At 39.7% G+C, this 113,643-nt stretch carries 147 protein-coding genes, 1 pseudogene and 1 riboswitch (2 of these 149 cut by a window edge); of the genes and pseudogenes, 21 read left to right on the forward strand and 127 right to left on the reverse strand.

Annotated features, from left to right (window positions below; genetic code table 11):
* The 25 genes from H7992_RS13945 to H7992_RS14065 form a co-directional block, all read right to left on the reverse strand.
* Window positions 1-949, reverse strand: the 5' portion of a protein-coding gene (locus H7992_RS13945) for a flagellar assembly protein A (RefSeq protein ID WP_187044994.1). The gene continues 614 nt to the left of window position 1, outside the view; only the first 949 of its 1,563 coding nucleotides appear in the window; the start codon lies at window positions 947-949; its stop codon lies off the left edge, out of view.
* Window positions 950-2,199: 1,250 nt separating this feature from the next.
* A complete protein-coding gene (gene spo0A, locus H7992_RS13950) occupies window positions 2,200-2,991 on the reverse strand; it encodes a sporulation transcription factor Spo0A (RefSeq protein WP_067209873.1) in 792 nt (263 codons plus the stop codon).
* A 253-nt stretch (window positions 2,992-3,244) separates the two neighbouring features.
* Window positions 3,245-4,213, reverse strand: coding sequence for a SpoIVB peptidase S55 domain-containing protein (locus H7992_RS13955; RefSeq protein WP_067209875.1), 969 nt, complete (start codon window positions 4,211-4,213; stop codon window positions 3,245-3,247).
* A gap of 163 nt (window positions 4,214-4,376) precedes the next feature.
* Entirely contained in the window at window positions 4,377-6,074 is a 1,698-nt protein-coding gene (gene recN / locus H7992_RS13960; protein ID WP_067209878.1) for a DNA repair protein RecN, read from the reverse strand.
* Window positions 6,075-6,089: 15 nt separating this feature from the next.
* On the reverse strand, window positions 6,090-6,539 hold the full coding sequence (ahrC, locus tag H7992_RS13965) for a transcriptional regulator AhrC/ArgR (RefSeq protein WP_067209880.1): 450 nt from the start codon (window positions 6,537-6,539) through the stop codon (window positions 6,090-6,092).
* Window positions 6,540-6,630: 91 nt separating this feature from the next.
* Window positions 6,631-7,452, reverse strand: coding sequence for a TlyA family RNA methyltransferase (locus H7992_RS13970; protein ID WP_067209882.1), 822 nt, complete (start codon window positions 7,450-7,452; stop codon window positions 6,631-6,633).
* Window positions 7,449-9,350, reverse strand: a complete 1,902-nt coding sequence (dxs, locus tag H7992_RS13975) for a 1-deoxy-D-xylulose-5-phosphate synthase (RefSeq protein WP_067213960.1) — start codon at window positions 9,348-9,350, stop codon at window positions 7,449-7,451. Before dxs ends, H7992_RS13970 begins: the two co-directional genes overlap by 4 nt.
* A gap of 96 nt (window positions 9,351-9,446) precedes the next feature.
* Window positions 9,447-10,331: a polyprenyl synthetase family protein gene (locus tag H7992_RS13980; RefSeq protein WP_187044995.1), complete on the reverse strand. Its 885-nt coding sequence runs from the start codon at window positions 10,329-10,331 to the stop codon at window positions 9,447-9,449.
* Entirely contained in the window at window positions 10,324-10,533 is a 210-nt protein-coding gene (xseB, locus tag H7992_RS13985; RefSeq protein ID WP_067213961.1) for an exodeoxyribonuclease VII small subunit, read from the reverse strand. The genes H7992_RS13980 and xseB overlap by 8 nt, the downstream gene beginning before the upstream one ends.
* 33 nt (window positions 10,534-10,566) lie before the next feature.
* Entirely contained in the window at window positions 10,567-11,922 is a 1,356-nt protein-coding gene (gene xseA, locus H7992_RS13990) for an exodeoxyribonuclease VII large subunit (RefSeq protein ID WP_187044996.1), read from the reverse strand.
* 72 nt (window positions 11,923-11,994) lie between these two features.
* Complete coding sequence (gene folD, locus H7992_RS13995; protein WP_067209889.1) at window positions 11,995-12,870, reverse strand: bifunctional methylenetetrahydrofolate dehydrogenase/methenyltetrahydrofolate cyclohydrolase FolD; 876 nt, start codon at window positions 12,868-12,870, stop codon at window positions 11,995-11,997.
* Window positions 12,871-12,894: 24 nt separating this feature from the next.
* On the reverse strand, window positions 12,895-13,275 hold the full coding sequence (nusB, locus tag H7992_RS14000) for a transcription antitermination factor NusB (RefSeq protein WP_067209891.1): 381 nt from the start codon (window positions 13,273-13,275) through the stop codon (window positions 12,895-12,897).
* Window positions 13,276-13,389: 114 nt separating this feature from the next.
* Window positions 13,390-13,791 (reverse strand): Asp23/Gls24 family envelope stress response protein, encoded by a 402-nt coding sequence (locus H7992_RS14005; protein WP_067209894.1) that lies wholly within the window; start codon window positions 13,789-13,791, stop codon window positions 13,390-13,392.
* Window positions 13,792-13,808: 17 nt separating this feature from the next.
* On the reverse strand, window positions 13,809-15,155 hold the full coding sequence (gene accC / locus H7992_RS14010; RefSeq protein WP_187044997.1) for an acetyl-CoA carboxylase biotin carboxylase subunit: 1,347 nt from the start codon (window positions 15,153-15,155) through the stop codon (window positions 13,809-13,811).
* Window positions 15,156-15,168: 13 nt separating this feature from the next.
* On the reverse strand, window positions 15,169-15,678 hold the full coding sequence (gene accB, locus H7992_RS14015) for an acetyl-CoA carboxylase biotin carboxyl carrier protein (protein WP_067209900.1): 510 nt from the start codon (window positions 15,676-15,678) through the stop codon (window positions 15,169-15,171).
* 389 nt (window positions 15,679-16,067) lie between these two features.
* On the reverse strand, window positions 16,068-16,613 hold the full coding sequence (locus H7992_RS14020; protein WP_067209902.1) for a SpoIIIAH-like family protein: 546 nt from the start codon (window positions 16,611-16,613) through the stop codon (window positions 16,068-16,070).
* A complete protein-coding gene (locus H7992_RS14025; RefSeq protein WP_187044998.1) occupies window positions 16,600-17,070 on the reverse strand; it encodes a hypothetical protein in 471 nt (156 codons plus the stop codon). The genes H7992_RS14020 and H7992_RS14025 overlap by 14 nt, the downstream gene beginning before the upstream one ends.
* Before the next feature lie 22 nt (window positions 17,071-17,092).
* Window positions 17,093-17,260, reverse strand: a complete 168-nt coding sequence (locus H7992_RS14030) for a hypothetical protein (protein WP_156476043.1) — start codon at window positions 17,258-17,260, stop codon at window positions 17,093-17,095.
* Between the two features lie 8 nt (window positions 17,261-17,268).
* Entirely contained in the window at window positions 17,269-18,168 is a 900-nt protein-coding gene (locus H7992_RS14035; RefSeq protein WP_187044999.1) for a stage III sporulation protein AE, read from the reverse strand.
* 15 nt (window positions 18,169-18,183) lie between these two features.
* A complete protein-coding gene (locus H7992_RS14040; RefSeq protein ID WP_156476044.1) occupies window positions 18,184-18,582 on the reverse strand; it encodes a SpoIIIAC/SpoIIIAD family protein in 399 nt (132 codons plus the stop codon).
* Complete coding sequence (locus H7992_RS14045) at window positions 18,561-18,770, reverse strand: SpoIIIAC/SpoIIIAD family protein (RefSeq protein ID WP_067209912.1); 210 nt, start codon at window positions 18,768-18,770, stop codon at window positions 18,561-18,563. The genes H7992_RS14040 and H7992_RS14045 overlap by 22 nt, the downstream gene beginning before the upstream one ends.
* A gap of 135 nt (window positions 18,771-18,905) precedes the next feature.
* The gene (gene efp, locus H7992_RS14050) at window positions 18,906-19,463 is read right to left on the reverse strand and encodes an elongation factor P (RefSeq protein ID WP_067209913.1); all 558 of its coding nucleotides are present in this window, start codon (window positions 19,461-19,463) and stop codon (window positions 18,906-18,908) included.
* Between the two features lie 25 nt (window positions 19,464-19,488).
* On the reverse strand, window positions 19,489-20,598 hold the full coding sequence (locus tag H7992_RS14055) for a M24 family metallopeptidase (RefSeq protein ID WP_304626826.1): 1,110 nt from the start codon (window positions 20,596-20,598) through the stop codon (window positions 19,489-19,491).
* Window positions 20,552-20,992, reverse strand: a complete 441-nt coding sequence (gene aroQ, locus H7992_RS14060; RefSeq protein ID WP_067209918.1) for a type II 3-dehydroquinate dehydratase — start codon at window positions 20,990-20,992, stop codon at window positions 20,552-20,554. Before aroQ ends, H7992_RS14055 begins: the two co-directional genes overlap by 47 nt.
* A gap of 62 nt (window positions 20,993-21,054) precedes the next feature.
* Window positions 21,055-21,483 carry a hypothetical protein gene (locus H7992_RS14065; protein ID WP_187045001.1) on the reverse strand — a complete coding sequence of 143 codons (429 nt, stop codon included), beginning with the start codon at window positions 21,481-21,483 and terminating at the stop codon, window positions 21,055-21,057.
* Window positions 21,484-21,612: 129 nt separating this feature from the next.
* Between H7992_RS14065 and H7992_RS14070 the strand changes: the two genes are divergently transcribed.
* Window positions 21,613-22,593: a DUF1385 domain-containing protein gene (locus H7992_RS14070; protein WP_187045002.1), complete on the forward strand. Its 981-nt coding sequence runs from the start codon at window positions 21,613-21,615 to the stop codon at window positions 22,591-22,593.
* 54 nt (window positions 22,594-22,647) lie between these two features.
* On the opposite strand, the gene H7992_RS14075 is transcribed toward H7992_RS14070, so the two are convergent.
* The 4 genes from H7992_RS14075 to H7992_RS14090 form a co-directional block, all read right to left on the reverse strand.
* Window positions 22,648-23,484 (reverse strand): lipoate--protein ligase family protein, encoded by an 837-nt coding sequence (locus tag H7992_RS14075; protein WP_067209926.1) that lies wholly within the window; start codon window positions 23,482-23,484, stop codon window positions 22,648-22,650.
* 55 nt (window positions 23,485-23,539) lie between these two features.
* Complete coding sequence (locus tag H7992_RS14080) at window positions 23,540-24,220, reverse strand: ABC transporter ATP-binding protein (protein ID WP_067209928.1); 681 nt, start codon at window positions 24,218-24,220, stop codon at window positions 23,540-23,542.
* A 3-nt stretch (window positions 24,221-24,223) separates the two neighbouring features.
* Window positions 24,224-25,291 (reverse strand): ABC transporter permease, encoded by a 1,068-nt coding sequence (locus H7992_RS14085; RefSeq protein ID WP_187045003.1) that lies wholly within the window; start codon window positions 25,289-25,291, stop codon window positions 24,224-24,226.
* 464 nt (window positions 25,292-25,755) lie between these two features.
* A complete protein-coding gene (locus tag H7992_RS14090; RefSeq protein ID WP_187045004.1) occupies window positions 25,756-26,169 on the reverse strand; it encodes a pyridoxamine 5'-phosphate oxidase family protein in 414 nt (137 codons plus the stop codon).
* A 74-nt stretch (window positions 26,170-26,243) separates the two neighbouring features.
* Between H7992_RS14090 and H7992_RS14095 the strand changes: the two genes are divergently transcribed.
* Window positions 26,244-26,717, forward strand: coding sequence for a hypothetical protein (locus H7992_RS14095; RefSeq protein WP_156476045.1), 474 nt, complete (start codon window positions 26,244-26,246; stop codon window positions 26,715-26,717).
* Between the two features lie 290 nt (window positions 26,718-27,007).
* Window positions 27,008-27,325: a rhodanese-like domain-containing protein gene (locus tag H7992_RS14100; protein ID WP_187047903.1), complete on the forward strand. Its 318-nt coding sequence runs from the start codon at window positions 27,008-27,010 to the stop codon at window positions 27,323-27,325.
* Between the two features lie 938 nt (window positions 27,326-28,263).
* On the opposite strand, the gene gcvPB is transcribed toward H7992_RS14100, so the two are convergent.
* The 26 genes and pseudogenes from gcvPB to H7992_RS14225 form a co-directional block, all read right to left on the reverse strand.
* Entirely contained in the window at window positions 28,264-29,724 is a 1,461-nt protein-coding gene (gcvPB, locus tag H7992_RS14105) for an aminomethyl-transferring glycine dehydrogenase subunit GcvPB (RefSeq protein ID WP_067209940.1), read from the reverse strand.
* Window positions 29,717-31,063, reverse strand: coding sequence for an aminomethyl-transferring glycine dehydrogenase subunit GcvPA (gene gcvPA, locus H7992_RS14110; RefSeq protein ID WP_187045005.1), 1,347 nt, complete (start codon window positions 31,061-31,063; stop codon window positions 29,717-29,719). The genes gcvPB and gcvPA overlap by 8 nt, the downstream gene beginning before the upstream one ends.
* 34 nt (window positions 31,064-31,097) lie before the next feature.
* A complete protein-coding gene (gene gcvT / locus H7992_RS14115) occupies window positions 31,098-32,195 on the reverse strand; it encodes a glycine cleavage system aminomethyltransferase GcvT (RefSeq protein ID WP_067209946.1) in 1,098 nt (365 codons plus the stop codon).
* 136 nt (window positions 32,196-32,331) lie between these two features.
* Window positions 32,332-32,424: riboswitch (glycine riboswitch) on the reverse strand.
* A gap of 231 nt (window positions 32,425-32,655) precedes the next feature.
* Window positions 32,656-33,171, reverse strand: coding sequence for a shikimate kinase (locus tag H7992_RS14120; protein WP_187045006.1), 516 nt, complete (start codon window positions 33,169-33,171; stop codon window positions 32,656-32,658).
* Window positions 33,172-33,201: 30 nt separating this feature from the next.
* Window positions 33,202-33,381, reverse strand: a complete 180-nt coding sequence (locus tag H7992_RS14125) for a hypothetical protein (protein WP_187045007.1) — start codon at window positions 33,379-33,381, stop codon at window positions 33,202-33,204.
* Complete coding sequence (gene comGF / locus H7992_RS14130; protein WP_187045008.1) at window positions 33,362-33,811, reverse strand: competence type IV pilus minor pilin ComGF; 450 nt, start codon at window positions 33,809-33,811, stop codon at window positions 33,362-33,364. The genes H7992_RS14125 and comGF overlap by 20 nt, the downstream gene beginning before the upstream one ends.
* Window positions 33,796-34,095, reverse strand: a complete 300-nt coding sequence (locus H7992_RS14135; protein ID WP_187045009.1) for a hypothetical protein — start codon at window positions 34,093-34,095, stop codon at window positions 33,796-33,798. The genes comGF and H7992_RS14135 overlap by 16 nt, the downstream gene beginning before the upstream one ends.
* On the reverse strand, window positions 34,088-34,537 hold the full coding sequence (locus H7992_RS14140; RefSeq protein ID WP_187045010.1) for a type II secretion system protein: 450 nt from the start codon (window positions 34,535-34,537) through the stop codon (window positions 34,088-34,090). The genes H7992_RS14135 and H7992_RS14140 overlap by 8 nt, the downstream gene beginning before the upstream one ends.
* Window positions 34,524-34,679 (reverse strand): hypothetical protein, encoded by a 156-nt coding sequence (locus H7992_RS14145; RefSeq protein ID WP_187045011.1) that lies wholly within the window; start codon window positions 34,677-34,679, stop codon window positions 34,524-34,526. Before H7992_RS14145 ends, H7992_RS14140 begins: the two co-directional genes overlap by 14 nt.
* A 75-nt stretch (window positions 34,680-34,754) precedes the next feature.
* The gene (locus tag H7992_RS14150; protein ID WP_187045012.1) at window positions 34,755-36,488 is read right to left on the reverse strand and encodes a recombinase family protein; all 1,734 of its coding nucleotides are present in this window, start codon (window positions 36,486-36,488) and stop codon (window positions 34,755-34,757) included.
* Window positions 36,489-36,812: 324 nt separating this feature from the next.
* Window positions 36,813-37,400, reverse strand: coding sequence for a recombinase family protein (locus H7992_RS14155; protein ID WP_187045013.1), 588 nt, complete (start codon window positions 37,398-37,400; stop codon window positions 36,813-36,815).
* Between the two features lie 429 nt (window positions 37,401-37,829).
* A complete protein-coding gene (locus tag H7992_RS14160) occupies window positions 37,830-38,765 on the reverse strand; it encodes a hypothetical protein (RefSeq protein ID WP_187045014.1) in 936 nt (311 codons plus the stop codon).
* Between the two features lie 302 nt (window positions 38,766-39,067).
* Window positions 39,068-40,018: a hypothetical protein gene (locus H7992_RS14165; RefSeq protein ID WP_187045015.1), complete on the reverse strand. Its 951-nt coding sequence runs from the start codon at window positions 40,016-40,018 to the stop codon at window positions 39,068-39,070.
* A 153-nt stretch (window positions 40,019-40,171) separates the two neighbouring features.
* Window positions 40,172-41,068 (reverse strand): hypothetical protein, encoded by an 897-nt coding sequence (locus H7992_RS14170; protein WP_187045016.1) that lies wholly within the window; start codon window positions 41,066-41,068, stop codon window positions 40,172-40,174.
* A gap of 549 nt (window positions 41,069-41,617) precedes the next feature.
* Window positions 41,618-42,712: a hypothetical protein gene (locus tag H7992_RS14175; protein ID WP_187045017.1), complete on the reverse strand. Its 1,095-nt coding sequence runs from the start codon at window positions 42,710-42,712 to the stop codon at window positions 41,618-41,620.
* Window positions 42,713-42,978: 266 nt separating this feature from the next.
* Window positions 42,979-43,083 (reverse strand): annotated as a pseudogene (locus H7992_RS24775) (competence protein ComG); the annotation flags it as partial.
* 281 nt (window positions 43,084-43,364) lie between these two features.
* Entirely contained in the window at window positions 43,365-43,610 is a 246-nt protein-coding gene (locus H7992_RS14180) for a DUF3006 family protein (RefSeq protein WP_187045018.1), read from the reverse strand.
* Complete coding sequence (locus tag H7992_RS24975; protein WP_187045019.1) at window positions 43,607-44,692, reverse strand: MBL fold metallo-hydrolase; 1,086 nt, start codon at window positions 44,690-44,692, stop codon at window positions 43,607-43,609. The genes H7992_RS14180 and H7992_RS24975 overlap by 4 nt, the downstream gene beginning before the upstream one ends.
* A 313-nt stretch (window positions 44,693-45,005) precedes the next feature.
* Window positions 45,006-45,335 (reverse strand): YolD-like family protein, encoded by a 330-nt coding sequence (locus H7992_RS14190; RefSeq protein WP_187045020.1) that lies wholly within the window; start codon window positions 45,333-45,335, stop codon window positions 45,006-45,008.
* 13 nt (window positions 45,336-45,348) lie between these two features.
* Window positions 45,349-46,605: a Y-family DNA polymerase gene (locus tag H7992_RS14195; protein WP_187047904.1), complete on the reverse strand. Its 1,257-nt coding sequence runs from the start codon at window positions 46,603-46,605 to the stop codon at window positions 45,349-45,351.
* Window positions 46,605-46,826 (reverse strand): transcriptional regulator, encoded by a 222-nt coding sequence (locus tag H7992_RS14200; RefSeq protein ID WP_187045021.1) that lies wholly within the window; start codon window positions 46,824-46,826, stop codon window positions 46,605-46,607. Before H7992_RS14200 ends, H7992_RS14195 begins: the two co-directional genes overlap by 1 nt.
* A gap of 135 nt (window positions 46,827-46,961) precedes the next feature.
* Window positions 46,962-47,495 carry a dihydrofolate reductase family protein gene (locus tag H7992_RS14205; protein WP_187045022.1) on the reverse strand — a complete coding sequence of 178 codons (534 nt, stop codon included), beginning with the start codon at window positions 47,493-47,495 and terminating at the stop codon, window positions 46,962-46,964.
* 188 nt (window positions 47,496-47,683) lie between these two features.
* On the reverse strand, window positions 47,684-48,463 hold the full coding sequence (locus tag H7992_RS14210; protein ID WP_187045023.1) for an alpha/beta fold hydrolase: 780 nt from the start codon (window positions 48,461-48,463) through the stop codon (window positions 47,684-47,686).
* 378 nt (window positions 48,464-48,841) lie between these two features.
* On the reverse strand, window positions 48,842-49,147 hold the full coding sequence (locus tag H7992_RS14215) for a helix-turn-helix domain-containing protein (protein WP_187045024.1): 306 nt from the start codon (window positions 49,145-49,147) through the stop codon (window positions 48,842-48,844).
* Window positions 49,148-49,494: 347 nt separating this feature from the next.
* On the reverse strand, window positions 49,495-50,247 hold the full coding sequence (locus H7992_RS14220) for a PhzF family phenazine biosynthesis protein (protein ID WP_187045025.1): 753 nt from the start codon (window positions 50,245-50,247) through the stop codon (window positions 49,495-49,497).
* Window positions 50,248-50,528: 281 nt separating this feature from the next.
* Window positions 50,529-50,819, reverse strand: coding sequence for an AbrB/MazE/SpoVT family DNA-binding domain-containing protein (locus tag H7992_RS14225; protein WP_187045026.1), 291 nt, complete (start codon window positions 50,817-50,819; stop codon window positions 50,529-50,531).
* Between the two features lie 422 nt (window positions 50,820-51,241).
* Between H7992_RS14225 and mreC the strand changes: the two genes are divergently transcribed.
* Window positions 51,242-52,000, forward strand: coding sequence for a rod shape-determining protein MreC (mreC, locus tag H7992_RS14230; protein WP_187045027.1), 759 nt, complete (start codon window positions 51,242-51,244; stop codon window positions 51,998-52,000).
* A 276-nt stretch (window positions 52,001-52,276) separates the two neighbouring features.
* On the opposite strand, the gene H7992_RS14235 is transcribed toward mreC, so the two are convergent.
* The 38 genes from H7992_RS14235 to H7992_RS14420 all read right to left on the reverse strand — a co-directional run bounded on the left by H7992_RS14235 (window position 52,277) and on the right by H7992_RS14420 (window position 79,905).
* Window positions 52,277-53,032: a peptidoglycan recognition protein family protein gene (locus H7992_RS14235; RefSeq protein ID WP_187045028.1), complete on the reverse strand. Its 756-nt coding sequence runs from the start codon at window positions 53,030-53,032 to the stop codon at window positions 52,277-52,279.
* Window position 53,033: 1 nt separating this feature from the next.
* On the reverse strand, window positions 53,034-53,444 hold the full coding sequence (locus tag H7992_RS14240) for a phage holin family protein (protein WP_187045029.1): 411 nt from the start codon (window positions 53,442-53,444) through the stop codon (window positions 53,034-53,036).
* A 540-nt stretch (window positions 53,445-53,984) separates the two neighbouring features.
* Window positions 53,985-54,572: a hypothetical protein gene (locus tag H7992_RS14245; RefSeq protein WP_187045030.1), complete on the reverse strand. Its 588-nt coding sequence runs from the start codon at window positions 54,570-54,572 to the stop codon at window positions 53,985-53,987.
* 608 nt (window positions 54,573-55,180) lie between these two features.
* Window positions 55,181-55,336, reverse strand: coding sequence for a hypothetical protein (locus H7992_RS14250; protein WP_187045031.1), 156 nt, complete (start codon window positions 55,334-55,336; stop codon window positions 55,181-55,183).
* A gap of 399 nt (window positions 55,337-55,735) precedes the next feature.
* Window positions 55,736-56,458 (reverse strand): phage tail protein, encoded by a 723-nt coding sequence (locus H7992_RS14255; RefSeq protein WP_222617983.1) that lies wholly within the window; start codon window positions 56,456-56,458, stop codon window positions 55,736-55,738.
* The gene (locus tag H7992_RS14260) at window positions 56,458-56,856 is read right to left on the reverse strand and encodes a hypothetical protein (RefSeq protein ID WP_187045033.1); all 399 of its coding nucleotides are present in this window, start codon (window positions 56,854-56,856) and stop codon (window positions 56,458-56,460) included. Before H7992_RS14260 ends, H7992_RS14255 begins: the two co-directional genes overlap by 1 nt.
* Window position 56,857: 1 nt before the next feature.
* Window positions 56,858-58,480, reverse strand: coding sequence for a hypothetical protein (locus tag H7992_RS14265; protein WP_187045034.1), 1,623 nt, complete (start codon window positions 58,478-58,480; stop codon window positions 56,858-56,860).
* An 8-nt stretch (window positions 58,481-58,488) separates the two neighbouring features.
* Complete coding sequence (locus tag H7992_RS14270) at window positions 58,489-58,833, reverse strand: DUF6711 family protein (protein ID WP_187045035.1); 345 nt, start codon at window positions 58,831-58,833, stop codon at window positions 58,489-58,491.
* Between the two features lie 14 nt (window positions 58,834-58,847).
* Window positions 58,848-61,901 (reverse strand): tape measure protein, encoded by a 3,054-nt coding sequence (locus tag H7992_RS14275; protein WP_187045036.1) that lies wholly within the window; start codon window positions 61,899-61,901, stop codon window positions 58,848-58,850.
* On the reverse strand, window positions 61,885-62,238 hold the full coding sequence (locus H7992_RS14280; RefSeq protein WP_187045037.1) for a hypothetical protein: 354 nt from the start codon (window positions 62,236-62,238) through the stop codon (window positions 61,885-61,887). Before H7992_RS14280 ends, H7992_RS14275 begins: the two co-directional genes overlap by 17 nt.
* Before the next feature lie 53 nt (window positions 62,239-62,291).
* Complete coding sequence (locus tag H7992_RS14285; protein WP_187045038.1) at window positions 62,292-62,645, reverse strand: DUF6096 family protein; 354 nt, start codon at window positions 62,643-62,645, stop codon at window positions 62,292-62,294.
* Window positions 62,646-62,726: 81 nt separating this feature from the next.
* Window positions 62,727-63,146 carry a phage tail tube protein gene (locus H7992_RS14290; protein WP_187045039.1) on the reverse strand — a complete coding sequence of 140 codons (420 nt, stop codon included), beginning with the start codon at window positions 63,144-63,146 and terminating at the stop codon, window positions 62,727-62,729.
* A 16-nt stretch (window positions 63,147-63,162) separates the two neighbouring features.
* Window positions 63,163-63,516 (reverse strand): hypothetical protein, encoded by a 354-nt coding sequence (locus H7992_RS14295; RefSeq protein ID WP_187045040.1) that lies wholly within the window; start codon window positions 63,514-63,516, stop codon window positions 63,163-63,165.
* A complete protein-coding gene (locus tag H7992_RS14300) occupies window positions 63,516-63,956 on the reverse strand; it encodes an HK97-gp10 family putative phage morphogenesis protein (RefSeq protein ID WP_187045041.1) in 441 nt (146 codons plus the stop codon). Before H7992_RS14300 ends, H7992_RS14295 begins: the two co-directional genes overlap by 1 nt.
* Complete coding sequence (locus H7992_RS14305; RefSeq protein ID WP_187045042.1) at window positions 63,953-64,285, reverse strand: hypothetical protein; 333 nt, start codon at window positions 64,283-64,285, stop codon at window positions 63,953-63,955. Before H7992_RS14305 ends, H7992_RS14300 begins: the two co-directional genes overlap by 4 nt.
* A complete protein-coding gene (locus H7992_RS14310) occupies window positions 64,275-64,583 on the reverse strand; it encodes a phage head-tail connector protein (protein WP_187045043.1) in 309 nt (102 codons plus the stop codon). The genes H7992_RS14305 and H7992_RS14310 overlap by 11 nt, the downstream gene beginning before the upstream one ends.
* The gene (locus H7992_RS14315) at window positions 64,570-64,740 is read right to left on the reverse strand and encodes a DUF7210 family protein (RefSeq protein WP_187045044.1); all 171 of its coding nucleotides are present in this window, start codon (window positions 64,738-64,740) and stop codon (window positions 64,570-64,572) included. Before H7992_RS14315 ends, H7992_RS14310 begins: the two co-directional genes overlap by 14 nt.
* 43 nt (window positions 64,741-64,783) lie before the next feature.
* Window positions 64,784-65,827, reverse strand: coding sequence for a major capsid protein (locus tag H7992_RS14320; RefSeq protein ID WP_187045045.1), 1,044 nt, complete (start codon window positions 65,825-65,827; stop codon window positions 64,784-64,786).
* Between the two features lie 17 nt (window positions 65,828-65,844).
* A complete protein-coding gene (locus H7992_RS14325) occupies window positions 65,845-66,198 on the reverse strand; it encodes a hypothetical protein (protein WP_187045046.1) in 354 nt (117 codons plus the stop codon).
* Window positions 66,199-66,213: 15 nt separating this feature from the next.
* Window positions 66,214-66,915 carry a DUF4355 domain-containing protein gene (locus tag H7992_RS14330; RefSeq protein ID WP_187045047.1) on the reverse strand — a complete coding sequence of 234 codons (702 nt, stop codon included), beginning with the start codon at window positions 66,913-66,915 and terminating at the stop codon, window positions 66,214-66,216.
* A 176-nt stretch (window positions 66,916-67,091) separates the two neighbouring features.
* Window positions 67,092-68,132 (reverse strand): minor capsid protein, encoded by a 1,041-nt coding sequence (locus H7992_RS14335; protein WP_187045048.1) that lies wholly within the window; start codon window positions 68,130-68,132, stop codon window positions 67,092-67,094.
* Entirely contained in the window at window positions 68,119-69,498 is a 1,380-nt protein-coding gene (locus H7992_RS14340; RefSeq protein WP_187045049.1) for a phage portal protein, read from the reverse strand. Before H7992_RS14340 ends, H7992_RS14335 begins: the two co-directional genes overlap by 14 nt.
* A gap of 4 nt (window positions 69,499-69,502) precedes the next feature.
* Complete coding sequence (locus H7992_RS14345; protein ID WP_187045050.1) at window positions 69,503-70,849, reverse strand: PBSX family phage terminase large subunit; 1,347 nt, start codon at window positions 70,847-70,849, stop codon at window positions 69,503-69,505.
* On the reverse strand, window positions 70,818-71,684 hold the full coding sequence (locus H7992_RS14350) for a terminase small subunit (RefSeq protein ID WP_187045051.1): 867 nt from the start codon (window positions 71,682-71,684) through the stop codon (window positions 70,818-70,820). The genes H7992_RS14345 and H7992_RS14350 overlap by 32 nt, the downstream gene beginning before the upstream one ends.
* A 174-nt stretch (window positions 71,685-71,858) precedes the next feature.
* Window positions 71,859-72,419, reverse strand: coding sequence for a hypothetical protein (locus H7992_RS14355; RefSeq protein WP_187045052.1), 561 nt, complete (start codon window positions 72,417-72,419; stop codon window positions 71,859-71,861).
* Window positions 72,420-72,659: 240 nt separating this feature from the next.
* Complete coding sequence (locus H7992_RS14360; protein WP_187045053.1) at window positions 72,660-73,049, reverse strand: hypothetical protein; 390 nt, start codon at window positions 73,047-73,049, stop codon at window positions 72,660-72,662.
* A gap of 283 nt (window positions 73,050-73,332) precedes the next feature.
* Window positions 73,333-73,851, reverse strand: coding sequence for a sigma-70 family RNA polymerase sigma factor (locus H7992_RS14365; RefSeq protein WP_187045054.1), 519 nt, complete (start codon window positions 73,849-73,851; stop codon window positions 73,333-73,335).
* A 56-nt stretch (window positions 73,852-73,907) separates the two neighbouring features.
* Window positions 73,908-74,231, reverse strand: a complete 324-nt coding sequence (locus H7992_RS14370; protein WP_187045055.1) for a hypothetical protein — start codon at window positions 74,229-74,231, stop codon at window positions 73,908-73,910.
* Window positions 74,232-74,330: 99 nt separating this feature from the next.
* Complete coding sequence (locus tag H7992_RS14375) at window positions 74,331-75,023, reverse strand: hypothetical protein (protein WP_187045056.1); 693 nt, start codon at window positions 75,021-75,023, stop codon at window positions 74,331-74,333.
* Window positions 75,024-75,145: 122 nt separating this feature from the next.
* Window positions 75,146-75,745 carry a hypothetical protein gene (locus H7992_RS14380; protein ID WP_187045057.1) on the reverse strand — a complete coding sequence of 200 codons (600 nt, stop codon included), beginning with the start codon at window positions 75,743-75,745 and terminating at the stop codon, window positions 75,146-75,148.
* 141 nt (window positions 75,746-75,886) lie between these two features.
* Window positions 75,887-76,426 (reverse strand): hypothetical protein, encoded by a 540-nt coding sequence (locus tag H7992_RS14385; RefSeq protein WP_187045058.1) that lies wholly within the window; start codon window positions 76,424-76,426, stop codon window positions 75,887-75,889.
* 153 nt (window positions 76,427-76,579) lie between these two features.
* Complete coding sequence (locus tag H7992_RS14390) at window positions 76,580-77,092, reverse strand: hypothetical protein (protein ID WP_187045059.1); 513 nt, start codon at window positions 77,090-77,092, stop codon at window positions 76,580-76,582.
* Between the two features lie 44 nt (window positions 77,093-77,136).
* The gene (locus H7992_RS14395) at window positions 77,137-77,931 is read right to left on the reverse strand and encodes a hypothetical protein (protein ID WP_187045060.1); all 795 of its coding nucleotides are present in this window, start codon (window positions 77,929-77,931) and stop codon (window positions 77,137-77,139) included.
* A gap of 173 nt (window positions 77,932-78,104) precedes the next feature.
* On the reverse strand, window positions 78,105-78,227 hold the full coding sequence (locus tag H7992_RS14400) for an XtrA/YqaO family protein (RefSeq protein ID WP_370570001.1): 123 nt from the start codon (window positions 78,225-78,227) through the stop codon (window positions 78,105-78,107).
* A gap of 505 nt (window positions 78,228-78,732) precedes the next feature.
* Complete coding sequence (locus H7992_RS14405) at window positions 78,733-78,933, reverse strand: XtrA/YqaO family protein (protein ID WP_370570002.1); 201 nt, start codon at window positions 78,931-78,933, stop codon at window positions 78,733-78,735.
* Between the two features lie 63 nt (window positions 78,934-78,996).
* Window positions 78,997-79,290 (reverse strand): helix-turn-helix transcriptional regulator, encoded by a 294-nt coding sequence (locus H7992_RS14410; protein WP_187045063.1) that lies wholly within the window; start codon window positions 79,288-79,290, stop codon window positions 78,997-78,999.
* Window positions 79,287-79,607 carry a hypothetical protein gene (locus tag H7992_RS14415; protein WP_187045064.1) on the reverse strand — a complete coding sequence of 107 codons (321 nt, stop codon included), beginning with the start codon at window positions 79,605-79,607 and terminating at the stop codon, window positions 79,287-79,289. The genes H7992_RS14410 and H7992_RS14415 overlap by 4 nt, the downstream gene beginning before the upstream one ends.
* Complete coding sequence (locus H7992_RS14420) at window positions 79,600-79,905, reverse strand: IDEAL domain-containing protein (RefSeq protein ID WP_187045065.1); 306 nt, start codon at window positions 79,903-79,905, stop codon at window positions 79,600-79,602. The genes H7992_RS14415 and H7992_RS14420 overlap by 8 nt, the downstream gene beginning before the upstream one ends.
* Before the next feature lie 204 nt (window positions 79,906-80,109).
* Between H7992_RS14420 and H7992_RS14425 the strand changes: the two genes are divergently transcribed.
* A complete protein-coding gene (locus H7992_RS14425; RefSeq protein ID WP_187045066.1) occupies window positions 80,110-80,280 on the forward strand; it encodes an aspartyl-phosphate phosphatase Spo0E family protein in 171 nt (56 codons plus the stop codon).
* Between the two features lies 1 nt (window position 80,281).
* Here the strand turns inward: H7992_RS14425 and H7992_RS14430 are convergent, their stop codons facing one another.
* Together H7992_RS14430 and H7992_RS25115 are read right to left on the reverse strand one after the other, a co-directional pair.
* A complete protein-coding gene (locus H7992_RS14430) occupies window positions 80,282-80,530 on the reverse strand; it encodes a hypothetical protein (RefSeq protein WP_187045067.1) in 249 nt (82 codons plus the stop codon).
* Window positions 80,531-80,535: 5 nt separating this feature from the next.
* Complete coding sequence (locus tag H7992_RS25115) at window positions 80,536-80,634, reverse strand: hypothetical protein (RefSeq protein WP_370570003.1); 99 nt, start codon at window positions 80,632-80,634, stop codon at window positions 80,536-80,538.
* 149 nt (window positions 80,635-80,783) lie between these two features.
* Between H7992_RS25115 and H7992_RS14435 the strand changes: the two genes are divergently transcribed.
* Window positions 80,784-81,134 carry a hypothetical protein gene (locus H7992_RS14435; RefSeq protein WP_187045068.1) on the forward strand — a complete coding sequence of 117 codons (351 nt, stop codon included), beginning with the start codon at window positions 80,784-80,786 and terminating at the stop codon, window positions 81,132-81,134.
* 89 nt (window positions 81,135-81,223) lie between these two features.
* On the opposite strand, the gene H7992_RS14440 is transcribed toward H7992_RS14435, so the two are convergent.
* From H7992_RS14440 to H7992_RS14525, 19 genes are all read right to left on the reverse strand, one after another.
* Window positions 81,224-81,364 (reverse strand): hypothetical protein, encoded by a 141-nt coding sequence (locus tag H7992_RS14440; RefSeq protein WP_187045069.1) that lies wholly within the window; start codon window positions 81,362-81,364, stop codon window positions 81,224-81,226.
* 19 nt (window positions 81,365-81,383) lie between these two features.
* Entirely contained in the window at window positions 81,384-81,803 is a 420-nt protein-coding gene (locus H7992_RS14445) for a RusA family crossover junction endodeoxyribonuclease (protein ID WP_187045070.1), read from the reverse strand.
* Window positions 81,800-81,979: a DUF6011 domain-containing protein gene (locus H7992_RS24515; RefSeq protein ID WP_255428444.1), complete on the reverse strand. Its 180-nt coding sequence runs from the start codon at window positions 81,977-81,979 to the stop codon at window positions 81,800-81,802. Before H7992_RS24515 ends, H7992_RS14445 begins: the two co-directional genes overlap by 4 nt.
* Entirely contained in the window at window positions 81,976-82,230 is a 255-nt protein-coding gene (locus H7992_RS14450; protein WP_187045071.1) for a hypothetical protein, read from the reverse strand. The genes H7992_RS24515 and H7992_RS14450 overlap by 4 nt, the downstream gene beginning before the upstream one ends.
* Window positions 82,231-82,387: 157 nt before the next feature.
* Window positions 82,388-82,990, reverse strand: coding sequence for a hypothetical protein (locus H7992_RS14455; RefSeq protein WP_187045072.1), 603 nt, complete (start codon window positions 82,988-82,990; stop codon window positions 82,388-82,390).
* Window positions 82,990-83,172 carry a hypothetical protein gene (locus tag H7992_RS14460; RefSeq protein WP_187045073.1) on the reverse strand — a complete coding sequence of 61 codons (183 nt, stop codon included), beginning with the start codon at window positions 83,170-83,172 and terminating at the stop codon, window positions 82,990-82,992. Before H7992_RS14460 ends, H7992_RS14455 begins: the two co-directional genes overlap by 1 nt.
* Window positions 83,159-84,082 (reverse strand): DnaD domain-containing protein, encoded by a 924-nt coding sequence (locus H7992_RS14465; RefSeq protein ID WP_187045074.1) that lies wholly within the window; start codon window positions 84,080-84,082, stop codon window positions 83,159-83,161. The genes H7992_RS14460 and H7992_RS14465 overlap by 14 nt, the downstream gene beginning before the upstream one ends.
* A 24-nt stretch (window positions 84,083-84,106) precedes the next feature.
* The gene (locus tag H7992_RS14470; protein WP_187045075.1) at window positions 84,107-84,808 is read right to left on the reverse strand and encodes an MBL fold metallo-hydrolase; all 702 of its coding nucleotides are present in this window, start codon (window positions 84,806-84,808) and stop codon (window positions 84,107-84,109) included.
* Window positions 84,809-85,939: a hypothetical protein gene (locus tag H7992_RS14475; protein ID WP_187045076.1), complete on the reverse strand. Its 1,131-nt coding sequence runs from the start codon at window positions 85,937-85,939 to the stop codon at window positions 84,809-84,811.
* Between the two features lies 1 nt (window position 85,940).
* The gene (locus tag H7992_RS14480; protein ID WP_187045077.1) at window positions 85,941-87,914 is read right to left on the reverse strand and encodes an AAA family ATPase; all 1,974 of its coding nucleotides are present in this window, start codon (window positions 87,912-87,914) and stop codon (window positions 85,941-85,943) included.
* 20 nt (window positions 87,915-87,934) lie between these two features.
* Window positions 87,935-88,228, reverse strand: a complete 294-nt coding sequence (locus tag H7992_RS14485) for a hypothetical protein (protein WP_187045078.1) — start codon at window positions 88,226-88,228, stop codon at window positions 87,935-87,937.
* 93 nt (window positions 88,229-88,321) lie between these two features.
* Complete coding sequence (locus H7992_RS14490) at window positions 88,322-88,474, reverse strand: hypothetical protein (RefSeq protein ID WP_187045079.1); 153 nt, start codon at window positions 88,472-88,474, stop codon at window positions 88,322-88,324.
* Complete coding sequence (locus H7992_RS14495) at window positions 88,474-88,653, reverse strand: hypothetical protein (protein WP_187045080.1); 180 nt, start codon at window positions 88,651-88,653, stop codon at window positions 88,474-88,476. The genes H7992_RS14490 and H7992_RS14495 overlap by 1 nt, the downstream gene beginning before the upstream one ends.
* Window positions 88,650-88,832, reverse strand: coding sequence for a hypothetical protein (locus H7992_RS14500; protein WP_187045081.1), 183 nt, complete (start codon window positions 88,830-88,832; stop codon window positions 88,650-88,652). The genes H7992_RS14495 and H7992_RS14500 overlap by 4 nt, the downstream gene beginning before the upstream one ends.
* Window positions 88,833-89,135: 303 nt before the next feature.
* The gene (locus H7992_RS14505) at window positions 89,136-89,300 is read right to left on the reverse strand and encodes a hypothetical protein (protein ID WP_187045082.1); all 165 of its coding nucleotides are present in this window, start codon (window positions 89,298-89,300) and stop codon (window positions 89,136-89,138) included.
* A gap of 10 nt (window positions 89,301-89,310) precedes the next feature.
* Window positions 89,311-89,589 carry a helix-turn-helix domain-containing protein gene (locus tag H7992_RS14510; protein ID WP_187045083.1) on the reverse strand — a complete coding sequence of 93 codons (279 nt, stop codon included), beginning with the start codon at window positions 89,587-89,589 and terminating at the stop codon, window positions 89,311-89,313.
* A gap of 150 nt (window positions 89,590-89,739) precedes the next feature.
* Window positions 89,740-90,453, reverse strand: a complete 714-nt coding sequence (locus H7992_RS14515; protein ID WP_187045084.1) for an ORF6C domain-containing protein — start codon at window positions 90,451-90,453, stop codon at window positions 89,740-89,742.
* Window positions 90,454-90,489: 36 nt separating this feature from the next.
* Window positions 90,490-90,780, reverse strand: a complete 291-nt coding sequence (locus H7992_RS14520; protein WP_187045085.1) for a helix-turn-helix transcriptional regulator — start codon at window positions 90,778-90,780, stop codon at window positions 90,490-90,492.
* 148 nt (window positions 90,781-90,928) lie between these two features.
* A complete protein-coding gene (locus H7992_RS14525) occupies window positions 90,929-91,168 on the reverse strand; it encodes a helix-turn-helix transcriptional regulator (protein WP_187045086.1) in 240 nt (79 codons plus the stop codon).
* 178 nt (window positions 91,169-91,346) lie between these two features.
* Here H7992_RS14525 and H7992_RS25120 point away from each other — a divergent pair, with 178 nt between their 5' ends.
* The 8 genes from H7992_RS25120 to H7992_RS14565 all read left to right on the forward strand — a co-directional run bounded on the left by H7992_RS25120 (window position 91,347) and on the right by H7992_RS14565 (window position 97,428).
* Window positions 91,347-91,766, forward strand: coding sequence for a helix-turn-helix domain-containing protein (locus H7992_RS25120; protein ID WP_187045087.1), 420 nt, complete (start codon window positions 91,347-91,349; stop codon window positions 91,764-91,766).
* A 204-nt stretch (window positions 91,767-91,970) separates the two neighbouring features.
* A complete protein-coding gene (locus H7992_RS14535; protein WP_187045088.1) occupies window positions 91,971-92,561 on the forward strand; it encodes an ImmA/IrrE family metallo-endopeptidase in 591 nt (196 codons plus the stop codon).
* Between the two features lie 130 nt (window positions 92,562-92,691).
* On the forward strand, window positions 92,692-93,012 hold the full coding sequence (locus H7992_RS14540; protein WP_187047905.1) for a YjgN family protein: 321 nt from the start codon (window positions 92,692-92,694) through the stop codon (window positions 93,010-93,012).
* A 73-nt stretch (window positions 93,013-93,085) separates the two neighbouring features.
* Window positions 93,086-93,760: an excalibur calcium-binding domain-containing protein gene (locus tag H7992_RS14545; RefSeq protein WP_222617984.1), complete on the forward strand. Its 675-nt coding sequence runs from the start codon at window positions 93,086-93,088 to the stop codon at window positions 93,758-93,760.
* A 217-nt stretch (window positions 93,761-93,977) separates the two neighbouring features.
* On the forward strand, window positions 93,978-94,841 hold the full coding sequence (locus tag H7992_RS14550) for a ParA family protein (RefSeq protein ID WP_187045089.1): 864 nt from the start codon (window positions 93,978-93,980) through the stop codon (window positions 94,839-94,841).
* Complete coding sequence (locus tag H7992_RS14555; protein WP_187045090.1) at window positions 94,823-95,197, forward strand: hypothetical protein; 375 nt, start codon at window positions 94,823-94,825, stop codon at window positions 95,195-95,197. Before H7992_RS14550 ends, H7992_RS14555 begins: the two co-directional genes overlap by 19 nt.
* Window positions 95,190-95,909, forward strand: coding sequence for a hypothetical protein (locus H7992_RS14560; protein WP_187045091.1), 720 nt, complete (start codon window positions 95,190-95,192; stop codon window positions 95,907-95,909). Before H7992_RS14555 ends, H7992_RS14560 begins: the two co-directional genes overlap by 8 nt.
* Before the next feature lie 364 nt (window positions 95,910-96,273).
* Window positions 96,274-97,428, forward strand: coding sequence for a tyrosine-type recombinase/integrase (locus H7992_RS14565; RefSeq protein ID WP_187045092.1), 1,155 nt, complete (start codon window positions 96,274-96,276; stop codon window positions 97,426-97,428).
* Between the two features lie 19 nt (window positions 97,429-97,447).
* Here the strand turns inward: H7992_RS14565 and H7992_RS14570 are convergent, their stop codons facing one another.
* Genes H7992_RS14570 through comGA form a run of 3 tightly spaced genes read right to left on the reverse strand, consistent with a single transcriptional unit; the run spans window position 97,448 to window position 99,651 of the window.
* Window positions 97,448-97,585: a hypothetical protein gene (locus tag H7992_RS14570; RefSeq protein ID WP_187045093.1), complete on the reverse strand. Its 138-nt coding sequence runs from the start codon at window positions 97,583-97,585 to the stop codon at window positions 97,448-97,450.
* A 13-nt stretch (window positions 97,586-97,598) separates the two neighbouring features.
* Window positions 97,599-98,654 carry a competence type IV pilus assembly protein ComGB gene (gene comGB / locus H7992_RS14575; RefSeq protein WP_187045094.1) on the reverse strand — a complete coding sequence of 352 codons (1,056 nt, stop codon included), beginning with the start codon at window positions 98,652-98,654 and terminating at the stop codon, window positions 97,599-97,601.
* Window positions 98,647-99,651, reverse strand: coding sequence for a competence type IV pilus ATPase ComGA (comGA, locus tag H7992_RS14580; RefSeq protein WP_187045095.1), 1,005 nt, complete (start codon window positions 99,649-99,651; stop codon window positions 98,647-98,649). The genes comGB and comGA overlap by 8 nt, the downstream gene beginning before the upstream one ends.
* 321 nt (window positions 99,652-99,972) lie before the next feature.
* Here comGA and H7992_RS14585 point away from each other — a divergent pair, with 321 nt between their 5' ends.
* Window positions 99,973-100,215, forward strand: a complete 243-nt coding sequence (locus H7992_RS14585; protein WP_067210178.1) for a DUF2626 domain-containing protein — start codon at window positions 99,973-99,975, stop codon at window positions 100,213-100,215.
* Between the two features lie 70 nt (window positions 100,216-100,285).
* Here H7992_RS14585 and H7992_RS14590 read toward each other — a convergent pair whose 3' ends face one another.
* Window positions 100,286-100,924: an MBL fold metallo-hydrolase gene (locus H7992_RS14590; RefSeq protein WP_067210180.1), complete on the reverse strand. Its 639-nt coding sequence runs from the start codon at window positions 100,922-100,924 to the stop codon at window positions 100,286-100,288.
* Window positions 100,925-101,137: 213 nt separating this feature from the next.
* Here H7992_RS14590 and H7992_RS14595 point away from each other — a divergent pair, with 213 nt between their 5' ends.
* Complete coding sequence (locus H7992_RS14595) at window positions 101,138-101,314, forward strand: DUF2759 family protein (RefSeq protein ID WP_082786602.1); 177 nt, start codon at window positions 101,138-101,140, stop codon at window positions 101,312-101,314.
* Between the two features lie 181 nt (window positions 101,315-101,495).
* On the opposite strand, the gene H7992_RS14600 is transcribed toward H7992_RS14595, so the two are convergent.
* From H7992_RS14600 to rpmG, 5 genes are all read right to left on the reverse strand, one after another.
* Window positions 101,496-102,593, reverse strand: a complete 1,098-nt coding sequence (locus H7992_RS14600; protein WP_187045096.1) for a YqgU-like beta propeller domain-containing protein — start codon at window positions 102,591-102,593, stop codon at window positions 101,496-101,498.
* 234 nt (window positions 102,594-102,827) lie between these two features.
* Entirely contained in the window at window positions 102,828-104,726 is a 1,899-nt protein-coding gene (locus H7992_RS14605; RefSeq protein ID WP_255428445.1) for an LTA synthase family protein, read from the reverse strand.
* Between the two features lie 139 nt (window positions 104,727-104,865).
* Entirely contained in the window at window positions 104,866-105,054 is a 189-nt protein-coding gene (locus H7992_RS14610) for a YqgQ family protein (protein WP_067210189.1), read from the reverse strand.
* A complete protein-coding gene (locus tag H7992_RS14615; protein ID WP_187045097.1) occupies window positions 105,051-105,614 on the reverse strand; it encodes a 5-formyltetrahydrofolate cyclo-ligase in 564 nt (187 codons plus the stop codon). Before H7992_RS14615 ends, H7992_RS14610 begins: the two co-directional genes overlap by 4 nt.
* Window positions 105,615-105,674: 60 nt before the next feature.
* On the reverse strand, window positions 105,675-105,824 hold the full coding sequence (gene rpmG / locus H7992_RS14620) for a 50S ribosomal protein L33 (RefSeq protein WP_067210194.1): 150 nt from the start codon (window positions 105,822-105,824) through the stop codon (window positions 105,675-105,677).
* Between the two features lie 170 nt (window positions 105,825-105,994).
* On the opposite strand from rpmG, the gene H7992_RS14625 reads away from it, so the two are divergent.
* A complete protein-coding gene (locus tag H7992_RS14625; RefSeq protein ID WP_187045098.1) occupies window positions 105,995-106,357 on the forward strand; it encodes a hypothetical protein in 363 nt (120 codons plus the stop codon).
* Window positions 106,354-106,845 (forward strand): hypothetical protein, encoded by a 492-nt coding sequence (locus H7992_RS14630; protein WP_067210199.1) that lies wholly within the window; start codon window positions 106,354-106,356, stop codon window positions 106,843-106,845. Before H7992_RS14625 ends, H7992_RS14630 begins: the two co-directional genes overlap by 4 nt.
* A gap of 25 nt (window positions 106,846-106,870) precedes the next feature.
* Here H7992_RS14630 and H7992_RS14635 read toward each other — a convergent pair whose 3' ends face one another.
* The 4 genes from H7992_RS14635 to H7992_RS14650 form a co-directional block, all read right to left on the reverse strand.
* On the reverse strand, window positions 106,871-109,018 hold the full coding sequence (locus H7992_RS14635; protein ID WP_067210201.1) for a peptidoglycan D,D-transpeptidase FtsI family protein: 2,148 nt from the start codon (window positions 109,016-109,018) through the stop codon (window positions 106,871-106,873).
* Between the two features lie 108 nt (window positions 109,019-109,126).
* Complete coding sequence (locus H7992_RS14640) at window positions 109,127-109,729, reverse strand: superoxide dismutase (RefSeq protein WP_067210203.1); 603 nt, start codon at window positions 109,727-109,729, stop codon at window positions 109,127-109,129.
* A 98-nt stretch (window positions 109,730-109,827) separates the two neighbouring features.
* Window positions 109,828-110,310 (reverse strand): DUF456 domain-containing protein, encoded by a 483-nt coding sequence (locus tag H7992_RS14645; RefSeq protein WP_067210206.1) that lies wholly within the window; start codon window positions 110,308-110,310, stop codon window positions 109,828-109,830.
* 24 nt (window positions 110,311-110,334) lie between these two features.
* Window positions 110,335-111,966 carry a Na/Pi cotransporter family protein gene (locus tag H7992_RS14650; protein WP_067210208.1) on the reverse strand — a complete coding sequence of 544 codons (1,632 nt, stop codon included), beginning with the start codon at window positions 111,964-111,966 and terminating at the stop codon, window positions 110,335-110,337.
* A gap of 199 nt (window positions 111,967-112,165) precedes the next feature.
* Between H7992_RS14650 and H7992_RS14655 the strand changes: the two genes are divergently transcribed.
* The 3 genes from H7992_RS14655 to ispG form a co-directional block, all read left to right on the forward strand.
* Window positions 112,166-112,669 (forward strand): DUF1189 family protein, encoded by a 504-nt coding sequence (locus H7992_RS14655; RefSeq protein ID WP_067210210.1) that lies wholly within the window; start codon window positions 112,166-112,168, stop codon window positions 112,667-112,669.
* 45 nt (window positions 112,670-112,714) lie between these two features.
* Window positions 112,715-113,053 carry a hypothetical protein gene (locus tag H7992_RS14660; RefSeq protein WP_187045099.1) on the forward strand — a complete coding sequence of 113 codons (339 nt, stop codon included), beginning with the start codon at window positions 112,715-112,717 and terminating at the stop codon, window positions 113,051-113,053.
* 82 nt (window positions 113,054-113,135) lie between these two features.
* On the forward strand, window positions 113,136-113,643 hold the 5' portion of the coding sequence (gene ispG / locus H7992_RS14665) for a flavodoxin-dependent (E)-4-hydroxy-3-methylbut-2-enyl-diphosphate synthase (protein ID WP_067210215.1). 617 nt of this gene lie beyond the right edge of the window; 508 of the gene's 1,125 nt are visible here — the first part of the coding sequence; its start codon is at window positions 113,136-113,138; its stop codon lies beyond the right edge, outside the window.

A 113,643-nucleotide genomic window follows, 5' to 3' on the forward strand; every position in this document is an offset into this window, starting at 1 on the left:
CACCGCCGAAAATCCCACCTTTTATGTAGATGTCTCCCTCAGATGACTGTATCTCCTTCGCATTTATGATACCTTCATTACCTTCTACAGAAATATCTCCAGTCGCATTTACTGAAAATCCTGCAATGACTGTTCCTAATACAACAACTGATCCGTCAAATTTAATCGAGCCAGTTTCAGGTCCTACATCCCCGCTGACAATTAACTGCTTCCCTACACTAATGATACCGTCAATGCTTTCCAAAGCCCCACCGTGTGACGCCCTCAGAACTACTTTGTCCGCTTCTTGTTCATCAGTCACTGATTTCCTGTCAAAGTAAAGTTTCACATCATCCCCTCGCCGTGCAGGAAGATCGTTACCTAAAACATCCTTACCATCAATGCCCTCTTGTGCCGATGTTTTCTCGCCAAGCCAATCACCTTGCTTGATAGGCGTAACGAAATTCATTTCAAAATAATCAGCAGAACCGTCTTCACGGATCATCGGCCTTCTTTCAGGTATTTCTATATATGATACGACTGCATCTTTACCTTTTTGTGGCTTTCTCCCTACAGCTGCGATAATCGATTCACCCGGTTTAAACGGCTCATCTTGCAAAGTTGTTCTGCCGTAAATCACTCCGGCATCATCAAGCACTTTATCAGCCTGATTTAGGATTGATTGTCTATTTTCTTCAAATTCCTTGGTTGACACGTTTATGTAAAGTTGAGCAATCATTTTATCAGCAGCAATAGCTATTTCTATAGTTGGAATCCAATTGCCTATTATATGTTCTGCCTCTAGTTCAGTAAGCGCTTTCCTTAATATCGGGAATGAACTGATTTTTAATCGTGGATGTTCACGCGTAATTGAATCGAATGATTTAAGTGGAAAACCATTCTTCTTAGTGCGCAAGATCACTTTTTCCTCTTGTACTAAAAGATCGAAAAACTCATTTTGAACTAACACTGCCGCTTCATCCTTTCCCTCTTATCCATTATATAACATCCTCAACCTATTTGTCAGATTAATTAATCTCTAGTTTAAAAAAGCCTACCACACGAAAATAGATTCGGAGAGTAGGCGTAGCTATTACCATAACTAGGTGTTTTTCAATCAGCTAGCCATATGCTCAAGTTGGAATTAATAGGCTTTTCATGCTCTCACTGACAACGATATATTAATTTATGAATGCAGGTGCATCGTCATTTTCAACCTTAGTTTATCACTCGATTAAGCAAATAGGAACCCACCTATGGGATAATTTCTCATGAGTTGTTGGATCTTCTCCTATGGCTCTTCTCTGTTTATAATTTATTACCAAAGTAAATAGGTTTTTTTCAATATTTTCTTTTCAGTCCTTATAAAAACAGAGATTCAATTCTTATTTTTAAACATTTAGTTAGCCCAAATGTACTTATATTATGAGTTTCATTATTTCTATCACTTTCGTTAAAGTAGAAATTGAGGTCAATGTGTCAATTTCTACTTTTTCTAAGGAATGGTTTGCCCCTAGAATTAGCTCAATGTAAAAAGTAGTTTTCTTTTTTTATTTGTTCAACTTGCTCTAAGTTATAATGAGGGTCTTTGTCACAAATAACTAGCAAGCCTTGGTGATTACTTCTTAATATATCTTTATATAACATTTTTGTAATCTATAACATCACTATATCCGATTATTCTATTAAGCTGCCTTATAATTGAACTGTTATATCCTCACTATTGATATGTCCCTGTACAAAGGACCTGTTACTTTGTCCAAGTTCTAGCACGCCAGAATACGTTGTTTTTGCCAATCTCTTACACTTGGAACACAAACCTCTTTCCGACTGCTTCCACTAATTCACGAAAAATCATCTCGGTTAGAAGTTTTCGCCCTTTACTGGATCGTTTACCTTTTCCTACCTTTAAGAATCCTGGAGCCAGGTGACTCGATGTCACGGCAGTTCATGATAGCTATCAACCACAAGTATCGAAAACCGTTTAGAGTCGTCAGAACAGCGTCGTAATGCCTGTAAACGTAAAAATCGACCTGTCCGCATTTACGCCGATAGGTCAATTTTCGATTCCGCAGAAATATGTGCTACACTACGGGCACGTACGGTTCGGTAATTTGTTGCAAAGATTACGTAAATTTCATAGGAATGATGACCGGTTTAATAATAATAAAAGTGCCAATTCACTGTTTCAAATAACATAAAACGCTTTCATAGCAACGATTAGCTCGCCATATGCTCAAGACGAATTTTATCTGCGATCATCGCGATGAACTCACTATTCGTGGGTTTACTTTTCAAATGGTGCACAGTGTAGCCAAACATTTTGGAAATGACATCGTAATTTCCACGGTTCCATGCAACTTCGATTGCATGGCGAATTGCACGCTCTACACGGGATGCTGTCGTATTGTATTTTTTTGCGATCTCCGGATAAAGTACTTTCGTCACTGAACCAAGCAAATCGACGTCCGTATATACCATTTGAATCGCTTCACGAATGAACGCATAGCCTTTAATATGAGCGGGTACACCAATCTCTTTAATAATTGCTGTAATTGTAGTATCTAGCACTTTTTGGCTTACTGTTCCTGGCGCATACTCTCCGCTAGCTTGGGCTATCGGAACTATCGGTTTTCTTGTTCCTGCTACTTGGAATATCTGGTTTGCAAGTCGATCGAATTCAAAAGGTTTAAGCATGAAATAGGAAGCCCCTAGACTCGCCGCTTGTGTCATAACATCTTCCTGCCCAAATGCCGTCAACATAATTATATGCACATCGGCAGTTTGTGCATTTCCACTCAATGTTTCCAAGACTGCAATTCCATCAAGATGTGGCATGATGATATCAAGTAATAAGACATCTGGCTTTTTTTCTTCCAACATCGACAGACATACTTTTCCGTTATGCGCCGTCCAAATGACTTCGATTTCAGGATGTCTTTCAAAATATGTCATCATAGTCCTCACTAGTTCCTTGTTATCGTCAGCAATCGCGACTTTCAGTTTATCCATTCCCATTTCCCCCTTGTACGTTTATGACGACTTCTTTCCCTAAACATTAGCAACATTCTCTTAACTACACAAGGGAAATTTCGACGAATAGTGGAGTAACCCTCTTTTATTTAGCAAAAATGAAACTTCTGACATATGGTTTCCCTAAACTTCGACTAATTCTATTCTTTTCTCAACGTTTGTCGAATCGTTCTCGCTAAGCTTAACACGACAGGACAAAAGGGCCAACTCATTATACGAGTTGGCCCTTTTATTAATTTTCCCCGCTACGCATTTTCTCCAAAAATAGGGCTGCACCTTTTTTAGGATCATCGACAAACATATGCGTTACCGCGCCTGCAAATTGCCCGTTTTGGATAACGGGACTTCCACTCATCCCTTGCAAAATTCCTCCGGTTGCTTTGAGCAATTCGGGATCTGTTAAAACGAAATGGAACTGGTCTTGTTCTACTTCTATAATTCGAATTGAAAAGGATTCAACTTTTGTCCCTTTAATCGTTGTGTAAATTTCAGCAGCGCCTTCTTTTACTTCTGCTGGCTGCATAATCGTTAAAGGTTCGGTTAACACTTCCTTATAGTCGCTGTTCCACGACCCGAAGATGCCATAAAGACCGTTTATTCGAATCGTCCCTAAAAAATCATCATCATCGACAATCGTTGAAATTTTATAACCTGGAATTCCGGGCACGCTTTTTTTAATTTGATCGATTTCTGAAAGATAAATCGCTCCTGTTTTAAACGAAGGTGGTGATTTCAGTGCACTGTCGATGATCTGATGACCGAGCGCTCCGTATGTCCCTTTGTCCGGATCGACATACGTCAAGGTACCTGTCCCTTCTGTTCGATCTTTCAGGAATGGAAGGAGACGTTTCATCGCTTCGCCATCTGCTAGGATTTGACTGCTTTCCTCGTTTCTGATGACGTGCAATACGATTTCTTTTTTGTCTCGCATTGAGGATGATACTTTTTCGTACTCATGAAGGGTACTGACTGCTACATCGTCTAATTGTCCGATTAGATCACCTGCCTTCAACCAGTTATCTTTACTGATCATGACATCATTTGTGATGTAGACTCCCGACAAATCCATTTTAATACCAATCGATTGTCCCATCGGTATCAGCGTTCCATCTTTAGCAAATGCTGCATTTGTAGTGAATGGCATGACAAGTAAAAGCACAGAAAACGAAACGGCCAACTTAAACTGTCTACTCCATCCCATATTTCACCTCCCTTAATAAGATACTGTTGGTATGTCCGTTCAGGGGAATGTTATGAAAGGGTAAATAAAGCAAAAGTGGAACGTACATTAATTTCATTGCATTTTGTAACCGATGAGTAAAAAAATAAAAAAACGTGCATAATGTAGTATGCACGTTAAGTGATTATCTAAACGATTTCTTACGTTCTGCGGCCAATTTCAACAACTCTTCCGCATGCTTTAATGTTAATGGCGTAGTTTCAGCTCCAGACAACATCCTGGACAATTCTTCTGTCCTGTCTGATTCGATGACATCATGAATTTCCGTCATCGTCCTATCACTTATTACATTTTTTTTAATGAGGTAATGGTGATCCGCCATTGCGGCGACTTGCGGTAAATGAGAAATACAAAGCACCTGAGAATCTGTTGCAATTATTGCTATTTTTTCCGCAATTGCTTGTGCAACTCTTCCGCTTACACCCGTATCCACTTCGTCAAAAATAAGTGAAGTAACTCCTTGATGTTTAGAGAATATTGTCTTTATCGCTAACATTATACGGGAAATTTCACCGCCCGACGCTACTTTTACAAGTGGTTTCAACGGTTCCCCAACGTTTGTCGAGATCAAGAAGTTCACATCGTCATATCCATTTGAATCGAAAGTACCTGCTGCTTTTCGAGTAATTTCCACTTTAAAAGAAGCTTTTCCCATATGAAGTTGCTCCAGTTGTTCCATAATTGCATTTTCTAATTGAATAGACGAATTTTGGCGGATAATTGATAACTCTTCTGCTTCGATTTCAAGATCTTGGAGAAGTTGCGCAAGTTTTTCCTGCTCGGCAAAAAGACGTTCATCCCTACTTACTAAGTTTTCAAGTTCCTCTGTGATTTTATCACGATACAAAAGAATGTCTTCAATCGTTTTGCCATACTTCCTTTTCAAGGAGATGTGGAGTGCTAGGCGCTCTTCAACTACTTCGAGTCTTGCAGGATCAAATTCCATATCATCAAGTATACTTTTGAGCTCGTGTGCAGTATCTTGTAAGGCATAGAAACTTGTTGCAATCGTTTCAGCATGCAGTTTCAAGCTTTTATCGACCGACGCTGCATCCTCCATATCACTCATCGCAGAACCGACCCAGTCAAGCGCATGTGTATCTCCACTGATTGACACATATGCGGTATTCAATCGCTCAAATAAGCGATTGAAGTTTTGAAGCTTTTGTTTTTCTGCTTCGAGTTGGTCCTCTTCACCAATAACGAGTCCAGCTGCATTAATCTCTTTTAGCTGGAATGAATACAAATCGATACGTTGTGCAACTTGTTGCTCATTATCGTCTGCCTTCTCAAGCTTCCGTTTCAGTTTTCGATAGCTTTCATACAGCTCGAAATAGTTTTCATAGGCATGCTCTAGTTTTTCACCAGCAAAATGATCGAGTAAATGAATATGACTTCTTTCATGCATTAATTCCTGATTTTCGTGTTGACCATGTATGTCAATCAACTGTGAACCAATTTCTCTCAAAATTGCGATCGTCACAAGCTTTCCATTGACACGGCAAACCGTTTTACCATTTGAATTCAAATCGCGCCGCAATATAACGACGCCATCCTGTGCATCAATACCAAATTCAGCTAATTGTGCAATAATAGGATGCGATTCTTCTTCAATAGTGAAAAGCCCTTCCAGTTCGGCTTTTGTTGCTCCATGACGGATAAATTCCTGTGATCCTCTTCCACCCGCAAGTAGTTGGACAGCATCGATAATAATTGATTTTCCCGCGCCTGTTTCTCCAGTTAATACGGTTAGGCCTTCATCAAATGTTATTTCAAGGTTTTCAATGATTGCAAAGTTTTTTATGGAGATTTCACGTAACAATTGCTTTCACCTCTTTCAGAGCATCGCCAACAGTTTTTCTTTCACTACTCCTGTCAGTGATTCATCACGACAAATAATCAAACTCGTATCATCGCCACAAATCGTTCCAAGAATTTCATCCCATCCGAGATGATCCATTAAAGAACCGACAGCTTGCGCATTGCCAGGAAGCGTTTTCAAAACAATAAAATGACCTGCTGCATCAATACTGACAAAGGCATCAGTTAGCATTCGGTGAAGTTTTTGTTCTGTATTGTACTTATGTACGGGTGGCAGACTGTATTTATAGCTACCATCAGACAAAGGGACCTTAATAAGATGCATTTCTTTTATATCACGTGAAACGGTCGCTTGTGTCACGTCCACTCCCGCTGCTTTTAGGCTATCTACGAGCTGATCTTGTGTTTCTATTTCAAAATTCGAGATAATATCACGAATACGAATTTGCCTATGCCCTTTATTCATACTAATCACTCCCATACCATAATAATATCTTACTTCATACTGTACCACCCATTATTTCATCCAACAAGAATAGCACGCAAATTAATGCGTGCTATTGCAGTTCCTTGTACGCTTCTTCGACAAGATTGTCGAATGAAACATCGTCAAATGATGTCAAAGCATGATCTTCCGAAGTCAGGTGGAATAGAAACTCAATATTCCCTTCCCCGCCAGTGACAGGAGAATATGAAATTCCGCGAAGACTGAAACCTTCTTGTATAGATGCATCAGCGATTTTTCTTAAAACTTCAAGATGAATGGATTTTTCCCGGACAACACCTTTTTTCCCTACTTTTCCTTTTCCAGCCTCAAATTGAGGCTTTACAAGGACCATGACGTCGCCACCGTCTGCAAGAATGCGTTTTAAAGCAGGTAGGATAAGCGTCAATGAGATGAAGGATACGTCTATTGTTGCAAATTGAGGTATGCCCTCGGTGAAAAGTTCTGGTGTAGCGTGTCTAAAGTTTGTTCTTTCCATTACAGTTACGCGCGGATCCTGACGTATTTTCCATGCCAGCTGATTGTACCCTACATCAAGCGCGTAGCAATGTGACGCACCATTTTGAAGGGCACAATCTGTGAAACCGCCCGTTGACGACCCGATATCCAACACAATTTTGCCGTTAACGTCAGCATCAAACTGCTCAAGCGCTTTTTCGAGCTTCAGGCCACCCCGACTGACATACTTCAGTTTCGAACCTTTGACTACAAGAGGTGCATCCGCAAAAATTTTTTCGCCTGGTTTATCGAGCCTTGTTTCAGCGGTAAAGATGATGCCCGCCATAATGGAGCGCTTTGCTTGTTCCCTTGTTTCAAAGAGACCACGCGCGACCAGAAGGACATCTACCCGCTCTTTCGGTATACGATTTGTCATACTTGTTCCCTTTCCACTGCTTGCATTTTAATAAATGATTCCATATTCTCAACTAGATGACCTGCAGTCATACCGATTTCTGCAAGTAGTTCGTCAACATTCCCATGTTCAATGAACTGATCTGGAATGCCCATCCGTCTAATTGGGGCAACGTTCTGAAGTGTGTCATGTGCATATTCAAGTACAGCACTGCCGAAACCGCCAGCAAGAACCGCCTCTTCAACTGTTATAATCGGCATTCCTGTTGCGAAAATTGTATCTAACATTGCCGTATCAAGTGGCTTGATGAATCTTGCATTTATGACTTTTACATGAATCCCTTTAGCAAATAATATGTTGGCGGCTTCCAATGCCATCGGAATTGTTGTTCCAAATGTCAAGATGACGCCATCATGGCCTTCACGTAGTACTTCCCATGAGCCAATCGGGATTGGACGTAATGTTTCATCCATAGTTACCCCGAGTCCATTTCCTCTTGGATAACGCATTACTATAGGTCCTTCATCATAATCAATAGCCGTTTTCACCATATGCTGACCTTCGTTTTCATCTTTCGGCATCATAATAACCAGATTTGGCATGTGCCTTAAGAATGCAATATCGAAGACGCCCTGATGCGTTTCACCATCTGCGCCAACCAGCCCAGCACGGTCAATACCGATAAAGACGTTTAGGTTTTGTCTAGAGATATCATGAAGCATCTGATCGTAAGCTCGTTGCATAAATGTCGAATAAATTGCTAAGAACGGTTTCATCCCTTGCGTCGCAAGACCTGCTGCCATCGTCGTTGCATGCTGTTCAGCAATACCGACATCAAAGAATCGATCCGGGAATTCCGCTGCAAATGATTCTAATTTCGAACCGACAGGCATTGCCGGCGTTATTGCGACGATACGTCTATCAACTCGAGCAAGCTTTTGAACCGTACCTGCAACAAGTCCACTCCATGAAGGTGCCACTGAAGAAGATTTGACGAAATCACCTGTCTCGATTTTATAAGGTCCTGTGCCATGCCATGTACCGATTTTATCGTCTTCGGCCGGGCTATATCCCTTGCCTTTTTTCGTAATAACATGAAGCAAGACAGGTCCATCCATTTTCTTGGCGTATTGAATATTGCGTTCAAGATCATTGAAATCATGCCCGTCGATTGGTCCAAGATATGTGAAGCCAAGTTCTTCGAAAAAGACACCCGAAACGAGAAGATATTTCAAACTATCTTTCACACGCTCCGCAGCAGCAGCAAGTTTACCGCCAACCGCCGGAATTTTTTTCAATATATATTCAAGTTCATCTTTTGCACTATTATATTTACCGGCAGTTCTTAACTTTCCAAGGACTGCATGAAGCGCACCGACATTTGGAGCAATTGACATCTCATTGTCATTCAAAATGACAATCATGTTGGTTTTTGCATGACCGATATGATTAAGTGCTTCAAGTGCCATACCACCTGTTAGCGCACCGTCTCCGATGACCGGTATTACATAGTTCGAATCTCCCTTGACATCTCGTGCAGCCGCCATTCCCATAGCCGCAGAAAGAGAGGTAGAACTGTGACCTGTTTCCCAGACGTCATGATCGCTTTCAATCATTTTGGGGAATCCGCATAAGCCTTTGAATTGCCTAAGCGTATCGAAATCACCAGCACGACCTGTTAAAATTTTATGGACATATGCCTGGTGGCCGACATCCCAAATGATTTTATCATCAGGACTATCAAAATGACGATGCAAAGCAATTGTCAATTCAACTACTCCAAGATTAGGCCCTATATGACCACCAGTAACTGATAACTTTCCAATAAGAAATTTCCGAATTTCTTCTGCTAATTCCACCATCTGATCCCTATTGAGTTTTTTAATAAAAGATGGATTAGTAATTTCTGTGAGTTCCATCATTATCACACACCTTCACATATTAATTGCCACGGATAATTCTGAACTGCATACATTATATCAATAAGGACGATCAGCACAACAATTTAGTTCGCTTTACGACTCTCGTTCGACGATATAATCCGCGAATAACCCTAGAAGCGGATGCTCCGCTTCCAAAAAAGCAAGAGATTCTCTTGCGGATTGGTGATGTTCTGCCAGACGTGCCATTGCACCCTCTAGACCAAGCAGTGATGGGTACGTGGACTTCTCACTTAACGCATCGCTTCCTGCAGTCTTTCCAAGTTCTTCAGTCGTAGACGTGATATCTAAAATATCGTCCTGTATTTGAAATGCGAGTCCAATATGGTAAGCAAAGTCTTTCAACTTTGCAGACTTTTCTTCATCTAAACCGGCTAATATGGCACCAGCACCAATACAAAATGACAATAAAGCCCCTGTTTTATTTACATGTATTGTTTCAAGCTCCGATAAAGACACGCTTTTTGTCTCGCCTTCAATATCAAGCATTTGTCCGCCGACCATTCCTGTCGCTCCAGAAGCGTCCGATAGTAAACGGATGATTCGAATAGTGTCTTGTGCGGATGTATCTGATAAGTGAGTTAAACTTCCAAATGCCAGCGTCTGTAGAGCATCTCCTGCAAGTACAGCAACCCCTTCCCCATACACGATATGGTTCGTCGGTTTACCGCGCCTAAAATTATCATCATCCATACATGGCAAATCATCGTGAATGAGGGAATACGTGTGCAGCAATTCAGCAGCACAAGCTACCGTCAAAGCATCTTTAGATTCCACGCCAAGATCTTCGAGTGTGGCTAGAACGAGGAGAGGTCGGATCCTTTTTCCACCGGCATTGATTGAATAGGCCATCGAGGATTTCAATGTTTCAGATACATTCGTAGCCGCAAGCAAGCTATTCAATTTGGCATCGATAATAGGTAATTTTTTTGTGATAAATTGTTGTAATTCCTTATGCATTCGACTCAGAACCTTTCGCCGGATCAAATTCTGCCTTATTGCCATCTTTGTCGATAATGGAAATGAGCTGTTTTTCAGCATCCTGTAATTTCCCGTGGCAATAAGCGGATAGTTCCATCCCTTTTTTGTAAAGTGTAATTGCATCCTCAAGTGGTACGTCCCCTGTTTCAAGCTTTTGGACAACTTCCTCTAAGTTAAGCATCGCTTCTTCAAAGCGGATTGGCTCTTTTCCCAATTAAATTTCCTCCCCTTCATGCAATGTAATCTTTTGGACCATCGCTTCTACGGTTCCATCTTGCAAGCGTATTTGAATGTTTCCACCAACCTCAAGCGATTTGGTAGAATTAGCAACTTCGTTGTTCTGATAAACAATCGAATAGCCGCGCTCCATAATAGTAAGTGGGTTAAGTGCCTTTAGCATACGAACAGATGCATGGAAACGATCACTTTGTATGCGAACGTCTTGATGAACTCCCCTAGTCAAACGTTCCGTGAGTGCCACTATATTCTTGTGACCTTCTTTGATTCGCTGTTCAGGTGAGAAAGTGGACAGCATACTATTTAACCTTTGGTATTGGGATAGCCGGTGGCCTGTAATATCTTGTCCGCTTCGTAAGAGTCTGCCCTCAAGTCCAATCAATCTATCAGTGAACGGACGATAAAGACGCTCGGGAAATTGAAGTGGATAGGATGTTTGTAAGCTTATAAGATGTTTGCGTTCATTTTTTATCTGATTGGAAAGTGAATTATAAATAGCACGTTTCCGGTCCAATAGCCTTTCAAACAACTCGTCACGTGCAGGAACGGCCATTTCAGCTGCAGCTGTCGGAGTAGGTGCCCTTCTGTCCGAGACAAAATCGGCAATTGTCGTGTCGGTTTCATGCCCGACAGCGCTGATAACCGGAAGTCGGCAAGAAAAGATTGCTCGTGCTACCGACTCTTCATTGAACGCCCACAGGTCTTCTATAGAACCCCCGCCGCGTCCAACGATGAGAACATCGATGGAACCATATGTATCTGCCTGTTCAATTGATTTGACAATGGAAGGTGCTGCTTGCGGTCCCTGAACAATCGCAGGAAACAAAATGATTTCTGCAAGTGGATAACGTCTTTCAATTGTTGAACAGATATCTTGAATTGCGGCACCTGATTGCGCCGTAACTACACCGATTTTAGTTGGAAACAAAGGTAGCGGTCTTTTCCAACGCGCATCGAACAATCCTTCTTTCCCCAGACTCTCTTTCAATTGTTCAAACGCGAGATAAAGCGCACCGATACCATCAGGTTGCATTGATTGGACATATAATTGATAGTTTCCGCTCGTTTCAAAAACTGTTACATCGCCTGTAATCAGTACGTTCATGCCATTTTCAGGCTTGAATTTAAGACTTGATGCGCTAGAACGGAACATCGCTGACTGGATCCTACTTTTTTCATCTTTCAAGGTGAAGTATATATGTCCGCTCGGATGACTTTTAACGTTCGACAGTTCCCCTTTAACAAATACATTACGTAAATGGGGATCTGCATCGAACTTCCGTTTAATGTATTTCGTTAATGCTTGTACAGACAAGTGTGGGTGTCCGGCCAACAGTCCCGCCTCCCGTTTCTTGACGTATAGAAACGCTGTCTTTTCAATGAAAAACAGCGTCCGTCCGGTTTTTTATAGTTGTTGTGAACATCTTCCCTCTGCAGAAGCCTGTTCTGCACTATGAAGTGTGTTTTTCAGTAACATCGTAATTGTCATCGGACCTACCCCACCTGGAACCGGTGTAATAGCTGAAGCTTTCGTTTTTGCCGATTCGAAATCGACGTCTCCGCATAATTTACCATTTTCATCGCGGTTCATACCAACATCTATAACGACAGCACCTTCTTTAATGTGCTCATCTGTGATGAACTTTGTCTTGCCTATTGCGACAATGAGAATATCAGCCTGTTTCGTAAATGAAGCTAAATCCTTGGTTTTAGAATGACAGTATGTGACTGTCGCATCGCGCTGTAAAAGCAATTGACCCATCGGTTTTCCGACAATGTTACTGCGTCCAACGATAACAGCATGCTTACCGCTGATTTCAGTATCTGTTCGTTCGAGGAGTTTGATGATACCGTATGGCGTGCATGATAGAAATGCTTTTTGACCAATAATCATTTTCCCAACATTTTCAGGATGGAATCCATCTACATCTTTTGTCGGGTCAATTGCACTGATGACTAGGTTTTCGTCAATATGGTCGGGTAACGGAAGCTGAACCAGAATACCATGAATTGAATCATCATTATTCAGCCGTGTGACATGATCGAGTAACTCCTTTTCGGATACTGTGACTGGAAGTTCAATCAGTTCCGATTTCATGCCCACTTCCGAACTTGATTTCTGCTTGTTCCTAACATATGTACGGGAAGCCTGATTCTCACCAACCAGAACGACCGCAAGCCCCGGCTGACAACCGTGCTCTTTCAAAGCAGTTACTCTTTCCTTGATTTCGTCTCTGATCTCTTGCCCGATTACTTTTCCATCAATCAGTTTTCCAGTCATCATGATACCTCCAAATGGTTTCAATTATTTTTCTTCAAACTTGGATAGTACACCGTTCACAAAACGGCCTGATTTTTCATCGCCGAATATTTTACATAGCTCGATTGCCTCATTCAAGACTACTCTATGTGGTACTTCCTCATTGAACAGCAATTCATAAACTGCGATTCTCAAAACAGTCCGCTCAATTTTCGGAAGTCGGTCCAATGACCAGTGTTCCAGTTTTCCTGTGAGGACCTCATCTATTGCTTCTTTATTTTGCACAGTTCCCCGTACAAGCTGTTCATAAAAACGATTTGCTGGTTCTTCAACAATGTAGTTAATTGCTTCATCTACACTCAATTCTGTATTATCAAGTTGAAAAAGGGTTTGTACTGCTTTTTCACGTGCTTCTCTTCGTTTCATCTTCTTATTCTCCTCCACTACCATATCTCTAGGGCATTATCATAGCATAAACAGGTTGCCGGATACAGTAAGACAAGTTGAAAAGCATCATCCGGCTGGACGATGCTTTTCAGATCATTCCGTTTCCGCTCCAGCCTCAAACTGGATCCCTGTAATATGGACATTGACTTCTTTCGTTTCAAGGGAAGTCATGTGGAAAATTGCATGACGAATTTGCTTTTGGATATCCACGGCAATGGCAGGTACAGAATAGCCGTATTCGACAACGCAATATACGTCAATCGTCAGACCCTCTTCAGACCATTCCGTTTTGACCCCTTTCCCATGGTTCACTTTACCGAACTTTTCCGCAACTCCAGTGGCAAAGTTTCCTCTTGTATTCGCGACGCCTTTTACTTCCGTCGTCGCAATTCCGATAATCACTTCAAGAACTTCGGGAGCAAGCTGGACACGTCCGAGCTCACCATCCCCCGCCGGAGCCATCCCGACGAATGTTGGAATTGTTTTATCAGTCATTCCAAGTCCCCTCCCTTTCAGTTCATAACCGTGTATCTTTCAAGAAATTTCGTATCGAAATCTCCTGATTTGAAGACTTCATTATCCATAAGCTTCAAGTGGAACGGGATAGTTGTTTCGACACCCTCAATGATAAATTCATCAAGTGCACGTTTCATCCTAGCTACCGCTTCTTCCCTTGTATCTGCATGAACAATTAGTTTCGCAACCATCGAATCGTAAAACGGCGGGATTGAATAGCCCGTATACATGGCAGAATCTACCCGAACACCAAAGCCGCCTGGAGGCATGTACATAGTTACTTTCCCCGGTGAAGGCATAAAGTTTTTCGACGGATTTTCTGCGTTGATGCGGCATTCGATTGACCAACCATTGATTTTAATATCTTCTTGGCGATAGGCAAGTTTTTCACCTGACGCAATTTTCAGTTGCTGTTGAACCAAATCAATTCCTGTAATCATCTCTGTAATCGTGTGTTCTACTTGGATTCGCGTATTCATTTCCATGAAGTAGAATTTTTGATTGATATGATCGAAAATGAATTCAACTGTTCCAGCACCCTCGTAATTGACAGCTTCTGCCGCTTTGACCGCCGCGTCGCCTACTGCTAATCTCAGTTCAGGTGTCAGAGCTGGTGATGGCCCTTCTTCAACAAGCTTTTGCATTCTGCGCTGAATCGAACAATCACGTTCTCCTAAATGAATTGTATTACCATATTTATCAGCAAGTATTTGAACTTCGATATGGCGGAACACTTCAATAAACTTCTCAATGTAGACGCCAGGATTGCCGAATGCAGCAGCAGCCTCTTTTTGAGTGATTTTGATTCCATTGATTAACTCTTCAGCATCCCTTGCAACACGAATACCTTTACCACCGCCGCCTGCTGTAGCTTTGATGATAACTGGAAAACCGATTTCTTCAGCGATTCGGAGACCATCTTGTTCATCAGCAACGATTCCAGTAGAACCTGGAACAATTGGCACACCTGCTTCTCGCATTGTTTCACGCGCTACGTCTTTCGTACCCATCCGTGAAATATTGTCCGCAGTAGGTCCAATAAATTCAATGTTAACCTCTTCACATAGTTCGGCGAAACTCGCATTTTCCGCTAGGAAACCATATCCCGGATGAATTCCATCGCAACCAGTTAGTTTTGCAACACTGATGATATTTGAAAAATTTAGGTAGCTGTCTTTAGATAATTTTGGACCGACGCAATAAGCTTCATCTGCTAATTCGACATGAAGAGCTTCCTGATCAGCTTCTGAATAAACCGCGACTGTTTTCATACCAAGTTCTTTACAAGCCCTGATAATACGTACGGCAATTTCACCGCGATTAGCTATTAAAACCTTCTTCATTTTTCATTCCTCCTTAATTAGCTCTTACAAGGAAGAGAGGTTGTCCGTATTCAACGAGCTGACCGTCTTTTACGAGAATCTCAACGATTTCCCCTGAAACTTCCGCTTCAATTTCATTGAATAGCTTCATTGCTTCTACGATGCACACGATAGCTTCCGATTTCACGCTATCACCTTTTTGTACATAAGCTGGTACATCAGGGGACGATGCTGAATAGAATGTTCCAACCATCGGTGATGTAATTTTGTGCAGCGATGGATCTTCCACTTGTACTTCAACAACGGGTACAACTGGTGTTACCTGTTGAGGAGCAATTACTTCTTCTGTTCTCTGAACTTGCTCAGCAGACACTCCCTGTTGAACAGATTGTTCTTGTTCGACAACTGTTGTAGCTACTGCAGCTTGTGCCGCACTACCTTTTTTTAATACGAGTTTTGCACCATCTGATTCATAAGTGAATTTTTCAATTGAAGATTGATCAATTAGTTTAATAATTTCACGGATTTCTTGAATTTTTAGCATGATCGATTCTCCTGACTCCATTATAATTATGTTCTTTAACTATTTTAGCTGTTTTCGTCCCATATTGAAATAGATAATGGTTATTTACATTAAAGTTTGCTGTTAAAGAACAAAAGCATAGGCGTATGTTTAGCTCCGATATGTAGGAGGGATGAAGTTCAGTCTCAGCCGGAAGGTCTGTAGGCAAAGGCCTAAAGTGACAGAGGAAGGCAGTTTAATTCCGCGACATCCTGTTGCAATAGCTGCATGACCCACGTCGTGTGGGCCAAGGGATAGGCGCTGGAGTCTAGACGTAAAATCTCTACGTTACAACTTCTCCACAGTACGAGATTTTATTATCTCCTATATAATAAAAAAAAGACCCTATCTAGGGCCTTCATTTTCCATATTCATTCCATGTCACCAGTAAAAGTAATATTCACTGCTTTTGCGTCTTTCCAGCTCGTCATGACGTAATGAGTAATCTCTTCCGCCATTTTAGATGAATGGCCTTCGTTGGAAAGGACAGTAATTTTCACTGCACCGTCTTCATTGTAGACGAATGCTTCAGGATATCCCATTGCTTTAATTTGTAATTCCATTAGCGCCTCAGCCGATTCGCGTTTAGTCAGCTGACCCATCTCTTCGTACACCTTGTTTTTTTCTTCGGCTGTATCAGACGTTAATATTTTAGACAACAATTGCTCCCCAATTTTGCTTCGTTCATCACGGATCTGCATTCGCATTTCTTCGAACACAACTGCTTCTGCGAAGACTGGTTGTGTTTTTTCTGCATCATTCGAATTTTCGACCAGTTGTACAGCGCTTTCTGAGTCTTTAAAAATGTTGATCCCATCGAACGGCATTGGTGATTTTTCCTTGATGTAATAGATGGAAATGACTGCAACTAGACTGAGCAATGTTAAAAACCATACTGTTCTTTTATTCGTTCTCATTAGTGTTCCCCCTATTATTCATTTTAGCGATGACAATTCGATGTTCGGGCAGCTGGAGGACGGTTGACAGGATCTTCGATAGTTCGTTTTGAATTTTGAAGTCTTCCGCACCTTCCGCAACGACAAGAACGCCTTGTAGCTCACTTCCCTTTTTAGCCGATGCAGTGGACGTTGAAAAGTAATCGGTTAGCTGATTAGTAGACTCCCTATTTTCATAATGGAAATATAACGAAATTTCCCCGATCCCTTCAATTTTCATCAGCGCCTCTTGTAGTGCTGCAAATTCCCCGCTCTCCTCCCTCTTTCCCTTCTCCCCCCCGATGACCCCAAGACTAGAATTGATGAAAATGATGACCAGGAGAACAATCGTCCCGAGGAGGATCGTATGGGTTTTCCTTGTTGGTTTGTGCATATTATCACCATTTCCACTCATTGTGCCGCTTGTACGACCTGTCATCAATGAATCATTTTATGCAGTTTCATAGAAGGCTATGACCAAAAATCTTGAAGAATGATTGAATCATCCAAATGCCCATAGCGAGTTTAACAATTGGCAGGAAATTTTCTTCTGTTTCATTTGGAAATAACAACAGAATTGTTGAAGCCAAAAGGGTGATAAGAAGAACACCTATTAAAAAAGACTCCATTCCACGCCTCATTTCATCGTAGTAATCAACTTCACAAGGATTATTGAAAAAAGTGCAGTATAGATAAACGCAAAAGCTATTAAAAAAGAAACAGCACATAACACAAATAACGTTCTACCAATATCGTCCAAAATTCCAGTGATATCTTCATTCGCAAATGGTTCAATGAGTGCTGCGGTCCATCTGTAGAAAAACGCGGTAAGGAGTGTTTTAAACGATGGAATGAGTGCAACAGTCCAAATTGCCGATATAAGCCAACCTCCAGCGAAAACACTCGCCCCCGACGAATAGCGACCCATCGTTCCCATGCTTTCGGTCATAAATGAACCAATAAGGGGGACGTTTTGACGTATCAGCTCTTTAATAGGTTCGCTCGCTAGCCCAGTGAGCGCCCAAGTCATCGTGCCTCCCACGGTTATAAAAATGGAGTAAGCTGCAACGACGGCCGAAACCGTTCCCAGAAGGGTCGTCCGAATTAAATCTGCCATTTTAGTAAACGGAACGGCCGGTAGTATCCTAGATACAAGATCTAAGATAAGTGCAGCTGTTAAAAGTGGTATCAGTACTTTCTCCGTGAGGACAATTGCACCATTTGCAAATAACAGCATTGCAGGCTGAAAGTTCAGCATACTGAATGCTCCACCCGCAGCAACCATGCTGGCAGTCAATATCGGATAAATAGAAATGAACATCATCGATATCGAGTTTGCAATATCACGAATGAGAGTTAGATGTTCAAATGCGGGTTGCAATACAACCGTTACAACAATAAATATCAAAATCATCCTCGTCCATTTTGCAAACGATGGGAACAAAAAATCTACCAACAATGCCATAAAAGTTGCAATGATGATAATGACAAAGCTTGACAATACGGTTCCGAGTATCGATTCTAAAAAAGAAATCATGGATGCCCCGCCTGTTCATTTTGTAATGAGTTTTGAAAGGATTTCGATTAATGCGGACGTCTGCTGCATCCACAAAGTCAGTATGACAATTTTTACAGCGAAATGAGCTACTGCGGCAAGTGAGCCGTATCCTGCCTCTTCGATATGTTTTGCGATGAGCTCAGAGACATAAAACAGAATGGCACTGCCGATTAATAATTTTGCAAATGGATCTGGTAATGGTTCAAACAAAGCGACAAAATATTTCCCGAACGGAAAGACGATTGTATTAAGCAGGTGGAAGAGAAAATAGAAAAAAATAGATGCATACAAAATTGGCTGCAGTTTAGGTACAGTAAATGAAATGAGGAGGAGAATAAGGAAGACAACAATTAACTGAATTAAGGTTAACATCAGACTGACATCGACAACCACTGGAAAAACTCCGTGATTTCAGTGAAGAAAATCTTCAGGAAGCGGAGCATTTCAGCAGTGATATAGATATAAGCGATGAAAAAAAGAAAAAAGGAAAACTCTTTCCTGCCAGTTTGTTCGAAAAAGATATGCAGAAAACCGATGACTAATCCGATACCGGCAACGCGTAGCAAATCATTTAGTTCCATCCGGTATTCCCCCCATTACACTATCCTATGTGCAGTGGACCTGTCATATGCAAAAAACACCTTGCATCCCAATTAGGAACGCAAGGTGTTTTTTTAGTTTTAACAAAGTAAGTTGGCAAAAAGAACGATTCTTCCTTATGCGCGAGAAACGTATTCAGATTCCACTGTGTTGATGATAAGTTTATCTCCGATGTTAACGAAGAATGGCACTTGTACAACAACGCCAGTTTCCATTTTAGCTGGTTTAGAACCACCGCTTGCTGTATCGCCTTTAATACCCGGCTCAGTTTCTGCAACTTCAAGAACAACTGTTACAGGTAGTTCAACACCAAGTACTTCATCTTTAAACAAGATAACATGAACTTCCATATTTTCTTTTAGGAACTTCAATTCGTCTTCAATCTGCTTCTCTGGAAGTTCAATCTGTTCGTACGATTCGTTATCCATAAAGACATGCTCGTCTCCATTTGCATACAAATATTGCATGCGGCGGTTATCAATTTGTGCTTTCGCAACTTTTTCTCCAGCACGGAACGTTTTTTCATTGACGTTGCCTGAACGTAAGTTGCGCAGTTTCGAACGAACGAACGCCGCGCCTTTACCTGGTTTAACGTGTTGGAAATCCATTACGCGCCAAATATCCCCGTCAAATTCGATTGTTAATCCTGTTTTAAAGTCGTTTACTGAAATCAAGATGATTCCTCCAATTGATAATAGATTATAAGATAAGTAGTTCTTTTGTTGAATGTGTTAAACGTTCGTTACCATTTTGCGTCATAATGATATCGTCCTCGATACGGACACCGCCGATTCCAGGCAGATAGATACCTGGCTCAACTGTGACAACCATATTTGGCTCAAGTACCGTTCCAGAACGGAAAGATAATGCCGGTCCTTCGTGTACTTCAAGACCGATACCATGTCCCGTTGAATGACCAAATGCTTCACCGTAGCCTTTAGATTTGATGTAATCGCGTGCAATTGCATCCGCTTCTATTCCTGTCATACCCGGTTTAATCTCTTTTAAAGCAAGTTCTTGTGCTGCAAGAGTCACTGCGTAAATCTCTTTCAGTTTATCAGAAGGTTCACCGACAGCGACAGTACGCGTAATGTCAGAAATATACCCTTCATACAATGCGCCGAAATCGAGCGTAACAAGATCTCCTGATTCGATTACTTTGTCCGTTGCAACTCCGTGTGGAAGTGCTCCGCGTAAACCAGATGCCACGATAATTGAGAAGGAAGATGAAGTTGCCCCTTGTTTACGCATCGCAAACTCAAGTTCATTTGAGACTTCTAATTCCGTCACGCCCGGCTTGATAAATGTACAAATATGCGTGAATGCATCATCTGCAATTTTAGCTGCTTTTTTCAAAATAGCTAGCTCATCTTCTGTTTTCACCATACGCAGTTTTTCGACGAGTCCCGAAACAGGTTTTAGCTCCGCTTCGACTTTTCCATTATATAGTTCGTAAAGACCAAATGACATATCATCTTTTTCAAAACCGATTGTCCGAAGCTTCATGTTTTTCGCTTGCTCGGCCACTTCTTCAATGATGGTAGTCGTATGCTGAACGATGCGGAAGCCATTGATTTCTCGTTCCGCCTGTTCAGTATAACGGAAATCTGTAATGAACACTGCATCGTCAGACGAGATAAGAGCAAGTCCTGCTGTCCCCGTGAAGCCAGTCATATAACGACGGTTGTACGAGTTCGTAACGAGTAGTGCATCAATGCCATTTTCTGTTAACAGTTCACGTAGTTTTGTCAATTTCACAGTTTCATACCCCTTTTCCCCGGAGAAGGAAAGCGTGGAAGGCGAGTTCATATCCGTCCGTGCCGAATCCAGCTAACTGGCCGATACAGACTGGCGCAATAACGGATGTCTCTCTGAACGGTTCACGGCTATGTATGTTCGAAATATGGATTTCGATGACAGGTACATCAACAGACGCGACAGCATCACGCAGAGCGATACTATAATGCGTAAACGCACCTGGATTGAAGACAATACCATCCAAGCCAGCGTCTTCTGCTTCATGGATTCGGTCGATTAAAGCACCCTCCCAGTTAGATTGGAAGAATGATAGTTCAACACCATGTAACAAAGCCACTTTGTCTAATTTACGTTCAACGTCTTCCAATGTTTCTGCGCCATAAATACCCGGCTCTCTCTTTCCGAGCCTGTTAAGATTGGGTCCGTTCAGAATTAGTAACTTCATCGCCACACCATTCCCCTCACCGTTGTCTATCCCATTTTATCATATCGTTCTTTTGTAGCAACTCATTTTACACTTTCATCCGAAAGTTTCTTCATAAAAACGGCCGTACCAGTAATAAACCTGAAAACTATAGCCATAACGGCAAAATATGGGAGTGATATGGATTTTATAGCTTCTAAAGGCGTTTTCGGTGAGCCAATCGTCCATTCGACTGCAAAAACAACGATAATTCCGATGATTAAGGCTGTAATAGATGGAGGAATTGACGTTGTGAATGAAACCGCAAAATAAACAATAATATATAACAATACTAGCGCTACAAAAAGCAAAGCCCATTTAATTGTGAAATGTGCCGAAGCGAACAACTGCCACTTTTTTGCCCAGCCAACAGGCGACCAGCTTATAAAATTAAATGACTGCAAAAATTTAAGTGCTATTGTGGTGAAAAAGGCGCCAATTAGCGCGGTCCATATTAATGTTTTATTAATCATGAAAATCCCTCCTATACAAAGTGTCGGGAGGTTCAGAACATTTTAAACATCATTGTGGAGTGTATGGCTGTTTTTTAGTATAATGAATTATAGGATTTAGTTGATATAAAAGAAAGCGTGGGTAAATGTATGGGAAAAGAACAACAACCTCCCGCTTACGGGGGACAAGCACTTGTCGAAGGGGTAATGTTCGGCGGTAAAAATCATACTGTGGCGGCAATTAGACGGAAGGACGATACAATCGATTACTTCCATCTGCCTAAAGAAAAGAATAGTGTCCGGATGAAACTGAAAAAAATCCCATTTGTTCGGGGGATAGTTGCATTAATCGAATCCGCTAGCGTCGGATCGCGGCATTTAACATTTTCAAGCGAACGGTACGATGTAATGCCGGGAGAAGAAATAGAAAAGGAAGAAGAGACTTCAAAATTAGCGATGGTTCTTGGTGTCGCTGCGGTCGGAGTATTATCTCTGCTTTTCGGGAAATTTGTTTTCACACTTATCCCAGTTTTTCTTGCACAAGCATTGCAGTTTGTTGCTCCCGGGAAAACTGCCCAAATTTTACTTGAAAGTTTGTTCAAACTTATTTTGTTACTGACGTATGTTTCCCTCATCTCGATGACTCCCCTTATTAAACGGGTATTCCAATATCACGGGGCTGAGCATAAAGTAATCAACGCTTATGAAAACAAATTGCCCATGACAGTCGAAAATGTTCAGGCACAGTCAAGACTTCATTTCCGTTGCGGCAGTAGTTTCATGCTATTCACTGTAATTGTTGGGATGTTTGTCTACTTCCTCGTGCCGACCGACCCATTTTGGTTACGCATTGTGAACCGGATTCTTCTTATTCCGGTTGTGCTTGGTATTTCTTTCGAGGTTTTACAATTAACAAACTCACTTCGTAACGTTCCAGTACTGAAATATTTAGGTTATCCTGGATTGTGGCTTCAGTTATTGACGACAAAAGATCCGGATGACAAGCAAGTAGAAGTTGCAATTGCTTCATTCGAAAGATTGTTAGAGATTGAAGAGCATGGCGCTGTGGCTATGGAAGTTGTAACGAAGAGCGATTCTGAAACAGAAACAGAAACTGTTCCTGTAACTTAAGAAAAGCGGAAGCTGCCAATTATGGCTACTTCCGCTTTTTCATTTAATTAGGTATTATTTCTTAAATGTCCAGTCGTCATTTGCATATTTAGTACGTTCAATTTCGAAGACATATTGGAGCTGTTGCTCTGTTAATTCCATAGGTTCCAGTTCCATATCGAGCGCTAATTCAAATCCTTTTGAAAACGCGTCCGCACATTCGCTAACCGTCACTGGACGGTCAACCAATCTATCGATCGCTACCGCTTTCTCAGGCAAGCTTGTACGCATTTGTTCACGCTGCACTTCTGACTTGAATGTAAAAAGGGAAACGAGCTTATCAACATCCAGACTTAGAAGTATCGCACCGTGCTGCAAAATGACACCTTTCTGTCTCGTCTGCGCACTGCCAGCCACTTTCTTTCCTTCAACAACAAGTTCATACCAACTAGGCGCATCAAAACACACGGCGCTTTTTGGTTTTTTTAAATCATCGCTCTGTTGCGCCGTTTGGGGCACTGAAAATGTTGCATCCAGCCCAAGATTACGGAACCCTTCAAGCACACCACCCGAAATAACGCGGTATGCTTCCGTAACCGTTTCAGGCATATTCGGATAACTTTCACTGACAATTACGCTGTATGTAAGTTCATGTTCATGGAGAACGCCTCTTCCTCCAGTAGGTCGCCTGACGAAACCAAGCCCATGTTTTTTCACTTCATCCAAATTTATTTCTTTTTCAACACTTTGAAAATAACCAATCGACAGTGTCGCCGGCTCCCATTCATAAAATCGAAGCACTGGACCAATTTCCCCTTTACTATGCCATTCCAGCAATGCTTCGTCGAGCGCCATGTTGAACGAAGCGCGGCATTTCCCTGAATTAATGAAGTGCCAAACCTTTTTCCCCATCCGAATTCCCCCCTTCACAACGACTATCATTTTAACATTCCCATCAACACTTAGGCTATCTATTTTCATCATCTAAGATCAAAACACCATCCGTCATGTTATATACCTTGTCACAATAGCCAACTAAACGTGTATCATGCGTGACCACAATAGTCGTAGTGTTCTTATTCTTAGTTTCATTTTTCAACAGTTCCATCACTTCATAGGCACGATCTGAGTCTAGGGAAGCCGTTGGTTCATCAGCTAAAATAATAGATGGATTACTATAAAGTGCTTTGGCAATTGCCACTCGCTGACGTTCACCACCGGACAAATCAGCTGGATATTTAGAACGCAAGTCGCCAATTCCCAAGTCTTCATAGAGTTCTTCGAGTTGTTTTTTTGTCATATTGTCTTTTTTCACTTGATCCAACAGTTTTAATTGATTTGCGACAGTTAGGAATGGGACAAGATTAGACGCCTGTAAAATGAATCCAATTTCCTTCAGCCGAATTTTTGACCGTTCCTTTTCATTTAAATCCGCAAGATTCTTATCGTTAATTATTACATCTCCTGAAGTAGGCGTAAGAAGCCCGCCCACAATCGTAAGGAATGTGCTTTTGCCCGAACCTGAAGGACCGATAATTGCGATAAGTTCTCCTCTTTCTGCAATGAAGTCAGTTGCCTTCATTGCTTCAACTTGTTTATGACCGCTGCCAAATGTTTTTTTCACTTGAATTAATTCTAAAACTGCCATCATTTATCCTCCTATCGCTTTCAATGGATCGATTCGCACAATTGTAAGGACCGAGAACAATGCGCCCAATATCGCAACGGCAATCAGAATCAGTCCATAGATGAGCATACTTACAAGGTCAAATGCAACAGGCACCGCACTTGGTAAAAATGCTCCCGTAATTAACGCGAATCCAAAACCTATGGCTACACCAATTGCCGACAATAGGAATGTCTGTGCAACGACTGAGCGAGACAGATACCTATTCGAGATGCCTTGTGCTTTCATAACACCAAACATACTTATCTTCTGGACTGTCAATACGTACAAGAATATTGCTACGATGACCGCCGAAATAACAAACAAGAAATAGATCATGAAATTCAACGTCAAATTCTGTTCTGTATAACCAGGTAAACTCCGTATGAAAGTTTCAATCTCAATAGCTTCGAGTGAATCATCCCGAATGAGACCTGAAGTATCCCCAGTTCGGACAACAATTCCATTTATGCTTTCCTTATTCGCCTCAGCCGCTTCTCCAAACTTGACCCGTTGGAAAGTGGTAAGGTCACTATAAAGTACTGGAGCTGCATTAAATCGCGCTTTGTCTGTGAATCCGACAATTGTTAAAACTTCATCGGAGGAAGATAGTTGCAATTCATCGCCTACTTTAAATCCGTCTTCCTTTAATGCATCACTCGCGACCACTTCGTTACTGCCTGCAAATACTTCACCTTCCGTAACCTTTGGCATTATGAATTCATCTTTATTTATCCCGAAAATAGAGACGTTGCTCTTCTGATCTCCATTTCCTGCGATAGCATTTATTTGACCAATTACAGCAATTTCCTTTGTATCGATATTATCCACATCAGCCAGTTTAAGAGATGATTGATTCATACTTTTGTCTGATTCCTCAGTCAAAATGATTGATGTCGCTTCCCATTTGTCGACGGATTCTCGATTCATATTTTCCAAGCCATTTGCGAGACCTGATAGAAAGAATACTAAATATGAAACGAGCATTAATATTCCTATGATTAATGTAAATCGCAATTTATTCTTTTTAATTTCATTCCAAGCTAAAAACATTGTCTCACATCCATTCTTTTTATATAGTAATATACCATAAATCGGCTTACACTTCGTTTCATACAATTTTACAAGTTCTATATCCTATGAGGAAGACTAATCTAGTCTAACTTGTTTCTCTATTTAGGATATGTATACGGATTAACCGACAGCATCGATAGTCGTAATTTAGCTTGTTCGGACAGTAACACTTCTTCCATAATACTGTTTCTATATGCATATTGCAGATTTAAACCCTATCCCGTAACCTTTTCCCCTTTGAATAGTCAGAGCGTAAACAACTATTTCCTTTAAAAAGGATTCCAATTTATTATAAATAAACGAAAAATTAGCCCTAAAAAATGAGCACACCGATATTCACCTTAGGGGCACGAGTGCAATCGACTATGCAACTAAGAATTTTTTTGGGGGCAATCCTAGTGATCAAAAATAGGGCACCGGCTTGTTTAGCCGGCACCCTCTATTCATAATTCAATCATTTGCGGTTCTTCACCATTGTTATTCATTAAGCGTATTGAATCGGGTAAAACTTTCAAAATGATGAGATTCGGATCTTCTGGACCACTAAACCATGATGCCATATGCTTATTCCAAACCTTCTCTTTAAAGCTTTCATCGTCTGAAATAGTGACAGTCCCTTCAATTTCTAGATAGTCATCTCCAATACCTTTTCCATCGTAACCGATTAATATGTGCGTATATGGATTTTTTTCAAGTTCATCCACTTTCTGCGTTTTTTTCGATGTTGCGGTGTAGAGTATAAATTCATCACTGAAAAACGTCATGTATCTTGTATGGGGCTTATTCTGTTGAATAGTCGCCATCGTACCCACGAAGCTTTCTTTTAGGATTTTCAGTGCTGTTTTTTTTGCATTCATAATGATCTACTCCCTTTTTTCAACATTATTGTAGTTTGCCTCACTAATTAAGAAGCTAAACACGGTTTGCGTACATGGAAAAATTTAAAAGGAATGATGGCATGATTTTAACAAAGACAGGATTGAAAAATGCTATTTTATACGGATTACTCTCCGGTTTAGTTTTAGCAACATTTTTGAAAGGCGTTGAACTAATTACTCACTTAACAGTTTACACACTGTTATTAAACGTCGATTATATTCCTTATATCAACACGTTCGCTTTTCCAGAACTAATTGAAGTAGGTTTTCACCTACTCGTCTCAATCGCTTTAGCAATTTGTTTGTATCTGTTGTTTGTTCACCTAAAAATATCTTCCCGAAAGCAAATCATAGTTACGGCTACTACTGTCTGCCTCATTATCGGTATTGCCCTTTTTCCTACAACAACCTTTTCAGACAAAACACCAGACTTCAGGAGTTTTCCTTCTTTTTCATACTGGATGGCTGGGCATATTATTTATGGTTATATATTAGGTTATTTACTAGCTAAGTCGAAGGACAACTAAGTACCTTACTCACTCCGCTCTCTTCTAGTGAAAAAGTATCTTGCCACTTTTACTTCCTGCGATAACACCACATGACCGAAATCCAAATTATAAAAGGAGGGATTAACCAGTAAAAGTTCAAACTTTTGATCATAATGGCTTTTTAACCGACATCAAAAAAGAGCTTGCCCATTGAACAAGTGCTGTTCAATCTTTATAATGAAAAGGTAGAGAGAAAGGGGAAAGTTGTTTTGAATTATATATTTTTAGGAGCCGTCGCTCTCATCGTAATCATTTATTTCGTTGTGACGATGCTACGTCTGCGTAAAGCCGTTACAAACTTGACGCAGGAGCAATTTATCGAAGGGTATCGGAAAGCACAACTGATTGATGTACGTGAGGCAAAAGATTATGATGCCGGTCATATTTTAGGTGCGCGCAATATCCCTTATTCTCAGTTCCGTCAACGGTTTAAAGAGATCCGTTCAGACAAGCCCGTTTATTTGTACGATCAAAATGGCGGAAAAAGTGCACGTGGAGCATTATTCTTAAAGAAAAAAGACTATCAACAACTGTTTCACCTGCAAGGCGGTTTCCGTCAATGGACAGGTAAAGTGAAAAGTAAATAAAACAGAAACTTCTTCCTTCATTGGAAAACGTTCGTAAGTGTGTAAGTTTATTGGAATTTAAAAAGATGATATTCCGTTCGTATTCGAACGATATATCATCTTTTTGTTTAGAGTTTCTTGCTCTGATTTCGAAGAAAGCTATAATTGTGAACAAGATTCCCAAAGTTAAAAAGAGATCACATTAACGTTCAAATAAATTCTTACTTCCTGCATTTCTACCTTGAGTAAAATGTAAAACAACTACTAATATTAATGCTAACGCGGGATAAATCATCAATAATCTGACTGCAATCGCCTGTGATTGTTCAGTCATAGAAAACACAAGCATAAAGTTAGAGTAAACAAAAAAAATCAAAAAGAAGAGCCCGCTTATCAAAATTACTTCCGTAACTTTTTCACAATAATTCTTGCTGATCAATAAATATAATAGAAATGGTACCACACATAAAAGAGTAAGTAATAAGTAATTCAGATTGGTTAGTCCACCATCTAATAAAAAATTCCCTAATAGAAGTCGTAAGACGATGGCTGATCCGTAAACTACTAGAAAAACGCCTACAATACACAGTACAAATAAAGTCCTTTTTGACTGTTTTATCTTCCCCACTCCTTTTCTTTAATTATATGTAGTAAAGAAAAGTAAAATCACTTCCATAATGCGAATTGAATATGATCGGACAAAAAGAGAAACCAATGGATTTATAATTGATTTCTCTTTTTCCTAACGAACCAAGCTACGTTTCCTAACCTCCACTAATTATTACAGTACCAATTCAGCATTACCCTCGGGATATAAAGAGAATTCAAACAAAAATTGTTCCAATGTGATCATATCCTTCTCCATTCAAAGTTACTCCTAAAAATGACAAAAAAGCATGCAGAGAAATAAATTACTTTCTCTGCATGCTTTGCTTTTTCACTAGCGACTAATTACAAACTTATGCTTTTGTATAACGAAGTACAGGGAAACGTGCCGCTTTCGTTTCATCAAGACGATTGATAACAGTTGTATGCGGTGCGTTTTGTACGATTTCCGGGTTTTCTTCCACTTCTTTCGCAATTTGAATAAGTGCATCACAGAATGCATCGAGTGTTTCTTTCGATTCTGTTTCTGTAGGCTCAATCATCATGCCTTCCTCAACGTTAAGTGGGAAGTAAATTGTAGGCGGGTGATAGCCAAAGTCAAGCAGTCGCTTCGCCATATCCAGCGTACGCACGCCCAGTTTCTTCTGACGGCGACCCGACAGAACAAATTCATGTTTACAATGACGGTTATATGGCAAATCGAAATGTGGCTCCAATCTGCGCATCATGTAGTTCGCATTCAATACGGCATATTCCGTAACAGCTTTCAGGCCATCTGGCCCCATTGAACGAATATACGTGTATGCACGCAGATAGATACCGAAGTTACCGTAGAACGGTTTAACACGACCAATCGATTGTGGTAAATTGTATTCAAATGTGTAAACTTCATCTTTTTTCACAAGGACTGGTTTCGGCAGGAATGGAATAAGATCCTTCTTCACGCCAACCGGACCTGAACCTGGTCCACCGCCACCATGTGGTCCTGTGAATGTTTTGTGCAAGTTTAAGTGAACAGCATCGAAGCCCATATCGCCAGGGCGTGCTTTAGACATAACCGCATTCAAGTTTGCGCCGTCATAATAAAGTTTTCCGCCAGCAGCATGAACGATCTCAGCCATTTCAAGAATTTCTTCTTCAAAAAGACCAAGTGTATTCGGATTCGTCAGCATAAGCGCCGCCGTGTCATCCCCTACATGTCGTTTCAGGTCCTCAAGATCTACAAGTCCGTCTTCACCTGATTTGACTGTAATCGTGTCGAAACCAGCAACTGTAGCTGATGCCGGGTTTGTACCGTGTGCAGAATCGGGAACAAGTACTTTTGTACGTTTGAAGTCGCCGTTAGCTTCATGGAAAGCCCGAATCATCATCAATGCTGTCCACTCGCCGTGCGCTCCTGCCGCCGGCTGAAGTGTCACTTCATCCATTCCTGTAATTTCTACAAGATGCTCTTGCAGGTCATATAAAACCTCTAGTGCACCTTGAACAGTCGACTCTTCTTGCAATGGATGAATATTCGCGAATCCAGGATAACGTGCAACGGATTCGTTGATTTTCGGATTATATTTCATCGTACATGATCCAAGTGGATAAAATCCTGAATCGATACCATGGTTACGATTGGAAAGTGCAGTGTAATGACGCATAATGTCAAGTTCAGAAACTTCCGGAAGTTCAGCAGCTTCCTCGCGTACAAATCCCTTTGGTAATAGATTGGAAAGGTCAAGTTCAGGGACATCAAGTTCAGGAAGACTATAACCTATCCGTCCTTCTCTAGTAAGTTCGAAAATTAACGCCTGGTTATCTTTATGCATGAAGGGCCTCCATTTCCTGCACAAGTGCATCGATTTCTTCTTTCGTACGCTGTTCTGTAACGGCGATTAGTGCATGGTTAGCAAATTCAGGATACGTCAGGCCTAAGTCATAACCACCGATAATCCCTTTTGTAAATAGGTTTGCATTTACTTCTTTTACAGACCGTTTGCAATCAACGACGATTTCGTTGAAATGTGATCCACTAAATTTAACGTCGAAGCCAGCTTTTTCAAAGGTTTCTTTCGCATAGCGTGTTTTAACAATGTTCTGGTAGGCGATTTCTTGTGCGCCTATTTTACCGAGCGCAGTCATCGCTACAGAAGCAGCAAGTGCGTTCAACGCTTGGTTTGAACAGATATTAGACGTCGCTTTATCACGGCGGATATGTTGTTCACGTGCTTGAAGTGTCAACACGTAGCCACGACGGCCTTCATCATCAGTTGTTTCTCCAACAAGACGACCTGGAACTTTACGCATCAACTTTTTCGTCACCGCAAAATAACCACAATGTGGTCCGCCAAATGATTCAGGAATACCGAATGGTTGTGCATCACCAACTGTAATGTCGGCACCAAGCTTACCTGGTGGTGTTAGTATGCCAAGTGCAAGCGGATTTGATGAAACAACGAACAGTCCGCCTTTAGCATGTGCAATTTCACCAATTTTTTGAATGTCTTCGATTTGACCAAAGAAATTTGGGTATTGTACAAGGACAGCAGCTGTATCCTCATCCATCATTTCTTCTAGCTTAGCCATATCAGTTACGCCATCTTTTTGTGGAATTGTGACCACTTCGATATACTGCCCAGACGCATAAGAAAGTACAACATCACGCGATTCAGGGTTAACTGTTTCAGAAATAAGAAGTTTTTTACGGCGTGTATGACCTGATGCAAGCGTACCCGCTTCTGCAAGAGCCGTTCCGCCGTCATACATAGATGAGTTTGCAAGATCCATACCTGTCAGTTCACAGATCATTGTCTGGAATTCAAAGATAGCCTGCAATTCACCTTGCGAGATTTCCGGTTGGTAAGGTGTATAAGCCGTATAGAACTCGGATCGTGAAATGACATGGTCGACAATGATCGGCTTGTAATGATCATAGACACCTGCGCCAAGGAATGATGCATATGTACGCGCATCCGCATTTTTCGCTGCAAGTTTTGAAAGTTCTTTTGTCAAAGAAGACTCGGATTTCGCTTTTTTAATATTGTACTCGCCTTTAAATCTAACCTTTTCAGGAATATCTTCAAAAAGTTCATCTACGGAAGTAATTCCGATTGTTTTCATCATTTCATCGCGATCGGTTTCAGTCATTGGAATATAACGATGCTGCATGTCCTCTTAACCCCTTTTCATAGATGGTATATGATTAGCGTTTATAAAATGGTGTAGCGATAATTACTGCTTTCAAACGCTTAGCACGAATTTCGACTTCAATTTCAGTTCCTTCAGCAGTGTGTTCACTGTTTAGAAGTGCAAAACCAATGTTCTTTTTAAGTGTCGGTGATTGTGTACCCGTTGTTACTTCACCAATTTGTTCTTCGCCAAGGAATACTTTATAACCTGTACGCGGAATTCCTTTGTCGATCATTTCCACGCCGACAAGTTTACGCGGCACACCATTTTCTTTTTGGGAAGCTAGAACTTCTTTACCAAAGAAATCCTCTTCTTTATTCAACTTCACAACGAAGCCAAGGCCCGTTTCAAGTGGTGAAATATCTTTTGATAGTTCTTGTCCATATAGTGGTAAACCAGCCTCAAAACGTAGTGTATCACGTGCACCAAGACCTGCTGGTACAACACCTTCACTTGCGCCCGCTTTCAGAATAACACTCCATAATGCGACAATTGCTTCAGGAGAGCCGTAAATTTCGAATCCATCTTCTCCCGTGTATCCAGTACGCGAAACAAGAACTTGGTGTCCGGAAATGTCAACATTTTCTTTGAAACGGAAAAACTTAATGTCTGCTAAAGGCTCATCCGTCAATGTTTGAAGTACTTCTTGCGCAATAGGTCCTTGCAATGCAAGCAGTGCGTAAGAAGATGATGCGTCCTCAATTTTGACATCGTCCGTAGTATGGCTATTCATCCACTCAAGATCTTTGTCGATATTTGAAGCATTGACTACCAAAAGGTAATTATTATCCCCACGTTTGTAGATTAAAAGATCATCCACAGTCCCGCCACTTTCATAACACATAGCCGTGTATTGAGCTTGTCCGTCTTTAAGTTTCGATACATCGTTCGTAACCATCTTTTGCAAATATGATAATGCGCCTTCTCCTGTGACAAGCACTTCGCCCATGTGCGAAACATCAAAAAGACCTGCTTTTGTCCGTACAGCTTCGTGTTCAGCTTTAATGCTTGAAAACTGAACAGGTAATTCCCAACCACCAAAATCAATCGTTTTACCGCCGTATTCAGCGTAACTGTCAAAAAGAACCGTGCGTTTCAATGACTCTGACAAGTTCTATTCCCCCTTAAAAATTTGATAAAAAAAGACAGAGGTCCCCTAATTAGGAAACCTCTGTCCTTGTACCTGAAAGTTTGACCTTGCGGCTTTCCTCGTTGGTGACCAGCTTAACCGGCGCTCTCCAGAGATGCGTCATGTATGAGTCTTGTTACCTGAGAGATTCATAACAATAAGTTACTTGCTCCTTCGGCGACGCCATTGCGTGCTCTCCCCATACAATCATTCGCGTTATTCAATTGAAATAAAGATAACTAAGATTCGGACAACTAATGCCCTTTCGCCTTATATCTTAACATTTCATTTTTAAAAGCGCAATACTTTTTAATTGACAGTCGTTTTGACGAACTAAAATAGATATTAACTATAAATCGTTCGTCTTTTTGGTCATTAATTAAATTTTCGTCCAATTAAAGGAATAAGAAAACGATAATCGGTGGTTTATTTTCGTCTTCATTTATATTTCCCCTTTAAGTCTTCCTATTTGGAATGCGATATAATCCACAATGTCACGCAAAGATCGATTTTCCGTTTCGACTTTAAAATGTGCACCATGTAGATATTGAGGTTTTCGATTATTAAACAACTGTTCAAGGTCGGAGCGTGTCGATCTTTGTACAATCGGTCGGTTTCGGTCCGTGGAAATCCGTCGCCATATGTCACGAAACGGAGCATTCAGAAAAAAGACAAGACCTGTTTCCCGCATAATCTCCCTATTTTCTTTACGCATCGCCACACCACCACCTGTCGCAATGATACAAAATTCATCACGGAACGTGCGAAGGAACTCCGTTTCCATTTCACGAAAACGTTCTTCACCATACATTTCAAATATTTGGGGGATCGTCAAACCAGTCATCCTCACGATTTCAGTATCCATATCATAATATGGCATTTTCGTCGCAAAGCTGAGTCGTTTACCGATCGCACTCTTCCCACATCCCATATAGCCAATTAAATACACTTTTTTCATGTCATCACCCACTTGGCAGAACGAATAGTTTTATCCGTTCCGTTTCATTGTTCTCACCGTTTCGTTTTCATAATACGTTTCAAGCGAATCATAACTTCTTTGAATACTATCATGCCATGAAACGAGGGAGAAAAGAAAGAGACTAACGAAAAATAATAAAATAATTGCGGCCGCAAGCATGGCTCCATGTTCATTTCGGATAAAATCCAACCGCAAAACCCCTTACTTTAATGGAATCATTCAACATTGTCACATTAGCAGTTATAGTTATTCCATCAAATGTAAACGTGACTGCCTTTACTCCTGTAACTAAAGGAATATGCCCAGTTGTGTCTACTCGCTTCCGGATAACTGTTCCGCTTTGTTCAATATCAATCAGCCCCCGATTGTTCTTAAGCCGGATTGCACTTCCACCGTTAACCAATCGGATTTCGTTGACGTCAGATAGAAGGTATTGTAAATCGGCCGAGAATAATTCCCATTCAGTTGATGAGTAATCTGTATAGTGTTGTTCTATCGAGCCTTTCCAGAAGAAAAATAACAGGAATAGATGAATGAAAATGGTCATGATGATTAGTTGAAAGATACTTTCTAAAAATGTATAGCCCTGTTCATTTGGTTTCTTCACGAATGAACGCATTTATTGAACACCTTCTCGACTATCTCATAAGACACACAAACGGATTGTCCGTCAATAGTCCAATTATAATCCACTCCATCAACTCGACGGACACCCTCCATCAAACCATACGCTCTAAAATAAATAGCCCCTTGATGAGTAGTTTCCGCCGCATACATATGCGCCTTCTTTATTTGTAACTTTGAGGTCACTATTGAAGCAAATGGAAGTAGTGTCCCAAATATTACAATCACAATCGTCAATGTAAGTACCGCTTCCGGCCATGAGTATCCCCCTTCATTCATAGATAATCATCCTTCCACGCTGAAATTGAAATCGTATTTCGATAATTCCGGAACTCGTTAAGAATGCCATTGTACCAGACTTCAGGATATCTCCATTTCCACGAAATTCAATCGCCTTCAATTGGCTCGTGCCTGCCAAACGCATCCCATTAGGAAAAACGTTTCGTGCAACTTCAACTTTCACTTCCCCGTCCACCAAATAAGATGTGATATATTCAGTTCCCGAATCCTTGAATTGCAATCCTGTTGTTACATAGTTTGCCATCGAATAAGCTTGTAAATTATAGACAGTAGCTATAAATGCTTGAAGCGCGTCATCCTCAGATTCAGCTTGTATCCATTTGTCACCTATAGGCAAAATGATTGCTGTTATAATTGACAAAACAGCTAATACTAGAACCATTTCAAGGAACGTGAATCCACTTTCCTTAGTCTGCTCCAAAACTGGCGGTTCCCCCCACCTTATCCACTTTCCCATCTCCATCAATTGACAATTGCGTTCCATCAGGGCACTGGGCATTTTCGGGCAGATATTCCTTTTCAGTCATTTCTGCAAGGGAGGTCGGCAGATGTTTTTCATTCATTTTAAACGCCTCAATTTGTCCTTGAACCATTTGCACCTAAGCGTTGATTTACATCCTCATTCATTTAAAAAAGACTTAGTTAGAAACTAAGTCCTCAATTGCCTGATATTGCTCGTTCATCATTTCCTGTTCTTCTGCTCTAGTAATCAACTTTCTATAACCACGTTGAAACGTTTCTTCATAATATGCTTCACTTTGATAACTTATAGGCTCTACTATTTCACCAAAAGTTCGATTGTATTCCTCAATTACTTCATCATACGCTTGTACAGTGTAACAATACTTAACCCATTCATCGTCAATTAATACGTTATGCAACTGTAAGAGTTTTAGGTCTTGCTCATTCTGTTCCATATTTTGCGCTTCCTTTAATGAAACTTCTCTTTGTTTTACCTTAGCACTGAATCTTTGAACAGTTTCATCTTTGATAAGTGAAAACTGTTCCTCTAATGCAATATGCTTCATACTAAGTAATTCTAGTTCTTCATTTGCTAATTCGTACGGTCTAGAGAACTTGTCTAGGTCTCGCATAAACAAGAAGGTATCCCTCTCGTCCGCCTTTATTTTATCAATCTCAGACATAATGCGCTCTTTTATCTCAGTGTTCTTATCAATAAGTTTCTGTAGTCCTTCATAAATAGTTAACAACTGAATATAATTGCCCATGCTATTAAACCTTATTCTACTATCGTCTAACCCCTGCATAACTAAATTGAAGGCAATACTTTTACTTGGACATTGCTTTAAACCATGTTTTCTTCTAGTTTGACACATATAATTGATTTTCTTACCTTCTCCAATGTGCCTTACATATCTCGCTCCACAGGTTGCACAGTACAACTTCTCACTGAATACATCAGTTTTCGATTTGTGTTGTCCACGTTTGTTACTATTTGTTGTTCTAGACAACCTCACGTTCTGTGCTTTATTGAAATCTTCTATTGAAATGATGGGCTCAACTGCTTTTTCAATTGTTATACGCTCATTCTCCGCTGTTACCACACGAATTGTATCCGTCAAATTAGTTTTCTTTGTCTTCATGACAACAGGTGAACCTATATAAACAGGGTTCTGAATCAAGCGAGTAATTTTATCATCGCTCCATGTTTTTCCACTTTTAGTCAATATACCTCGCTCATTCAATAACCTTGCAATTGTATGACCGCCTGCCTCTGTATATTGCTTGAAAATGTCCTTTACTACCTTAGATTCATCTTCATCAATGACTATTTTCTTTTCACCATTTTCATCATAGATTCTTTTATATCCATAGGGAACAATAGAAGGCGCATATCTACCTTTTTCTGCATTATGACGTTTTGATAATTTCACTCGGACACTAAGGTTTTTACTCTCTGTTTGACTTAAATTGAAGTAAAGACCAAGTTTGAACTCCCAATCATCATCAGTAGTGGACGTGTTAGTTGCTATGAAATATACCTCTACACCTTTTCTTTTTAACTCTTTCAATACTGATAACGCTTCTGTTTGATTCCTAGAAAAACGAGACGCTTCTTTTACTATGATAATATCAAAGATTGGTGACAATCCGTTATCTTCAAAGAACATATCACTTGAGCCACTTGGAACAGGTTTTAATCCTGCGTCTTTCAACATTGCAATAAACTTAGGTCTTTTGCTAATATTAGTTCCACTTTTACCAAACTCTAGGTAATGTGGTTTTATCAACTTGAACCCTCTATCATTACTGAATTGCTCTATAATTTCCTCTTGAATCTCTAAAGATTGCTCTTGTTCTTCCTTTTCAGTTGAAACACGGGCGTATAATACCGCTCTTTTCTTTGTCATATCGCTTCGCTCCTTCTCTCTCGGTGTGTTGACGGGGCGGGTAAGGGTTATTTACACTAACTATTAACCGAAATATCGGGAAATGGGGGCATACCTATCACCCATGCTCCGTAACGCTCCAAGAGGTTCCGTGACACACTCCCGACCTTCACTGACCTATGTATCAAACTGACTCCCAGGAATGTTCTGGGACACCCCCACGGCTTCACGAATGGCTCTGATACTCTCACAACCACTCACTCATCTACAATATAAACTCTAAGTAAAATGTGAGTTTTACAAGTTAATTTGTAGGTGTTGGATAGGTGATAAACCCTTATGTTATTAGCGTTTAACGCCTTCTCGCTCCAGTAGACGGTATATCGTCCCAGTGCCTACTTTGTATGTTTTTCTGATGTCATTGATTGAAGTTCCATTCTTGTATGCTTCAAGGATTGCATTGCGTCTAACTTCTTCCTCTCCGCCCTCTACTAACTTAGTTTTACGACCTTTGTATTTACCTTTTTCTTTGGCAATTGCAATTCCTTCCTTTTGTCGTTGCTTACCCATTTTCCTTTCAAACTGTGCTAGTGCTGAAAACATCGTAAAGATAAATTCACCTGTTGGATTGCCCTCTGAAAGGTCTAACCATTTATCTGTTATTGATTTCAAATACGCTTTCTTCTTCTGGATAACTTCGACAATTTCAAGTAAATCCTTTGTAGAACGTGAAAGACGACTTAATTCATGGATAATGATTGTATCTCCTTCCCGTAACTCCGATAACATTAATTGAAGTTGTGGACGCTTTGTTGTTGCTCCACTAATTTTTTCAGTGTAGAACTCTGTACAACCTGCTTCTTTAAGTGATTTCTGTTGCCTATCAATATTCTGTGATTCTGAACTTACTCGAATGTACCCTTTTAGTGTCATCGTCATTACCTCGTTCCGTTCAAATTGTACCCTTATCATACCGCCAAATACGGTAATGGTCAAACGGTAATTAAGGCAACTTCGAAACCCTTGATACCATTAACTTCATACTTTTGTAATAATCAGTTACGTCATTACCGTTCGAGTGTACCCAAACGGTATCACACACTCTATCGTCAAGCCCATAGTTTATACAAATTATCAATCAGTATCAAAATTAGCCCTAGCATAATGTTCCCTTTCACCTTATAAATCAATGCTTATTCAATGGTACATTGAACATGGCTATCATTAACCATTTATCATGTATGTTACTCTACGCTTTGATTGCTCGATATTATTTGTGGTTTAGACCTTATCGCATCGTTGCTTGTAACAGAACTATTATTTTGTTACAGATATAAAAAAGTAGCCCTAAGGCTACTAAAGTTAATCTATGTCTAAGTCTATTTCTTCCTGTTCCTCATTGATTTCTAAAAGTATAGGCTTATGAATACCAACAAGTTTTAATATGTCCTCGGGATTCGGCAAACTAACCTTTTCCTGTTCAATTACACCATCATCATTTATAGGAGGTTGCTGACGGTCTATATGTACTTCTGTCCCCTTTTGTATTAATCTTTCCATCTTAATTAAAGACTTTTCTAATTCACCGATTTCTTCAGGTGACAAGTCTACATTCTGCAATCTTTCAAGTTTCCTCAAGTTTTGCTTAACTAAAACATCTTTAATGGATTTCATGTATTCTTTGAGTTCTTCATGTTCCTCCTCTGGAATTTGTTGTAATGTATCCTCGTTTTGTTTAGTATATCTCACAACAGAATATACACATACCATAAACTCAGCGAAAAGTTTAAAATCCTTAAACAACTCAAAACCAATTAAATACCATTCACTCCCAACATCAAAACCAACTAATTTAACCTTTTTTTCGTCACCAATAACCATTCTGAAAATAAGATTTAGTTCCTTACCAAAGTCCACCACTTCATATAAACTGTCATATTTAGGAAGTTTAATTGCGTATACATTTTCAATACTACCATTTTCAATAGATTTGGCTAAATTGAGTTTAATCGTTTTCACTTTTCTGTTAATAGAAATCATTAGTTGGTAGAATGAGTTTATTTCTTCCGTGTCCCAATTTTTCCTCATATTTATCTTGGTATAAAAAGATAGGCGTTTAGTTTCATCTTCTAAGTAATTTCCTAGTTCAATCAATTGCATTTTTTCGAATACTTCATTTGCAGTTTCATAATAGTTATTATCTAGATTGTTGAATCCGTTATTTTTTGTAGCAGTTATAAAGTTGCTGATATCATCATTGATTATAGTCATATCAGCAACAACTTTTCTTAATCTCATTCAAAACCCCTCCAGATTTCAACATTAAATCCCACGATATCACAACATGAACAAAAATGGTAGATAATTCTAAGTTAATTTGTACAACAAAAAACCTAAATGACATTGCTATTCTCCATCTAAATTTGCTATATATCGTCACAACATGTCTATAAGTGCTTTCTATTCGTTTGATAGGAATAGTGCAATTGCCATACCTCCGTTGTGCATCGCTATTCAATCCATTATAATCTAACGAAGATATTGTCCCTACCCTAGACCTAACCGTTCTGAGGAGATAGGCAACATAAAAACACACCAAATTAATGATGTGCTAGCAAGAAATCATAGATTACATGGCTGTTATGCAAGTACCAATCCTCTATATCATCACGACATGCCTTGAAATGACTGCGGTATGTTCTCCATTGGCTATCAGATAGGAGCAACTTCACATAGTTCTCGTTGTCTGCTTCCTTAGAACGCTTGATAAGGTCAATGAACTCCTTTTGCCCTCTGTTGGTCTTTACCTTTTGCTCATGGAAATATGAGTACGTTAAGCACGGAATAAAGAGTTCTGCTAGTAGGCGGTTGGCAATCAATGTATGATTCAGATTAGAAAAGGTCATGTTATCGCTCTCTAGGAAGTTGAATTTGACCTCAAAGCGATTAATGAATGGGCTATCCAGTAATTCATTCTCCGCCTTACGGTCATAATGGGAATCATTTGCTGTACGCTTATAGTTTCCCATTGAACCTGCCCAAGATGATGTATCAAAGTTCGTTTGTTTCTGCCCTCCATGCCTTCTTAAATAGGCGCTTGTATTGAATGGGGTTGTATAATCAAATGCCACATCTAAACGAGTGATAAACCATTTGTGGCGGTTTAGAAGGTCTAGCATGTGGGGGCTGTTGCCTTGTAGGTTGTTAGTGAATTTGGATTGAAGTTGAATCTTTGCATTTACCTTTGATTGGATAAACGGTTGAATCCTAATATACACGCCAAACTGCTCTGACAAGTCCATGACATAGGTTATTAGGTCATAACCATTCGGCTTTACGTCATGTTCGATATGGTAGCGGAACATTGAAGTTAATTCCTCAATATCATCCTCTGTTAATCTTGCCTTTAATTCCACTCTATCAATACAGATTTCACGCTTGTATGATGTGATTTCGTTGTTTTCATCAATTTCGAAATACGGCTTGTGCCTGTTAGGAATGAATGAAAACTCCTTGCCTATTGCTGTTTTTTTGTTTGTTAGTGCTATCATTAAACTATCCTCTTTCTATCAACATTCAAGTTGTTAATTATCACGTATAAATTTGGATTAAAACTAAGATTAAAGTTCGATTAAACAACCATTTCCTAGTGTTATTATAGGGGCGGAACAGACAAGGGGAATATCGCTATGCCCCTGTCATCATTAGGTGTCAATCAAAAAATCTGGCAATGCTCCAAGTATTCTACGGCTATAACTTGATTTGAAATTCCCTCGATTGGTGATTGCATAGCAATAAACCATGTGATAATGGCTTATATCGATATCGCCTGATTTGGCAATCCTCCGCTTTCCTGCGTTAGATAAGATTTCTACAAGTTCAAACTGTTCAGTGGGCAAAGCAATTGTGAAGCCCAATCCCTTTGATAGCCTTTCAAGGTATCGCTCCGCCCGTTCCTGCGTTTCCCTATCACTTGAAAACTCCAATCTCCCAGTCTCCTTGTTCAGATAGAAGTTTTGAGGACACTGCTCTTTGATTTGTCTTGAAAGTGCTTCAAATTCTTGCTTAGTATGCCCCTCTAGGACAGGAAGTAGTTCATCTTTAAGACCAATATAATCAAGGTTCTCAATGAAGTTTTTCTTGTACTTGTAATAGCCTTTGTATGCGCTATCTATCGTCAAAATCATCATCTTCAATTTCTCTGATTCAGGTAGAGAAATCCTATCTTTGTAGACTGCATAAATGAGAATCAAGGTACTCATAGAATACTTTTTGAGGTAGTCATCAAAGGGGATTTCTCTTTGGTTGTTGACATTTATCATCTCTTTGTTCAGCCTAGTTTCCTCTGAAAACGTCATGAAATGGTTGTCTATCCCCTTACCTTTGGTTCTCGCAAGGTCAACCGAAATCCTTTCCCTCTTGTCACGAGGTAAGAGGCTATAACGCCCCTCATCGAAGTCTGTGAAGTCCCTAATCGGGTAACCAGTGATGAATGATAGTAAACAGGCGGATAGTAGTCCGTCATCATCTCCGCTCATCTCAATCACTGCGTTTAGGTCTTCTTTGTTCCACTGTGGTAACTCGTCTTGTAATTTTTTCATCTTGTTAACTGAACAAAATATCAAAACAAGTGTCTTCTTACTTGTTGCTTCTGTTGCTTAGTATTACCGAATTAATTGTTTGATCAATTTGTTCGTACTGCTCCCCTTCGAACTGAAGTTCAATGTAGGGAGACACTACGCTTTAATGCTGTTGTTCAATTGTTCAACTCCGTTCTATGTTTGTTTTTGATATATAGAATAGGCGGTATTTATGAACTACCACCTATCAGAATTTAGAAATTACCCCACGACATCTATTATATGTTAATATTATTTTTCACCAAAGGTTATTCCAAAAATAAATTTTCAGTGAATCCAGTAACCACGTGGATAAACCATAGAATCTAGGGGATAAAGACATGCAAAAACTTTCCTTAGTTGCGATTTTTGATAGTTTCATAAATCCTATTGAATAGTAAAAACACGCTACCCCCTTATAGGTAGCGTGTTTTCATGAAGGGTGTATATTAGGCAAATTCTTTCATGATTATATATTGTCTCATCCAATCACTTTAAGGTGATATCCACCTTGGATAAATGAAACTGAAACTATGTTCTATCTCCGCCTGAAATCCATTGTTCTTCCTTTATTTGTTCTTCTTCAATAAAAGAATCATTCTTCTCTATATAAATATCTGTTCTATTTCCATTTGATTCTGTTTCAATCTTTACATCTTCATCATAATTATGAATATGAACTTCAGAGGTATCCCCTTGTAAAAAACTAATAATCGTTAAAACAGAACTAACTATAGTTAACATTCCGAAAAAGTATACTCTCGCTTTTTCTGTATCTATAGTATTAAATACTTTTTGCAGACGGCTAGTTTGATTAATACAGTTTTCAAGAAATGCACTAAGCCATTCTATTAAATCTTGATTATTTAAATTTGAATCACATAATTTTTCAGATTCCAAATCTGATTGTGCATGTCCTAAATAGTTATCTACGATTGCAACTCCATCACTCATCTGAAACGAATCCGTTCCCGCATTAAATGACTTAAGTATTGGTGTTATTATGAACTCTTCCATAGACTTCCGATGTTGCTCCCACTGTCTAAGGACGCCACTACTAGCACCTGTAACACGTTCCACAGACTTCCGATGTTGCTCCAACTGTCCAAGGACGCCACTACTAGCACCTGTAACACGTTCCACAGACTTCCGATGTTGCTCCAACTGTCCAAGGACGCCACTACTAGCACCTGTAACACGTTCCACAGACTTCCGATGTTGCTCCAACTGTCCAAGGACGCCACTACTAGCACCTGTAACACGTTCCACAGACTTCCGATGTTGCTCCAACTGTCCAAGGACGCCACTACTAGCACCTGTAACACGTTCCATAGACTTCCGATGTTGCTCCAACTGTCCAAGGACGCCACTACTAGCACCTGTAACACGTTCCATAGACTTCCGATGTTGCTCCAACTGTCCAAGGACGCCACTACTAGCACCTGTAACACGTTCCATAGACTTCCGATGTTGCTCCAACTGTCCAAGGACGCCACTACTAGCACCTGTAACACGTTCCATAGACTTCCGATGTTGCTCCAACTGTCCAAGGACGCCACTACTAGCACCTGTAACACGTTCCACAGACTTCCGATGTTGCTCCAACTGTCCAGAGTATTTGCCCACTTAAAATGCCCCCTAACTAAAAATACACCTATACCTCTAATTAAATCACACATAATAAGAGTTTGAAAATTTAGAACTTAATTTAGTAGCAATCATGCAAATATAATATACTAACCTCTTAAGATTTGTATTGCCAATAAACACTTTAGATACTACCCTTCTCTATTTTCTTAAATCATGAAATCTAATTATGTACTTTCATTGAAAACTGCCTAAACTTAAATTTAATGGGTTTAAAACAGGTTGTAAATCAAAGCATACTCATGCATATAAGCATCACACCCCTTTTCATCAATTGACTTAGAATGCTTTGTGACATTCGGGATTGCAATGAGAATGAGAACCGAAATAATCAAGAGAACGATCATCATTTAAAACAACTTTCCCTGTCATATTCACATCATGAATTCGGTTATCAAAATCCGGTGTAAAGCGTTTTTACAATGCTTTTCTTTTCTGCGCTCTTCCTTGCTAGTCTATTTTTGTGATTTAATTGTGAGCGGACCACAAAATAGACCACATTAACGTGGTCGGAAATGTGGTTTTACGAAAAAAGACCACATTTATTGAAAACCTTCTATGTATTAGCACAGGAAAAAATAATAAAAATAACAACAGCCACCTTCTCAATCGAGTCGGTGGCTGCTTTTATTCACTTTTCATTTTTCAACTTTTCAAGCAAGTTACTGACTTTATCACGCATGTCTTCGGTTTCTTCTATTAATACTTCGAATTCATAAACTAAATCTGTTTTGCTAATTAACACAATGCTGCCTTCTGAAATTTCAACATTAATTTCAGCTGCCGGAATGAGTAATTGGTTTTCTTCGTTTTGATGCTCCAGGAAAACATACTGGCCATCTTCGATTTTATCAAGCGTGTATTTCACTTTTGTCATTCGCAAGCCCACCCGTCTTTATCTCTGTCCATTTTCGACTGGTATGCCGGGTGATTTTGCGAGACACCATCAGGGTATACTGTTTTCAAATCTGTACAGTTTTTAAAATTAGTTCTTGTTGATGGTGCAGGTTTTGGTTTCGCTGGCGTCTTAGTGACTGGTTTAGGCGTTGGCTTTGGTTTTGGCAGCGGTGTTGGTTTTACAGTCGGCTTTGGTGCCGGAGTTTTAACTACATTACCATTTTTACAAGTACTTGCTACAGAGTGTTTAACACCGTTTGTTGTAACTGTAATATTACAATCAAGTGGCGTTTTGTACACTTTAGCCCCGACTTTCTGCAATCGGCTTTCTACCGATAGATTCGGGTGGCCATATGAGTTATTTTTGCCATAGCTTAGAATTGCTATACTTGGATTAACATTACTGATGAATGCTGCTGAACTGCTCGTGTCAGATCCGTGGTGCCCGTTTTTAAGCACAGTAGCTTTGACATCATACTTTGATCTGATTTGGTCTTCTATCGCCGTATCCGCATCGCCCATCAGTAAAAATGACACTTTGTTGTATGTTGCTTTTAAAACGATTGATGCATCATTAGAGTCTGCTGCATTTTCATCAGCATGTAGGACGCGGATGATTACGTTTGGATCTAGTGCAAGTTTGTCCAACTCTTTAGCGATAGTAAACTTGATGTTTTTCTTGTCAATCAGTTCAAGCATTTCGAAATATGTCTGCGAAGTATGAACATTCCCGCTGTCTATGAAGTTCGTAACAGGAAATGCATTTATAACTGGAATCAATCCGCCGATGTGGTCCGCGTCCGGATGTGTTGCGACTACGTAATCAAGTCGTTTTACACCTTTCGCTTTTAGGAACGAAACAACTTTTGCACCAGCTGCTTTTGTACCACCATCCACTAGCATGTTCTTACCGTTTGGTGCTTGGATTAGAATTGAATCCCCCTGCCCAACATCGATAAAATGCACCTTTAATTCAGTTGGTGCTGCAGTTGCAATTGAAGCGGGCAATAAACTGATGGCTAATATAAACACCATGATAATCGATAAATACTTTTTCATCATTCATGTTCCTCCTCTAATTCTATTTGCCTACATATTTGATGGTAGTTGATAGATTTGGGAAAGTCTACATGAATTAGCAGTACCTTAAAACAACTGTTAATATTTCGACAATTAACGACAAATAAGAACGACAAACCAATTTTGGTCGGTCGTTGCGAATTTTTTTTATTTTTCTACCCTTGTTGACATAAACTGAATCGTTTGATATATTGTAAAAGAATACACAATTCAAATTAATACCGATACGGCGTTATCAAATACACCGTATCGAAAGGCGACCTCTATCGCAAGGAGGTCGCCTTTCCTCCGTCTACTATTCCGCAATCTGCACACTGATGATGTCTGATACCGGCATCCGGTCCCTTCCAAAAGGACTATCAACCGTAATCCACATCGCCTCAACATTTACTTCTCGAATGACACCCATGTAAAAAACGCTTTTTCCTTTATCCCACAACTTTACGTGTACTGCACATTCTCTTTTTTTCGCAACTTCTATTTCATACTGGATAGCTTGTAAATCAAAATCATCAAGCTGTGGACGTTCTTCGTAATGATCTTCATTCTGCCATCTATGCAACTCTGCGACATGCTCTGATAGCATCATCGCAGTCCATTTAATATTACCTCGATCTCTTATCATGATAATCCTCCCATTACTTGTGACCGCCAACTAATTTTGAACGTCCGATTGCCGTACCGTCTTCCGTGAGCGACACAGCCCGTAGTATAGCAGTGGATCCATACTTATTTCGGATATCATCCATAACCATTCCTAATTTACGATTACGAACCTTATGTTCGTCAAAAAAGCTTAGCTGCATGGAGGTTTCGTCTTCTAAGTTGGTTATCGAGATAGTTATTTTCCGCACAGGACGGCCATCATGAAATTTATCGAATAAAGCCATGCAAGTTCGATAAATTTTCATTGTGTCATTTGTAACTTCTTCTATAGATAGAGAACGACTAAATCCGCCGCCGAACGAATGCTTACTGTAACCAATTCCAAGGTGAACAGTCCTGCCTTCTCTTCTCGCCTCTCTTGCCCGACGAGAAACATCCTCACACATCTCCAATATGACAACGAGAACGGATTCACGGGTCACGTAATCCCTGTATAACGTTTGCCCTTTTCCGTAACTCTTCGCTTGGCCTTCCAAGAGTGGAGCACCCAGCTCTGATAAATCGATTCCCCATGCGTGATGATAATATTGATTGCCCATAACACCAAACTTCTTTTCGAGCCTTTTCAAATCAGCATGCGCAAGATCTCCAACCGAGAATATACTGATGTCGTTTAATGACTTTTCCGTCCGGCTGCCAATCCCCCACATCTCACTTAATGGTGATATAGGCCATAGTTTCGTCGGCACATCTTCATAGGTCCATTTTGCAAAGCCTGTTTTCTTTGCTTCCAAGTCAAGTGCCAACTTTGCCATTAACATGTTTGGTCCCATGCCAGCCGTTGACGGTAAATTTAACGTTTCCAGTATTTCTGCTTGTATATCCTTAACTGTTTGTTCTGGATCGCCCCACAACTTTTCAGTTCCAGTTAGATCAATAAAGCATTCATCGACTGAATACACATGTATAGCCTCTGCGGGCACATATTTGTGGAGGATGCGAGTGATAGCCATTGACATATCAAGAAAATGTGCCATTTGCGGCTCAAATAATTGGATTTCGGGATGACTTGGTATTTCAAATAATCGATTACCCGTCTTGATTCGAAATCTCTTTTTCATGGGTGGACTGGCAGCTAATACAACCGACCCACTTTGTTTAAAACTACCTACAACAGCAATAGGAACCGTCTGGACATCAAGATTATGCAAGGTAGCCATGCAACTCGCGTAGAAGCTCATCATATCGATACAGGCGATTTGCCGATCGGGAAATTTGCTGTAGTCCATCATACAACTGCACGCTCTTTCGTAATTACGGGAACAAGCGCGAGCACGTTATCAATTGTAAAAGTACGCTTGGATTTACGTAGAAAACAGTATGCACGGAACGATACCTCGCCGACTTGTAGTACGTTGATTCTTCTTTTACTGATTGAACCGTCTGCAGCCATGTACATCATATCTAGGTGTTCGCTGTATTCCACTGACTTGACTAATTGATTACGCACACTCGTTCCCTCCTCTACCTCCAGTATAGAGAATGAACGTTCGCATCACAACTAAAATAAGATGTTAATTTTAACCAAATAAAAAGGCCGCCAATAGACGACCTCCTGTTATCACGTTAGTTCAAGAACACGTTATTAATTTTGAACTCCATAATGTAGTTCAACAAATTGATTGAAGTTCCTTGTACCTTTTAAAGAAAGGTCTAGTTGATAATCTCCTTCTTTAAATAACGGTATTCCTTTTCCGATTATGCTTGGGGCAACAGTTATTATTAGTTCATCAACTAATTTTTCTTTTATAAAAGATTGTAACAATTCTCCTCCACCAACAATCCAAATGTTTTTCCCTTCTTGACTTTTCAGTTTATTAGTAAAACTAATGATATCTTCATTTGTAAACTTTACGTCGACCGTATCTTCAATTGGCGACCTTGTAAACACATAACACGCCTTGTTTTTATATGGGAATTCCCCTGTTTCATGTTTCATTATCCAATCGTATGTTTTTTTGCCCATTAAAACTGTATCTACCGACTCATAAAAATCTGAATATCCATTATCACCTTCCCCATCACCATTAAATAGCCATTCTAAAGACTCATCTTTTGTAGCTATGTAACCATCTAAACTCGTAGCAATAAACAGTACCAAATCACGTTTTTCACTCATAAATATCCCCCTCTTTCACAAGTATATAGAACACAAGTTCTCATTGCAACCATAAACCAGAAATTAAAAAAATATTACCAATTAACATTTGTAACGGTACAAGTTAGATATTTGGGCAAATAAAAAAGACCGTCAATTGACGATCTCCTCTTGTTGAACAAATGCTGAGCGTTAGCACAATAATCATTTTATTTTATTATTACTACGTCTTGAGGTAAAGTACCTTCCTGTATCCACTTTCCTATCATTTGGTTAAAGAAATCAGGATTCACCAAAGATATTCCGTGACCAGCGTTAGGAATAATTATTCCAGTGCAATTTGAATTATTTGAAACTATATCTATCGCTGACTTTTTCATTACTGCTTTTTCTTTTTCACCAACAGTAACTAATATCTTGCCCACTGCTTTTTTAAAATCGTTGGGTATTTCAAATGACATATTTTCTTCCAATATTCTAATAAGTGTATCTGATTTCATTTGAGTGCTTTCCTTATAATATGTTTCAAGGTATTCTTCATCAATATAGAGTGTTTTCGCTTGAAGTTTTGAGAAGGATTTAATTTTAACTAAAGGAAAAGTTAATTTTATGGACGGTCTTATCATTTTCCTAACAAATGAATTGGGTCTAACCAATGCACTGTTAATGAACGCATAGTCAATCAAATTGGTATTAATGCTTAACATTTGAATAGTTATTTGTGCACCTAATGAGAAGCCAATAACAATTACTTTTTTACCGTTTGCTATTTTTTCTATTAACTCATTTACTATTTCTGCACTTGATTGAATTGTAAAGTTTTCTGTATATTTACTTGCCCCTTGTTCAGGTAAATCTATTGTAATGCAATGATAATTACTGAAGTATTGAATTTGTTTATCCCACATCCAACTACTTACTCCCCCTCCGTGTAAAAACACCATTAACGGAGCGTTCTTATCCCCATACTCTTGATAATATAAGCCCAAACAATTCACCTCTTATATGTCTTTTGTTATTAAAGTAACCTGCCCAGTTAGTTTAAGTGCATTGGTTCACAATCTTTTTTATTTAGTGGGTTCCAGCATAGCAGTACATTAGAGCAAAGATAAAAATAAACGTTAAGACTGCTCCTAAAACATTTTGGTTATGAGTGCTTTTTCCATTCTTTAAGTTCTTCAAAAAAGTAGTAAAGTTTAAAAACCATAAAACTCCTAATAACGGTACGACGAGCCAAAGCATAAATAACATAAATTTGCCCTCTCCTTCCCATTCACAAAATTTTATTCAACAAACCGTTAGTTTAATAAGAAATATTTAATCTTAAGCCCTATGCGTCCTGTTTCCTACATTACCTATGTAAACCGTCAAATCAGGTGAAAAGTGTAGTAGGAGTATGTGAATTGTGCTTGCTGAACAAATTCACGAGTAATTATTGATTTCCCATTTACTTTGAACTCTAGTAAAGCATTAACGGCCTTATTTACAGTAGCTGTAGACATGCCTGTGACTTCGGCAATGTGTATTTGGGTCGGGCAACAGTTTCCCTTGTCGTCTATGAATGACGCTATTGCAAGCAGTGTTGTGCAATTTACAGGTCTCAAATCTTTGGCAATCCCTGACCCAAATAATAAAGTATATAGCTTTAAAAAAATCTCACTCTTTTCCTTCATAATGGTCCGCCCTTCCAAGATTCCTGCATCCTCTTTATTTGTAGTTACAGGATTATTTTAAATACCAATAAAGACGCCCCTCCTATTAATCTATTATTCAATCCTTTAGCCTATATTCTATGGGAAATGTTGGAACCTTGCAAACTCGCTTAAACAAAAAAAGCGGCCCATCCACAATTTTATCTGTGGAGGACCGCTTTTTACTCTGTACTTACTTAACCTTTCTGCAAACAACTACAAATAAAAAGAACATCTATAGAAGATCTCCAGTTGTTCAACTAAAGCAATCGTTAGTTGAATAAGGGATTATTAATATTAAATAGTCAAATCACCTTCAAATACTGTCACTACTTTCCTGATAGTAAAACTTTATCATCTATAACTTTAACTTTTAAAATACCCCCTCTATCGGAAGCTTGGTAAGCAGTGAACTCACTTTTTTGTAATTTCCCCTTCCAATATGGACCTAAACAACAATGTGCTGAACCAGTCACATAATCCTCATTAAGACCTTGAGCTGGGGAAAAGAAACGTGAAACAAAGTCATATTCATTTGAACTTGAATGACTTGTAACAATAACTCCACGGGCTGGTAATTGGGCAATCAGGTCTATCCTTGGTTTTAAATCCCTTACAATAGCTTCTGATTTTACTTCCACTAAATAATCTAATTGGTTTTTTCCAACATATGTAGGTTCAACACCTAAAGCCTCAATCAATAAATCAGGAGCAATCGACTTCTCTTCAAGAATCGAAGGAAACTCTAATTGAACCCATTCATCTACAAATCGTGATTTGAGAATACCACTTTTTGTATAAAAATTAATGGTTTTTTCTTTTTCCACGTACCCGTTTTTCCATAAAAAGAAGGAACTTGCTAGTGTTCCGTGTCCACAAATAGGTATTTCTGTAGAAGGAGTGAACCAGCGTAAATGGTATTCATTATTATTGCGATTAATAAAAGCAGTAACCGGTAAATTAATTTCTTTTGCAACATTCTGCATCCAATTACTAGCTTTTTCCTCACTTAACAAACACACAGCGGCAGGATTTCCTTTAAAAGCTTTTTCTGTAAACGTATTAAAGCTAGATAATTTCATTTTGACTCCTCCGTTTGGTTTAACCTTCTTCCTAATAATTCTTACCCCGTTAGTTGAATAAGAACAATGCTCTGTTCTTTATTCGTCCTTATTCATACGGATACCTCTTTAATTCTACAAACAAAAAAATGCGACCGCTCAATTAAGAGTAGTCACCTTTTGCTTTCAATAATCAATTTTATCTTTTCACGTTTACTTTGGTATGGATAAGTGAATTATATATGTAAACCAAGAATAGATGACTGTGTCTTGGCAAACAAAAAAAGCGTCCTATCCACAATTCAACTGTGAAGTAGGTCGCTTTTTCTCAGACTTTTTATCTGTTCTACCAATAATTCTGCACCCTTAGAACTTAATATAATGCCACCTTGATATTCAATATTATCAGGGAGAATATCACCTGTAACTAGACAGGCTCGATTTGGAGAATACTTCCTAAGAATGATGAGATCATCTTCAATAAAGATTTCAATAGGAGTACCGCTATCAATCTCCATGGTTTTTCTTAGTTCTTTCGGGATTACTATTCTTCCTAGAACATCTAATTTTCTTGTAATACCAATACTTTTCATTCGTGTCCCTCCCTATGAAATAACCTATCAAGTGATAATATCACACTTTTCGCAATACTACATATACTTTTATTTACGCCAAGAATGAATGTTCGTATTGCAAGTAAATTAAAAAGACCGTCAATAGACGATCTCCTGTTGTTCAATTAAAGCTCCCGTTCCCGGAAGCATTGAGCTTCTTTATTCGAAATCAAAATCAACTTCACCTTCCCGAATACATATCAAAAAGCATTGAAAGTAGATCAAGATAAGAAAAAGACAAAAAAACTCGGGCTTATTTTATTTCAAAATAAAGAAAAAATCACAAAATACTTTGTACATAAATTACAATCTCCAATTCTTTGTATTTTTGTATATATTTGATTTTCATATAACTAAAGGCTATTATTATTAAAATGCTACTCAGCGAAAGGGAAATTAGAATGTCTTCAAAAACGCAATTTGCAAAAAAAAAAATTATATTTTCTTTATTAGGGCTTTTAATAATTACTTTAATTTACCTGTTTTCTCCAAGTCTCAAAAATACAGTGGAAGTGGTTACAGAAAATATCGATAAAACACTTAACTCATATAAAGAAAACGAAATTTTAAAAAAAGATCTAGTACATCTCGATTCTATAAACTCGGAAATTGAAGATTATAAAAATGAAAATATAAATTTAAAAGAGACAATAGAAATGAATAATTATATAAATGATAAGCTAAAGTACCATACACAAGTAGAGACTGTTCTAAATAGAGACTATGATAAATGGTTTAATGAATTAGTAATAACTTCAGATAATAGTTATCGTAAAGGGGTTGTGATGACATCAAAAGGACTAATTGGTAAAATTGTGGATGATGATGAAAATAATATTCATACTGTAAACTTAATAACTGGTGAACTTAATAACGTGGCCGGAACTGTGCAGGATAATGAAGAAATTCAAGGAATTATTGGGGAATATGATAGAGATAAGGGATTCCTCCTGATGAAATACATATCTAATAATGACCCCAAAAAAATAATTGGAAAAAATATTATTACTTCGGGAAAAGGAGGTATCTATCCGTACGGTTTAATTGTTGGGAAAGTAAAAGAGATAAGCACTTCTGGCTTTGGGTTAAATAAAGTGCTACTAATAGAGCCTTCAGCAAACTTTAGCGAAATTAATAATGTTATTGTGATAACTGATTAATTGTACTTAAACACATCCCAGTATGTTCTTCTTGGTGGAAATCATTATCACAAGTACAAGAATCCTTACAAATAATAATACCTCTTTAATTCGACAAATAAAAAAGCGACCTATCCACAATCTGATCTGTGGATGGGTCGCTTTATACTTTAAGTGCAACATGGCCATTACTAGAACGCTGTCACATCAACGTTCAGGAAATGGCCAAGAGCGTCTTATATAATTCTTATTGGTATCAAAATCCCAAGCGCTTAGGAATCTAGGACTTGGGTGATTTTACTTATTTACCGCAACCGTATATTTAGCCGCTAACCCCAATACATCAGCATCTGTGAGCGTGCCATTTGCTAACTTGTCACCCCATGATGCATGAGCCCCCGCTTTAATAGCTGCAGTAACGATGATATGACGGTGCGCTTTGCTTACTAATGATGTTTCTGTTTCTATCTTTAAAGTTGGGCTTGAAAACTTCAACTCCTCATCCTCCTTTGGTGTGCCTAACACTTTGACATCTGCTAAAAATTTAGTCCATAGCTTTATATTCGCAACAAAAGGAGCCGGACATTTTTTCCCTGTCACGTCGTAGTGTCGATATATTGGCCAGACACCAAATTGCTTCTGCAGCTTCTGAATAACTAAAATCGTTCGCGCGATTGTATCCGGATGAATCGTGCCGTCCTTTTCCATACACATTTCGATACCGATGCTATTCAGGTTTGCGTTGCCACCGGGATAATACGCAGCATTTGCCTTTAACGAGGGAATTAACGGACCTGCCTTTCTCTCGTTAGCGTGGAAAGCCACTTCGTTCAACGGAATAATCTCCAATGCTTTTAACCTATCGACAAAGATGTGAGCCGATGCATAGCGGTCTTTCAGATTGTTGAAGTAGTTGAAATGGTTGTCTGCTGTACCGCCATTGTTAGCCGTGTAGTGGATTACCAAAGCCTTCACATGTAACAGTTTGTAACCAGGACGACTGAATTTGTTTTTGTTAATGTGCTTTACTTCGTATTTAAGAGCTACGGTCACGTCATTTCAACCCCTTATTGCTACCTTTTAATATCTCAATTGCATTTTTGACTGCATCGGGAACTGGCAATCCAATCCGTCCGGCATTTTCCGTAATACTCAGGATCTCATTTACTGCATAAAATACGATTACCATCGTCATGACGAGTTCGGTAGATTCAAAGCCGCTTTCTACCAATAACAAATCAATTAAATGAGCCACGGCAACCATCGCAAAAATGAATACCTTCCGCGCTATACCAATCATTCCGATTTTGCTTTTTAACCCACCATCAAGAGATGCAGCTGTCATCCCCGTTACAAAATCAATGGCGACTAATGCTACCAATATTGTAAGCAAAGCACTCCACTCACCAAACATTAATGTTAATACTCCTGCGAAAAATGCAGGGATGAATTTTAGATATTCCATTTTATCACTCCTGTTTCTGATTTTTGGGTAAAGAAAAAGAACGCCCGGGTGGACGTTCTTAATTGTTAATTATTCATTTTTCGTTACAACGCATAATGGTCCGGATGTACAACAAAAAAAGCCAACTAGGTGTTGATTTAACTTGTTAAATTAAAGCACCCGTTAGTTTAATAAGAACAGAGACGCTTATTAAACAATCGCGCTAAGGAAGTTGATGATTTCGTGCGAAGATTGATTTGAATATAGAGCAGTACATGAATAAAAGGACCCCAGTAAGCTACTGGGGTCCTGCAAAAAGGTGGGAAAACAAGTATCGCCTACTTTTCGAGATTAAATACTATAAAACTATTCTTTCGATTTAGTTTTATAAAAAATTAAAGACAGTCCAATGATTAGACAGATTAATCCCCCGAAACCCGTAGTTATATATGAAAATCGTTCCGAAAAGAATATTTTACTTATTGATAGGAAAATGATAAATATCCACCCAATAATAATTCGTGTTCGTCTCATTTTTCCATCCCTAACTGTTTATGACTTTTAATATCTTGTTGTTATTATATACGCTGCTGGATAACCTGGTCCAGGTGTAACTGTCAGTTTAACACCCGTGATTTTCCCTCTAAGAATCATGATTGCCGATTCTTTCCACCAAGCTTCCTGTCTATTAGCAAGATCAGCTGCTGACCAAGCTAAAACACCAAGTGAAACACCAATAAAGTTGTTTTTTGTAAGGAGAGCAACAGCTTTTGCAATCACTGTGTCAGTTAAAGGGTTAGAGATATAATATTGCCAATTAAACGAAGCATCCATATGGTCTACTATTTTTAATACATCGGCTTTTGTCATGTACTTTACATATGCCGGCTTTTGAGCAGCACGAGTGAGTGTATTTATTCCTGAACTATTACGAATTTCTGAACTTCTAAACTCTGGGTTTTCAAGTTGAGCCAAATACTCTTGTTCATAGATTTTTGGTACTTCAGAGATAATAACTTGATCTTCATCAGAGTAAAGTACAACTTTAACCAATTCTTCATCATTTCCTTCAGCAAATGCAAGATTAACAGGAAGGATACACGCTATTAATAAAACCAAAGAACATAATGTTCCAATAACTTTTCTCAAAATAGATTCCCCTTTTCTTTTCTTATTGCTACTTATACCCACCATATAAGGAGTTGTTAAATTATAACATTTTTAAACATATTTAGCTAATTACTTACTAATTTCCCAAATTGTCATTAATAAAAAAAGACTGTTTTTTCTCTTCTGACGCCCATCTATATAATTTAGTAAACCTCTTCAAAAAGGAAATGAACTTCACTAGATACATTAAGAAAAAATGTTCTTTGGAGTCGAAACGCATGAAAATAATAAGAAAGGAAACTTCATTTCACTTTAATATAAATATGCTTTAAATCACTTATCCTTCAAAGCTCTTTTAACAAGTAAGTAATCTGTTACGTAATAAAATATTATCGCTATAGGTATTAAAAATGCACTTATACTATGGGGGATCGAACTGAAATATGGCTTCATTAAAAATAAAAGTATAAGCAGCGTAGTTACTATTTTGAGAAATAAAAACTTGCCTTGATAATATCTTTTATCCAAAATTTTCACCCCTTAATTAGTTATTCCGTTAAATGTCCCGATTGTTGAACACAAGTTAAACAACACTTTTCATTAACCTGCTGCATTAGTTAAATATGAATTTGCTACATAACAATAAGTTAAAAAATATTCTTGTTTAATCGAATTATCATTCTCGGGATAAATAATAAAATATTCCAAATCAATTCAAATATGATTGAATTTTGAATCTCGATTAGTACGTTTTTAAAAAAGCCTTCCTGACTTTTTTTCTTTTTTCTTTTTTCTTTTTTCATCTTCTTTCCCCCAATAACCCTTTATTCACATGCTTTTCTTATTCAACTAACCTGACCCGTTAGTTGAACAACAGTATTTATTCCATGGTACCATAATTACCCATTTAGAAGGCGTTAAAAAAACCTTATAATAAGGTGTTTGCTGTTACACATAATGGTACTCATGTGACGTTAAGACATAAAAGATAACCCTAGCTTACGCCGCGTTTACCTCGCCATTTCCGTCCGGATCACACTCAACTCCTGCTTATTGCGAATATAGACATAAAAAATACACCTCAACAGGTGCTTTATTGCCTGTACCCACTAGTCGCAATTATACACGGTATCTCCACACAGCTTGTGATGTGGCGATTTCTTGTTCCGCCTTTGCGTAATCCACCTCGTTCCCCCCTAACACTAGATACCCACCGGGAAAGTGAGGTTGAATATTAGGTCCATGTTCCGTTGTGGAATTTGAGTACCTTTATAAATAATATCTCCATCAGTTCTAACCTCTAATGCTTGTGGATCAAAATATCCATTTCTCCACAAGAAACCCATACAGGTATAGTTAGTTGAAGGCCTCGTTGGTATACCCTGATAATTTAAGATTTCCCCTGGACTATCCATATAAGGATACAAATTACAGACTATATGAGCGACCCCGTTCTTAATACGATACCTAAAATCATTAGGCCCATTTTTAAGTGCCCACCCATTTCCAGGGTCGATGTTTATCCAACCGGTATCATTTAGCTTAGCATTGACCGCCGCTACAGCACTTGGTGTTGCTGCTTCAGTTAACGAGCTACTAACTATCGAGGTATTAAGTTTAACAATTCCTTTGACAGTTGTTGAAGCGTCCGGAACGGGAACAGTACCCGATTGGCTAATTGGCACTTTTCCATCTGGACCTAGGGTAGCTACTCCGTTGGCAGCACCCTTCTCTGTTTTAGGAACTGCATCAGCGATCCCCTGTTCGATTTTGTTCATGTTGACTGCAATTATTGGGGTACCCGGTTCAGAAATTGTCCCCTCTGCTGGAACTAACGTTATTGTTCCGTCGGGGTTGTCTACTGCCGTAAATGTTCTTGGCCTCTCGACCTCACGATTCTTCCAGTCCGTAGGAACATAAGCCATTAAATTGCCTCCTCCCCACATATAAAGGCTCCACACACGGGTTGAATACCGATATTGCCGATATAGTAGGTATATAATAAAAACATGTTGTTCTCTAACCTAAAAGCATCTTTATAAGTGAAAGGCGAAAGAGTCGCCCAGTCGTCGGAGTGTTCTAGCCAACCAGACGGAGTATATCTTTCTCTTAATAGGTTACTGTTTCTTTCAATCCTATTTAAGCTAGGCGCCGTTTCAATTCTGGTCATACTGCGGTTTGCGACGATAACCAAATCGGGTACTGGAATGAAGTATCTTAGGAGATCTGCAACCACTGCTACGTTATTCTCCACCCGATTAAGGTCCCCGAAGTTGTAGAAGTCTATTGATTTCCAATCAAGTCGTGGTTCTATCCACCCCAATTCAAACGCCTCCCTTAGTATCTGTTCTACCGGAGAGGTACCCAGAAAAATTGTATTCTTGCTTAGTGATTCGAGATTGTTTCTCAGCACCGAAGGAGTCTTCAATGAGTACGATATCTCCACATTCTAATGCCGGATTCTGTCTCCAGTTAACCTGATATAAAGCTCGAAGGTTACTTTCATCGATTACCCACTGAGCTACTTCTTGAGCTCTTTCAATTGTATTGATAAGTGGGTTATCGCATGTAAAGTTTACCCCCTCAGAGTTCTCCAGATTATAAAAGATATGCTCCTCTTTGGTACCACCTGTATGGATGGTCATAGTGATAGATTGTAGCAATTTATCTAACTTGATTTGTGGTTCTTGGAATACGTTATCGAAGGTAATATTAAGCATATCGTACCCACTGTATACCATAGGACTAACCATCCCAGTAATCATGTCAGGTCCTGTAAAGTAAATGTAGCTAGTATCTTGGTCTAGGATCTCGAATGGCTTAACTGTAATTACTCCAGACCTATTTTGATATACAGCACTCTTACTTGCCAGTCCGATACACTGAAGAGCCTTACGGAAAGTTTGTTTCTCCTTAAAGCCCTCGCTGGGAATGTCCTTCAAAGTTTCATCGATCTCGTACTTGGTTAGTTTAGCCTTGACCATAAGGTCCACTGCTAGGTCGTAGAGATTATCCGCCGCTTTCGGTATATAATCCTTATCCAATAACTCGAAGACGTTCCTAGCAGTGAACGAGGTTGTTAGAGCTCCTTCATCCGATTGCCAGTCCGTTAAGTAATAACCTTCGGTGGAAATAAATTCGAAATCGTCATCCCCGGTATCAACCCCTAAACTAATCGAGAGCTCCTGCCGTTCTTTTAAGAAACGATAGAAGCCCACGGGATTAAGTATATTAAAATTCTTATTGGAGTTATCTATGGTGAACTTAACCTCGTTTGCGGGCAGTGTATTGCCGACTACATTCATTTGCTCGATTAAGCTCACCTTGATAAGTTTGTCTCCTTCGTATTCCTGTAGCACTCCGAAATCTACTTCCACAATCCTCGCTCTTCGGAAAGGAGTAGCCCATTTAGTGATAATGATTTCGATCTTTTCATAAGCATCTAAACCAGTAACCCAAACGTAGGTATTTTTCTTGTTGTCCTTCACCTCTTCCTTAGCTATCATACGATCGCCGGCTGAATAAACGATGATATCGAAGTCAGAAGCATGTTCGTTATTTAGAGAATCAAAATGAAGAGTTAAACCCATTGAATCGTGAGGTTCGGAAAATGTAAAAGTAACTTTTGGAGGGACAGCGAACACGCCATTGGAGCCGCACAACTCCTTACTCCACCATCCGAACTGATGCGCCTCTTCATTAGGTGTTGGGGGTATCACAAAGCTACCATCCAGCTTAAAATAATCTTTTTCGAACGTAGCGAACTTATCAGACATAGCTCGAACCTTGTCTATCATCTGATAACTTTTACTTATTTCTGCACCTTCGGCTTCTATATCAGCATCTTCATAAGCTGAGTTATCCAAGATCTCAAAAGCTACTTTTGCAGCAGTCTTTCGTATCGGCGCATATACAGCTTGTTTGAATTCCCGACTCACCTCGTTCACTCAATCACCTACTTTTCAATAACGCTAAATTTTATATCCTTCCAACGGATATCTCCATTCAAATAATCGAGCGCACCAACATTTCTGTCGCCTGCGTAAAACGTGCCTGACTTCTTCGAATTGGATTGGGGGTCTATATAACTGACAGAAAAAAATACTGGGCTAACGGCGTTCATGACGGTCTGTAAATCGGATTTACTCAGATGCTTCCAGCCAAGTTCGATTTTACGTTTCGTTGTTATCCGTTCAATGATCATGTCGCCTCGGGCATTTCGTTCAGCTTTTGAAATGTCCATAATGCCGAGAGAATAATCGGAAGGAGTGGGTATCTCCCGACCGTCAATTTTAATCATGAGTCCTCACTCCTTTAGATTGGTTGGATAATAGATGAACCGATTCGTTGATTTTCTCCGTCTTGGAAAGGTCTGAGCACGCGCGCAATCGTAGAACCTTCGATTTGAATTACGACGTCTCCACCGTCGTTCCCTCTCGATTGTTGGCCAGCTCCACCCATCTGCATTGCAGCCATAACAGCAGAACCTAGAGCGCTTGCCAACTTGTCCACGAACGGCGTATTTTCGAGTGGCACAACCATTTCTTTCCCTGCTTCACCCGCTATGAAGTTACCGAAATTCGTAGCACCATCAACTATCCCACCTCGTGCTAATTTCGGTATTCTTGGGACAGGAATAGGCTTAATGTTGATGTCGACACCTGGCACCGAATTTATCAGGTCAATAGCGCCTTTAATCGTCCTGTTTATCCCACCAATAACCGCATCCATCGCTGCATTTATAACGGATATAGTCGTGTTCAGTACACCTTTAAAGATACCGGAAATCATTGTAACGATACCTTCGAAAACAGAAACCAAACCAGTCCACACCCTGCTCCAGTCATTCGTGAATATGCCGGCAATGAAATCAATTATGCCGCCTAGTGCCATCAAGAGACCTTTCGCGGTTTCCAAAATTCTGCCGACATTACTTCCTACTATGTCCGCAATAAATTGAAAGACACTTTTGAATATCGGACTGAGTTTGTCTACTAGATAGCTCACAATAGGCTTGATGAACTTATTCAAAATGTCTAGTGCTGCATTTACGAGTTTCATTACAAACTCGCCAGTTTCTTTAATGAGACCTTTCAAATGCTTATTCCATAGCTCCGTCAACATCTTCAAGAATGGTTCAATAATCGGTTTCAAGATTTTATCCCAAAGTTGTTGGAACAAATCTTGTATATTCTTAAGTAGCTCGGACAAATTTTTCAACAGCGTTTTTCCGTGTTTATCCCATAAGTCCATGACGATTTTTAGGGTGTCAGTCACGATTTTTTTTATCAATTCGAATACAGGCTTGATGACAGTCTTGTAAATATCGTTCATTAGATTCGCTAACCACTCGAACGCAGTCGCCGTTTCTTCGAACGCAAATACAAGAACGTCTGTAAAGATAGGCACCAAAGTATCGGTTATCGCACCCGCAATCGGAATAACGAAATCATTCAATATGAAAGTAATAAAAGGTTTTATTGTTCTGTCAAGAAGATCCTGTAATGCTGAACCCACTCTCGGAACCATGTCCATGAAAGCATTCTTAATCTTTTCTATCGCCGGTATTATCACCGAAGACGTTAAATTGTTGAGTGTGTCAGTCATAGTTTTAAAGGTTTTCGCGAATAAACCGAGCGCAAAAACCAAAACATCTGTAAAAATCGGAACGAATACACGATTAAGCATCGCCGCTACAGGGATTATGAACTCATTTATCATGTACTCCACCAAAGGCTTTATCGTTCCGTTAAGTAAACTTTGCAAGGATGCGGCTACCGACGTACTCATATCCAACCATGCGAATTTTAGTGTTTCTAGTGCTGGTAGCCATAAATCATTCCAAAGGGCAATAATCAATCCCGTGACATTTTGCATTGTTTCGGAAAGTAACCCCATACCCCAAATTGCTGCATCAGCGATTACTGGCGCAAAGTCTTTCACGAAACCGGTGACGATAGAAGGAATGAAGTCGAATAGGAGGTATCCCGCTGCCGGTTTCAAAAATTGGTCCATCAGCATTAGTAACGAATCACCAATCTCTTTAAAGGATTGCTTTATTGGGCCAACAGCATCGTAAAGGGGTTGAAGCGCTGGACGAATACCGCTAAAAGCATCAGCGAACATCGAACCGAAATCCTTTGCGCCGTCCCTCATTCCTTTGAAAGCATCCTTGATCTTGTCAGCCATCGCTTGAATATGAACGGGAATCGTTTCGGTATCGATTTCAGGCATCTCGAAATCTCCTAGACCCATATCCCCGCCAATTCCGCCCGCCCCTGCACCGGCACCTTTACCGCCACCTGAATCAGCATTCGAACCTTTAGAAGGTTCGGACAGCGAGTTTATTTCATCGAATCCAGCTACTGATCGCTTAGCTTCTTCGGCTGCCTTTTTAACCTTTTTCCCGGACTTTTCAGCTTTCTTCCCTGCATTTTCAGCTGCAGTACCGAAGGAGTCTTGCGCAGCCGCACCGCCACCGGCCGCTTTGCCAGATTGTTTCTGTGATTTCGATACACCGAAAAACGCTTGCATGAAATATCGAAAATACGAAGTGACTCTTACTAGCCAGTTTGCAAGCTTTTGAAGGATAGGAATAACGAAATTTGCAATCGGCATAAAAGCTTGTCCAATGTTTACTTGGATATCCCCGAGCGTTTTGCTCAAAAGGGACAACCTTCCCGCGAAAGTGTCGGCGTACGTTGCCGCATCCCCAACTTGGAATTTGGTTTCTTCCATAATTCCGTTAACTTCGGCCTGAATCTTTTGTTGTTGAGATAATTTATTGGCTGTGGTACCGATAGAGTTTGCATATTCGTCCCACATTTTCGCGACGTTTTTTGTCACACCCGCATTATCGACTAAGATTGAGTTTTCGTTTTTCAAACCTTCAGTCGCAGAAGATACCGCATCGCCTAACGAATAAGATGCCTGCCGCCCGAAAGCCGCCGCATCTTTCAGCCTTTCCATCGTTTGTTCTATCTGGTCATCGCTGTAACCACGCGCTGCTAGGTTTTTGTAAGCTGTAACCGCGTTAGTAAGGGGGACAAGCCCATCCGCGATGTATCCATTAATGAAGCTCTTTGCCTTTGTGAATGAACGCCCTTGACCTTCTACGATACTTTGCAATCCGAGGAACGCACTTTCTAACTCACTAGCCGCCATAACCGCATCTTTCACGTATTTACCGATGCCGAGCGCCGCTATCGCTACAGCTACAGCTTTAAATGCCTTCTTCATGCCATCGGTGGAACTTTTAACGGCGTTGTTCATATTGCCTAACTCTGCCCTAACTCTATCTAATTCACGACGCAAATCAGATGTTTCAGAGGTGATCAGTATTTGCAGTTCCTCAAGCGTTATCGCCACGGCGTTCACCTCGCTTCCGCTTCTCAGCCGCATTCGCTGCATACGCTTCGACACGAGCCTTCATGATTTGCCAGTTTTGTTGTTTCGCTTGTTGGTGCGCTTTTTCTTGCTCTGCTTTTTGTTCCATTGCTGGGAATATACCTGGGTAGGCTTCGTGGATAGCCGGAACATCGTTTTTGTTCCCAACTAACCGCCCGACTAGAAGGGAAATTTGGTTAGCTTGGTGGTAAGCGATAATTGATTGAATCCGCATGTCTGTTTCTCGCTGTTTGCCATAAGCTTTTATTGAGGCGTTAATTTCCGCGTATGTCATATCCCAAAAAGAAACTGCATCCACACCACATTCACATGCGATCGGATACAGCTTCTCGAATAGTTCTGTTAAATTCTTTACTGGTTCACTTCCGCCCCCTTCTTCGCCCCTGTCGCTTGGTTGAAAAAACCAGAAACCTTGAATACATCCATAATTACAGGAATTAAATCGATGTAAGTATTTCCTTCTTCTGCATATTCGTCATACAGATTTAGTACATCTTCAAACTTTGTTCCGTGGTGGAATTTCTGCATAGCCGCATGAAGGATTAGCAATACACTACTGACGGAAGGTATTTCTCCGCTATCAACTGACATCAATATGGATAATGGATTTCGTCCGTTCAACTTCTTTTCTAATTCAATGATGCCTGATGCCGTAATTCGCAATTTGTATTCTTGGCCCGCTGCTGTAAATTCTGAATACCTCATAATTAAATTTCCTCCTCATAATAAAAAGCATCCTCGATTGAGAATGCTTTTTTCGTTTGTATATTAGATTTTCGCTACTGATTAAGTCGTTGGATTCGTCACTGTAATATCACTCTGCAGACTCATTCCAACAGAGAATGTCATTGCCGCATTTACTGCTGCCGCATCCATTTTCACGTTGACGTAAGAGCTAAATTCATGACCTGTGCCGTCCGGATACTCGACCTTGAATTCAGCGGGTTTGTCCGCATCCTGCAATCCTTTTAAGATACGATAGTTACTGTCCGCCGTTTCGTTGTCATAAAGAAACTTGAACGTTAGGTCGCCCAGGTCTTTAACGCCGTTAATGTACTTCTTAACTCCGTCAGATAAAGTAGTTACCTCCACTTTCTCCGGGTCTCCACCCATCTCTGGTACTTCCATAAGATGCTCAAGCTCAACATACGTCGAACCACTTGCTTTGTAGCTCAGTGTTGTGTCTTTGGTTAATAGTCCTGCCATTTATAGCCACTCTCCTTTATTGGTGTACTAGATTCGTTCGTTTGTCGACAATGCCCCGATAACGCATTGTCTTGCGTTTTATGCCCGACGGATCATTTAAGTCCGTCGCTAATTCCCGTAGGAAACCTATACCACTCATCTTGTCGTCAACTTGTTTAGCTACCGTTCCGGTTGACTTCGTGTGCCAGACGTCAATCAATATGATGATTTCGGTCTGTAATTCAATGCGCATTTTATGATAGTTTTTATTGTCCGATTCTTTAAATGTGATGTGAGGTGTTTGTGCTGGGCCGACGGGAAATTGGTCTGAAGCAGTTACGCCCGGAATCGACGATAGTAACGAATAGATTTCTGGTTTAGCATCATACATCAAGAACCACCCATTTTCTGAATGTCTTTTTTCAATTGTTCTTTTACGGTATCCAACACTTTGCCTTTATTGTTCTTTAGTGCCGGATAAAGAAAAGGTTGAGCATCCATCCCTGCCCAATCCTGTCGGTAGTTTAGGTTTTCGGGTGATTTAGGGGGAGATGGAGAACCTTCACCTCGTTGACCCGTTCCGAACTCAACATAGGGTGCGTAATGGAGATTGGTCGAAACTTTGCCGGTGATTATACCGGTTTTTTCCTCGACCTTTTCTTTGATGCTATTCTTCAACAAGCCACTATCACCGGTAGGCGCAAGCCCTTTAGCTTCACCCTGCACCATCTTGTTAGCTTGCTTAATTCCTACTTTAAGTGACTTATGACTATCGCCACCAAGACGGTCGAGCTTTTTCATAAGGCTATTCAAACCTTTAATTTGGCTCATGTTCTCACCTTCTCGAAATCTACGACGTAGTGGGTATTCCATCGTCGGATAGCGACCACCTTGTAGTCAGGTGTTCTGTCGGTAGCGACATAAATGCACGCTCTATCAGACTCCTGAATGTCCGTTCCAATCTCAACATAAGCCGTCAGTATATACGCTAGACGTTCACCGTATAGCTCGACCATTAATTTCCCGCCTGCCGGTTGGACGTTAGCTCGGATAGTGTGACCGTTTGGATCTTCTTCCTCGTAAGTCGTCCCATCCGGTTCCGTGACAATGATTCGTCGATAAACCATATATGGTTTCAAATCGCTTTGTTTAAGTCGCATAGCGTGCCAACTTAGCTAAACGCTTTTGATTAATGGTGCTTTGTAATGATTGCGGTAAATCCTCGAAAGATCGGCTGATACCGCCCTCTGAATGGCTTGTTTGTCCCTCTACACCTTGCTTGTTGTAGTGAATTACTGCGATTTGGCGACAGGTTGACTCCAAAGATTTCGGTAGAGCCGTCCGATTCGTCCATGTCAGAATGTCAGTTTTTATATCTTCGAGCGACAGCTCCAGCAAGTCGTCTTGTTCGCTGTTTATGATTCCGAGTTGCAGCTTTAATTTATCAATTTGCCTCATAGATCACACCAGCCTTCAATAACACTTCATATTCAGCTTCAGAAGCTTCTAACGATTCACCTTTTTTATAGAGAGCTTTGCCGTGTTTGACGTTAGTGTTAAACACCACCTCTTGCGTTTTTGTTTCTAACACTTCCTCGTCCCTTTTCTTTGCCATAATTTCTTCCCCCTTTCGTAAAATTAGAGGGGATATTCCCCTCTCAACCTACTTTTGCAATAAAAATGTTATCGATCGTTTCAAAGCTCGGCATTACAATTTCACTTACAATTGTTTTCACATTTACCGGATGGGGTTCTTTAACTGTCGTGACGGCTACTCCGGTATTGACAATCTGCACCTGCGCATCAACATTGCCAGAAAGGAGGTCCGACTCTTCTGGTGTTGTTCCGTAATATGTGCTACCGAGACTACCATCCGGAATAAGTGTGAAATGGTCATCTGGGTAGAAGTTTTTGAGCACTCCATCTTCAGCACGATATTTTTTGTTATATATTGCAACTGATAGACCGAACTTCGTTTGAAGATACTGTTTCAGCATAGATTCGGTCATGATGATGTTCTGACCTCCAAGTGGGTTCATATCTAGTCGGATACTCGAATGGTTGAGTAAATAGCCAAATGTTTTACGAGATAAAACAGCATTCGTCGGAAGGCTACCCGTATTATCTTCGACCGTTTGCTGCCATCTCATAATGTCCTGGATTGGCGTTGAATCCGCTTTGCTCCACTCCGCTCCGCCAGCGAGTTCTTCTTTATGGTCAGAGAGCATTTTATAGTCGTACTCATAAGCCACTCGATTTGCGGCAATTTGTATTTTACCTGTAGACAACAGTTGCATAATCATGCGCTCAGGTTGCACATCTGCGCCTGTAACCAGCGTTTTCGCATCATCGTAAATATCATTAATAATCGGCATTATATAAGCGTCATTAGACGATGCCAGTAACTTATTGAGTTCTTGTCGATCTTTCTCACCGATACGCATAGCTTCACGGAAAAAAGGCATCTCAGTTTCAATTTTCGTTAATCCGATACGATCGCGGACCGTAGCTTTTGCATCGAATTCAGATGGCATCAAAGCGACCGGGAGTCCTTTCGACCCTTTAATCCAACTCAGATCAAGCCCGAGTTGTTTCTTTGCAGGAAAGAGAGTCGCCCCGAGGTAGGGGATTTGATTGGAAACAGATTCCTTGTAATATGTTGCAATATTTTCTGCGCTTACTAAATCAAAAATAGTGGGCATTTATCGTCATTCCTCTCTTATTTCAAAAATGTGATTTGCAGTAGTGCTGCCGCTGCTTCTTCCGTCGGTGCTTCAGGTAGTTTATCTAGTGCTAGGAACCCGTGAATTAACGCAGTTCCAGAAGCCGGTCCGAAAGTAACGTCCGTGTCATTGAAGAGGACGCCCTCAGCATTCGCATCATTCGCTTTTATCGCTTTAACTGTAATGTCCGCTAGGAATCCACCCCCAAGGATAGTGCCAGCAGGAACAATCTTCTTACCACCGACCGCTACCACACCTGCGTCATTTATCGTTACCGCCATATTGACGTAGTGATCAGGAAACTTTAAAATTTCTTTTTTATTACCATAGTGGGTTTCTGTGAATTTCATCCTTCATTCTCCTCCTTATTCGAAATAGGAATTTCTCGCTTTATCCATTTCCACATTGCCTTGCGCTTGTTGAGCGATTTTTTTACCGTAGTTGTCACCACTACCGCCTGCACCTCCTCCAATTTTTGGCGGATTACCTTTCAACCTCTCGTTCACACCTGCTTCAACTGATTCGCGAAACGCCTTCTCTACTGCGTCAAGGCTTTTATTCGTTGATTCGGCATCTGAAAACACTAGAATGTCAGCGAGTTGTTTAGGTAACCCCTTCTCGGCGAGTGTTTCAAGTGCAGATGCACGAAGTTCACGACGTGTGATGCCCGCTTCACGTTCAGACATCTTATCTTCACGTTGCTGCCGTTCATATTCAGTCTTTTGTTCAGCGTTCATCTTGGCGAGCTTCTCAGCTTCTGTTTTGGCTGCCTCAATGTCCTTGTCACGATTAGCACGCTCTTTAGCGACCGTCTTGGCAATTAAAGCGTCAATCTTTGTCTGCTGTTCCGGCGTAAAGCCAACGTCTTTTTTCTTTTCTTCATCGCCTTTTTCCTCGTCGCCTTTATCACCCTCGTCATCGTCTCCGTCGTCATCTTCACCCTCATCAGCGAAGAACTGGATGTTTAGTCGTAAAGGGAGTTCGGGATGTTTAACGATTGACTGCATAGGTTTATGCGAGACATACAACGATTTGATAAATGTGATTAACAGAATAATAATTTCCATAAGTACCTCCACCGTTTAACGCCCGTCGGCTTTATCCATGCACCTTTTCAAGTCGTGGGCACGTTTTGGACAGGTAAACTCTTTAATTTCTACGTTTTAACGCATAGAACGGAAGTGTAAGAACTATCCACATAGCCTTAAACATCAATCCGACTGCCTTTAGCAATTTCATACCTTCACCCCGCAATCGCATATTTTTCCTTCCATTCCGGATAAGCCATACTCGCCGGAACCAACTCATTCTTACCAGTAGCTGGATTCCTCGCCCGACGTTGGATGTTATCCAATGTTGCAGGTCCGAAATAACCCCGTGTAGATGAACGACAAAAAGGATGCATCGGAGGCATGTTCACACCCGGCATCGCATCTTTAACCTTATAAACCTTTAAATCTTGTTTCTGGCATATTACCGATGTCTTTTTATCCAACGTAGCAAGAAACATATATTCATCAATCTCAGCCTCTTCATACGACTCCATTTCAGCCATATTCGCCATGTAGGTCGTTTCTGTGCGCACTAACCGATTAGCTGCATGTTTGCCTACGTTCATCCGTGACGCTAGTTCCTTGCTCATTTGAGCTGTTCCTACTCCAGACAAAAAACCCGCTGTAATAACATCAGACACTTGCGTCGCCAGAACATCGGTGTTACCCCATATTCTTTCGGAAAATTGTTTACCTGCCCATGGTTGTTTGAGGATGTTTTGAATCACAGGATTAGGAATGGCCGCAAACTCAAAGCCTAAACCTATTCCCTTCTGAACGTCGAACATCGTCCGATGGTACGCATCCTTCATCGTCTTGATGTACAGGTTTGTACCTGCTGTTATCTCCACGTCTGCTATGATTTTGGACTGTAGATAAGCATTTTCTTTCAACGCTTCTAAACGGGTGATACGAGCTCTGTAAGCAGGAGCGTTCATCCTCGCTAACATCCATCTACGAATCCTTTCATCTTTGATTTTCGGATATTCTCTTTTAGCTATCTGTAGCAAAGGGTTGGTCATTTGTTGATTCAGCACCTTGCGAGCTGTAGCAACATCCATCTGCCCGTTACTGCCAAACGTCACGAATATCTGGTCAATCATAGATTGGATATCTTTTTGTGCTTTGTCATAAGCGTTAGTAACAGTCTGAATAGTAGTGTCAGCGCCTCGATGATACTCAGCCATTCGTTGCAATGACCGCTTGTCCCAGTAGGCGTTACTCCTCTTCATTGCCCGTCACGTCCTCAGGTGGATTCATCGGGTAACCGAATTCCCTTTGAGTTCGTTTTAACTTTTCTTCCAGCTGCACTTTAACCCTCTTGATTTCTTCCGTTGGTTCTTCGATAAACGGAATCTGAGACAATAGCGTTTCATCACTTGCGAAATCTCTCAGCGTAACAAGTTCTTGAATCGTAACCTCGTTCTCTGGGAGGTTTCGCGTCATCGTGATTATCACGTCTGACATGTCCACCGCTTTCCCTTTGACGCCGAGGATATTAGCGAATAGTATCAATCGCTCCCGCAATCCCTGCACGAAATAACGCTCCTTGATGACTGCTAACTGCTCTAAGCCGAGTAACTTATATTTCATGGCCACTCCGGAAGATTGTGCTGCAAAGTTTTCATCCGTCAGATTCGGGACCATGCTGAATTCATGGATATCGGATTTGATTGCATCCTTCAATACTTCTACTTCTGTTTCGTTTAAGCCTTTCACAAGCCAAGAAGCATCAGCACCTGTTTCCGGAAGTTCTAGTATCTTGTGCTTTTTCAACATCCTTGCCGTTGTAGACATTTCTTCTTCGTCATCCCCGAATGAGAATCCAACTACTTTCAATATCGCATCAACGAGCTGCTCTTTATCATTCACTCGATCCGATTGCAGGATGTTATATGCATCGATTAAGCTAATCTGTTGCTCATAGTCGCCCTGTTGCTCCTCGTTGTTCGAGAACTCAGTAACTGGAACTGCGTTGTAATAATGAGGTTCTTGATCAATTAATTCGTAATCTTTTCCCTCAACTTCTTTTGTGAAGTACTTAATTACTTCCGTTTCAGAATAAACGTTGATGTTAAAGCCAATTACCTTGTTGTCAACGTCCCTCTTCTCGTAGTAATGAACACCAAACATCGTCTTATATTCAACCGTATCATCGACAACCAGGAAGATTTGTCGCGGATCAATGACGGCGACCTTTGGAATCGGAATCTCATCACTAGACATGAAATAAAGCTCTAGCCCCCTACCGAATATAGAAAGGTCCTTTGACAACTCCGAATCATGCGATACGATATCAATTGCTTTGTAAGCCTTTGTAATCGCGTCTATCTGTGAACCCTCATACTTAACTGGATTACCAAATACATAACCCGAGGAGATGTCTGTGATATACTTCGCGTGATTTGCTACCAATCTATTGTTCGGCAATCCTTTGTCCTCGTCTGATGGACGATCTAAGATTGCGTGATTTCCTAAGTAGTAATTATCCAGCAGATTCAAGCGTTTAATACCTTCCTGGTGCTCCTTGATACAGCTTGCAATGAGTTCCACTGGGATGTCTTTTTCTATTAGTTCTCTATCTCGAATAATCGCCATGCTATCACCTCAATCCAAGTTTAGATTTGCTGCTTACTTTCGCTTTCAAATGACCGAATAGAATCGTATTGACAAAGTATCTGTCACCGTCCATATGGTGGTCATTCGTTTTAATCGGCTTCTCTTCACCGCGATTACCCGCTTTCTCGTCCCAAATGTAGGAAGAGAACTCTCGAAAAGTTTCTTTACAGCAATCGTTATATTTTATTTTCCCGTTAATCAATGAACTCGCTACGTTACGGATACCGTTAATGACATCGTTGTTTGCTTTCTTAACCTTGAATCCATCCTTTTTAAGCTGAGCAATAAACGATGCAGCAGATGGATCTATAATGATTTGAGTTTTCTTGTCGTTAATAAACTTACCCATTTCTTCGCTGTACTCCGTGTCAGTCTTTTGTGTTCCTCCACGACCGCTATGGTGATTCTCTTTAACCTTGTACCAGACGCCTGCATAAAGACCCCACAATCCGAAGACAGTAGGGTTTTGCGTTCCATAGTCGACCGCAACATAATACTTTGAATACGGTCTATCAATTGCCTTCACGACATGCTCATCTTCGTTGAACATGTCATAGATGACGCCTTCGGCAAGCACCCACAAGCCCAGTATGAAGCGCTGATAGAATATTCCTGCATACATCCGCAAATAGCGTTGCTTGGTCTCAGCATCAAGGGAAAGGTTGTCGTCCATCGTGAAATGGAGTTGCAACATCTTCTTTTCTTTCCGCTGATCAATCCATTTTTCTTTGAACCAATGATAAGGACCTTCGGGGTTGCAGTTGAACCAGAACTTTGAGCCTTTTACAGAACAACGGGCAGTCGCTTGTGACACGAATGATTCAGGCATCAAGGCCACTTCATCGAAGAACATACCTGCAAGCGTAATCCCTTGAATAAGATCCTGTGAACCTTCGTCCTTACCACCAAAGACGTAAAACTGATTGGTAATGCCTTTATAGGAAATCGTTAAATAGTTCTCTGCTCGGTGGTCTTTAACCTTGTATCCGCGAGCTTTTAACATGCGTTTCAATGGAGTGATAACGTTACGTCGGAATGAACCAATCGTCTTCCCGGCCATCCCCATGTTCTCATCTTGGAATGTCTCCATTGCCCACATAACGTAAGAAAGGGACATAACGACCGTTTTACCTGCCCGCACCGAACCATCGCATATGATGCCATCCAAATCCTTAACAGGCGAACCTTCACGCCACCACGTTAAGACTTGTTTCTGTTTGATAGAGAATGGTTGGAATTTGAATGGGGCAGGTTTCTTCTGTTTGTACTTCTTTTTCTCAGTTAAAAATGCAAAGAAGTTATTCGTCTTCGTCGGTTTGGTCGTTAGCATTGCCCCACACCTCCGAAGTTGTAACGTTTAGTGCTTCATTGAATCCATCGTCTTCGTACTGTTCAGGATCCTCGTTACCGAATGCTTTTGCATGAGCTATTTTCAGTTTCTCTTGTTCTAATTGGCGCTTGAAATGATCCGGTAACATATCGAAATGTTTGGATAGGAAGTCCATTGCTTTTTCTCGGCTAGCGAGCTTTATAGATACTCCATCCTTACCCTGCTTAACTTCACTGATTATAGTTCCGTCCACTTCATCGTCATTCTTAAAATCAAGATGACTCATCTTATAAGTGATCGGCTTGAAATTAGCATCTAACATCACCTTGCCAGTTTCCGGATGTCGTTGTTCCATCTCCATACTTCCGAACTCAACAAAGTCTGTCATATCTGCAAAGGCTATTTGAATGTACTTATTCAACACGTCCATCGCGGTAACGAAGACTTCCTGGTGCATTTCACCTTTCAGTCTTCTGACTTCGGCTGCCACCTTAACATTTCTAAGCAATCGACTTCCTTCGACATGAGCACTATTTCTTGCATACCCAGCCTTGATAGCTGCCATTGTCGCGTTAAAGTTCTTAATGTAGTAAATACAAAAAAGCCTCTGCTTATCGGTTAAATCATCCGACTCTACAAAGACCTCTTTCGGTTGCATCTTTTTTGCATCCTTTTGTTTTTTGGTTGCATCTTTCTTAGATGGACCTCTTACCCAAGCTTCACGACTTTTCCTGCTCTTCAACGTACCAAGTTTCACGTCATGTTTTTCAGCTAATACGGCAAGCGTTATTTTTGTTGTTTCCCACTCTTTCTGAATCTCTTCCCAATTAGGCACATCACATCACCGTCCGCCTCCTTTTAGTTTTAAGCATAGAAATAGCACCCTATAAAGGGCGCCTGTTGTTAGCCAAACTTTTCATCAGCTATTTCCTTTGTAATATTCTTTATCTTTCTTCCAAACTCGACGCAATAAAACCTTCAGTAAACCTCGGAAATTTACTAATTCAATTTATCCTTCAACTACTTCCGATTCTTCAACACATTCTTTAATAATCATTTCAAATACCCTTCTCGTATACATTCTTTTAGTTTGTATGAAGACTAATATTAATGCTGTAATAATTAATGGTATTAAAAAAGATAGTATAAATATCATTCCCATAGACATTAGTTGAGCTGTTCCTTCTTGTAATATGCCGCTGATATCATCAAGTACTTTCGTTTTTTCTTCTTCAGTTAATTTTTCTATAGGATTAATCGATAATTGTTTATCCGCCATAAAATAAACTTGATTAATACTTATTGTGATGTAAGTTATAAACATTGTAATCAAACCTGCCAAAAAACTCCCCAAAATAATATGAACCATATTCATATCAGCACTTAATTCCATTCTAAGATTATGTAGTGTTATTTTTCGATGTATCTCCTGAAGCCTTTCTTTACTGTATTTCAGCTTTATACTCCTTTTAAAATTATTAATACTAATATCCGATTTAGCATTTACTTTCCCGAAATTTCCCTCGAGATATTTAATAATATTTTTATTATTATAGTACTCTGGATTCAAGATACCACCCCTCGAATCCTTTATCGGTTGAAAATACTTATTTTAAAGCATATCTAGTCCTAATTCATGAAACTAGTTAAGAGTTGCAAAAACCACCACAAACTTTAAAGGGGATTAAAAAGATTGTGGTGGTTACATTTATATCACACTATCATCGTATCACCTGGTTATGCTAGTCACTTAGTTTATTTTTAGACATAGAAAAAGCCGCACCTTTAAAGAATGCGACTTCTAAAATTATTACTTTTCTATTACCACATTAGGATTAAACGAAATTTCCATGAACCTTTCTAAAACTTTTTCGCTAAAAGGTTCATGCTTTTGAGTTTCGGATATATGCATCTTCATACCTCGGTCTCTAAATAGAAATCCTAGGAATAGATAATCATTCTTTGTGCATGAAAATTTAATATTTTCCCGAGTGACTTCCGCGATTAATTCATCATCGAAAACCTTAATGCTCACCGCATCATCTTTTTGCGTCACTTTTAAAAAATTAATCTCATCCTGTAATTCGAAAAATCCGTTGAAATAATTGAAAAGATACTCCAAAACATCTGCATCGGTTTTAAAAGCATCCAGAAAAACTCGTTGTTTAATTTTGTTTTCTATGTCTTTTTTCCATTCCATGTTTATCACCTCCTCACCGACATCATTCGCCAAATAAGGAGTAAATCCTCTATATCAACCTTTTTTAAACTGCCCTGCCGCTACCGACAACCAGAATCCTATACCCATAATGAACCAAGATGTAATCCATGAGTGCTCATATATCGTCTCCATCGTCATCCTCCTCTATGTATGTTGCCTATCGTAAATATCGACCGTATTTATCGGGGCTGGTAAGAGGGGTAATGTCGCTCGCACGCACCCCCTCTTTAATTCTCCCCCTCATATATGCAGACTTCGTATATCAAGCGTATATCATAGATTTTTTATCCATTCTTTCTTCAACCTTGTTTTTGGCTCTGCGTATAGATTGTTGGACCATGCTTTTACTAACTCCCAGCTCGTATGCAATTTCTGACATACTCTTCTTTTGCCCAACGTGAAGGATATAACACTGTCGCTCTCTCAATGAAAACGAAGAAAGAATATCTGCCAAAATAACCTTCTCTTCCCTAGTCATAAAAAGATGCTTTTTATTTACATCATTCTCTTCCAACTGCTCTGCTATATCCGGAATCAAATCAATATTTTCATATGAACGCCTCTGATAAACAGCCTTTTCATCGACCCCTCGATAAGTGTTCGGCTGTCGTCCAGTAGTCATCCATTCAAGCGAATAAGTCATACTATCAATCATGCTATTAAACTGTTTCAAGTCATTCATTTCAATCGGATTGCTTCTGTCCACTTGATCCGCGCGTCTCTTCATGTCCTGCCTGCCCTCGATATACTCCGGAACCATTTTATCCACCCAACTCAACATAAAAGCGCCCCCTATCGATATCTAACTCCCCGCGAACCTTATTTAAATCGATGCATTCAACGAATGATTTTCCGGACAATGAATTTCGGTTTATTCGACATAACTTGACTGCGTTTACGTGTATCCCAATCTAGATTCCAACCAAACATCGCTTCATTTTCCATGTTCCATAATGCTTTCTCATAGTTTTCTAGAGCTACTTCCTTTATTGAGTTCCATAGTCGAGATAGCCCCTCCACGATTGGATTAAGCTGTTCTGCCATCCCTTTGAATCCAATAATCACGTTGTCAATCATTCTTGAAACTTCCTCATATGTTAGCTGGTGACGTTCTGCAAGTTCTGCCTTTATCTCATCCAACCGCTCTTGATTGATTTTCATTGTCTTTTCCTCCTCTGATTTTTGAGATAAAAAAGAGGACAACAAATGACACAGCGCAATGCTGTAATCAATCGTTGTCCTCTGGTTGGCCAGGGGGACTTATTTTATGACTAATTTACTTTTTTCAATCTCTTTATAATACATTCTAGAAAGCTTATTCATAGTCTCATAACAATTCTCAATCGTCTCATTTAACATCAATATTATTTCTATACCTTCATATACATCAATAGGTGTATCCACATCCAGAAAGTAATCGTTCTCTAAATAACAATCTATACTATTATAAATATCATTGGTAGAATTTCTTAGAATCCAAAAGTCAGCATAAACGTTTTGGGGGATATATCTTTCATCAATTTTATTCAACACTTCTAATGTGGTATTGGATAGTTTTTTTATTCTTTCTAAAGTGCTATTTTCAATTTCATTGACATTTAATTCTCGTTTAATTTCCTGATTCATATACCCTATTTCTCGCCAAATCCGTTCTATTATTTTCAAATACTCTTGAGCCTCTATAAACCTGACCTTTCTAATTTCTAACTTACTTTGCCCATGAAAAATATATAGTGCTATGATACCGGTAACGACGCCCGCTGTTAATGTCCCTACAAAAGAACCGATTAAACTCATAGTAGAATCTTCATCGAATATACCAAAGAATTTATCCTCTGATAACCACAAAGGAAGCAAACTAACTTCCAAAGACATTAGTTTGAGTATTAAAGAAAATATGATTAGAATGAGCACTCCAATAACTACTTCCTTAACATATATTCTATCTTTCAAAAATCTTCCCCTTTTCCTTCCATATCCCCTACAATTTTTTAACCTGTCATGGTCTACCATGTAACAACTATCAACTAAGGTATAAGTTGCAATCAATCGTTGTCCTCTGGTTGGCCAGGGGACTATTGCTTTTCTTTGTTATTATCCGAGTAATTCTTTAAGACATTTAGATAACTTTCCAAATCTTCAAATTCATTACTGATATTTTTATTATTATGGTAGTCTTTTATCTGTCTATTTGATAAGTACCTCTTTTTATTCATTTCATTTATTTCATTTATTTCTAACCCTTTTTGTAAAACGTTCAATTGCTTTGTTATCTCATCAAAGTCTACGCTAGTACCAGCACTGCTTAATACCTCTGTTTTTTCTAACAATGCTTTTGTAACAACTGTTAACTCACTCTGTTTTCCTTCTATTGTTTCCAAGGCATTACTTACCAATTTCTCTAATCCTTCTGACACCGTTGTCAAATCGTCAACTGATTTCCCTACTTTGATGAGGCTTTCTTTCTGTCCTGCAACATCCCATAAAGTCATAAGTATAGCTATCACCGCTAGTACTATCGAAAGCAATAGACCCGCATTAGATAATCCACTTATAGCTACTTGTTGATTATAAAGTGCTAACCCGCCTACGACACTCAAAACAATCAAGAAGATTATTATAAGATATATTAAATGCAGATTTAGGCTGTTTTTCTTTGAATTGTCCTTACTCAAAATTCCTCCCCCTCTTCCCTCCGCATCCGTTTAATCTTCCCTTGATGCGTAACAATCCTATATTCCCCTAACCGACTCAGAACAAATGACACAGCGCAATGCTGTAATCAATCGTTGTCCTCTGGATGGCCAGGGGGACTATTAGTATATTGTGTTAGTAAACGGTCTAAATAAAATACCTTTCTTTCCTTGTCTTTCAATACTCATATATTCTTTGGTACCATTTCCGCTAAAAACATCAAATTTTGGTGAAGTGCATTTCATTTGCTTTGAATATTGATTTTCATACTTAATAACAATTTGACATTCTTTTTCGTAAAATGAGATATCCCTAGGTATTTTAACTTTGAATATCCTGCCTATTTCACCTTTGTGTAAATTATCCTTCATGTAGTTATATTCTAAGTCAATGCTCTTGTAAGTTCCTATTACAATTAATTTAACACTTTCTATTGCAATTACAGCATTGCCATCGTTTTTAAGTAAAATCTCAACTCCTGCGTCTGCGCCCATCCTGCTTGTGCTAGTAATATGAATCCAAGGAACATTTCCCATGTGCAACATTTCGTTCGTTTTTTTAATGCTTTTAATATTTATTAGTACAACTATTAACGCAATAATTGCTGATATTGCAGAAGATATAGCCGAAATCGCTGTCCAATTAATCGTCATAAGAATCAAAACTTTTCCCCTTCTTCCCTCCGCATCCGCTCCACTTTCCCTTGATGCGTCACACTCTTATCCCCCCATGCTCCAGAGAACAATAAATGACATAGCGCAATGCTGTTATTAATCGTTGTCCTCTGGTTAGACAGGTGGACTATTTTTTTATAATCATTCCAATTGCTTAATTTTACTTTCTACAATCTTAATCATATATTCATATATATATATTTGTTCTCTAATATCCTTATCGTCACCAAAGAAAGGAGAAAGAGTTTTCCAAAGCACAAAACCAAATGTTCCTACTAAAAACAGAAAAAATAACATGTAAATAACTAAATAAATTATTTTTTCTAGCGTAAAACTAAATTTATCAATCTCTTCTAAAGCTTCGTACATAATTGGTATTCCTTGAGTTGTAAAAAAATTAGTCAGAACAACAACAACAATACCAATACCGATCCCCCTATATCCAAAGTAATTTAACTCTTTTTGAAGAGCCTCTAAATGAAAAACCACTTCTTTTAAAAGCTTCTTTTCACATTTTATTTCTTTAGATAATGAATTTATTATTATATCCAATTCTTCGTTTGCCTTCGCTCTTAGAAGTAATTTTCGTTCGTGTTTTTTTGTGATTTTATTAAATTCTCTTTTTCTAATTTTATTTATTTTTTTTATGTTCATCTTTACTGCTCCTATACAACAAATGACACAGCACGATGCTGTAGTCAATCGTTGTCCTCTGGTTGGTCAAGGCGAATGTTATATTTTTTTCTATAAACTCCCCATGTTACACTTTCAATTATTCCGTCGTTCTTCAATCTAGAGAGTGCACCAGCAATTTGACCAGGCGTTAAGTTTACACCTTTTTCTTTAAAGTGTTTTCCGATGTCACTTGGCGTAAATTCCTCTACGCCAACAATATTTTGAATGTAATACACAATTTGACTGTAACCACTAGGTTTATTATTATTAACAGCGTCCAAATAATCATCGACAAACTTATCATCACTGTTAGATATAAAAGTAACTATTTCATTCGCTAAATCTTTTGGTTCTTTATCTTTGTTGTTTTCAATCATTTTCTTTAAACTTTCTGATGAAATTATATTTGCACCTTCCAATGAGCCTTTAAAATCATCAGCCATTGCTTTTGTTCTTCTATTGGTGTTTTCCGACATTTCTTTAATTTCTTTTACTACTTCACCCAATTCTCGAACTTTATTAATTTCACTTTCAAACTTCTCTATACTACTAGCAACTTTTTCATTATCTTCCCTAGTAACGTACGTTTGAAAAAATGCATATAAAATTGCTAAAAATGCTAATGAAATTGAAATCCAACTAGTTATTAGCGAAATCTGATTGGTTAACTGCGTTTCACCGTCCCATTTCCATACAAATAGTACTCCAAATATAATAAATAGGATTACGGTAACATATATGTGATCTTTTTTGCCGTTAATATCCTTGCTCTTGGATTCTCGCTTCATATTCTGACTTTCAAATTCCTCTTTCGACATCAAAACTCCTCCTCTTCTCCCTGCATACACCTTTTTACTTTCGGAATCCATATCAATAATAAGAAATATTAGCATAAGAAAAGGCATCCAAATAACCTTAGAGATAGTATTATTGCTAAATGAAAGCAAAACTAATATCGCATAAATCAAAAGAACACCTACGATTAACTCGATCAGAATTTTTCTCCCTCTTCCCTCCGCATCCGTTTAATCTTGCATTGATGCGTCACAATCCTATATTCACCATATTCCGGTAGCTCTCTCACCTTAGCAATCCCCTCCGAAATAACTACCACATAGGTCAATGATAATCACATTATACCAATATTCGACATAAAAATGGGAACAATTATGAATCCATTCACTAATAAAAGAGGACAACAAATGACACAGCACAATGCTGTAATCAATCATTGTCCTCTGGTTGGCCAGGGGACTTTCTTTTATTAATATTAACTATTGAAGTAGACGAAAAAAATACTAAAGCTAGAGATATTAAAGTCAATCGATTAGTCATTGTTTCAATATTACTGTTTGAATTTATATAAGTTAAATAGGTTGCTAGTACAGCAAGCGGCACTGATAGAATTGTAAGCAAACGTGCAAGTTGATAAAGTAATTCATCCGACTTCGATTGGTATTCTTGCTTCTCTAATTTTGTTATCGTTATTTGGCCTAAAGTGAATATAGTAACAAATATGGACAATCCTAATAAAACAAATCTATTGAACATTTCGACTATATCTCCAATCGCTGCCATTAAAAGAAATGCAAACGATATAGAAATAATTAAATTGTTATTCAGAACTCTTCCCCCTCTTCCCTCCGCATCCGCTTGATCTTACCCTGATGCGTTACAATCCTATATTCCCCATGCTCCGGAAGCTCTCTCACTTTCGCAACCCCCTCCGAAATAACTACCACACAGTTCAACGGTAGTTCCATTATACCAATTCCCAACAATAATGCATCTGTATTAAAAGTAATATCTTTGTTCACCAGGACCCCTCCTTGTGTTATAATTCAGTCAGCCATGACGGGAGGAATCCTGTCTTTTTTATTTGCTCAAATCTTATACCCAATCGCCCTCATCATCTTTTCGCTATCCGCTACATAAGCCTCTTTAAACTCCGGAAAAGCATCAAACAAAAACCCTTCATAATCCAATCCAAAGTAGTCACAATACCGAATGACGTCTTGTAAATCTGCCCTTTCGACGCCAATTTCTAAATTCATAATGCGTTCACGATACATTTTCAATCCTGCTGCTAAGTCTTTCAGATTCAATCCTTCAGACGTTCTGAGGAATTTCACCTTTTCAGCAATGTGTTTGATCTTGCGATTTTCCTCTAAGCTCATTTCAATCCCCCCAATAACTCAGCAGCCTTTGCTCCGCCATCCATCATGACTTCAATTTCCGGTCCCCACTGATCAACAACATTAACTTCGTAGTTTTTGCTGTCCGCATAGAACTCTAATGCTTCCTGCAACCGTTCGTTTTCTTCTTGCGATTTTAACCATTCATTTCGCCAGTGCAGACCATTAACTTCCTTCTCCAACTCCGGCACCCATTCTGCTTGCTTGACGAGATAATCAATTGCTTCAGTAGATAATCTGATGTGCCTTCTATGTGTGTCTTTTATTACGTGCAACCGTGCCGCATTCATCTCACTCACACCAACACTCCATCCCTTTCAATTCATTCGTAAGCCTCATAAACATCTCCATATCCCCTGTATCAAGCGCGATATCAATCTGCAACAACAGCATGTCCTTGTCAGTAACGTCCGTTTTAATGCTAGGATGATGCTCCAAATATTGACGTGACATCTTGGGGTCTTCAGACATTTCAGCCATAAGTTTTCGAGAGTTGATTTTCCCCATTTCCGTTAAAGCGTTCGCATACACAGCGAGCGAAAATCCTTCCATCAATCTTTTAAACTTTTCACGTTCATGATCATGATCATTGTTCATCCTTCTCCACCCTTTCTGATTCATATAACAAATGAATTTTGATCCAATAATAATTTAGTAGTAGCCGTCAATTAAGGCGGATTTTTATTTTGTTATTGGTAAAGATCTATATTAATATGAAAATAAAGCACTTTTGGAATTTTATTGAAATGTATATTTTCTACCTTCGTTATAGATACTAAGATAAAATCGGGAGGTACAAACATGACCAATAAAAAACTTGAAGATATGGACAATCAAATTGAAAAAGTAAGAAAGCAACTCAATGAACTAGCTAAGGAGAATCCTCTATCTGACCCAAAAGTCGTTGAAACAAGCCAATTGCTTGATTTATTATTAAATGAATATGAACGGTTGAAAAATAATAAATCATGAATCATCCCCGCTCACACCTTTCCAATTCACCATGCCGAAATATACCGATCTGATTAGACTTCGCAAACAAAACTTCGCACTGCCGTAGAGGTAAAAACTTCACAATTCGCCCCTCCGACCCCTCATACAACTTGAGATAGTAATAATCCTCAACATCTTTTTCCTCCACATTGACGATCACTTCAACCAGGTCACCAAGCTTAAACGCTATTGTTGGCACCGCATCAAAAATAGTAAGTTGCTGCACCACTTCAGTCACTCCTTTACAAATCGCTTTGCTACCTTAAGTGCTGCCAAATCATACTCATTACCGCCGGACATCAACCAATCTGCAATGCGCTCGTCGATGTCCATCAGCACTTCAATCGGCAACTTGTCGCCGATTGCGTATAATTCATAGGATTCACTATTTGCCTCCTTCGCTTTTTTTAGAATTGTTCATCTAAATTTTCTGTATTGAATTATAAAAATTGCACATTATATTTAGTAAAGGAGCGATACTAATGTCGAAATTAATAGTTAATGAAGAAACGGTTACTTTGGAATTAGAATACTTTAAAGATCTTTTAAAAAAGTACCAAGAACTCTCGGAATTAGTTCAACAAGTTCAAAACGTTGATAATTCTGAAGAACAAAAAACAGAATCTCTATGGCCTAAACTAGAATTCCCAGATTGGATTTGTGGAAAGCAAGATTTTTGCATAACTACACCAGGAAACAAACACTGGAACATTAGAGAATGTAATGTTGAAGCTGAATTGGTATGTGTTAGTTATGGCATAAAATATGGAACTCCTGCAACAATGTCACCCGGAAGATGCGAAAATCTATACCCAGATGGTGAATTTCAATAGCGAGGATATATTCCTCGCTTATTTTCTACGCATGTTATCACTAGCCAAATTCAACCACGTTTACCAATCACTCTGTTTGCCGACTATCGCTACACCATTAAGATGATTGTGCTAAAGACCGCTGATCCTTCTGAAACAACCTCGAATCCCTTTACAATCAGTTCGGCCACTCGCCTTTTAACGTCGGTCTCATCAATGCCCGTCACCGTAGTTGTGAAATATTCCCCCATGTCAACCCCTCATTTCAGATTAGTATTTGATACAAACAACCACTTTCGGTGACAGACTGTAAAACTTCCGAACCGTCAGATCCACCACTTGACTGTCATTCTGCCAAATAACTTTAGTAAGTCCATCCTTGATTGCCTTCACATAATTATCGACATCCGGTTTCGTTGTCGGTCGCAACTCACCCGACTTGATAAGCGCCTGTTTCGGCTTCGTTTGAAGCGCTTTAGGAGTCGAACGATAAACATCTACATAAAGATCAATTGGACCCGTTATGAGTTCTTTTGGTGCGTATTGACCTGCAGCAAGCTTTACGTATTGCTTGAAGTCCCTCGATTTCTCCGGATCATAGAGAACTGTTTTTCCTGCGAATGATTTGCCTGCCCTTGGGCGACCTTGCGCAACGGGTTCGCCCGGTATTTCGAATAGTATTTTCCTCATACGGCCAATCGCTCCTGATACTCAATTACTTCGAAGATAGTGATTTGGATTCTTTCAAATTCCGCTTCGGCCTCCGCGACCTGTTTCCTCTTGCAAACTGACCCATAACCAGCCCTAATACTCTTATCTGATTTCAATGGTTTGCCGCAACGTTTACAGTTGGCCACCAAGTTCATAAAATCCCCTCCAACGTCTCTATAAGTGCATCCTTCGCCGAATCACGACGGTGAACCAGCGCGTACACCCTACCGTAATTCAGATTGTTTTCACGAATAAACTTCAATTCCTGGTTCGTGAAGATCTTTCCGTCTTTACGGACTGATTCCGGTATCTGATCCACCTTGTAAGTAGCGAATTCATTACGTAATCTTTTATTCTCATGCTGTAACTTAATAAATTCCTGCTCCCATTGCCATTCGTTATCCACTTTGACCCCTCACTTTCAAAGTTTCATAGACTACTAACAGAGCGTACAATGTCGTTTACCGTCGATACTGAGCGTCCCGCAGTTGATTTTGGAGTATGAATTCACTCCGACCAATTAGGGACGTCAGAGGAACTGGTGTGCGGTTATTTTGGTTCCTTTATCCTGCCGTCACCTTCTTCAGCTGCTCATTCGCCATCTGGATGCCGAGTAAGTAAGCGATAAACTCATTGGGTAACTGTCTGCCGAACTCTGAAAGCATCTCGAACTCTTCGCTGTCAGTGTCGTCATACTCTTGATAGCACCTCCACACTTCGTGTTTATAAACTGCTTCGTTGCCGTATTCAAAAACTACACTTCTTAAATCACGGTGGATATCCTTAAACACTTGGATACTTTTTTCATCATCTTCAAGATCATGAATGCTTTCGGCCAACCATTCGTCAAGTTGTCTATAAGCTTCATCATCGTCGAAGCTCCAACGACCACGGGAACTGCACGATAATTTCTTCATGAGATAACTGAGTTTCACTTTTTCTAAGCTTTCGATTGTGGCACGCCATGTTAGTGAAAATACCGCATCCCCTATATCACCAGTAATGAACAATGATGACCCCGAGAAAATATATCGAACCGAGTAGAACGACGTTCCAGGCTTGCTCCAGTCAAGAAATGTGGAGTTGCCATGTTCGGTTACTGTCGCGACATGGTCCTTGAACCATTCATTCCGGATGTATTCCCGTTCTTTTTTAATACGCTCCATTACGAGTTCACCGCCTCTCGTATTGCTAGTAAACTAACAAGAGAGCGATAGTCCATCTCGGACAACAATTCGCCTTTAGGACCTCTGGTAACATGATGTACAGTGACTAATTCGTCGATGATGATTATTGCTTCATGAATTTCCAAACCGCCATCCCCTTCCTCATTTTTAATTTCCGACACTTGTACCCTGCTGTAATTCTCGGATGAGCTTGTCTCGTTCAGCTGCAATGTCTACACTAGATTCGGCCCGTGACTCTTTCTTTTGTTGCTTGTGAAACCATTCAGGAACTTTTTCTTCGCGAGATGAACCATATCTTCCGCGGTTACTTGGGTGATTGTTTGGTTTGTTAAACTTGTTCCTTTCGTGAGACTGCACCTGTTCAACGGTTGTCAACTTGTTATTCGCCCACTCCTTGAACAGGTATTCAACAAATCCGAAATTCTTTCTGTTTCGGTCATCCGCTATTTTTACAGCCTCAATAATTATTTCTTTGTTTTGTTTGAAATCGTCATACCACATTCCTAACGAATCTCTTTGTAACGGAGAGAGTTTGCAAAGGTTAGATTCAAATGTCTGGAATACTTCAGCGAAATCATCGACAACTGGTGTTGTAGTAGTTGTATTACTTAATTCTTTAGTTCTTAAGTTCTTTAGTTCTTGTTCTTGTCCCACGTTCGTCCCGCGGTCGTCCCGAGTTCGTCCCACGTTCGTCTCGTCATCCGTCCCGTTAGGGTTTTCGATAATGTCGTCCGAGCCTTGATAATCATCGTATTTAGTGATGGTAAACAGCGTCCCGCTAACCGTCTCGCTAACAGACACCATAGATGCATCAACTAATTTCTTAACTTTTCTTTCGACAGTGCTTTTTGAGACCTTTTTTAAGCCTCTTCCTTCCATATATTCCAAGTCTTCCGCTAGTTTTGAATAGGCTCGGAGGTACTGCCCTCGGTTCACTTCGATGCCTCTCGTCTTCATGCCGTCCTTGTGAGAGGCCTTAAGTAATAACAGTGTAAAGAGCCGGAAAGCGGTCACGTCCTGCCATATCTCGTTGTCTAGTATCTTCCTGTGAAATTTAATCCAGCCACCCAATTCTGTACCTCCTCCCCATCTAAGTCAGGGAACGAATACGAGTTTCCCCGTCTGTTCCTGTACCGCTTTTTTAAACATCGCTTCATCCGAATTCGTATCCGAAAGATGCAGCAAATGAATCTCTTGGACTCTTGATAGATCATTAGCTTTAAGGAATTCAAGGACGTTTTCTAAGCTGAAATGCGACTTGATCAAACGCCGTTTCATACCGTCATGAACCCTGCCAGTCATAATGTTTTCGTTCAATATTTCTGTTGAGTAATTCGCCTCTACCATGATGTGTGTAAGGCCCTCAAATCGATATCGAACATAGAATGTATCTGTAGCGAACAGGAGCTTGTCCCCCACCTCATTAGCGAGTAGAAAGCCAAACGGCTCACTTACATCGTGCTGAACATCAAACGGCAACACCGTCCATGTACCAAGCTTGAACCGCTTCTTGTTCTCGACTACTTTAATTCGATGGTGATTGATTCCGATTGCTTCTTTTGTGCCTGGTGACATGTAGATATTCAAACCACGGTCTGCAACCTCACTGACGGCTTTACAGTGGTCTTTATGTTCATGAGTAACCAATACGCCTGCGATGACCGAAGTCTTGAAATTGAGTGCTTTCTGTATGTTTTTGAACGATATCCCGCACTCCAAGAGGAGAGGGGTTGTGCCATCAGTTACGTAATAGCAATTCCCCGTACTTCCTGTTGCGAGTGTTTTGATTTCAATCATTTAGAAGCCCGGGCCATTCGTGGTAACTGGCTCTGGTTCGGGGTGAACTAGTGGCTCCGAAATGATTTCTCCTGTGATCGGATCAATATCAAGTTTTTGTGACTCTGGTTTGTCCTTCTCATTGATGATTTCTGATTCATTCGCCAAAGTTACTTCCGGTTGAATATCAAGCAGCTCAGAGTTGGCATTTTCATTAATTTCTCTGCGAGTACGCGCGTAAGATCCATCTTCCGCATCGTCGTATGTCATTTCGACAAAGGCATTGCCAAAGTCTTTCGGTATCCTTTTCACAATGTTATTCCGCATTTTCCTAATGAGCATAGACTCGCGACTTTGTGGGTCTTTCCACGCCGGGCTAATGTACTGTTGGACGCTTTCGTCATCCAGTGTCGCTAACCCGAGTTCCTTCACTTTGTTTAGAAGTTCACGTTTCTTCGCATCTATTTCTTGTTTCTGTTTTGGACTTGCTTTGAAACGACTCTCCGCAATACCGAATGTCTCATTCATGAGATTGTTGTTAATGTGAGCGATTAGATTCTTAGAAACATCCTCTCGTTCCGCAATCCAATATTCGACCTGTCCGCCATTTTTTGTGATTGGATAAACAACGCGGACAACATCCCCCTGCCCAGTCGGTTGCCATACCGGTGGCTCCATATCAATCCCTCTATACATTGGATATTCAAATTTATCTTTTGAACGCACTAACCAAAATTGATGGACCTCTTTAACGTCGCGTCCGAAATTGGAAAGGATTGCATCATTACCGTCACCTTCAATCCCCATCTCGATCTGTTTGGTCCAAACATCTTTTCCATCAATTTTCTTTTTGACGTTCCTCATTTGGAAATACACTTCTCGCGGACTAGCAGCAGCGTTCAATTTCAATGAAGCAATCGTGAGTAATGTTTGCGTCACATTGCTCTTATCTAGTTGCGCATCGTTCCACCCAACGTTTTTCGAATCCAATACAGCGTTTATGCTTGAAATGGCACTCATGACACATTGCTTTGCGTAGTGGTCCATATCGAGCCCGTTTCCAGTGAGTTGCTGTTCAATCATTGGGAAGAATGTATTGCTGATTTTCGTCAGTGATGTTGAATATGTTGGTGTTGCTACTTGATTTGTCATATTAAATAGCCTCCTGAAGTTCGTTTTTTTCAATCCGTAACTGCTTGTCCTTTTCAGAAACAACCAAACTGATCAACTGTGAATCTGTATCAATCAGTTGAGTAACTGCCTCAGCATTGTCCACGAAGATAGGGGCTCTAATCCCGAAATGCTCCGTCAATGTGTTGATGATGTCGATTCCAACGTTAATACGTGCAGCATTGTTCAGACCACTTGAATACGGAACTCCATCAAACGTGGTTTCACATATTTCTTCAATGCCACCATTGATGTTCGTTTTGAAAAGATTGAAACGCGCATATTTGAATTTCGAGTTAATCTTTTCAGTAAGTAATTCGACTTTCGACCGGATAAATTCTTCTGTCAGATATAGTTCACCTTCCAACTTCTCGAATTCAGTTGCCAGCTCTTTCTGCTGTTCTTCAAGCTCAGAAATACGCTTTTCAGATGCCACGACTTGTGCTTGCTGTGCAATTTGAGAATTGAGTTCAGTACGTTTAGCACGAAGACTAGCAACTTCTTTTTCAACGCTCACAATGGACTCCTCAGCGTTTTCATTGAGTGACTTAATTTCATCATTCAGCTTCGCTTGTTCTTGCAATTTAGATTGATACTTAGGGTCTTGACGGGCATCTTTTACAGCTGTTCTAAGCGTGTCTAGTTCAGCTTCTAACTTCGATACGGCTTTCACCTTATCGTCGATTTGAGACTGGATATTCTCCACCGAAACCATTAGTTTTTCCATCTGTTCAAGAAGTTCTGCTTTCTTACCCGACTTTGTTTTTCCATCCTCGCTAATACTTTCGAGCGCTGACGATTTCACAAAATTGAATTCGGAAAGCGCTTTTTCTTTAGCAGAAATAACTTTTTCTTCCGGTAACGATTGACCACATGTCGGACACTCGCACCTTGATTCATAAGGCAATTCCTGTGCATCAGTAGTAGTCCATTTTTCGCGTAGTTCAATAAGTTGATTGTCAATGTCTGTAGCATCTCGATGGTTGCGTTGGATTCGATGTTTCACATCATCCTTTTTACGTTCCAAAATCGCTATGTTTGATTGCTCTTCTTGAATCTTCGCCTGCACCTGGTATCCTTTTTCAACCGACTCTGATTCAAGTTCGCGTTTGATAGATTCAAGATCCATTTCAACTTGTCTTAACTCATTTTGTTTACCAGTGATGGCCGAACCGTTTTTAATATTGCTGATTTGACTGGCGTTTTCATCGAGTTGCTTTTCGATTACTGCAACTTCTTTCTCTATAGAAGGAACGTCAATATTTACTTCCGGTAATGAGTTGTTGATTTCATCGATTCGTACAGGAATTCGGTCAAGTTCTTTATTAATCTCAGCCCGACGTGCAGCAATGATCTTCCGATGGTCCTCAATCGTGCGACCTTTCAGGATGGTAGGAAGGTTTTTCAGCGCACTGTTGAACGCAAGGACATCTTCCTCTTCAACGTCGCCGCATATTTCAAGCAGCGTCGCTCTACGGTCCTGCCACTTCATCTGTTCATTGAAGAATGTTGGAGATGTGAGAAGTTTGAACACATCTTCTTTCACGACAGAATCAATTTTTTCCGCATATTCTTTCTTTTTAGAAGGCACGCCGTTAATGAAATAATCCGTATCATGGCCAGTGAATTCCGCTACTGGAGCTCCGCGTTTCTTGGTCCACTTTTCCTTGAAAACTCTTCGTAGGGAAAGGGGTTGACCATCGACGTAAAATACTGCTTCAACTTCGTGGTCTAGGTTGTTGATTTCCCTGCCTTCTTTCAGTGTTTTGATACCGAAGTCTGCACGGTTGTTGCTGTCTTTACCGAATAGTAGGAAGACGAATCCGTCGAAGATAGTTGTTTTGCCAGTTGCATTATTTCCGAAGACTTTGAGGTCCAGTCCGTCTGCGCCAAGTTCGAATTTCTTGATGCCTTTGAAGTTTTTAAGCGTTAAATTCATAAGTTTTACTTCTTTCATTGTTGTTCCCTCCAATAGTTTTATTTGTAAATGATTGTTTTCTTCTGACCGAATTTAAGAAGATCACTTAACTTAATTGCGTAAGTCCCTTCCCTGTCCAATTCGTGCATCCTTTGACTGCCCCAGAAACGATGATGTGATTCAATCAATTCCTGTTCTGTGTATTTTTCGCACCCTTCGACATCCATTGTGTAACCACCGTATGAACGTTTTTCCTCATCAGCGGTTTGATGACCCCAAAAAACTAAATGATCCTTGTCCCAGCACCACTTCCACGAAAGAAGTACATATTCTCTTTCTTTGTCTATGTTCAATTCGCTACCCCCTTGTCATTTATGGGGTTCTGCGCTAAAATAGCGGTAATAGAATTTCTCAGAACCCCGAACTCGCTGTTACTGCAGCGGGTTTTATTTTTGTCCAATTTCCTTTTCAAGTTCATCTATCGCTATCTGCTCTTCACATTCAACACAGCGTTGAGGGTATCCGCATGCATCACCCAAGTACACTCCACACCCTTCACAAAACTCACCTTCAAGCATCATTTCAGCATATTCACCCATCAGATTGCCTCCTCATAGTGAGTTACTCCCGCGGATTTCCGAATCGAGTAGATACTCATTTGCCCCCACAACTCTACAAATCTTTGAACTGCCAGCAACGCATCATCTTTTTCCGTGTGAATGATGTACGGATCTTCTTCTTTCATCGAACGGATTTCCCATTGCCATGATCGCTTCATTCTTCTTCATCCCCTTTCAATGGAATTTGTCTCGGCTCCCAATCCCTGATTTTGAATTTCAGCTTTAAGCGACACTCCACACAAAACGAACGATTCTCAATCTGTGCAAAGAACACAACTTCAGCTGGCTCGAAATCTTTAAGGCATTCACCGCAATACTCGCTGAGTGACTTCTTCATTCCTTATCACCCTGTTCTAGTTGCCATGTCGCATACTGCCACATCGTCCCAAGTACAAACGCAAGAACTGGTGCAAAGTAGAGTACGATTTGACCTTTTTCCGCTAATGTCAGCATTCTGATTCTCCTTTCTTTAATAGATGGAAGTGAATCCCATCAAGGTGTCCAGGGTACGAGTAACCAGCTCGTTAGGAGGAAATTATTCAATGGCTCCTGGACACTTTGATAGGAGCCAAGGCTCCGTATCTGTGCTATAATGTTGTTAAGAGATAGTTTCAAAAGTTCGCCGGCTGACATTGCTGTGTCAGTTGGCTTTTTTTATTTCCTGTAATGCTTTCAGCGACCGGACTGCATCTTCTGCTCTATGTAGTGCCAGGTCAATGTCGCCCTCTTTTAATTTCTTGAATGCAATCCTCAAACTTATTACAGCTGCATATCTTTCGTGTAGCTCTTCTGAAAACTCTTCCATTGTTTGCCTCCTAGATTAAGAAATTAATAAATCCTGTTATTGCGCTACCCATCGTGCTTAATACGTTTGCTAAGATTACCAATCCGTCTACGCCACATATAAAAGCGACTAGGACATCTTGTGAATGAGTAACTTCGGCCCACTTCTGAAACAAACCCATGTGTAGCTCCTTTTTGCTGTTCTCAAACCTCGACACATCAGCCTGTTGTATATGTAGTTCGTGCGCTAATTCTTCTTGGTTGAATCCCGCTCGTTCACGGCAAGCTTTTAAAATTGTTCCGTATTCCATTTCCCTCACCTCCCTTTTATGTCAAATTGACATAGGGAATCTCTTTATCTAGTTGTATAGTTAACTTGTAGGTGAGACCCCTCCTACACCCTCTAAATACCGCGCTTCGAAAACTCCGTGTAACAAGGGGCTTGCCTGCCCCTCTTCGCTTTATTCAGCCAGTCTTAAATGTTGTTGGCTGTTTAACGTTTTAATTTCGAGCCTAGTACTCGTATCCGGTGACCATTCCTCAATGAACTGGATCGCATCCTCGAAACGAACCTTCGGTAACTCTCCGTATCTAGGAATCTCAAAGTGTTTCTTAAATTCATTCCAAAACTGCGAGAAAATCACCTTACTGATTTCCTTGTAGGCTTTGGAATCTTTACCACCTAAGCATTCAACGACTTTGCCTCTGCCGTTCTTGTTGATTCTGTACTCTTGCGCCCCGTTGATTCGCATGTGATTTTTCAAATACTTCACGTCCGTTTCAACTACTTCAATGCGTCCCACTTGTTCAAGTGCTGCTTGTAATAGAAGTTTCGTGCTGCTTGGTTGTTCAACTTGATAAGATCCTGTCTTTCTAATAGAAGGAATGACCTCAATCGCTAACCAATCTTGAAATCGTTCCGCCAAGTAGTTAGATGCCTTAAAAGATAATTTGTAAACAAGCGCTTCGGGGATCAAATCCCCTTTCGCCACTTGTGGAGAATGGCTAGGAAGATAATTATTAACCCGTTTCCATCTGACATATTCCATTCCATTTTTCATTTCCGTAAGACCTAAGCACCTTGCGACATGTTCGATTTCAAATAAAACTTCTCCGTTTTCCAATGTGACACCGACTTCGAACAAGTCATTTTTAAAAGTTTGTAATTGATTCATTAAATTCCCTCCTATATAGATGATTTATGAGTCTAACTAACTGCCAAAGTTGTAAACCAAATCATAATTGCTCCGACTCTTAATCCATTCGAGCAACTGATCCGACACGACCATCGCGTGCCCAAAATCATGATTTACAGGAAAACCTCGAATCTTACTTGCCCGGTAAACCGTCGAGTAGCTAACACCAAGTTCATCCGCCGTTCTTTTTAAAGTCATTAAGATTGGTAGCTGGCGTTTTTGCGTCACTTTACTAACCGCCCGATCCACTGCAGCATCAAGGAACTTCTCCAGTTCCGTTGCAGTGGTTACGATGACTTCTGACATTCCACTCCCTCCCTTCTTATCCTTCACACCCACCAATCAAAGTTCGAAGTCTTGGCGTAACCAATTGGCGTGGCTCCCTTCTATAGAAGAAGATCATGGCCGACTCCGCTCGTTCGAACTTTCGTTGCTGGGTGTGAGGTATATATTTTTAAACGACTATTTTAGATTTGATACATTTTGTATCGCTAGATACCTGAAAAATGTCTGGAAACAGTAACCTCATTGAGGTACTGTACAACGACTCAAATTTCAACATCGTCTCTACGCTTGGATTTCTGTCGCTTTTTTCAATTTTCCTCACAAACACTTCGGATACACCTATCTTTTCCGCAACTTCCAATTGTGTGAGTTCTTTTTGTTGACGTTTTTCTATAAGTACTTCTCTCACTGTAGTGACCTCCCTTCTTGATACGTTTCGTATCTGTAACAACACTATAACACGATACATTTTGTATCGTCAACTATTATTTGATACATTTTGTATTTTTTCTATTATTCGATACTAATTGTATCTATACTTATATATAACTTAAGGTAAATAATGATAAATGTAAGGGGGGTTACGAATGATAGGTGAACGAATGAAGCAATTGAGAGGCAATCGTACGCAAGAAGACATTGCGAGTTTGATTGGCGTTTCACGAGCTAGATACTCACATTACGAAAACGGGCGAAGTGAACCAGATTTAGTGATGCTAGAAAAAATAGCTGACTGTTATGAGGTTACGGTTGATGAACTACTCGGAAGAACCGACATAGCTGAACCGCACAACAAAGTTACTGTCGCTGGTCAAGAAATCACACTCTCTATAGAAGAGTTAAAAGTATTTGAGGAACTAAAAAAACACCCAATCATGTTTCATGACCTTGCTACGGATCCGGAATCAAAGGTGAAAGAATTAATTAAGCTCTATAAAATGAAGAAGATGTTCTTGGAAGATGATACCACGGAATACGAGGATGGATTCGGTGAACTCGAGGATTGAGTGATCGTTATTTTTTTAGCAATTAAGTAAACATATGAAAAATAAAGTCATATGCAATAAAGGCTGGAAAGTACACTCAAGAAGCTTGATTTTACTACGTTTGAACAAAATAATAAATATATGAAATAAATTAATAGACTAATGATTGTAATATCTACTTTGCATTTGAGGATCTGGTAGGACTCTGGATAGGGCTGTGATAACATGCAACTACGACAAGTAAATACAAATACGGACTATTGGGAAGAGCGAGCTGAAAAAGTCCTCACCCACTTCCGTTATGCGTTCCCGGATGAAATTCACATGCCTGACCTATGTTGGCGCTACGGCATCACCATTCTGCCACTAGACGCCCATTTTGCTGGGCAATCTGTCGACTTTGAATCTATCAGTCACCTAGAATCCTTCTCTGTCCCTGGTTCAAAGGCTAGGCGCGGGACAATCTATTTAAAAGAGAATCTTGGTCACATCGAAAGAAAACTACTGTTAGCTGAAGAGTTCTGTCACTTATATGCGCACAATGCACCGCAGTTGCCGATAGATATACATGGTTTAGCTAAGCTTGAAAACCAAGCAAAAAGAATGTCTGCTTATTTATTGATGCCCAGTCGATTCATCAAGACTGTTTATGATGCAGCGTATGACGAAGCTGTATTAATATCCGATATCGCGGATCACTTCCTTGTGACAGAAGAATTCGCACACTATCGAATGGAATTGATATTTAATCGAAGAGTCGATGCATTTGTAGCTCATAGGGGTGCGCTTGGAACGGTTGAGTGGTTCAATAATTAACGCGGTCTGACTGGGCCGCTTTATTTTATATAGAATTTGTAGGTATATCGAACCGAGTAACATCGGTAAGAAAAAAATACTAGGAGGAATTTTATTGACAACAAACATTCAAGTCGAACATGTACAAACGATGCAAGTGAACAAAGGAAAAATTTCATACTTTGATGGTGGACTTCTTCAATTCATCGGCTGGACTATCCTCGGAGCGATTGTCACGGTATTCACATTAGGAATTTGTTATCCGTGGTCCATTACAATGATTTATGGTTGGAAAATTAATCACACGGTTATTGAAGGAAGGCGTATGCAATTTAACGGATCCGCTGTAGGGTTGTTTGGTAACTGGATTAAGTGGTGGTTGCTAACAATCATTACTCTTGGGATTTATGGATTCTGGTTATTCATTAAGTTGGAAGATTGGAAAGCGCGCAATACTACTTTCGTGAATTAATTAAAGACTGCCCTATCCAGAGCTTTTCTTTTAACCATGAAACCAATAGATTAATTTGAAACGAGGTGTAGGCGTGGAAATTATAACAACAATAGGTTCACTTATGTTTTTCTTCTCGCTAGTTTATCTTGCTTATCATTTTATACGTAAAAGAAAAAATCCATTACGCACATTACCAAGGAAGAAATTCTACACGGCTTTAATTGGGGGTTTCGCATTGGTTGGAATCGGTAGCTCCCTAACTGATACAAGCGTTCAAGATGCTTTAAATGAAGCTATTGAGATAAACACTGCATTAATCGCTGAGAATGATGAGTTGAAATCGACAAATGCAAAACTTCAAGAGAGCAATGACGTGGTGAATAAGGAACTAAACGATTTAACAAAGAAGTTATCCGATTCGGACAAGCTAGATAAAGAGCTAAAAGATCAGCAAGCAGCACATAAAGAAAAGACTGAAGCTTTCGAGAAAGAAATCGCCGACTTGAAAGCAACTAATACAACTTTTGCTACCGAAGTTGATAGCTTGAAAAATCAGGTAGCGAGCAAGAGCGCTACTTCAACCGCAAGTTCATCCAATAGTAGCTCAGACTCTTCCTCATCAGCTGGCACTTCTCAACAGAGTGCAAATGTCTATTACAAGAACTGTACAGCTGTTAGAGATGCAGGAGCCGATCCTGTATATCGCGGTGATCCAGGGTATGCAAAACATCTTGATCGTGATGGAGATGGTGTCGGTTGCGAATGATTACAGGATTTAACACGGTCCCCTCCCCTATCGTATTTTTTTTACCTGATTGGTGGGTAGAATTTGCTATTTGGAGATGGGGGGTGGATTTTACTAAGGATTTAGGATTTGGTTACCGGGGTTGATTCCTTGACTAGAGCTGTTCTAAATGTTAGTAGTTCGGAAGAACTTGATGTTATTACAACGAATTTCATTTATAATAGAAGGAGGAATTATAATGACAAATCAAGCAGCTATTCAAGAAAAAGAACCTGCAAAAGTGATATCTTTTATAAATATGAAAGGTGGGGTTGGAAAGACAACTCTATGTATTAATATCGCATACTGCTTAGAGAGGGCTTTCAGTAAAAAAGTATTAATTATCGATATGGATCCCCAATTCAACGCTTCACAGTCTTTATTTGAAAAATTCAAAAACTATGCATACTATTTAGAAAAGAAAAAGAAAAAAGAAACTATTAAATATCTATTCGATCAAGACATTTCTTTAGTTCACGGGGGGAATACACCTTCATCAGGATTCACCGTTAATCCTATTGAAGAGCTCACTCCTAATTTACATATTATACCTGGCGATTTAGACATGGTGAGATTAGAATCTTCAGAAAGAGGAACTGAAAATTTGTTAAAAAATTATATTCAAAAAGTTATTAAGAATGTTGATTACGATTATGTGCTGATTGATTGCCCTCCAACTTATTCATTTTACACGACTGCTAGTTTAATAGCATCCGACTTATATTTTGTTCCTATTAAGCCTGATATATATTCAGCTCTTGGAATTGATTTATTAAGATTTGTAATTAATAGAGTGGAAACTTTACATGGCGCTTCTGCCAAACAGCTAGGAGCAATTTTCACAGTAGTAGAAAATATTCCAATTGTAAATAAAACTATAAAAGATATTACTGATGCCGAACCAGAATTCAATTATTTAGAAACACGTATGTCTGATTTTAAATACGTTCCAAATGGAAGTATATCTAGTTTTATGTATGACATGTCGACCACCAGAAAAGAAATAACTTCTATTACTACTGAATTCATACAGGAGGTAGCCAAGTGTCCAAAAACCACCTAATAAAAAATATAGTCATTGTAGCTGATTTAAAAAATATTGAAGATAAAAAAATAATACTTTATGGCATTATAACCGATATAATTTTTAGCAGTTCATTAATTAAAAAGAACTCAGATTTCCAGAATTTCACGCAAGATTTCTTTGGAGTTCAATTTAAAGGTTATGTTTATAAATCACGTACGTTATTATTAGCTCGTTGCCTACGACTCATAGAAAAATATGATTTAGAAAAGGTTAATGTTTTGATCGATAAACTTCTACTAGTTTTTAATATTCACCCACCTAAAAACAGTAAAAACAATTCCAAAAACTTGGATGTTTTACTAGCATGGAAAAAAGTAATTAACCATGAATAAAACTTATTATGACATCAACAAAGAATATAAAGATGATTTTGAAACTTATCTTACCTTCGTTAACATTAGATCGACACAGTATTGTATTAATACAAATTCTTTTAAAGGAGAACTAAAAAGTATTTATAAACAAGTTTTTTGTTTAACGACTTTTCTAAAAAAAACTATTCCAAGTTCTGAAAAGCATTTAAAGGAATCAATTTTGAATTTGCCGATAGTACTAGACTTATTGGCGACTAATAACATTGCTTCTTTTAGATTGATGTGTAGAAACGTTATTGAACAATTTAATCGATATCTATTCTCTAAATTAACAGATGGTAAAACAGATACAATCCGAAATATGCATACTTATATAAAAGAATACTTTAAAAAGTTTAAAGTAAATAAATACATAAAGAATTTGACTGATGAATATAAGCATTTGTGTGACTATGTTCACGTCACAAAAGATACACACTTTTTAGAGCAAAATGGTTTGTCGGATTATTACTTTAATAATAGTCAATTAAAAAAAATTACTAACAGCATCAAACTTTTTAATAGAATTCTACAAAGTATGCTTATTATATTAGTAACTTTAGAAACACAGTCTTACTTGAGCCTCAATAGAGATGATCAAAAACTTATTGAATTAAGTATCCAAGAAAAAATAGACGATTTCGTTATATTAGATAATTACTATATTTCGATAAACCCCACTTCTAATTAATGGGGTTTTATTCCAGATAAAAAAGAACATACGTTTTGAAAGGAGATGTTGAGATGAATAATATTATTAATTTTCCAGATAAACAAAAGGACAATAAGTTACATCAGAACTTAATAAAAGTCGATTCGACTAAAACAGTCCGCATCCCTATCCTTGATAGGATGTATGAGATTGACGGTGAATTGTATTACGAAATTCAGGGTGATCCTACTCCGAGGAAATGGAAGGACTACAGTCACATGAATTTTAATTAAAATGGCTCGCTTAGTTAAAGGTGGTGATAGCTCCACCCCTGATTCCCTACCCAGGGCTTTTCTTTTAATCTCTAAACCAAACATACTTTCTATCGAAGGGAGAAATGAATATGTATTGTCGAACATTGAAAAATGGTAAGTGGTCATGCACTACAGATGCTACGCCGGACCCATTAACAGGACAACGCCGGCAAATAACACGTCGTGGAGATACAAAAAAGGAAGCCGTGCGCAGGGCGCAACTTGCGGCTGACGAATTATCGAAAGAGCGCCAAACGACGAAAAGAGTCGTGCAGGAAGTCTATGACGAGTGGCTGAATGTCTATAAAGAAACTGTTAAAGCATCGTCTACTAAAACTAGAGTGGTAGCGATGAAACCATTTATCGACAAGCACGGGAAGCACTTCATAGGAAAACTGCAAATCAACGATATTCAAGCTTTTTTGATAGAAAGACGTGATACAGGAATATCAAAACATCACATCGCAGGAACTCGTACCGCTTTAAATTTGATGTTTGATTTTGCAAAAAGAAACGACTACATTGAGAAAAATATCGTCAAGGATACCGTAACGCCAAAAGCCACTAAAGAGTCACAAAGCTTTTCGAAATCTAAAAAGAAGTATTTGGAAAAAGAAGAAATTCAAGAATTTCTGAAAGGCGTGAAATCATCCGGACGAAGAAACGCCTATTCAATCGCCCTCACAATGCTTTCTACGGGCTTACGCATCGGCGAGGTGTTAGCACTCACTTGGGGAGACATCGACTTAAAAAAGCAGGTGCTGAAGGTCGACAAGACGTTGTTTGAGAAAGATGCTGATGAAGGTGGGTTTGAATTTACTCCACCGAAAACAGAAGACTCGGATAGAGTTGTTTCTTTTAACGATGATCTGGCCGTAACTCTAAAGAAAATGAAGGCACAATACAATAAAGAGAAATTGATCGGGATAAGAGACGATAAATCACAATGGTGTGACTTAGTCTTTACAGGAATACGTACTCAACCCGTTCGTGCTTCCACGATTGGAGCTGTGTTTAATAAGAATTACAAAGCCTATGACGTTAAAGATGCACGTGGAACTCATATTTTGAGACACACTCACATCACGATGTTAGTTGAGGCTGAAGTTGATTTACCTGTTATTATGGAGAGAGTTGGTCACTCCGATATAAACATCACGTTAGAAATTTACGCGCACGTGACAAAAAAGATGCAGAAAAAAAGTGATGATAAAATTAATGAGTATTTCCGCCAATTTATCTAAAGTGAAAATAAATGTGGTTTTAATGTGATTTTCCGTTTACCGCAACCGCCTTTGAACGCCCGAAAACACTGCGGTTGTACCCTTTCAGCTTTAATATGTTTGGAATGATCATCATTTCAATTAGCGTGAACGCTTTTTCATTATGAATAAATTTCATCTAATTCTCCCCCTCATAATTTATCCATCATTCCGTAAACCGGTAAAAGTAAAGCGAGATATGCTGCCAAAATACAGATTGCAATGATACTAAATAAAACTGGCTGAAGTAGCGCCAATGCCTTCGCTAGCTTCTCATCAATCGCTTCACTTAGATGTTCGCTGTAAATCTGAAGTTCTTTCGGTAGATAACCGCTGTCTTCACCATGCTTGGCGAATGCAGCCAGTTGGTCCATCAATCCTTCTGTCCTACTTATCGCGGTGTGGAGTGAATCTCCAAAAACTACCTGCTCTTTGACATTTTTCGTAATTTCACTTAACACTAGATCCAAATTTTGATCAATTAATACATCCAAAGCATTTTGCAAGGATAGGCCCGACTGAAGCAATCCCCCAATTTCACTAGAAAAGTCGCGAGTCTTTACTATCGAAAAGAATGTACTAGCGACAGGGATGGACATTAATACGCGAATTTTTGTTGCAGGCGCAAACTTTTTGTAGATAATGGTGCATAATACCGTTAGTAATGCAGAGACTAACACCATACTTATGATGAAATCGGGGATTCTCGTCACAAGCGAGGGTAATGACGAAACAAATCCATCCCCTTGACCTTTTCTAGATATCGCTAACGCTTCCATGTTAGGTAAAAAGTACCTTCGGAAGGCCATAAGCAATGCGGCAATCAGAATAAAAAGAACCACAGGATAAATAAGTAGATTTTTTAACTTCTTCCTTTTTTCTTCTGCTTTTCTCATACGAACAGCCATGCCCCTCAAAGCCTGCGCGACTCGCCCGTCCACTTCAGCAATCGCGATAGGAAGAAGCGTTCCGGATGAGAACCCAAAACTAGCAAGGATATGAGTGACACCGAACCCTTCCTTAAAATCTTTATTCATTGCTTCCAGCACAGGATTATAATCTTTCAAATGATGTGGTACTAACAAAGTAACTGCATCATGAAATGTGTATCCCTCAGTTAATAACACAGAAAGTCTTTCTAGAAATACCGGTCGATTTTGGAATTTTTCTTTTTTGTGAAATAACAATCGTTTTTTTGATTTATCCATCTTGTACCACACTTGGCCTGTTATATTTCTGAAAAAGCGACTCCACTTTATGTTCCTCAGGAACAATTACTCTTTCACCTTTCATGATGGTGTCCGTCATTCGATTAAGCGTGTCTCCTTGAATAATTTCAAATACCGCTCCCCTTTTTCCGGAAGCACTGCGAATGAGACGCTGCGCTGAAATACAGACAATGGTTTGTCTTAATTCTTCGGCAGAAATACCAAAATCCATCATCCTATAAAAACAGCCTGCTGGATCTTTAGAGTGCACGGATGTCAGTACTAAATGTCCAGTCAAGGCGGCTTGAATTGCAATTTTTGCCGTTTCACTATCACGTATTTCTCCAATCATGATGACATCCGGTGAATGACGTAATATCGCCTTTAGACCTGCCGAGTACGTCATACCGGACCGTTCGTTTACTTGAATTTGAAGCAGATGTGAATGATTATTTTCAACAGGATCTTCCAATGTGATTACATGCCGTTCTAGATTCACGCAATGAGCTGTTAAAGAGTATATAGTGGTCGTTTTTCCACATCCTGTCGGACCGGTCAGTATAATTAGCCCTTGCGGCTCTGATACAGCCTGGCGTAATTTATCGGCCCACTCTTTTTCAATGCATAATTCATCGATTGAAACGATTTGGTCATGCCTTTGCAATCTTATAACAACACTTTCTTTCATTTGAATCGAAGGGATTGTTGAAACTCGGAAAGAATAATTCTCACCTCGTATCTGTTTATGAAAAGAACCACTTTGGGGTTTACGCTTATCGCTAATGTCGAGTGAGGATAGGAATTTGTAAAATGAAATCATGCGGCCCGCCAACTGTGGGGGAAGAATACCGGACCGGTTCAGCCTTGAATCTTTTTTGAATGAAACATCATATCCTTCTTTCATAGGAACAAGGTGAATGTCAGTCGCTTCGTACTTAATCGCTTTCTCTAATAGTCGAAAACTTTTCTGTTCTACGACGTTATCATTCTTAATCATTGAACACCCCTCTTTCTTTTGGGTTGAGTGAAGTTCAATCCAACCCAGTCGGATAAATCGCAATTCATCCTTGGGCACAGTATACGACTTACAAATACGTATTGGAATACTTTCCCTCAAAGTCGAATTGTGTATCCCCAGAAAGAGGGCGATACTTGAAATTCACCCCACTTTTCGACAGCAAATATCATTTTTCGTGACAATCACCCTTATACACGTGTTTGTCACAATGAAAGAACGATTGGAGTTTACATCTGCTGTCGTTATCCCTTATAATGAATGGGAGCTTATTGTAATGTTTTATTAAGGAGGGACGCACACATGGATAACATGTTCAAGTTGATGGGCTTCTGGACAGGCATATTCGCAGTTATGTTTTATATGGGAGACATGCTGCCAGCCGCACTTCTTTTTGTTGCGAACACTGGGTTCTTCCTGCTACTTGGATATTTGAACCTAACAGAGCGGATGTACATGTACTTATTTGGAGCATATCTGATGATATTTATGGTCGGATTCAGCTACTACACAACGTTTATACACGTACCAGGCGCTGGCCACTAAAAGAAAAGTACATACAAAAAAACAGCCTTTTTTTATTGGCTGTTTTTTTGTTTTTCTATACTTATATTGGTCAAAATCCATTCAAAAATGGATTCGAATCTTTTTCCTCTTCTGGAGTTGTAGACGGTCCATGACCTGGATAGATGATAAAATCATCATCTAGGGAAAGCAACTTATCATGGATAGATGTCAGCAAAACCCCTGTATTCCCCCCCGGTAGATCTGTCCTTCCGACTCCCTGCTGGAAAAGTGTATCGCCAACAACGGCAAAACGAGATGGTCCGAAGATATACGAAACACTCCCCGGAGAATGACCGGGCGTATGCCTCACTTCAAACTCGAACGGGCCCACAGTCATCATTCCCTCATCGCTGATAAGCTTATCGGCTTTTCTAATGCGGACGTCAGGTAATCCTTGATACTTGGCAGAACCGTTTAATCTCGGATCAGACAGCCAGTCTTGCTCCTCTTCATGGATATAGACCGGAATAGTATAACGGTCCCTTATGCTGTCAACCGCCCCAATATGATCAAAATGCGCATGTGTCAATAAAATCGCGACAGGAGTCAACTCTTTACTTTTCACTTTATTAATAATACGTCCACTTTCTTCACCTGGATCCATGATTAGACAATTCCCTGATTCGTCACTGATGATGTAACAGTTTGTCTGGATTGGTCCGAGCGGATATGTATTAACTTTCAACATGGTCGGCACCTCCTGCAACTTATATTACGCAATGTGAAATACGATTTCAAACAATCGTCACTAATATCCCTCGACAAATTTGATTGCAAACAGTACAATAGAAGAGGAATAGCGCTAAATCGGACTTGCACAGTATGTGCTGACTTCTGTATTGCTCACAACAGATCGTGAGCGGTTTTAGCAGAAGTTCCTATTGAAAGGAGTGTCTTCCCTATGAACTTATTGATGATTATTTTTGGACTCATCGCAATTTTAGCGGTGGTCGGTACGGTCCAAGCATTCAAAGAACGTAACGTTTTAAGTATTCTGTTCAATCTTGGAGCTGCAGTCGTTTTTGGAGGCTTCACAATTGCTACACTTGTTTTCCAAGGATTCCCACCAACTCTATAATCGAGAAAGTGTAAGTCTAAATTTGGACAACCAAAAACACCCTTTGTGTATTTATACACAAAGGGTGTTTTTTTGTTTCCTTAAAGTTAATAAAGTCTTGAGCTGTGAGTAACAATTAGCAGATGATTTCACAGCTAGATCCAGCAGCTTGCTACTTGCCTCATCTAAGCTTGTTTTATTTTTACTCAGGAAACGTTAACCACGTCGTCTGCGTTTTCTTTTTTATATCAATCAATTTTTCCGCGGAGTAACCAGTTAAACACTTTTGCCCCGACGGTGAACATCGAAGAACACCCGCCGTGATATCATCGGCTACAACGTCTTGACGTCCTTCTATAACGCGAATAAGTCGATATGGTGATAGGAGTTCATCGAGTTGCCCCCCCTCGTCAGGAGCGGGTATGAACACGGTTTCACTTGAACCCCATTCAACATCAGGTATTACCCACTCTGAATAATTACTAATGACGGGCATTGTCCATTCCGAGCTAATCATCCCATCCTGTCCCATGATGGTGTAGTGCGCATCCTTGTCTCCATTTATTCGCACAACGAGTAGCGTATCTTCATATGTATCAAAGTAAACAACACCGCTAATATCTAGCTGCCCCCACTTTTTAGTAAGTGGTTCATATGTATGTATCTCTCCACCATCAAGTACGTGGCCTTCGACATATCCTACAGCAATTTTATCCTCACCTAGCCATTTCGGGAATGGATCTTCAATCGCAAGCAGGTCCAAACTCTCTACTTTTCCGTTATAAATAAATAAATCAAAAGTCCAATCTTGATGAAAAGCCGTGAGAAGAATAAGTGAGGGGTCAGTATCGTTCCATTCAATCGCCAACTCTGTTGAAGCAACTATAACTTCATCTTGTACCGCACCATCCATAGTCACGATTTTAATTGTTGCAGATGCAGCATTATCACTAGTATGTAATAATAGATATTTTTTTGAAGGATGAATGAGGAGGTCGATGATTATAGATTCATCCTCATATAACGTGTCTGTCTGACCTGATTCAAAATCAAAACTATTCACTTGATAATGCCCATTTACCTTTTCGACGTAGATAACTTTTGACTCGGTTAACCAGTCCGCAACGAAATGGAACTTTGATGGATCAGCAACTAACGTTTTAGTTACTTCCTCTTTAATCAGTTCGTTATTCCCTGGTTGTTCAACGGCAGTTGGTCCATCGATAATTTCATTCGTCTTCTTTGAACAGCCCGTTAGTAACATGACTGTTACACAAAAGATGAATATTCTTTTTCTCACCGCGCCTCCCCCTTTCTATATTTAAACTGAGTAAAGCGCAAGGTCCCGTTCCAGATACGACAGGCATAAGACGGACCGGCGTTCTTTTGCCCGGGAAGGATGCACAGTTCAATCCTTCTTCCTAGCTGGCTTGACTTATAGCCAGAGCGCCTGGAGCTTAACATTGTCCCTGTTAAAAAACTTATACTTTATCTTAAAAAAAAGGCTGCACGGAAAGTTCCGTGCAGAACCTTATCATTCTTTACTTTTACTGTTTAATTCCGGTGATTGTTCCTGTTCTTCCTTGAATCTAAGTAAATCTCCATTAATGATCATATCGGAATAATTTAGCTCAGTGGCAGCACGTTCGATAAACGGCTCACATTCAGCCATATCAGTTTCTTCACCAGTTTTACTATCATAACAGACCTCTTGCGCGTAAACATTTTTATCAGTTACAAAACGGCCATCACGGAAAATAGTAAACGGTTCATGATCAGGCGAGAATATGTCTGAACCAAGGTACATATCGTCTTTTGTTTCAAGCCCCATTAAATGTAGGAGAGTAGGCTTCAAGTCGATTTGTCCCGATACTTCATCCATTGTCTTCCCTTTACCGTAGCCAGGAATGTGAATGTACAATGGAACCCTCTGTAATTTCGCATTATCATAAGGGGTAATTTCCTTGTCTAAATACATGCCCATTGCCTTGTTATGATTCTCGGATATACCATAATGGTCTCCGTACATAACAATAATCGAGTTGTCATACAAACCGCTTGCTTTCAAGTCTTCGAAAAGAACTTTTATTGCCTCATCCATATAGCGTACCGTTTGGAAATATTTATTCAACGTATTTGAATTTGATGTATATTCAGGAATAAGTTTATCTTCTTCATCCAAGTCAAATGGATGATGGTTTGTCAATGTAATCAGCCTTGAATAAAAAGGCTGCGGCATTTCTTTCATCAACTCTACCGATTGGTCAATGAACGGGATATCTTTCATGCCCCAGTTGACCGCTTCTCCTTCTCCGACTGTATAACTTTCAAGATCATAAAACTTATCGATACCGAGAGCACCGTACATGATATCGCGGTTCCAGAAACTTCGGTTATTTGCGTGCATTACATTCGTGAAGTAGCCATTTTCACCTAGCTGAGCCGCCATCGATTGGTAAGTGTTTCCACTATGTGTGAAAAATACAGCACTACCATTTCTCGGGTACAGTGAGTTTTCAATGATAAACTCTGAATCCGAAGTCTTTCCTAGACCAGTATTGTGATAAAAATCAGAGAAATAGAATGTATCCGGATCCTTCGTTAATTCATTCAAAAATGGCGTAATGACATGTCCATCCATTTCCTCATTAATGACAAACGACTGCAAGGATTCAAGCGAGATTGCAATAATATTACGACCTTTTGCAACTCCGTACATCTCAGGATCTGGAGCAGCGTAATTCGCATTAATATAGTTACCTACTTCTACTAGTTCACTGCCATCCGCAAGTGCACGTTGAGCATGGGATTTGGATTGAATGACCAAATCGTAAATATGGTAATTATATGTTCCGATATTTTTCACAAGAAGTTCTCTATCAAAACTGCGTGTTAATAGTTGTGGTCTTTCCATTTCGGCTAGACCAAGGTTTACCATTATAACTGCAGCAGTCATAACGAAGTAAAGTTTACGTCCAATTTTATTTGATTGTTCCACCCGATCAGTCTTAGGTATAAATTTGATTGCCAAAAAGATTATGAACACATCTGTGAAAAAGAATATGTCCGTGACCATTAGATTAGCAGTAACTGAAGATGAAAGATCTCCGAAGTTACTCGTTTGGAACAAGACTGGCAAGGTAATAAAATCATTGAAAAATCTATAGAAAACTGCATTACTAAACATAACAATTGAAGTCATCACACTTATTGTCAGTATATAAATGTTGCGTCTTTTCGTACTCTTGATGAATAGTGCAATACCATAAACAAATAAAAGGAAACTAAGAGGATTCAGAAAAAGAATGAATTCCTGCATTATATTATCGATTTTCATATTGAAGCTTGTAAGATAACCGAAATATGTTGTCAACCAAGTCGCCACTATTGCTACTATGAGTACGGAATGTTTTGACCATACTATTTTGTTCACTCCATCTCTTCCTTTCGAAAATAGATTCACATAAAAAACGTTCGAACTAAATCTTACTACATAATAGACGGGGTAGCTGAAGAAAAGTTTCACTAATTACCAAAACAAGTCCAAATGAACGATGATACTGGGTCTATCCTCATAGTTTTGCTATTTCACTACGCAAGATTAGCATCGCTTTCAAATAGTCTTCTTTCATTAGCAGTCCATTGTCATAAAGATCCTTCACTTCTGATTGCACCATATCGATGTCATCTTTTCGATTCCCCGTATAGACATAAATCCCGAAACGCTTCAGCAATTGGAGGACACCCAGATAGTCTTTCATATACAGATAATCTCTTTTTCATCTGTAACTATTTTGCTAACAGGAATATCGTGACTTTCAACAGGTATCCTATGACTCGTTTGAGCTACAAATGCTAACGACAATGTAGCACCATTGTAATCCGACATGTAGCGGTCATAATATCCTCCACCAAAACCAATCCTATATCCTTCGTCAGAAAAGACTAGCCCAGGTACAATTTGCAAATCAATCTCGTTTTTCTCGACCGACAGTGTTTCATCAGTTATCGGCTCAAAAAGGCCCATATAGACCGTTTCCAAACTTTCATATGATGTAATAAGACGAAAATCCATCTTCCGGGTTGCATGGATGCATTTAGGTACAGCAATTCGTTTACCAGCTGCCCAAGCCGCTTCGATAAGCGGGCGTGTGTCCACTTCGGGATAACGAGAAATCGTTACCCCGATTGTATCCGCACTTCGAAATTCATCTGATGCAAGTACCCTGGCTGTAATCTTCAAAGATTTTTTTAGATGTTCAATTCGATTTATATTATTCAATGTAACTAACACTTGATTCCTTAAAATCTCTTTACTCATTTAGTATCCCCCGTTCTGAAATGAAAAAACCAAAACCGGTGAAGGTTTTGGCCTGAGCGATTATTTCGTTTCACGGTGCAAAGTTTGTTTCTTTTCACGTGAGCAATATTTTTTCATTTCAATCCGTTCTGGATTGTTACGTTTGTTTTTCTTAGAAATATAGTTGCGTTCACCGCATTCTGTGCAAGCAAGTGTAACATTTACGCGCATTGTTGGTCCCTCCCACTCATCAAGAATGTAAAGTTTTATATGAGCATAACTTATACGACCTATCAAGTATACCACATCAACAGCAAATGTCCACTAAAAAAACCATAATTTCCACAACAGCTTTCTTATGATAAAATAGTAGCAAAATGATTCACCAGAGGAGTGGTAAAATGGACATCACGATAATACTGATTATTATTGGACTTATATGTATAATAACTTCATTTTTCCTCGGCAATTCTTCATCCAGCTACGCCGATGAATTGGAACAGGTTTCAATTAGTATTCATCAGGAAACGAATGGCTTAAAGAAAAGATTGAAGGCTGTTGAAGAAGAGTTAATGATTGGTGTCGGTCCGCTAACTACAGTCGGCAAAACGCAAACAACTGCAAAACCTGTTCACGTAATCATTGTCAATCAAATTCTATCATTGCATTCCCAAGGTTATTCTATCAGTGATATCGCTGTACGTTCCTCCTTATCAAACGACGATGTAATCGCAGTGTTACAATCGAAAGGCGTGATTACATGATCCGTGAAATTTTACGGGCAGTCGGGATTGGTTGTATTCTTGCCGCGGGAATCCTTTATTTCACCATTGATAGTAAGGTTCCTTCAGACAATGAAACGCAACAATTGCAGGCAAATGTTGAGAAACTCCAAAGTGAACTTGCTAAAACGAAAGAGCTATTAGCTACTGCACAGACTACATCTTCAGTTAAAGAAAATGTTCCAAAAACAGATGCAGAGAAAGCCGTTAGCAAGGAAGATGACGCAGCCAAAAGTAACCCCTCCTCCGATGCGATTATTAAAACCATTTTAACGATTGAAAATGGTTCGAATTCGACAGTTGTCTCAGCAACCCTAGAGGAATTGGGTATTATCGAGAATGCAGCCATCTTCGAGTCATATCTTGAAGAATATAACTTAACAGGCAAAATACAGATTGGTGAACACCAAGTCGATTCTTCAATGAATTTCAAAACAATCGCCAAAGAAATTACGACAGTAAAAAAGTAGGAAAACCAAATGGTTTTCCTACTTTTTAATTGGACTCTACTTTAGGTGCTTGTATGATAGGTTGTTTAGCCGCTGTGGACGTTTCTTCTTTAGCTCTTTTTGCTTTCAATTTAAAATATTCATCCACAGCTTGTTCTGCAATTTGATTGTTTGCATATGTGTAGCCACGCGGAACTGTAGAGATATTAGGAATGACGACTGCATAAGCTATTTCTGGGTTTTCATAAGGCGCAAAACCGACATGTGATAGGTTGATTGTCGGTTTTCCAGAGCTAAATGCCTGCGCCGTCCCCGTTTTCCCGGCTCCATCATATTCTTTTCCAGCAAAGAAATTCGGGGCCGTCCCTTTAGCCCCGTAATACACGTAGTGCATTCCACGCTTCACTTGAGCAATTTCCGCATCAGTATTCTGGATCCTATTTAAGATGTTTACCTCTGTTTCTTGAATAAGGGGACCAAGAATTTTACCGTCTTCAGATGGTTCGCGAATTTCTTTTAACACTTTCGGAGCCACCCGATAACCACCATTTGCAATTGTTGAGACATATTGAGCAAGTTGTAGTGTTGTATAAGTATCGTACTGTCCAATGGATAAATCCAATAAAATACCGATTGAATTACTATCCCCAATCAGCCCGCCTGACTCGCCCGGTAAATCAATGCCGGTTTTTGTTCCAAGTCCGAAAGAAGCGAAAGATTGTCGGAACGTATCGAATGCATTTTTTCTAATAAGCGCCGAGTCTTCAGAGCTATTGTTAGAATTCGCCAAGGCCAATGCAATACGGAACATGTATACGTTCGAAGACCTACCGATTGCTTCAATATCAGTTACAGCAACCCTAGAGTTTTGATTAAACAGCGATCTTTTTGTAATACCACCGATTCTAATTGGTTCATCTATCTTCGTTTCGCCGATACGTACCACATTTTCCTGATACCCTGTAAGAAGCGTCGCCATCTTCACTGTTGATCCAGCCTCGTGAAGTGCAGTGAACGTACCAAATGCATAGTCCCATATTTCGAGCTTGCCTGTTTCTGGATTCGTAACAACCTGCTTGCCTACAAGTGATAGAACTTCACCGTTATTCGGATTCATCATGACTAAGAAAGCCCTGTCCAATTCTCCGGTATTTGGTTTTCTTTTTAATTCCAACAGTTTATCCGAAACTATATTTTCAAGTGTCTCTTGCAGTTCGCTATCAATCGTCAGAATAAGATCCTTGCCAGGTTCGCCTTGTCGGATTGTTTTCGTTTCGACGACACGGCCGCTACGATCTTTAATATTCTTCACAATTGTTTTTTGCCCTTTTAATAAATCTTCATAATATTGCTCAATATAACTTTTTCCAACACGGTCATTTCTTGAATAATCCCGTGCCAGGAAATACTTCTCACGAGATTTAGGAATACCTTCAATGGGACTCGTGGTTGTCCCTAGAATCGTATTGTCTGATTTCCTCACACGCTCCCAATCTGTCGTTGTATCCACGCCCGGTAACTCTCCTAGACGTTCAGATACAGTTGCGAATTCCTCGTCCGTCACATTCCCACTTTTAACGATTTGTGGGGAGTACGCATAGCCCGACATCATTTCTCTGTAAATCGCAAGTACTTCTAGCTCCTCTTCCGTAAAAGAATCAATTTCTTCGTCCGTAATTCGTTCTCGTGTAAGCCTATTAATCTCCTTCTGCAATTCCGTCCGTGAAAGTGTACTATCCTTTTCCAGCGCCTCTTGTTCCTTTATAGAAACCTTTTTCAACGCAGCCTCAGAATTCTTTAAAATCCAAAAATCTCTCTTATCCCCAATGGTAATCCTTTTCGTATCTTGTTCAATCAAGATCGCAAGTTGCTCAGCGACTTTTAGCATATCTGCTGAAGTCGTCGACGTCATTTTAGTATATGTAATGGCGTTTTTCGGATCATTATCAACAAGAACGCGTCCCATGCGGTCAAATATTTTCCCCCTTGGCACGCTTGTATTGATAGGGATTTCTTCCTTTTTTTCCAACTCGCGGGAATATTCTTCCCCTTTAACGATTTGTAAATAACCAAGGCGAAAAATGAGCAATGAAAATAGGACAAAGATTGAAAAGAATAGGAAGTTCATTCGGAATGCGATATGTTTTCGTTGGCGTATTTTAGCCTGATCCGCCTTACGCACCTGTTTTTTCATAATGTCCCCCCTCGTTAATCATTTTGAATTATAACACTCAAAACAACAAAAGCACACATCTTGACGAACAAGATGTGTGCTTGGTTCCTTCTAGATAAAGTTATAGATTTATTTACCGAAACGTTTTGCAACTTCGTCCCAATTAACAACATTCCAAAATGCTGAAATATAGTCAGGGCGACGGTTTTGATAGTTTAGATAGTAAGCATGCTCCCAAACGTCTAGTCCTAGAAGAGGCGTTTTGCCTTCCATGATTGGTGAATCTTGGTTTGGAGTTGACATAATTTCAAGCTCTCCGCCATTCAGTACGAGCCAAGCCCATCCTGATCCAAAACGAGTTGCACCCGCTTTTGCGAATTCTTCTTTAAATGCATCAAAGCTACCAAACTTGTTGTCGATTGCTTCAGCAAGTGCGCCTGATGGATTGCCGCCACCTTCTGCTGATAAAAGTTCCCAGAAAAGTGAATGGTTTGCGTGACCGCCACCGTTGTTACGGACAGCCGTACGTTTGCTTTCAGGTACTGCATCAAGGTTCGCAATAAGTTCTTCGATAGATTTGTTTAGAAGTTCTTCATTTCCTTCAAGAGCGTTATTCAAGTTCGTTACATATGCATTATGGTGTTTAGTGTGATGAATGTTCATCGTTTCTTTGTCGAAGTGTGGTTCAAGTGCATCATAAGCGTAAGGTAGTTCTGGTAATTTGTAAGTCATTTGTCCATTCCTCCTCAAGAGATTCATAAATATGCTACCTTTCAACATTATCAAAATTATGAATAACGTTCAAATAAAATGGACTATTTAGGAACGTTTCATTTGATAAAGAAAATAAAGACTGCAATCATCACAACCATGACAAGTCCTTTTGTCACAACCGAAGTGAGAAATCCAACTAGCGAACCAATGCCTGTCTTTACAGACTGCTTCACTCCGGACCGAGATACGACAAGTTCCGCAATGACCGCACCTAAAAATGGCCCAACTAAAATACCAGCAACCGGAATGACGAAAGGACCGATAAGAAGTCCAATTGTACTTCCCCACATCCCCGCCTTAGAGCCACCGAACTTTTTCACACCGACGAGATTCGATAGTGTGTCTGCACCGAACAGCAAGATAACGAATAATACCTGAATGATCCAAAACCAAATAGTCATCCCTTCAAATGTATCGATGAGTCCATATAGAAGGAAACCTCCTACAATGAAAAGAGCCGTTGGAATGATCGGATATACGAGTCCGGCAAAAGCAATAATAAACATGGCAATTGCAATAATCCAACCTATAACTTCCAAAAAACCATCCCCTTATTCGAACGATTATGCTCTGTTTCCAAGAATTGCTTCGGCTATATTTACGGCATGGTCACCGACCCGCTCTAAGTTAGAAACAATATCGACAAATACCATTCCAGATTGCGCTGTACAACGACCTTCATTAAGCCTCAAAATATGATTTTTTCTAAATTTCCGTTCCATCTTGTCAATGAGAACTTCTTTTTCAGCAACCGTTCTTGCCATTTCCATATCATTTTGATTGAGTGCGTCAACAGCTTTCTGAACGGTTTCAATCGTTAGCGTGAACATTTCCGTCAAATCATTCATCGCATCTTCCGTCAATTTTACGCGGTTAACATCACGATAGTCAATGAGTTCAATGATATTTTCGAAATGATCACCAATGCGTTCAATATCACGAACCGTATCCATAAGCATAAAGTGACGTGCAGATTCAACTGGCGAAATACTAACTGAAGTAATTTCAACAAGATAGTCCGTAATCTTGCGGTCCAAGTTATTAATGGCATCTTCAATTTGATAAGCAGTCTCTGCGTGTTTTTTATTACCCGTTTTCAAGTATTCGAAAGACTCCTGTAAACCACGGACACCGAATTCACCCATACGAATAATTTCTTCTTTCGCTTGTCCGATTGCAACTGCAGGTGATTGTTCTATAAAGTGCCTGTCCAAATGCTTCGGCTTGTATTCTATTAATACATCTTCACCTGGGATCATTTTTGTAACCAACCAAGCCCATGCTCCAATTAGAGGGAATTGGATGATTGTATTGGCAATGTTGAACGAACCGTGTGCAAATGCAATTTGCATTTTATTTTCAAGGGTCAATACCCCTGATATCCACTCGACATACGCAGTGAAGGGTATAAGAAGTAGCATGAATATGACCGTTCCGACAACATTAAATAATACGTGTGCTGCGGCAGCACGCTTTGCCGCTACCGATGCTCCGATTGAAGCAAGCACAGCTGTAATCGTTGTTCCAATATTATCTCCAAATAAAATTGGTAATGCTCCATTGATATCGACGAGATTTTCTGCATAAAGCCCTTGCAAAATACCAACTGTCGCACTGGAGCTTTGAACAATCAAAGTAAATACCGTTCCAACCACGACGCCGAGCATAGGCTGGTCACTCATCGATATCATTAGATCTGTAAACGTTTCTAATTCCCTAAGCGGCTTCATCCCACCACTCATTAATTCAAGTCCTAGAAACAGGCCACCAAATCCAAAAATAACTTCACCTATATTTCTAATTGAACTCTTTTTAATGAAAAAGATTAGGAACGCCCCAAACGCCATAATCGGAAGTGCATAGGCTCCTACATCTAATCCGATGATAAAAGCAGTAACAGTCGTTCCGATATTCGCTCCCATTATGACGCCAATCGCTTGACGAAGCGTCATGAAACCCGCGCTCACAAGTCCTACGGTAATAACAGTCGTCCCAGAACTCGATTGAATCAAGACTGTGACGATAATTCCGACAAGTACACCCATGAACGGATTCGTCGTGAATCGGTCAAGGATTGCGCGGAGCCTATCACCCGCCGCTTTTTGAAGGCCATCTCCCATATACTTTATAGCGAACAAGAAAATTCCGAGTCCACCAAGAAACTGAAACAGCATTTCCTGCCAGTTTACCTCCATTACGCAGTCAACCCCTCATTATGCTTTATGTATTGCATCTCATTATGAGGATAGTCACCCCAAATTGTAAATAGTAGTAGTCGAATCTTTACATTCCCTTTACAATTGATTTACGTAACGTCATCAATCTGTCGAAAATAGTAGCGCGCACAATTGCGTCGTAAAATGATAGACTGTTATTGATGGAGGGGGTTTTATAGTGAAGTTCCACCAACTAGTCAAAGCAGCAATCCATGAACCTAAAAAATTAGCAGCCTTTCGCCTATTACCTATCGGCAAAGTGTTTCGCTATGTTTTCATTTTCGTTGCGTTGTTCACATTGCTATCATTCACCCGTTATATAGCAGGAGATGCAGTCTTATTCGAATCATCGCCAGAACTGCTCGAACACGGAGAAACAATCGGTGGACTCATTTATCCAATTGCATTTCTTCTGCAGCTCGTTATCAGTACGACTTATATCTTCATCCGAATCAGTATTTTTGGTTACGTGGGAATCCTGTTGTTAAAACTGATGAAAAGACGAGGAGAATACCGTCATATGTGGAGAACTTCCGCTATCGCGATTACCATCCCTGTTCTTCTGACCATCGGATTTGATTTCTTTCCGGCAATGAAAAACGTTAGTACAGGTATTACATCCCTTGTCCACTTCGCTTATATTGCGGTGGCTGCTAAGTACTATCCCAAAATACCTCGATGAATACTTCCTCTTTTCGTGCATATAGTGGCGAAAGGGGGAATTTCCATGAGAATACTACTACTCGCAGCCTTATTATTCGTAACCGTTCATTTCATCCGACTCGATTTAATGGAAGGCACAATCCCGCTTGCTTCTTTTGTTCAAGAACAGCCTGCATGTGAAGAAGAACAAGTCAAGACGATACCTGTCACAACAGTTGATGGAGATACGATTGAATCACTATTCTCATTGTATCCCGATCCCGAATCTAGCTTCATTGATAGATTGGCTTCCTTCTATTCATTGAACCCACATCTTCAAAATCAACAGATTATTGTAGGCGAGAAAATCGTACTCCCACTTACCGTTATGCAAACGGAAAAATGCATAGAGTCTAATCGATAAGGGTTGTCCCTTGTCTTTTTGCTATGAAGATTGCTAAAATAGTTATAGTTATGAGGCTAATGCCGACTAAGGAGCGAAATAAATGAATGCTATGATAAACAGAAAAAACACACGTCCTGTACGAGTTGGTAACCTGACAATCGGCGGAAGTGATGAGCTTTTCATCCAAAGTATGACAACGACCAAGACACATGACGTCGAAGCAACAGTCGCAGAAATCATGCGTTTAGAAGATGCCGGATGCCAAATTGTCCGTGTTGCGTGTCCAGATGAGCGCGCGGCATATGCTATCGGTGAAATCAAAAAACGTATCAACATTCCTCTTGTCGTCGATATCCATTTCGACTATAAATTAGCGTTGATCGCTATTGAACAAGGGGCAGACAAAATTCGGATTAACCCTGGTAATATCGGAAGACAGGCAAAAGTCGAAGCTGTCGTCAATGCAGCTAAAGCAAAAGGTATTCCGATTCGAATTGGTGTCAACGCCGGTTCACTTGAGAAAAAAATTCTTGAAAAATATGGCTATCCAACTGCCGACGGAATGGTAGAGAGTGCTCTGCATCATATTAAAATATTGGAAGACCTTG

The organism is Sporosarcina sp. resist (genome assembly GCF_014302295.1).
Taxonomy (GTDB): Bacteria; Bacillota; Bacilli; order Bacillales_A; family Planococcaceae; genus Sporosarcina; species Sporosarcina psychrophila.

Bases quoted from the DNA above. Each gene is read 5' to 3' on its own strand.
- H7992_RS14190 (WP_187045020.1), bottom strand. From the start codon at position 45,335: ATGATAAGAGATCGAGGTAATATTAAATGGACTGCGATGATGCTATCA.
- H7992_RS24515 (WP_255428444.1), bottom strand. From the start codon at position 81,979: ATGAACTTGGTGGCCAACTGTAAACGTTGCGGCAAACCATTGAAATCA.
- H7992_RS14495 (WP_187045080.1), bottom strand. From the start codon at position 88,653: ATGAAGCGATCATGGCAATGGGAAATCCGTTCGATGAAAGAAGAAGAT.
- H7992_RS14180 (WP_187045018.1), bottom strand. From the start codon at position 43,610: ATGACAAAAGTGAAATACACGCTTGATAAAATCGAAGATGGCCAGTAT.
- mreC (WP_187045027.1), top strand. From the start codon at position 51,242: ATGTCTTCAAAAACGCAATTTGCAAAAAAAAAAATTATATTTTCTTTA.
- ahrC (WP_067209880.1), bottom strand. From the start codon at position 6,539: ATGAATAAAGGGCATAGGCAAATTCGTATTCGTGATATTATCTCGAAT.
- H7992_RS14390 (WP_187045059.1), bottom strand. From the start codon at position 77,092: ATGAACATAAAAAAAATAAATAAAATTAGAAAAAGAGAATTTAATAAA.
- H7992_RS14255 (WP_222617983.1), bottom strand. From the start codon at position 56,458: ATGGCTTATGTTCCTACGGACTGGAAGAATCGTGAGGTCGAGAGGCCA.
- H7992_RS14520 (WP_187045085.1), bottom strand. From the start codon at position 90,780: ATGTCAGAAGTCATCGTAACCACTGCAACGGAACTGGAGAAGTTCCTT.
- H7992_RS14320 (WP_187045045.1), bottom strand. From the start codon at position 65,827: ATGCCCACTATTTTTGATTTAGTAAGCGCAGAAAATATTGCAACATAT.
- H7992_RS14370 (WP_187045055.1), bottom strand. From the start codon at position 74,231: ATGAAAATCAATCAAGAGCGGTTGGATGAGATAAAGGCAGAACTTGCA.
- H7992_RS14045 (WP_067209912.1), bottom strand. From the start codon at position 18,770: ATGGAACTAAATGATTTGCTACGCGTTGCCGGTATCGGATTAGTCATC.
- H7992_RS14335 (WP_187045048.1), bottom strand. From the start codon at position 68,132: ATGAAGAGGAGTAACGCCTACTGGGACAAGCGGTCATTGCAACGAATG.
- H7992_RS14315 (WP_187045044.1), bottom strand. From the start codon at position 64,740: ATGGCAAAGAAAAGGGACGAGGAAGTGTTAGAAACAAAAACGCAAGAG.
- H7992_RS14480 (WP_187045077.1), bottom strand. From the start codon at position 87,914: ATGAAAGAAGTAAAACTTATGAATTTAACGCTTAAAAACTTCAAAGGC.
- comGA (WP_187045095.1), bottom strand. From the start codon at position 99,651: ATGATTAAGAATGATAACGTCGTAGAACAGAAAAGTTTTCGACTATTA.
- H7992_RS13955 (WP_067209875.1), bottom strand. From the start codon at position 4,213: ATGGGATGGAGTAGACAGTTTAAGTTGGCCGTTTCGTTTTCTGTGCTT.
- H7992_RS14095 (WP_156476045.1), top strand. From the start codon at position 26,244: ATGGAAAAATTTAAAAGGAATGATGGCATGATTTTAACAAAGACAGGA.
- H7992_RS14570 (WP_187045093.1), bottom strand. From the start codon at position 97,585: ATGAAATTTATTCATAATGAAAAAGCGTTCACGCTAATTGAAATGATG.
- H7992_RS14630 (WP_067210199.1), top strand. From the start codon at position 106,354: ATGATCCGTGAAATTTTACGGGCAGTCGGGATTGGTTGTATTCTTGCC.
- H7992_RS14595 (WP_082786602.1), top strand. From the start codon at position 101,138: ATGAACTTATTGATGATTATTTTTGGACTCATCGCAATTTTAGCGGTG.
- H7992_RS14310 (WP_187045043.1), bottom strand. From the start codon at position 64,583: ATGAGGCAAATTGATAAATTAAAGCTGCAACTCGGAATCATAAACAGC.
- H7992_RS14650 (WP_067210208.1), bottom strand. From the start codon at position 111,966: ATGGAGGTAAACTGGCAGGAAATGCTGTTTCAGTTTCTTGGTGGACTC.
- H7992_RS24975 (WP_187045019.1), bottom strand. From the start codon at position 44,692: ATGATGAAAAAGTATTTATCGATTATCATGGTGTTTATATTAGCCATC.
- H7992_RS14515 (WP_187045084.1), bottom strand. From the start codon at position 90,453: ATGAATCAATTACAAACTTTTAAAAATGACTTGTTCGAAGTCGGTGTC.
- H7992_RS14420 (WP_187045065.1), bottom strand. From the start codon at position 79,905: ATGAACAATGATCATGATCATGAACGTGAAAAGTTTAAAAGATTGATG.
- H7992_RS14270 (WP_187045035.1), bottom strand. From the start codon at position 58,833: ATGATTAAAATTGACGGTCGGGAGATACCCACTCCTTCCGATTATTCT.
- H7992_RS14030 (WP_156476043.1), bottom strand. From the start codon at position 17,260: ATGGAGTCTTTTTTAATAGGTGTTCTTCTTATCACCCTTTTGGCTTCA.
- H7992_RS14085 (WP_187045003.1), bottom strand. From the start codon at position 25,291: ATGTTTTTAGCTTGGAATGAAATTAAAAAGAATAAATTGCGATTTACA.
- H7992_RS14585 (WP_067210178.1), top strand. From the start codon at position 99,973: ATGGATAACATGTTCAAGTTGATGGGCTTCTGGACAGGCATATTCGCA.
- H7992_RS14120 (WP_187045006.1), bottom strand. From the start codon at position 33,171: ATGAAAAAAGTGTATTTAATTGGCTATATGGGATGTGGGAAGAGTGCG.
- H7992_RS14660 (WP_187045099.1), top strand. From the start codon at position 112,715: ATGAGAATACTACTACTCGCAGCCTTATTATTCGTAACCGTTCATTTC.
- H7992_RS14020 (WP_067209902.1), bottom strand. From the start codon at position 16,613: ATGAGAACGAATAAAAGAACAGTATGGTTTTTAACATTGCTCAGTCTA.
- H7992_RS14510 (WP_187045083.1), bottom strand. From the start codon at position 89,589: ATGGAATACGGAACAATTTTAAAAGCTTGCCGTGAACGAGCGGGATTC.
- H7992_RS14395 (WP_187045060.1), bottom strand. From the start codon at position 77,931: ATGTCGAAAGAGGAATTTGAAAGTCAGAATATGAAGCGAGAATCCAAG.
- H7992_RS14345 (WP_187045050.1), bottom strand. From the start codon at position 70,849: ATGCTAACGACCAAACCGACGAAGACGAATAACTTCTTTGCATTTTTA.
- H7992_RS14635 (WP_067210201.1), bottom strand. From the start codon at position 109,018: ATGAAAAAACAGGTGCGTAAGGCGGATCAGGCTAAAATACGCCAACGA.
- H7992_RS13980 (WP_187044995.1), bottom strand. From the start codon at position 10,331: ATGCATAAGGAATTACAACAATTTATCACAAAAAAATTACCTATTATC.
- H7992_RS14625 (WP_187045098.1), top strand. From the start codon at position 105,995: ATGGACATCACGATAATACTGATTATTATTGGACTTATATGTATAATA.
- H7992_RS14025 (WP_187044998.1), bottom strand. From the start codon at position 17,070: ATGACAGGTCGTACAAGCGGCACAATGAGTGGAAATGGTGATAATATG.
- H7992_RS25115 (WP_370570003.1), bottom strand. From the start codon at position 80,634: ATGGACATCGACGAGCGCATTGCAGATTGGTTGATGTCCGGCGGTAAT.
- aroQ (WP_067209918.1), bottom strand. From the start codon at position 20,992: ATGAAGTTACTAATTCTGAACGGACCCAATCTTAACAGGCTCGGAAAG.
- H7992_RS14640 (WP_067210203.1), bottom strand. From the start codon at position 109,729: ATGACTTACAAATTACCAGAACTACCTTACGCTTATGATGCACTTGAA.
- H7992_RS14445 (WP_187045070.1), bottom strand. From the start codon at position 81,803: ATGAGGAAAATACTATTCGAAATACCGGGCGAACCCGTTGCGCAAGGT.
- H7992_RS14325 (WP_187045046.1), bottom strand. From the start codon at position 66,198: ATGAAATTCACAGAAACCCACTATGGTAATAAAAAAGAAATTTTAAAG.
- H7992_RS14035 (WP_187044999.1), bottom strand. From the start codon at position 18,168: ATGATTTCTTTTTTAGAATCGATACTCGGAACCGTATTGTCAAGCTTT.
- H7992_RS14080 (WP_067209928.1), bottom strand. From the start codon at position 24,220: ATGGCAGTTTTAGAATTAATTCAAGTGAAAAAAACATTTGGCAGCGGT.
- H7992_RS14490 (WP_187045079.1), bottom strand. From the start codon at position 88,474: ATGGGTGAATATGCTGAAATGATGCTTGAAGGTGAGTTTTGTGAAGGG.
- folD (WP_067209889.1), bottom strand. From the start codon at position 12,870: ATGACTGGAAAACTGATTGATGGAAAAGTAATCGGGCAAGAGATCAGA.
- H7992_RS14540 (WP_187047905.1), top strand. From the start codon at position 92,692: ATGCAAGTGAACAAAGGAAAAATTTCATACTTTGATGGTGGACTTCTT.
- H7992_RS14330 (WP_187045047.1), bottom strand. From the start codon at position 66,915: ATGGAAATTATTATTCTGTTAATCACATTTATCAAATCGTTGTATGTC.
- H7992_RS14455 (WP_187045072.1), bottom strand. From the start codon at position 82,990: ATGGAGCGTATTAAAAAAGAACGGGAATACATCCGGAATGAATGGTTC.
- gcvPA (WP_187045005.1), bottom strand. From the start codon at position 31,063: ATGCAGCATCGTTATATTCCAATGACTGAAACCGATCGCGATGAAATG.
- nusB (WP_067209891.1), bottom strand. From the start codon at position 13,275: ATGAAACGAAGAGAAGCACGTGAAAAAGCAGTACAAACCCTTTTTCAA.
- comGB (WP_187045094.1), bottom strand. From the start codon at position 98,654: ATGGATAAATCAAAAAAACGATTGTTATTTCACAAAAAAGAAAAATTC.
- H7992_RS13970 (WP_067209882.1), bottom strand. From the start codon at position 7,452: ATGACAAATCGTATACCGAAAGAGCGGGTAGATGTCCTTCTGGTCGCG.
- accB (WP_067209900.1), bottom strand. From the start codon at position 15,678: ATGCTAAAAATTCAAGAAATCCGTGAAATTATTAAACTAATTGATCAA.
- H7992_RS14285 (WP_187045038.1), bottom strand. From the start codon at position 62,645: ATGAGGTATTCAGAATTTACAGCAGCGGGCCAAGAATACAAATTGCGA.
- H7992_RS14215 (WP_187045024.1), bottom strand. From the start codon at position 49,147: ATGAAGGAAAAGAGTGAGATTTTTTTAAAGCTATATACTTTATTATTT.
- H7992_RS14100 (WP_187047903.1), top strand. From the start codon at position 27,008: ATGCTACGTCTGCGTAAAGCCGTTACAAACTTGACGCAGGAGCAATTT.
- H7992_RS14470 (WP_187045075.1), bottom strand. From the start codon at position 84,808: ATGATTGAAATCAAAACACTCGCAACAGGAAGTACGGGGAATTGCTAT.
- H7992_RS14535 (WP_187045088.1), top strand. From the start codon at position 91,971: ATGCAACTACGACAAGTAAATACAAATACGGACTATTGGGAAGAGCGA.
- H7992_RS14295 (WP_187045040.1), bottom strand. From the start codon at position 63,516: ATGTATGATGCTAAACCAGAAATCTATTCGTTACTATCGTCGATTCCG.
- H7992_RS14150 (WP_187045012.1), bottom strand. From the start codon at position 36,488: ATGACAAAGAAAAGAGCGGTATTATACGCCCGTGTTTCAACTGAAAAG.
- accC (WP_187044997.1), bottom strand. From the start codon at position 15,155: ATGAAGAAGGTTTTAATAGCTAATCGCGGTGAAATTGCCGTACGTATT.
- H7992_RS14290 (WP_187045039.1), bottom strand. From the start codon at position 63,146: ATGGCAGGACTATTAACCAAAGACACAACACTGAGCTACAAAGCAAGT.
- H7992_RS14500 (WP_187045081.1), bottom strand. From the start codon at position 88,832: ATGAAGAAGTCACTCAGCGAGTATTGCGGTGAATGCCTTAAAGATTTC.
- H7992_RS14340 (WP_187045049.1), bottom strand. From the start codon at position 69,498: ATGGCGATTATTCGAGATAGAGAACTAATAGAAAAAGACATCCCAGTG.
- xseB (WP_067213961.1), bottom strand. From the start codon at position 10,533: ATGCTTAACTTAGAGGAAGTTGTCCAAAAGCTTGAAACAGGGGACGTA.
- H7992_RS14440 (WP_187045069.1), bottom strand. From the start codon at position 81,364: ATGGGGGAATATTTCACAACTACGGTGACGGGCATTGATGAGACCGAC.
- H7992_RS14615 (WP_187045097.1), bottom strand. From the start codon at position 105,614: ATGAGTAAAGAGATTTTAAGGAATCAAGTGTTAGTTACATTGAATAAT.
- H7992_RS14565 (WP_187045092.1), top strand. From the start codon at position 96,274: ATGTATTGTCGAACATTGAAAAATGGTAAGTGGTCATGCACTACAGAT.
- H7992_RS25120 (WP_187045087.1), top strand. From the start codon at position 91,347: ATGATAGGTGAACGAATGAAGCAATTGAGAGGCAATCGTACGCAAGAA.
- H7992_RS14225 (WP_187045026.1), bottom strand. From the start codon at position 50,819: ATGAAAAGTATTGGTATTACAAGAAAATTAGATGTTCTAGGAAGAATA.
- H7992_RS14090 (WP_187045004.1), bottom strand. From the start codon at position 26,169: ATGAATGCAAAAAAAACAGCACTGAAAATCCTAAAAGAAAGCTTCGTG.
- comGF (WP_187045008.1), bottom strand. From the start codon at position 33,811: ATGCGTTCATTCGTGAAGAAACCAAATGAACAGGGCTATACATTTTTA.
- H7992_RS14365 (WP_187045054.1), bottom strand. From the start codon at position 73,851: ATGTTGAGTTGGGTGGATAAAATGGTTCCGGAGTATATCGAGGGCAGG.
- H7992_RS14135 (WP_187045009.1), bottom strand. From the start codon at position 34,095: ATGAATGAAGGGGGATACTCATGGCCGGAAGCGGTACTTACATTGACG.
- spo0A (WP_067209873.1), bottom strand. From the start codon at position 2,991: ATGGATAAACTGAAAGTCGCGATTGCTGACGATAACAAGGAACTAGTG.
- H7992_RS14170 (WP_187045016.1), bottom strand. From the start codon at position 41,068: ATGAAAAAATTACAAGACGAGTTACCACAGTGGAACAAAGAAGACCTA.
- H7992_RS14145 (WP_187045011.1), bottom strand. From the start codon at position 34,679: ATGAATGAAAAACATCTGCCGACCTCCCTTGCAGAAATGACTGAAAAG.
- H7992_RS14165 (WP_187045015.1), bottom strand. From the start codon at position 40,018: ATGATAGCACTAACAAACAAAAAAACAGCAATAGGCAAGGAGTTTTCA.
- H7992_RS14075 (WP_067209926.1), bottom strand. From the start codon at position 23,484: ATGGGGAAAAAGGTTTGGCACTTCATTAATTCAGGGAAATGCCGCGCT.
- H7992_RS14475 (WP_187045076.1), bottom strand. From the start codon at position 85,939: ATGACAAATCAAGTAGCAACACCAACATATTCAACATCACTGACGAAA.
- H7992_RS14610 (WP_067210189.1), bottom strand. From the start codon at position 105,054: ATGAAAGACTATCTGGGTGTCCTCCAATTGCTGAAGCGTTTCGGGATT.
- H7992_RS14360 (WP_187045053.1), bottom strand. From the start codon at position 73,049: ATGGAATGGAAAAAAGACATAGAAAACAAAATTAAACAACGAGTTTTT.
- H7992_RS14505 (WP_187045082.1), bottom strand. From the start codon at position 89,300: ATGGAAGAGTTTTCAGAAGAGCTACACGAAAGATATGCAGCTGTAATA.
- H7992_RS14220 (WP_187045025.1), bottom strand. From the start codon at position 50,247: ATGAAATTATCTAGCTTTAATACGTTTACAGAAAAAGCTTTTAAAGGA.
- H7992_RS14005 (WP_067209894.1), bottom strand. From the start codon at position 13,791: ATGACTGATAAAACAATTCCAACATTCGTCGGGATGGCTCCGGCGGGG.
- H7992_RS14065 (WP_187045001.1), bottom strand. From the start codon at position 21,483: ATGATTAATAAAACATTAATATGGACCGCGCTAATTGGCGCCTTTTTC.
- H7992_RS14560 (WP_187045091.1), top strand. From the start codon at position 95,190: ATGAATAAAACTTATTATGACATCAACAAAGAATATAAAGATGATTTT.
- H7992_RS14055 (WP_304626826.1), bottom strand. From the start codon at position 20,598: ATGAACTCGCCTTCCACGCTTTCCTTCTCCGGGGAAAAGGGGTATGAA.
- H7992_RS14550 (WP_187045089.1), top strand. From the start codon at position 93,978: ATGACAAATCAAGCAGCTATTCAAGAAAAAGAACCTGCAAAAGTGATA.
- H7992_RS14305 (WP_187045042.1), bottom strand. From the start codon at position 64,285: ATGCGACTTAAACAAAGCGATTTGAAACCATATATGGTTTATCGACGA.
- gcvPB (WP_067209940.1), bottom strand. From the start codon at position 29,724: ATGCATAAAGATAACCAGGCGTTAATTTTCGAACTTACTAGAGAAGGA.
- H7992_RS14240 (WP_187045029.1), bottom strand. From the start codon at position 53,444: ATGGAATATCTAAAATTCATCCCTGCATTTTTCGCAGGAGTATTAACA.
- H7992_RS14250 (WP_187045031.1), bottom strand. From the start codon at position 55,336: ATGAAAAAAGAAAAAAGAAAAAAGAAAAAAAGTCAGGAAGGCTTTTTT.
- H7992_RS14410 (WP_187045063.1), bottom strand. From the start codon at position 79,290: ATGAGCTTAGAGGAAAATCGCAAGATCAAACACATTGCTGAAAAGGTG.
- dxs (WP_067213960.1), bottom strand. From the start codon at position 9,350: ATGGAACTCACAGAAATTACTAATCCATCTTTTATTAAAAAACTCAAT.
- H7992_RS14425 (WP_187045066.1), top strand. From the start codon at position 80,110: ATGACCAATAAAAAACTTGAAGATATGGACAATCAAATTGAAAAAGTA.
- H7992_RS14160 (WP_187045014.1), bottom strand. From the start codon at position 38,765: ATGAGATTAAGAAAAGTTGTTGCTGATATGACTATAATCAATGATGAT.
- H7992_RS14590 (WP_067210180.1), bottom strand. From the start codon at position 100,924: ATGTTGAAAGTTAATACATATCCGCTCGGACCAATCCAGACAAACTGT.
- H7992_RS14300 (WP_187045041.1), bottom strand. From the start codon at position 63,956: ATGAGCCAAATTAAAGGTTTGAATAGCCTTATGAAAAAGCTCGACCGT.
- H7992_RS14205 (WP_187045022.1), bottom strand. From the start codon at position 47,495: ATGAGTGAAAAACGTGATTTGGTACTGTTTATTGCTACGAGTTTAGAT.
- H7992_RS14155 (WP_187045013.1), bottom strand. From the start codon at position 37,400: ATGACACTAAAAGGGTACATTCGAGTAAGTTCAGAATCACAGAATATT.
- H7992_RS14195 (WP_187047904.1), bottom strand. From the start codon at position 46,605: ATGGACTACAGCAAATTTCCCGATCGGCAAATCGCCTGTATCGATATG.
- H7992_RS14070 (WP_187045002.1), top strand. From the start codon at position 21,613: ATGGGAAAAGAACAACAACCTCCCGCTTACGGGGGACAAGCACTTGTC.
- rpmG (WP_067210194.1), bottom strand. From the start codon at position 105,824: ATGCGCGTAAATGTTACACTTGCTTGCACAGAATGCGGTGAACGCAAC.
- H7992_RS14435 (WP_187045068.1), top strand. From the start codon at position 80,784: ATGTCGAAATTAATAGTTAATGAAGAAACGGTTACTTTGGAATTAGAA.